This window comes from Bacillales bacterium, from assembly GCA_035700025.1.
Classification (GTDB): Bacteria; Bacillota; Bacilli; order Bacillales; family DASSOY01; genus DASSOY01.
In genome coordinates this window covers 1-115,343 of sequence record DASSOY010000012.1, presented here as the reverse complement: position 1 = coordinate 115,343, position 115,343 = coordinate 1, and the positions used below count along the sequence as shown (strand labels likewise).

Sequence of the window (115,343 nt, the reverse complement as noted above, 5' to 3'; positions counted from 1 at the left end):
TCGTTTACGAAAAGCGGAATCGGAGAGAAAAATTGCAAGTGGCTGCAGACTTTGATTTGTTTACATCGACGATTTACACGAACAAAGAAGTGAACGTAATGGATATGAGTCAAGTCATCGATGCTGAGGATGGAAAAAGCTTTTTCACAAAGCCTGTCTTTTTCCTGATGACAGAAGAGCAAATGCCGGCGCAATCGCTGAAATCGCTCGGAAATCTTAAATTTTGATCGATTCGTTCGCGAATTATGGTAACATGGAGAGAAAAATCAGATAAAGGAGTGGAGACGGCGACATGAAAGCCGATTTAAATGCTCGTTCTCCTTGGGCAGCACTAAATGACGTTCATCAAGTTGAAATTTCACCGGCTACTCAGCCGATTACAGGAGAAATTGCCGTGCCCGGCAGCAAAAGTTTTACAAATCGAGCGTTAATCTTAGCTGCGATGGCTGCAGGGGTGACGAAGCTTTCCGGATTACTCAAAAGTGATGATTCTTATTGGTGCATCGATGCGCTCAAGCGTATTGGGGTCGATGTAAAAATGAACGATGACGACACGGTCGAAATTGAAGGCAGCGGCGGGGATTGGCCGAATCAAACAGGGGATTTATACATCGGTGCATCCGGTACAGTCGGCCGTTTTTTACCTGGTGCCCTTGCCGCATCACCTGCTGGAAAGTGGAAACTCGAGGCGAGTGAGCGCATGAGCCAGCGTCCGGTAGAACCGTTAATTGAAGGTCTTTCGGCACTAGGCGCGAATGTCACTTACTTAGGTGAAAAAGGATTTTACCCTCTCGAGGTAGAAGGTACAGGACTTAACGGCGGAGAGGTTCGGATATCCGGAAAAGTCTCCAGTCAGTTCATCAGCGGGTTGTTAATGGCTGCTCCATATGCGCGTAAGCCCGTAACGATTCGAATCGTCGATCATATCGTTCAGCATGCTTACGTGAACATTACACTTGATTTGATGAAACAGTTTGGAATCCATGTCGAAGCGGACGATGACTTAACGAAAATGGTCGTACAGCCCGGTAAATATGTTGGTCGACCCTTACAATTAGAAGCTGATGCCTCGACTTCGTGTTACTTTCTCGCTGCTGCAGCAATTACTGGCGGTAAAATTCGCATTACGAATTTATCCGCTGGCACACGGCAACCGGATATTCTCTTGACTGATGTTTTAGAAGAAATGGGATGCCGTGTGACGAAAGGGAAAGATTATGTAGAACTCGAGGGACCAAATACAGCCGTGTTGAAAGGCAATAAAACGTTCAGCATGAAAGAAATGTCAGATCAAGCGTTAACCTTGGCTGCGGTATCGGTTTTTGCTGACGATCCCGTCACCATCACGGACGTTGAACATATTCGGCATCATGAATCGGATCGCATTCACGCCATCTGCGAATCGTTTGAAAGGTTAGGCATTCGGTGTGAAGAATTTCGTGACGGTTTGACCGTTTATCCCGGCGCGCCAAAAGCGGCGGAGTTACCTTCTTATGACGATCATCGCGTCGCGATGTCTTTGTCGCTGATCGGTTTACGTACCGAGGGCATCCGCATTGATGATCCCGGCTGTGTATCGAAAACGTGTCCAAATTACTTCCAACTGCTTGAAGAGCTTGGTGTGAACGTACACTTTTCGTAAAAGGGGCGCCTGATTAAATGAGAAACAGAGCAGCGGTCCTTATCATCGAATCCGGAAAAATCGCAGTAATCGAACGCATTCGAGAGGGCAAATGTTATTTTGTTTTTCCAGGCGGCGGCATCGAGCCGCATGAAACAGCAGAAACAGCGGCCGTTAGAGAGGCGAAAGAAGAGCTCGGCGTTGACGTGCAAATCATCGCAAAACCCGCAATCACGAAGCGAACGGATGGTTCTGTGGAGTTTTATTTTCCGGCAAAGATCCTTTCAGGCACCTTCGGCACGGGCAACGGTGTAGAATACGACGTCGGCAATGGTCGAGGTTCTTACCGACCGACATGGGTCGGCTTTCAGCAACTTTTGCTGCTTGACATTTTTCCTCGCGAAATCGCACAATCCGTGGTTTACAAAAAAATCGCTGATTCGTAAAGGTACGCACGCAAGCATGCGCTCATATCATGGTCAAATAGCCTGGGGAGGTGATCGTGAATGAGCGGTGCCGCCGGAATTGGCGACGGTTTTGTGCTCGTCGTCGTCTTATTTATGTTATTGGTCATCGCTGGAATTCTTTCTTTTCCGGTTGTGTGTTGAACAGCGGAAATGCGCCGCCTTGCGCGGCCTCTTTTTTTGCCCGTCTAAGCGCGATTTGTTATGCTTATGGAGGAAATCTAACATTGAGAACGGACGGGTGACATGAATGAAGAAGGAAAAACCTTATCGTGTATTGCTTTATTATAAATACGTGACGATCGAAAATCATGAGGCGTTTGCCGAAGAACATCTTGAGTATTGCAAGCAGCTCGGTGTGAAGGGCAGAATTCTCGTTGCTGAAGAAGGGATTAACGGGACGTTGTCCGGCACCGTTGAGCAAACGGACGCCTATATGAATAAAATGCACAATGATCCGCGTTTTTCGGATATGGAGTTTAAAATTGACGAAGCGGAGGGACATGCCTTTAAGAAAATCTTTGTCCGTCCGCGCGACGAAATCGTTTCGTTTCGACTAAAGGACGATATCAATCCGAATGAACTCACCGGACAGTATTTATCACCGGAAGAATTTTATGAAGAACTGCAAAAAGAAGATGTCCTAGTCATTGATGCTCGTAATGACTACGAATACCGCATCGGGCATTTTCGCAATGCGATCAATCCGAACATCGAAGCTTTCCGTGAGTTGCCGGAATGGATCGAAAAGAACTTGAAAGACAAGAAGGACAAGAGAATTTTAACGTACTGCACCGGCGGCATTCGTTGTGAAAAACTGACAGGGTATTTGAAGGCGCAAGGCTTTGAAAATGTGGCCCAGCTTCACGGCGGAATCGTCAAGTACGGAAAAAACGAGAAAGTCCAAGGCCGTCTGTACGACGGGAAATGCTATGTGTTCGATGAACGAAGGATGGTTCCGGTCAACCGTACGGAAGAGGATGTGGTGATCGGTGAATGTTATCATTGCGGAAAGACGGAAGACCGTTATGTCAACTGTGCAAATCCAGAATGCAATTTACAATATATTTGCTGTGAAGATTGTGAGCATAAGTATAAAAGATCGTGTTCGAAAGCTTGCCGGGAACATGAACGCAACCGCTATCCGCTCGAAGCATGACAAACGACACACTCTCATCGCCGTGGGATGAGAGTGTTTTCCATATCGGAAGCATGACTTTCTCAGGACGAATCGGACTATGGAATTGAACAACCGGATGGAGGCATTAGAAATGAATCGTTTTGCGGTGACAGAACGCCAAAAGGACCTCGTGAAACGCGCCGAGGTTTTGGCCAAGCGGTTCTCCGACCGTTCAGCGGAAATCGATCGGGAAGCCAAGTTCCCCTTTAAAAATTTCGATGATTTGAAAGATGCCGGATTTTTAAAGTTAACCGTGCCGAAACGCTGCGGCGGAGAAGAAATCACCTTATATGAGATGCTGCTTGTTCTCGAGACTTTAGGAAAAGGCGACGCGTCGACCGCGCTGTCGCTCGGCTGGCATCTCGGCATTCTCATGGATCTGGCATTGCGCAGAGAGTGGGAAAAATTACAGTTTGAGCGGCTGTGCCGGGAAGTTGTTGAGAATCATGCATTAATCAACCGAGCGGCTACCGAACCGGCAACAGGAAGTCCAACGCGCGGCGGGAAACCGACGACGACTGCCGAGAAGCGTGGGGAAACTTGGGTCTTGAACGGAAGAAAGACGTTTACGACGATGGCTCCGGGACTCGATTATGCTATCGTGACCGCATCGGTTGGAGGAAGCGACGAAGTCGGCGGTTTCCTTGTGCCGCTTGATGCCAAAGGGGTTGAGATTGAACCTACTTGGGATACACTTGGGATGAAGGGGACTAGAAGTGACGATCTCGTGATGTCGAATGTTGCGCTTCCTCTCGATGCGAGAGTGGAAACAATGGAAGCAGATTCCGGAAAACGATCGCCGATGGGTTGGCTGCTTCACATTCCTGCGGCTTACTTAGGCGTCGGCGAGGCGGCGAAAGCGTTTGCCGTTCAATTTGCACAAACTTATCAGCCGAACAGTTTACCTGGTCCAATTAAAGAAGTGCCTCATATCCAACAAAAAATCGGCGAGATGGAGCTGGAACTGTTGAAAGCAAGAGCGCTCCTCTATTCGGTTGCAGAAAGCTGGGAAACGAACGCCGCGACACGAGATTTTCTTCAACCCGAATTGGCGGCGGCAAAAACCGTTGCGACGAATGCGGCGGTTCACGTCGTCGACCTTGCCATGCGTGTTGTCGGCGGCCGAAGTCTGTCAAGGACGCTGCCGTTGGAACAGTGGTATCGCGACGTAAGAGCAGGCATACATAATCCGCCCAACGATGACATTACGTATTCAGTGCTTGCCAAACACGCATTTATGGAGGGTGAATTAAGATGAATAAGGATTATGCGCAAGGCGATCTCGTGTATGCCATTTATAAAACAGGGAAATACATCGGAGAAATTGCAGGGAAAGAAGAAGGAAGAGTCCTTGTGAAAATTCGCGCCGTATTGCGTCATCCGACGCAAGGCGATTTGCATTATCCGAATCAAGTGAACGTCGCCTTTCAGCAACGGAGAGCGTTGGCCGAGTTTGAAAAAACTTGGGTGCATCCTGCCTCGATTAAACCGTTTGAAGGCAAGGTTCCGGATTACAACGATTCGTTACGCAACGCGCTTGATGCTGAAATCACAAAATTAAAGGAAAAAAACAACGACTGGGCGCAAAAGTCAATCGAAATGCTGGAAGATTTGCGACGCGATTATTTCAAGAGATCATGAAGAAAGCCGGTGCCGATCGATGTGTTTGATTGCTTTTGCCTACGATGTTCATCCGAACTATAAACTGATCATGGCTGCCAATCGCGACGAATATTATCATCGTCCAACAAAACCGGCGCATTTTTGGCAAGAGGATGTAAACGTGTTGGCCGGCAAAGATTTGGAAAAGATGGGGACATGGATGGGGATCACGAAATCCGGACGGTTTGCGGCCGTGACAAATTATCGCGAACCTGGAAAACGAATGAGTGATAAAAAATCGCGCGGCGACCTCGTCCGCCGTTATTTGTGTGGAAAGGAACATCCGAAGTGTTACATGTCGAGAATCGCCGGTGAGTCTGGGTGTTACGAAGGGTTTAACTTAATTTGCGGTGATCAGCAGTCGGTTTTTTATTATTCGAATCGCGGCGGACCTCCGATCGCGCTCAAATCCGGCGTTTACGGATTGAGCAATGCCCTTCTCGATGATCCTTGGCCGAAAGTGACCTTAGTAAAACAACAACTTCGCCGATGTTTGCGAAACGACACGGTCACCCATGATCAACTGCAGAAAATCATGGCGAATGCGGAACCAGCGCGAGACGAACAATTGCCGGAAACAGGTGTCGGCGCAAAAATCGAGAAACTGTTGTCACCCGTTTTCATCAAAAGTGAAACGTACGGGACGCGTTCGACGACAACGCTTCTTGTTAAGACAGACGGAAGCGTAGATTTTATGGAAAATGTGCACGTTCCGGAAAATCAATCGAAACAGTTCGCTTTTCAAATCGGAGAGGAGCCATCGTTATGGGACAGCAACCGAGAGTAATCGTTTACACGCAGCCTTCATGTCCGCCTTGTACGATCGTGAAACGCTTTTTGAACGATCATCACGTGGCTTTTGAAACAAAAGACGTTTCACAAGATGCCAAAGCGCGTGAGGAATTAATCCATCGCTACGATTCGATGTCTACGCCGACCGTTGTCATTGGAGACGAGGTGATCGTCGGGTTTGATCAGGAGCGGATGACACGCTTATTAAATTTAGAATGACTGCCGGCAAGAAGGCGGCCGGTTGAGAGGGGTGGTTGGATTGAACGAGCGTTTCCTATTCGGCCGAACAAAACAACAATGGCTGAACAAGTTACCGTTGCTTAAACAAATTGTAAATCTAGAACCGGTGTTTTGGGAAAACCGTTTTGAACGCAAAATGGGCTTGATGAAAGATTTGCCTGTTACGTTCGAAGACATGAAAGAAGCGGATGCTCGATTTCGGCGATTCGAGCCCTTCTTTGAAGCAGCGTTCCCTGAAACGCGGCAAAATCACGGTTCGATTGAATCACCGTTGCGGATCATTCCAAAAATGAAAAAACAGCTGGAAGCGCAGTACGGGCATCCCATCGAGGGCTCTCTTTATTTAAAAGGCGATTACGAGTTGCCGATTGCCGGGTCTGTCAAAGCGCGCGGCGGCATTTATGAAGTTTTGAAACATGCAGAAGATTTGGCCCTTCAGCATCGGATGCTCAGTATCAACGATTCTTACGCCCGGTTTGCTTCCCCCGCCTTTCAATCGTTTTTCAGTAATTATTCAATCGCGGTAGGATCAACAGGCAATCTCGGATTGAGCATCGGTATGATCGGAACGAAACTCGGATTTCACGTAGATGTTTATATGTCAAAAGACGCGAAACAATGGAAAAAGGATTTGTTGAGAGAAAAAGGTGCTGTCGTGCATGAATTCGAAAGCGACTTCAGCAAAGCTGTGGCTGCCGGAAGAGGGAAATCGGCCGAAAATCCAAACAGTTATTTTGTCGATGACGAAGATTCCCGTGATTTGTTCCTTGGTTACAGTGTGGCAGCGTTTCACCTGCGCAAGCAGCTGGAATTAAAACGCATCAACGTCGATCGTGATCATCCGTTGTTCGTCTATTTGCCGTGCGGAGTCGGCGGAGCCCCCGGCGGCATCACTTTCGGATTGAAACAATTGTTCGGCCGGCATGTCCATTGTTTTTTCGTCGAGCCGACGCACGCACCGTCCAGTTTACTCGGCATGTTGACCGGTACTCATCATAAGGTCAGCGTTCAAGATTTCGGAATCGCTGTTCACACCGAGGCGGACGGACTTGCCGTAGGAACACCGTCTCGGTTCGCGACGCCGATCAACGAAACGTTGGTCAGCGGGATTTTCACGGTAGAAGACGATGAGTTGTTTAAAATGCTCACGTTGGTTTTCGATACGGAACGCGTTAAACTCGAACCTTCGGCTTGTGCTTCTCTATACGCGGCGGCCCGGCTCATGGAGGAGAGCGATTATTTAAGAAAACAAGGATTGACATCCGAGCGGATGGCCAATGCCACTCACATTGCATGGGCAACCGGCGGTGCGCTCGTCCCCGGCCGCGAAATGAACCGGTTTTACGAAAAAGGAAAAAATCTGCTGTTTTGAGACTGTTCGACGTACTGCGTTTCTTGTACAATGGTAAGAGATTGAAGGGGGCGATGAAATGAGGCAATATTTGGATCTTTGCAGACACATTTTGCAAAACGGAACGGAGAAAAGCGATCGAACGGGCACAGGGACATTAAGCGTCTTCGGGTATCAGATGCGATATGATTTGCAGGAAGGCTTTCCGCTGCTCACAACGAAGAAACTGCATTTGAAGTCGATCATCCATGAACTGCTTTGGTTTTTGCGCGGCGATACGAATGTGAAGTATTTGCGCGAGAACGGTGTGAGCATTTGGAACGCATGGGCCGATGAAAACGGCGAACTCGGACCCGTTTACGGTAAGCAATGGCGTTCATGGCCGAAACATGACGGTCAAACCGTTGACCAAATTGCAGATGTGATCGAAGCGATTCAAACGAATCCGAATTCACGGCGTTTAATTGTCAGCGCATGGAATGTAGGCGAGCTTGATGAAATGGCGCTTCCTCCGTGCCATTTGCTGTTCCAGTTTTATGTGGCGAACGGCAAACTTTCTTGCCAGTTGTACCAACGGAGCGCCGACACGTTCTTAGGCGTACCTTTTAACATCGCTTCGTATGCATTGTTGACACTCATGGCTGCTCAAGTATGCGATCTTGAACCTGGTGAATTCATCCATACGCTTGGTGATGCGCACATTTACTTAAATCATGTCGAACAAGTGAAAATGCAATTGGAAAGGGAGCCGCGTCAGCTGCCGAAATTGACGGTGAATCCGGAAGTGAAATCGATTTTCGACTTCCGATACGATGATTTCACATTATCTAATTACGATCCACATCCTCACATTAAAGGGAAGGTATCGGTATGATTTCGTTTTTGTTTGCCATGGGCAAAAACCATGTCATTGGCAAGGATAACGCAATGCCGTGGCATTTGCCGGCGGATCTCGCTTATTTCAAAAAATTAACGGTTGGCCATTCGGTGATTATGGGCCGGAAAACGTTCGAGTCGATCGGACAAGCTTTGCCGGACCGCCGCAATATTGTCGTCACGACTAACGAGACCTTTAAAGCCGAAGGTTGCGAAATCGTTCATTCCGTACGGGAAGCTTTGGATCTCGTAAACGGTGAAGATGAAGCTTTCGTGATCGGCGGAGCGAAACTGTTTGAAGCGTTTTATCCATATGCCGACCGGTTGTACGTGACGGCAATTGACGAATCGTTTGAAGGAGACACATTTTTTCCTGAAATCGATGCCGAACGATGGAAACAAACCTACATAAAGCCCGGTGAACGAAACGAGAAAAATCCGTACGACTATGCGTTTCTCGTCTATGACCGGAGATAGCTGACCCCGCCGATGCGGGGTTTTTTTCATGGAAGCGTTTGAAAACAACCGATTTCGGCAAAATAATGAATAAATGCTTCAATTGAAGAGAATAAAGGAGGGAAACGATGGCGTTAAACGTGGCCCAAAAATTGATTAAAGACCACCTTGTCTCTGGCGAAATGAAACCGGGAGAAGAAATTGGCTTAAAGATTGACCAGACGCTCTGCCAAGATGCGACCGGAACGATGGTGATGCTCGAATTGGAAGCGATGGGACTGGATCGTGTAAAGACGGAAGCGTCCGCCCAATACGTTGACCATAATCTTATCCAGGAAGACAGTAAAAATCCTGACGATCATTTGTTTCTCGAAAGTGCGGCGAGACGATTCGGTCTGTACTTTTCACGGCCGGGAAACGGTGTCAGCCATCCGGTTCACATGCAACGGCTGGCAAAGCCGGGAAAAACGTTGCTCGGTTCCGACTCACATACGTGTGCTAACGGCTGTATGGGCATGCTGGCCATCGGTTCTGGAGGCATTGAAGTGGCGATGGCGATGGCTGGAAAGCCGTTTTACGTGAAAATGCCGGAAATTTGGGGTGTGAAGGTAACCGGTCATTTGCCTGATTGGGTAAGTGCAAAAGACGTTATATTGGAAATGTTGAGGAGGCACGACGTGAAAGGAGGCGTCGGCCGCATAATCGAATATTATGGTCCCGGGCTGAAGCATTTATCGGCGATGGACCGTCATGTCATTGCGAACATGGGTGCCGAACTTGGTGCGACTGGGACGGTATTTCCATCGGATGATGAAATTAAGCGTTTCCTGAAAACGGAAGGAAGAGAGCAAGATTGGAGCGAGCTTGTCGCAGATGAAGGAGCGAAATACGACATTGATGAGGAAATCAATCTTTCTGAACTAGAACCGTTGATTGCTAAACCGTCGAGTCCCGGCAATGTTGTGCCGGTTCGTGAAATCGCAGGGGAACCAGTTTATCAAACATATATCGGCTCTTCAGCCAATCCTGGGTTTCGTGATTTTGCAATGGCATCGAAAATAGTCGAAGGGAAGACGGTTGCCCATGGAGTATCGCTAGACGTGAATCCGACCTCGAGGCAAATGCTCGCCGATTTAGCGAAAGAAGGGCATATCGCCAATTTCATTCAAGCGGGAGCACGATTGCACCAAGCTGGATGCAACGGCTGCATCGGGATGGGGCAAGCGCCGGCCACGGGCAGAAACAGTTTGCGAACGACGCCGCGCAACTTCCCCGGCCGATCGGGAACGAAAGAAGACAGTGTCTTTTTATGCAGTCCGGAAACGGCCGCGGCATCCGCATTGTACGGAGTGATTACCGATCCGCGCGAATTGGATATGAAATATCCGGAAGTGAAGCCGCCGAAGCACCCGACGATCGATGAAAACATGCTGGATGATCCGCTTCCGGAAGAAGACGCTAAAAAAGTCGAGCTCGCCAAGGGGCCGAACATTGCCTCGATACCGGAAATGGATCCGTTGCCGGAAAAGTTGGAGCTTGAAATTTTATTAAAAATGGGAGACAACATCTCCACTGACGAAATTTTGGCTGGCGGCGCGAGGGTGTTGCCTTATCGAAGCAACCTTCCGAAAATCAGTGAGTTTTCGTTTGAGATTATCGATGACAGCTATTATTCGCGCGCGATGGACATTCGTGACGAAGGCGGCCATGCGATCGTCGGCGGTTACAATTACGGTCAAGGATCGAGCCGGGAACATGCGGCGCTCGCACCGAGATATCTCGGCCTGAGGGTGGCACTCGCGAAAGACTTTGCCCGCATTCATTGGCAAAACTTAATCAATTTCGGCGTGCTGCCGCTCACTTTTACGAAGGAAGACGACTTTGAACAGCTTGAGCAAGGCGATGTGATCGAACTCAGCCAATTGCATGATCAAATCACTCAAGGCAATGAAGTACAAGTAAAAGTCAAAGGGAAGGAGCTTTCGTTTACCGCCCACCACTCTCTGTCACCGCGGCAAATCGACGTGGTGTTAGCCGGCGGACAGTTGAATTGGGTGAAAAAGAATCATTGATTTCAGGGCAAGAAACCGGTAAGGAATTGCGTGCCGGTTTCTTGCTTTCCTTGTTCAGCGGCCGAATTGCGTCAATTTTTCATAAAAATCGTTCAAAAAATCGACGAGCAATCGTTCCGAAGGCGACATGGCGCGGTTTTTCGATACGATCACGCCGACGGTCCGGTTAATATTCGGTTCACTGACTCGTACGGTCATCGTGTCGCGTGGAATGTTTTGCGAGACCGTCGTTTCCGGAAGCAACCCGACGCCGATGCCGGCGGCGATTAAATTTTTGATCGTGTCGATGTCTTCTCCTTCGAAAGCGATTTCCGGCTCAAAACCGGATTGCTGACACGCGTGCAAAATAAGATTTCTTCGCAAACCGGTGCGAAACAACACGAACGGGTCATTGCGCAGTTCATCAAGTCGTATGCTTTCTCTTTCCGCATACAAATGATCGCGCGGCAACAAGGCTACCATGTTTTCGGTGAAGAAAATTTTTCCGGTGACGTCTTTTTCGTTCATGGGGACAGGCGTGACAAAAGCAACATTCAAGCTGCCTTTTTGCACCGCGGCCAACAAATATTTCAAACTTCCTTGCTGGACTTGGAGGCTGATGTTCGGATATTGATGGCGGAAGGATGAAATGACGACCGGAAGCGTGTTAGCCGATAAACTATTCGGAAATCCGATTCGAATCACGCCAGTTTCCGGATTGAGAAATTCGTGGATTTTTTCCACCGCGTGATCAATTTCCAATAATGCCAATTCGACGTGTTCGAGAAAGACTTTTCCGACGGGTGTCAATTTCACGTTCCGGCCGTCCCTCTGAAACAGCTTGACGTTCAATTCTTCTTCAAGATTGGCGATTTGCCGGCTGACCGCAGATTGCGCGACATGCAAATTTACAGCGGCTGCCGTTACATGTTCCATTTTTGCAACTTCAATAAAGTATTTAATTTGCCGCAGTTCCATCAGACATCTCCTCGATTCATAACAAAAATAGATCAATATCATCTAAATTATATATTGAAGCGATCAATCAATGCCAGTAAAATATTAATTAACAGAAAGTTTTTTACAGTTACGGTCAATCCGATTTACGGAGAGGATTGCTGCTCGTCAACAATATACTGGAAACGATCGGAACGGACTGGGTCTGTTGCACGTTTTGGAACAATATGGAGGAGGGGTGAAGCCATGAAACAGAAAAGACAAGGATTGTATGATCCGATTTACGAACATGATGCGTGCGGGATCGGATTTTTTGCAAATCTAAAAGGAAGAGCTTCACACGAGACAGTAGAAAAAGGATTGACGATGCTTCAACGCCAAGAACACCGCGGCGGAAAAGGAAGTGACGGTAAGAGCGGCGATGGGGCGGGAATCATGCTCGCGATTCCGCATAAATTTTTTGTTTCTCATACCGATATTGCGCTTCCCGAGCAAGGGGAATACGGCGTGGCCATGGTGTTTTTGCCGAGGGATCCGATGACGAGAAACCGTTGTGAACAATCATTTGCTGAGATGGTTTCCAAGGAAGGTCAGCAGCTGCTCGGTTGGCGCACGGTACCGGTCGATGAATCTGTTTGCGGGGAGAGTGCCTTGGAAAGCCGTCCTTTTATTCGGCAGCTTTTTATCGGAAAAGGGGACGCAAACTTATCCCGCACTGAATTCGAACGAAAACTGTATTTGATACGCAAACAAGTGGAAAAGTCGTGCGCATCTTTCGTTTCGGACGAAGAAACGTTTTATGTGGCGAGTTTGTCGACGCGTACGATCGTATTCAAAGGAATGCTCATGCCTGAACAAATTGACCGCTTTTACGTCGATTTGCAAGACGAAACGTTTGTTTCTCATTTTGCATTAGTGCATTCCCGCTTCAGCACGAACACGTTCCCGAGCTGGGAGCGCGCACATCCGAACCGTTATCTTGTTCATAACGGTGAAATCAACACGTTGCGCGGAAACATGAATTGGATGAATGCCAGGGAAAAGTTATGTGCATCCCATGCTTTTGGCGAGGACATTGATTCCTTATTGCCTGTCATTGATTCAGAAGGCAGCGACTCAGCAGCACTTGACAGCGTGCTCGAGTTTTTGACGCTCGGCGGCCGTTCTTTGCCGCATGCTGCCATGATGATGATTCCAGAACCGTGGGATCGTGACGATTCAATGGAAGATCCTCTCAAGGCGTTTTATGAATATCACAGTATGTTAATGGAACCGTGGGACGGACCGACATCAATCGCTTTTTGCGACGGCACCCAAATCGGTGCGATGCTTGATCGAAACGGTTTGCGCCCCGGGCGCTATTACATTACGAACGACGACCATATCGTTTATGCGTCCGAAGTCGGCGTGCTTGACGTACCGGAAGAAACGATCGTGCATAAAGACCGGCTTCAGCCCGGCCAACTATTGCTTGTAGATTTTCACGAACAGCGCATCGTCCCTGACGAGGAAGCGAAACGAAGAATTGCTGAAGAACATCCGTACCGCGAATGGTTGAATCATTTCCTCGTCCATGTAAACGAATTGCCGGACGTGCGTGCCGAACATGATGTAGAAAACGATACACTGTTGCAGCGGCAAGTGGCGCATGGTTATACGTATGAGGAATTAAACAAGAACATCCTGCCGATGATCACCGAAAAGAAAGATCCCGTCGGTTCGATGGGTTTTGACGCTCCGCTCGCCGTATTGTCGAAAAAACCTCAGTTGCTTTACAATTATTTCAAGCAATTGTTTGCGCAGGTGACGAATCCTGCAATTGACAGCATTCGGGAAGAATCGATCACTTCCACGATGACGACGATTGGAGCGGAAGGGAATTTGCTTGAACCGACTCCACAGAGTTGCCAGCACATTCGCTTGGAATCTCCGCTCATTGGCAATGATGTGTTGGCTAGATTGCGTGCGAACGCTCATCCGGCATTCCATGCAAAAACGATTTCTGCCGTTTTCCCGGCAGACAAAGGGACGGATGGCCTTGAGCCATCGCTTGAGCAACTGTTTGCCAAAGCCGATAAAGCTGTCGCTGACGGGCATACGATTCTCGTTCTTTCGGACCAAAACATGGATGAACGGAAAGCGGCACTTCCGATGTTGCTGGCTGTATCCGGGTTGCATCATCATTTGATCCGCAATGGCACGCGGACGAAAGTAAGCTTGATTGCCGAAACGGGGGAAGCCCGGGACGTCCATCAATTCGCGATGTTAATCGGTTATGGTGCAGATGCGGTCAATCCTTATCTGGCCATTTCAGCAATCAAACAAATGGTTCGTGATGGAAGTATTGACGGATATGATTTTCCGGAAGCGGTCGAACGTTATTTAAAAACCGCGATTTCCGGTGTGGTGAAAGTGTTGTCGAAAATGGGAATCTCCACGATCCAAAGTTATCGCGGCGCGCAAATCTTTGAAGCCATTGGGATCGGCTCGGATGTAATTGAGCGATATTTTGCGGGGACCGCTTCGCAAATCGGCGGCATCGGCCTGGAGACCATTGCCGAAGAGACGTTGTTGCGCCACCGCCGCGCGTATAACAATCAAGGGTTTCAAGAGCGTACGTTGGATTCTGGAAGTGATTTTCAATGGCGCCACGACGGGGAATATCATAAGTTTCACGCGAAAACGATTCATACGTTGCAGCAAGCAGTTCGAAGAAACGACTACGAATTGTATAAAAAATATTCCCAGCTTGCCGACGAAGAAGAAATTACGTTCCTCAGGGATATGCTGACGTTCGCTGATGACAACGACCCGGTCCCATTGGAAGAAGTTGAGCCGGTCGAATCGATCTTTCGCCGTTTTAAAACCGGTGCGATGTCATACGGATCGATCAGTCAAGAGGCGCATGAGGCACTGGCCATCGCCATGAACCGTATTGGCGGAAGAAGCAACAGCGGGGAAGGCGGCGAAGATCCAAACCGGTTTACACCGGATTCAAACGGAGACTTGCGCCGCAGTTCGATCAAACAAGTCGCGTCCGGTCGTTTCGGTGTTTCCAGCCATTATTTAACGAACGCCGATGAAATCCAAATTAAGGTGGCGCAAGGGGCCAAACCCGGAGAAGGCGGACAATTGCCCGGATCGAAAGTGTATCCGTGGATTGCTGAAGTTCGCGGATCGACGCCAGGTGTCGGGTTAATTTCGCCGCCGCCGCATCACGATATTTATTCGATCGAAGATCTCGCGCAATTGATTCATGATTTAAAAAATGCTAATCCGAGTGCGCGAGTTAATGTAAAATTGGTATCGAAATCCGGTGTGGGAACGATTGCCGCCGGTGTGGCGAAAGGTTTAGCGGATGTCATTTTGATCAGCGGATACGAAGGTGGAACGGGTGCAGCGGCGAGAACAAGTATTAAGAACGCTGGTCTCCCGTGGGAGCTCGGGTTATCGGAAACGCACCAAACGCTTGTATTGAACGATCTTCGCGACCGCGTCGTCCTCGAAACGGACGGAAAAATGATGACTGGACGCGACGTCGTCATGGCTGCCCTATTAGGTGCCGAAGAATACGGCTTTTCAACAGGACCGCTTGTCGCACTTGGTTGCGTCATTATGCGTGCCTGTCACTTGAACACATGTCCGGTAGGCATTGCCACGCAAGATCCCGAACTGCGAAAGAAGTTCATGGGAACACCGGATCACATTGTGAATTTCATGACGTTTATTGCACAAGAAGTTCGTGAAATTATGGCAATGCTTGGATTTCGCACGATTGATGAAATGATCGGCAGAACGGATCAGTTGCATGTCAGCGAAAAGGCGAAAACGCATTGGAAAGCGCAATCGCTAGACTTAAGTCAATTGCTGCACCGGCCGAATGTTGCGGAGACGATCGGAAGATACAAACAACGCGAGCAAGATCACCAGCTGGATCTTGCGATCGATCGCCAAGAGTTGATCGAGATATGTGCGCCGGCGCTTCATGAGCGCAAGCCGGTCCGCGCGGTGTTGCCGATAAAGAATACGAACCGCGTTGTCGGCACAATGCTCGGGCATGAAGTGACAAAGCGCTATGGCGCTGAAGGACTGCCGGAAAACACGATCAATTTGTATTTCAAAGGATCTGCGGGACAAAGCTTTGGGGCTTTCGTGCCGAGAGGCATCACGCTTCATCTCGAAGGAGATGCCAACGATTACGTCGGAAAAGGATTGTCAGGCGGAACAATCATCATCCATCCGTCGAAAAAGGCGTCCTATTCCGCGTCTGATAACATCGCCATCGGCAATGTCGCTTTTTACGGTGCGACTTCCGGTGAAGCATACATCAACGGGCGCGCGGGTGAAAGGTTTTGCGTAAGAAACAGCGGTGTCCGCGCCGTGGTCGAAGGCATAGGCAATCACGGATGCGAATACATGACAGGCGGGCGTGTCGTCGTTCTTGGTTCGGTCGGAAAAAATTTCGCCGCAGGCATGTCAGGAGGCATCGCCTACGTCCTTCCCGTTGACGGCGAAGAAGGATTCCGTAACTCATGCAATCCCGGCATGGTTGAATTGGAATCTTTGCAATCGTATGACGAGATTAACGAAGTGAAACGCATGATCGAAAATCATGTCGCGCACACGAACAGCACGATGGGCAAAATGGCGTTGCATCACTGGAACGAGACGGTTGCTAGAATGATTAAAGTGATCCCGAAAGATTATAAACAAATGCTTCAATCGATCGAGCACGCGAAACGGCTCGGTTTGAACGACGAAGATGCGGCAATGGCGGCGTTCGAGATGAGAAAATCCGGCATTTCCGTTGAAGCGATTGTCGAAGAACGACGGGAACCGGTAGAAAACTGAAGATTTCCCGATAAGGGAAAGTAAGGAGGGTCAGCGGTTGGGAAAAAAGACAGGTTTCATTGAATATGATCGGGAGACGCCGGAAAACCGGGATCCGGTCGAAAGGTTGCAAGACTGGAAAGAATACCAACTGCCGATGCCCGAGGAAAAATTGGAGCGCCAGGGGGCTCGCTGTATGGATTGTGCCACCCCGTATTGTCACCTTGGCATTGAATTCGATGCGGCTTCCTTCGGCTGTCCTTTGCACAATTTGATTCCGGAGTGGAACGATCTCGTCTATCGCGGCCGCTGGAAAGAAGCGCTTGACCGATTGTTAAAAACGAACAATTTTCCGGAGTTTACGGGCAGGGTTTGCCCCGCGCCTTGTGAAGGTTCGTGCACGGTTTCCTTGAATGACTCGGCGGTCACAATCAAAAACATCGAGCAGGCGATCATCGATAAAGGATTTGAGGAAGGGTGGATCGTTCCGGAACCTCCGCAAAGACGCACGGGAAAAAGCGTTGCGGTGATCGGTTCGGGACCTGCAGGGCTTGCGGCAGCTGCACAATTGAACAAAGCGGGCCACACGGTTGTTGTTTACGAAAGAGATGACCGGCCGGGTGGATTGCTCATGTACGGAATTCCGAATATGAAACTCGAAAAAGAAATTGTATGGAGAAGAGTGGATTTATTAAAAAAAGAAGGCATCACGTTCGAGTTGAACACAGAGATTGGCAAGGACGTGACTCGCGAAGAGCTTCGCAAACGTCATGACGCTGTCATCGTGTGTACAGGTGCGACAAAACAACGTGAATTGCAATTGAAAGGTAACCATTTGAAAGGCATCCATTTTGCGATGGATTATTTGGTGAAAAATACGAAAAGCTTGTTGAACTCCAATTTGGAAGACGGCCAATATCTTTCCGCTAAAGGCAAAAATGTTGTCGTCATCGGCGGAGGAGACACCGGAGCTGACTGTGTTGCTACAGCACTGCGGCACGGTTGCAAAAGCGTCGTTCAATTCGGCAAACATCCGCGGCTCCCGCTCAAACGCGGCGATGACAATCCGTGGCCGGAACAGCCGCTCGTCTTCACGATGGATTATGCTTATAAAGAAGCGGAAGCAAAATTCGGAAAAGATCCAAGAGAATATGCGATCCATACGATGGAGTTCAGAGGTGATGAAAACGGTCATGTGAAAGAATTGTTGACGGTAAAAACGAAGAAAGAAATCGACGAAAACGAGCAAGTGACGTTGCAAGAAATTCCCGGAACGGAAAAAGTTTGGCCGGTCGATCTCGTGTTGATCGCGATTGGGTTCGAAGGTCCGGAACAAGAAGTCATTCGCCATTTCGGCCTGGAACAGGACGGGCGCACAAACGTAAAAGCCGCGTGCGGGGATTATCGGACGAACGTGGAAGGCGTTTTTGCCGCCGGCGACGTACGCAGAGGGCAAAGTTTGATCGTATGGGCGATCAATGAAGGTCGTGAAGCGGCGCGGGAATGTGACCGTTATTTGATGCGAACAACGAATTTACCATAGGCTTTAGAAATAAGACCTCCTTTATCATTCCGCCAACTGGGATTGGCGGAAATTTTTTTTGCATCGCTTTTTGAGAAGTAAAAAAGACACCCAAAACGCTTTGAGTGTCCGGTACATGATGAGGTGTATTAGTTTCTGATGAATTCTTGCGTCCAATAAGATCCGTACGAACCACCTTTAACATAGCCTACCCCAATATAAGTGTAATGACTGTTTAAAATGTTGGCACGGTGCCCGGAACTGTTCATCCAAGCATTGACGACTTCTTGCGGAGTTGGTTGTCCGGCTGCGATGTTCTCACCGGCGTACGTGTAAGAGATTCCGAATTTTTTCATCATCTCGAACGGTGAACCGTATGTCGGCGATGTATGTGAAAAGTAATGATTGTCGCGCATGTCGGCGGCTTTTATTCTTGCCATTTTCGACAGTTTGGCCGATACTTTCAAGGCCGGAAGTCCCCGAGACGTTCTTTCCTTGTTCGTCAACTCAACAACTTTCTGCTCGTATGCGTTTAACGTATAACTGTCGGATTCTCCGGATGATGAACCTTGCGGAATATGAACGACTTGTCCAACGTAAATGAGCGACGGATTTTCGATTTGCGGATTCGCTTTCAACAGGCTCGAATAACTGACACCGAATTTTTGCGAAATTTTCCACATCGTGTCGCCGCGTTGTACATAATAATCTCCATCATTGGCCGCCGGGATATGGACCGTTTGGCCGACGTAAATCAACGAAGGGTTCTCGATTTGTGGATTTGCTTTCACCAGTGCGCCATAGCTTACGTGAAAACGCTGGGAGATCTTCCACATCGTATCACCAGCTTGAACCGTGTAGTCGGAAGAAGTCGCAGCATTTACGGAAGACGGCAATAAAAGAGCCAATGCGAAGAAACCGGCAATGAACAGCGTGCAAATTTTTTTCAACAAATTTCCCTCCTTTTCAACAAAAGTAATTCGAGGACAATGATTGAAAGATGTGGGTGTCTTTGGATGGCGAAGAAACTACCTGCAATCCCAATTAAAGGGAACCCATCTTTGCTCTGTTTGTAGATTTGCTATAATCATAGAGGAGGCTGACGGATCGGCAACATTCGGATTCGGGCCGTTATGGTTCAGCAAACGAACACGGAGGCGAGAACGATGGGAAAAGCAGACGATCTGCAAGAATTAATGACGCTGAAAGTGATCGCGGAAACGTTGAACCGCTCCAATGATCTTCCCGAAATGCTTCAAGCGGTCTTGGGAAAATTGTTGGCTGTGACAGATTTGTCCACAGGATGGATCTTTCTTGTCGGCGAAAAACCTTACTATCAATTCGCGGCAGACCATCAGCTTCCGCCGGCGCTCGCCTGCGATGACAAGAAACCGATGCATACGGGGGTTTGTTTTTGTTTGAATCAATATTGGGCGGGAAATTTGCAGGAACCGGTCAACATTATTGAATGCCGGCGGCTCGAAGACGCGAGAATTCATAATCGCGGCGATCGCTGTGGACTCCGTCATCACGCGACGATCCCTTTATCCGCAGGGAACGAAACGTTCGGATTGTTAAACGTCGCCTCCCCCCATAAAAATGAGTTTACGGAAAAAGAATTAACGCTGCTGCAAGCGGTCGCGTTTCAAATTGGAACCGCGGTGAAAAGAATCCGTTTGGCCGAAAAGGAAAAGGAACGTTCTTTAATTGACGAAAGAACTCGGCTTTCGCGCGATTTGCATGATTCGGTGAATCAGAAGCTGTTTTCGCTTGCGTTAATGGCACGAGGTGCTCGGGAGTCAGTCCATGACAAAGCGCAACTGCTGCAATCGTTAGATCGGATCGACGAGCTTTCTCATGAAGTATTGTTGGAAATGAGATCGCTGATTTGGCAGCTGCGTCCGGCAGGTTTGGAAGAGGGCGTCATTACCGCGTTAGCGAATTACGGAAAGTTTCTCGGCCTTGAAACCGAAACGTCACTTGCAGGCGTCCTCCATTTGCCGCGGGAAGTCGAAGAAACGTTATGGAGAATCGGCCAAGAAGCGTTGAACAACGTAAAAAAACATGCCGATGCAAGAAAGGTTCATATCGGCCAGGTCGTATCCGGCGGAAAGCTCGTATTGACAATCTCAGACGACGGAAAAGGGTTTCGTTTGGAGCAACATCTGCGGGGAGCGTCATTTGGTATCGAAAACATGAAAGCACGCTGCGAGTCGTTAGGAGGCGCTTTCCGAATGGAAAGTGAACCGGGAAGAGGAACGATCGTTACGGTTTCGTTTCCGATCGAAAAGAAGGAAGGCAGGGATGGGGATGGCGATTAAAGTTTTATTGGCGGATGATCATCTCGTAGTTTTGCAAGGGCTTCGCTTTTTTCTCGGAACGCAAAAAGAGTTTCGTATCGTTGGAGAAGCTTCCAACGGACGCGAGGCGGTTCAGTTATGTGAACAGGAAAAACCGGACGTCATCTTGATGGATCTCATGATGCCGGATATGGACGGAATCGAAGCTACGAAGGTGATCAAACAACGAAATCCGAACGTGAAAATCATCATATTGACAAGTTTCTCTGATCAAGATCATGTCGTTCCCGCGATTCGTGCCGGTGCCGAAGGGTATCAGTTGAAAGATATACGTCCAGAAGCACTTGCCAATACGATTCGAGCCGCCTACCGCGGGGAAAAGCTGCTGCATCCCGAAGCGACGCAGCAATTGCTCAGTCATGTCAGCGGTGATGGAGTAGAAACCACGGCCCCTCTATGTCCGAGCGAACTGACGCCGAGAGAGAAAGAGGTACTCGAACAAATTACGCTCGGCAAAAGCAACAAAGAAATTGCTCATGACTTGTACATTACGGAAAAGACGGTGAAGACGCACGTCAGCAACCTTTTGAGCAAACTTGACCTTCATGATCGGACCCAGGCCGCGATTTTGGCAATGAAAAACAAATGGTTCGACTGAAATTTCACGTACCGTACTCATTTAAAGAAAAAGCGGGTGTCTTAATTGACATCCGCTTTTGTGTGATCAGCCGTGGATTGAAATTCTTCCTCAAGCCAATCCAAAAACAGTTGATGATCTTCGTGTACGCGAATTTTATAATACAACGCCCATTTTACCAGTTCGGCAACGAAAGGTTCGATATTCTCGCCAATCGCCTCAAGGATCGCCTGTTCACTATCGTGGTTCAATAAATCGTCTTCAGCGTCGATGTCGGCGCGCGCATGAAATTTAGCCGTCACCTTGCCCATCGTCTCAACCGTATGTTTCATGTTTTCGGCAGCGGCCAGCGGTTCCGCATCGAGTTCGCCGACGAACGGGGAAAATTCACGAACATAGAAATCATGGCCGTCAATCGAAAAATAACCGAGGAAAGGGTCTTCCAAATATTGCATCGCTCTTTGCGTTTCCACAACGCGTCTTCCTTGATGCGTATAGCGATCGTCGACATTCTCGAACTTGTACAAGTGAGAAGGCGCCGGTGCCCTTGCTTCCTTCGCTTCAAGGACGATATCGTCTCTGTGCCGTCCGTCTTTTTCTCCTTCAATTAACACGTAATAACGAGTCAATCCGATCGATCCCGTGCCTGATCCGATTTTTTTAACGACATCTTTCACCTCGAAATAGTCTTTTCCTTTCGCCCTTTCCCCAAGTGAAGCGAGATACGCTGGCCAAACTTCTTCAAAAGCCATCCGTTCTTTCGGATCGAGTGCGATCATCGAATCGGACGTTTTAAATCTTCGTCTCCCGTTTTCAATGGTTGTCACGTTCATTAGCGCCTCTTCGGCATTTCGTTCGCGAATTTGTTGCAAAATATCACGTACCGGTCCTTCTGTATTGGTTTCTGTGAAGGTGAACGTACTCGGATCAACCGCGGCAGCGAAGTTTTTCAATTGATTAACATAAGCCTCAACATAATGGCGAATCCATTGTTCCTGTCCATTCTCGTCATAGCCGAGCTGCTCACTGTACAGCGCGATGCTCGCCGTCATTCGAAATACATCGTACAAATAAGAGCCGACGTAACCTTCGTCAAAGTCGTTGGCGTCAAAAACGATTTCTCCGTCTTGATTCATGAACGCCCCGAAGTTTTCAAAGTGCAAATCCCCTTGAAGACGCGTCGGTTTATCGGGAGGCGTATTAAAGGAGATCGGCAGCTGCATAACATCGAAATAGAAAAGATAGGCGCTTCCGCGGAAAAACTGAAACGGACTCTTCGCCATCTTTTGATATTTTGTACGCTGGTGGTCCTTCGACAGGCCGAGCAAATCCGCATCGTATTGATTCAAAACAGTCGTGATCGTATATTTCCGCAGTGCTTTGCGTGTCGATTCCATCAAATGTGTTCTTTCCATGCGATTTCTCCCTCCGTGTATCACGTTTTAATTTTATTTTACATCGAAACCTCGCGATTTTCAGGCGTAAACGTTTTGAATAGAATCGAATCCTTCAGGGACAACTAAGAACAAACATTTTCACGAAACGGAGGAAACGAAGTGGTTAGAAATCCGCTTTATCATCGAGATTTGCCGAAGACCCCTGAACCCTACTGGCGGGAAAACATTGATTTGCCGCGTTTCAACGCGCTGAAAGAAGACATCGAGACGGACGTCGTCATTGTCGGAGGAGGCATCACCGGCATTACGACAGCCTACTTGCTGCAGCGGGAAGGTTTGGATGTCGCGTTATTGGAAGCTGACGTTTTGCTGAACGGGACGACTGGTCACACAACAGCGAAATTAACCGCCCAACACGGACTGTTTTATCATGAATTGATCAATCATATGGGTGTTGAAAAGGCGCGTCTCTATTACGAAGCGAATCAAGAGGCAGTCAATTATGTCCGCAATCTCGTTTCCGAACAAAACATCGATTGTGATTTCAGCACCCAAGATGCCTGTATGTATGGTGTTGCCGACCGGTACGCGAACAAAGTTGAAAATGAATTTCGGGCTTATGAAAAATTGAACATCCCCGGCGATTTAACCGGCAGCATTCCTTTTGACATTAAAGTAAAAAATGCGTTGTACATGCGAAACCAGGCGCAATTTCATCCGGTTAAGTATTTGGCGCATCTTGTAAAGCAATTCATCGACGATGGGGGAGAAATTTACGAACAAACAACCGCCGTGAACGTCGACCACGGGAAACGAGCAACAGCGATCACGCGCGATGGGTACCGTGCGACTGGAAACTATGTTCTCGCCTGTTCTCACTATCCGTTTTACGACGGACTCGGGTTTTATTACACGAGAATGTATGCCGAACGCTCGTACCTTCTGGCAGTTAAAACCTCGTTCGATTATCCGGGCGGAATGTATTTGAGTGCCGATTCACCGCCGCGTTCGATCCGGTCTGTTCAATTGAACGGCGAAACCGGGGTCCTTATTGCCGGTGAGGATCATAAAACCGGCCAAGGCGGTAACACGCAAGATCATTACGATGCTTTGGAATCGTTTGCGGAAACAGTCATCGGTGTAGAGGAAGTAGTGAATCGCTGGTCGGCGCAGGATTTGTATACGCTCGACAAAGTGCCTTACATCGGTCGTTTGACGCAAGCAGAGAGGAACATACTTGTGGCCACCGGATTTAAAAAGTGGGGGATGTCATCGGGGACGCTTTCAGCGTTGTTGTTTCGTGATTACGTATTGGAGCGCGAGAACAAGTACATGGACGTTTTCACGCCATCGCGCTTTTACGCGGATCCAAGCTTAAAAACGTTTTTCAAACAAAATGCAGATGTTGCCGCCCATTGGGTGGCCGGAAAGCTGGAACTTCCGGAAAGAACCGGTGATTTCCTTTCGAACGACGAAGGGGGAGTCATCCGGTATGAAGGCAAACGCGCCGGCGGCTATAAAGACGAGGATGGAAATTTGTACGTTGTCGACACGACTTGCACCCATATGCTTTGCGAAACGTCGTGGAATGAAGGGGATCGAACGTGGGATTGTCCGTGCCACGGTTCAAGATTTTCTTATACGGGCGAAGTCGTCGAAGGTCCTGCCGAAAAACCATTAAAACGCTTTCGTTAAGGGATACTTCCGGACTGAAACGGTCCGGAAGTTTTTATACCTTCAGCCCCCTGTTTCTGATATGCTATGGAAAAAGGGGGAAGCGGCTGTGAACAAAAAAGAGATCCGTAGTTGGGCATTGTACGATTGGGCGAATTCAGCCTTTGCGACAACGGTGATGGCTGCCGTGCTGCCTATTTTTTATCATGACGTAGCAGCGAAGGGGCTGGACGACACGATGGCCACGTCGTTGTGGGGATATTCACAGTCCGCCGCTATGGTATTTGTTGCCGTTCTGTCACCGATATTAGGCACGATGGCCGACTATACCCGTTCAAAAAAACAGTATTTGATGTTCTTTGCCTACATGGGTATGATTGCGACGATGTTGCTCGTCTTTGTCGGAGAGGGAGATTATGCGTTGGCATCGCTTCTGTTGATCGTCGGGACGATCGGTTTTTCAGGGGGGAACGTGTTTTACGACGCCTTTTTACCTGAAATTTCCGACGGGAAGCACATGGACAAAGTTTCTGCGCTCGGGTTTGCATACGGCTATATCGGCGGCGGGCTCATCTTATTACTCGACTTACTCATGATTATGAAACCAGAGGTTTTCGGCCTGCGGGATACGTTAATGGCGACTCATGCAGCTTTCGCAACCGTCGCGTTGTGGTGGTTGTTTTTTTCGATTCCGATGTTTCGCAACGTGAAGGATCCGAACGACGGCAGTCGGACTCAAACGGGAAAAAATTACGTTCGCATCACTGCTCGGAGGTTGTCGGCGACGCTGCAAGAACTTCCGAAATACCGGGAACTGCTCAAATTCTTGCTGGCGTTTTGGATTTACAACGACGGCATTTCAACGATCATAAAAATGGCGACGATCTACGGCAGGGATATTGGAATCGGTCAAACGGATTTGATCGCGGCACTCCTCATTACGCAATTCGTCGGAATTCCGTTCGCTTTTTTGTTCGGATGGCTGGCAGGAAAAATCGAAGCAAAACGGGCGTTGCTGTTGGCACTGATCGTTTACGTCCTCATTGTCATTCTCGGATTTTTCATGAAAACCGCGTTTGAATTTTATTTGCTTGCGATTATGGTCGGGTTCGTCCAAGGCGGCGCGCAATCGTTAAGCCGTTCGATTTTCGGACGAATGATTCCAAAAGGAAGAAACGCTGAATTTTTCGGTTTTTACGGAATTTCTTCGAAGTTTGCGGCGATTTTCGGGCCGTTTTTGTTCGCGCTCACTTCCCAATTAACGGGATCAAGCCGATGGGGAATCCTGTCCGTTGCTTTATTCTTTGTCATCGGCATCCTGCTGCTGTTGAAAGTCAATGTCGCCAAAGGGCAAAGAGAAGCCGCGTTTAAATCATCGGATCAAAATACTTGCACGTGACCGTATCGCGGCAATCTTTTCCGGTATCATACGCATAGTTGCCGAGTTCGTTAGATAAACCTTCACTGGCTTCATCCAACCCGTTCTTCCAATAATCGAGCACCGCCTCCAGTATGCGCTCGGCTTCAGCGTACGCATGATCAAGCATATCATCGAAACTTTCGGAATGTTTTTCGTTTGGATCGGCGGGGTGATACCAGATGCGACGTTTCCGATTCAAATAATCTTTTTGTTCAGTAATCGGCCGATAGGAGTAGGGATGGACGAATTTTTTCAACCATTTGTTTTTCCAACCGATCGGGTCATGGAGCACTTTCAACGCCTGAATCATGTTCCGGTATGATTCGGCCGCAAAGGTTTCCGGCAGTTTCGCGGCGTCATCGGGAAAATAGCGGCGAATGAGGGATTTCAATAACTGCTCGATCGGGCCGTACAGCGATTTGCCAATATTAATTTTTTGGTAAACGGGAATGTGCCATGTTTTGATGCCGTAAGTTTCATCCATGAGGAGCGTGTCAATGATGATTTCAAGTTTCTCATGCTTATGATCGTCCATTCCGGAACGATAAATGATATACGGATGGGTGTTGCGGTCGAGCAAATGATGCGTAAGAAACCCGAGTATATAAGCTTGTACGTAAAAGTCGTTCGCGTTACGGAAACCGCCGCGAATCATGTCGATTAAGAAGGGTCCGCAATGGTTTCGGTGGATGTTTTCTCCTATTGCGGAAACGCCGAGGTCTTTAGCCCACGGCCAAAAGTTATGATAGAAAAACAAATCCGGCCCTTGGCAACCGAGCCTGAAAAAAGGGAGGACATCATCCGAGGGCAGGCGGTATTGGATGCGTTCCAATGTTTTTTCACCGAAAAGGATATGTGTCCATACGTTCGGCACTCGCGTTCATCCTTTCTGCAAAACGGTCGTTCTCAAGCCGTCAAAGTACACGCGTTCTTCCTTTCTATGATAAACGTTTTTCGTTAAAGGGAAAACAGTTTTTGCCATATTTCTGTTAAAAAATCCCGCTTGCCAGTGCGCAAGCGGGTAAATCGTCATTCTTTCTTTTCAAGGGCTGCTTTCAACGCATCAGCCATGCTGTTTCCAACAGGTTCTTTTTTCTCATATTTTTTCATTAATCGTTGTTTCTCCCGTTTGTCCGGCACTTTCTTACCGCGATCCGCCTTTTCCACAACATTGCACGGCCGGCACTGAAAATACACGCCGGCTTCGCCTTTGTGAATTTCCATTCTTTTCTTGCATTGCGGACACCGCCGCTTCGTCAACTTCGCTTCGCGCCGTTTCCGGTACCCGCATTCGCGATTCGCGCACACGAGCATTTTCCCGTCTTTCGTCTTCCGTTCCTTCATCAGCTCCCCGCATTCCGGGCACTTCGTGCCCGTCAAATTATGAGCTCGATACGTTTTCTTGCTTGCGGCGACTTCCGAAACGAGCCGATGCGCTTGCTCGCGAATGTTTTTCAAGAACGCCTGCGCGTTTCCTTTTCCGCGTGCGATGCTTTCCAGCTCCGCTTCCCATCGCGCCGTCAGCTTCGGCGACTTCAGTTCGTCATTGACGAGTTCGATCAGCTGTTTGCCTTTCGGCGTCGGAAACAGCTTGCCGTTCTTTCGTTCAATGGCTTCGCTGAAAACGAGTTTTTCGATGATGTCCGCGCGCGTAGCCGGCGTTCCAAGTCCGTATTTTTCCATGCGTCCGAGCAAATCCGATTCGCTGTAACGCGGGGGAGGCTCGGTCATTTTGCTTTCAGTCACGACGTTTTTGACCTGAAAACTTTGACCTTTCTGGACAACAGCGGTTTCGCGATTCGTTTCCTCGTCTTGTTGACGCAACCGTTTAAATCCGGGTTCGCGAACGATCGTTTCCTTGGCTGAGAACATTTCACCGTCAACATCAAACACGGCTTCGACCGTATCGTATTCATACGGAGAATAAAACAAAGCGAGAAAACGTTTTGCGATCAAATCGAACAATTTTTTTTCGTCAGAGTCGAGATCAGCAGCGTATACCGTTTCGTCCGTAGGAATAATCGCATGGTGATCTGTTACTTTCGCATCGTTAAAAACGTGGTTGGCGAGCACTTTGTGCTGCTGCTTGGCGATCGGACGAACCTCATCTGCATAAGCCGATGCGATGGCTTTCACCCGTTCGGCCATCGTCGCTTTCATGTCTTGCGTCAAATACTTCGAATCGGTACGCGGGTACGTAACGATTTTATGACGTTCATACAATCCTTGCAGCACGTTAGACGTTTTTTTCGCGGAAAATCCGAAAATTTTATTCGCGTCCCGCTGAAGCTCGGTCAAATCGTACGGGAGCGGCTGCCGTTCTGTTTTTTGCTTTGAGCGTACGTCTGTGACCGTCGCTTTCCGGCCGGAAATTTTTTGTTTCAAGCGTTCCGCTTCTTCGGCGCCAAACAGCCGTTTTTCCCCTTTTTTGTTTTGCCATTGAGCGGTAATCGGCCCAATGGCCGCCTTTACCAACCAGTAGGGTTCCGGCTTGAACGATTGAATTGCACGTTCGCGGTCGAGGACGAGACCGAGCGTCGGCGTTTGCACCCGCCCGGCAGACAACGGATCGTTGTACTTCGTCGTCAACGCTCTCGTCACATTTAATCCAATAAGCCAATCCGCTTCCGCGCGGCACACCGCCGATTGAAACAAATTATCATAGTGCGCCGCCGGTTTCAACTGCCGAAAACCGTCGCAAATCGCACGGTCCGTTTGAGATGAAATCCAGAGTCTTTTCACTTTCCCTTTCCATTGAATGCGTTTCAAAATCCAACGGGCAACGAGTTCGCCTTCACGGCCGGCATCCGTAGCAATGATGACTTCTTGAACGTCTTTTCGTTTCACGAGCCGGTCGATCGCTTTCAATTGAGGACTCGTTTTTCGAATCGTTTTCAATCCCATGCGGTCGGGAATGATCGGCAAATCTTCCATACGCCACGTTTCGTATTTTTTATCATAATCCTCGGGCATTTTCAGTTCGACGAGGTGTCCGAGCGCCCAAGTGACGACATAACGCGGACCTTCAATATATTGCTTGTTTTTCTGATTGCAGCCGAGCACGTTCGCCAAATCGCGGGCAACGCTCGGTTTTTCCGCAAGTATCAAAGATTTCATTGCTTAACTCCTTTCACGTATCTAGTATAGCGAAAAACAATGGAGGATGAAAACGTGGAAGGGGGAGAGCGAAAAGCACAGTTTCGATCTCACAGGGAAAGCATCATCCCCGGTCGAATATCAAGTTTGTCATAGTGGTGCGACTAGCGGAGAAGTATGTAGATTAGGGTTAACCGACCTTTGCTGGTTCTGCCCCAGATACAAAAAAATCTTGTCGGCGATCCTTTATTTGAATATTCAAATCTTAACCCAATAAAAAAAAGAACCTTGTCGGGTTCCGCTGAAAATGGTATGATGAAATCCGGTCTGTCAACCAGAATTCATTTCACAAACATAATACACCATTATAATTATAAACCGTATCTTGAGAAATGTCAACAATTTATCATTTCACCAAGGGCAGGAGGGCGCTGCGATGACAAAAGACTGGAACGAGGAAACAAAGCGAGTCAAAGAAGTGGTTCAATTGATCCAACGGAAGCAGGAAATGATCCGCGAGAAGTCGGGCCAGTTGAAGACGGGAATCGTCGGTTTACGGAAAAATTTCTGGGAAGACGTGACCGTAAATGTGGATGAACCCGACGACATCATCGAAACGCAAGCAAGCATTCGGCAACAAGCTGAGTTGCTGTCGGAACGCGAGCGAAGCCACGGGCTGATGTCGGAGCAACTGACGACGCTCAGCCGGCTGGAACAGCGGCCGTATTTCGGTCGGATTGATTTTATAGAAGAAGCACCTGAGACAAATCAAGAGGAACCGATCTATATCGGCATTGCGTCATTGCAAGACGATGCCGAGGAGGAATTTCTCGTTTATGACTGGCGCGCGCCGATTGCGAGCATGTATTATGATTACGCGCCGGGACCGGCCGAGTATGAAACGGTTGAGGGCACGGTGTCGGGTGAAATAACGTTGAAAAGGCAATATATTATTGAAAACGGAACATTGCAAGGCATGTTTGATACGGGTTTGACGATCGGCGACCAACTGCTGCAAAAGATGCTCGGCAATCGTTCCGATACGAAAATGAAAAGCATTGTGGCGACGATTCAACGGGAACAAAACCGGATCATTCGCGACGAAAAACATCGGTATTTGATCGTGCAAGGTGTCGCGGGAAGCGGAAAGACGTCGGCGGCATTGCAGCGTGTTGCTTATTTATTGTATGCACATCGCGAACGGCTGAACGCTGAAAACATGATCTTGTTTTCGCCGAATCCATTGTTCAACAGTTACGTCTCGACGGTTCTTCCCGAGCTCGGGGAAAACAATATGCTGCAAACGACGTTTTATGAATACGCCAGCGAGCATTTAGATGAAAAATTGCGGCTCGAAGACCCGTTTCAACAAATGGAATGGTCACTAAACCGCGAGGATGACGGTGAAGATGCTGTGCGAAAGGCAGCTGTGCAATTTAAGGCAACGCTCTTGTTCAAGGAAATGATTGAGCGGTTCGCGCAAAAGCTTGGCCAACGCGGAATGCCGTTTAACGACATTCGTTTTCGCGGTGAAGTGTTGATCGGTTCAGGTGAAATGGCTTTCCAATTTTATAAAACCGATAACTCGCTTTCGCTGCCTAACCGGCTCGAACGAACGAAAGATTGGCTGCTTGCCCGAATTGACACAATTGAAGAAGAGGCAAGGGAAGCCTCATGGGTCGCCGATGAAATTGAATTGCTCGACAAGGAAGATTATTTGGATGCTTACCATGGGCTCCAACAACAGCAACGTTTCAGCGAGAATACGTTCGACGATTTCGACCGGGAAAGGGAATGGCTGAGCCGTACAGTTGTCGCTGAATCTTTTAAACCGATTCGCTCGAAAATCGAACGACTCGATTTCGTCGATCATGTTGCGGCATACCGGCGACTGTTCGAATCCAGGAGTTCACACTTCCGTCGTCTGCCGGATCAATGGGAAGCCGTTTGTCGGGTCACGATCGCTGCCTTGAATGATGAAAGGTGCGCCTGGGAAGACGCAACACCGTTGTTGTATTTGCGCGGGTTAATCAAAGGGTTTTCCCGCTATAATTGGATTCGTCATGTATTCATTGATGAGGCGCAAGATTATACACCGCTGCAGTTTGAATATATGAAAAAGATTTTCCCACGGGCGCAAATGACGTTTCTCGGCGACGTTAATCAAGCGATTCATGCCCACGCAGAGTCGGTTCCGTCACTGCTTGCGACGGGAACGGGAGAACCGGATCGAGAAGAGCGCGTTGAGCTGATGACGAGTTATCGTTCGACGAAGCCGATCGTGCTTTTTACAAAAGAGCTGATTCCGAGTGCCTCGTCTGTCTTACCGTTTGAACGGGATGGAGAGCGTCCGCGTTTGGTACATGCGGGCGACAAACCGGAGTTAAATGCCAAGATTGTTGAACGTATCAGCCGCTTGAAGGAAAAAGGGCATGAAACGATCGCCGTATTGTGCAAAACCTTGCAAGAAAGTATTGATGTGTACCACGGTTTGCGTGAACGGTTGCCGGTTCAATTGCTCGATACGGAAACGTACACGTTTGAAAAAGGTGTAGTCGTGTTGCCTGCGTATTTGGCGAAAGGCATTGAGTTTGACGCCGTTATCATTTACGACGCTTCCGACCTCGTTTATCGCAGAGAATCCGAACGGGAGTTGTTTTATACGGCTTGCACCCGGGCAATGCATGAATTGATCATCTTTTATCGCGGGAAACCGAGCCGTTTGCTCGAAAACGTGCCTTCACACTGTTATGTCATGGAAAATTAACTTGAATACGCGGATTCGTGGTAAAATCGGTACAAGCGAGAGTGAAAAACATTGAAACTCTTTTGCTGTTGTTGATGTTCCATTAGGGAAGGAGGACTGGGGATGTCTGAACAAGAATGGATTTCCCGTGCGAAAAAGGGAGATCTCGAAGCTTTCGACGAACTAATGAAAGGCTATTATCCCCAGGTTGAACGTTTTGCCTTTCAAATGGGCAATCCTCCCGATGCGGTCGAAGACATTACGCAGGAAGTTTTTATTCGAGTGTACCGCTATTTGAATCGTTATTCGCGCGGCAAATTTTCGACATGGCTTTACAAAATTACGTTGAACGTCTCCAAAGACATGTATCGCAAACGAAAAAGCTTGTTGAACAAAGTGAACTTGCTGAAGCACGAATATGACGGTATCGAATCGTCAGCGGAAGAGGATTTGCTGCGGAGCGAAAGCGACCGCGAACTGCACCGTTTAATCCAACAGTTGAACGACAAGTACAAGATTCCCGTTATTTTGTTTTACTTTGAGGAGATGCGCCACGATGAAATTTCCGAAATCCTTGATATCCCGGTGAACACGGTAAAAACGAGACTGTTACGCGGCCGCGAACAACTGAGAAATGCGCTCGGGAAAGGGGAGGCGCTTCATGCAAAACGATCTTTTTGACGAAAAAATGGAACATTTAAAACGGTCTTACCGAAACCTTCCTCCCATATCGACAAGATCATCGACTATGGACCGAATCGAAATGATTCGGCGGCGAAGGAATAAGCCGCTTGCCGTTTACGCTGCCGCATGCTCACTAATTGTCATTGCCGGCGTTTGGGCGGCTTCGGGATCGATGCTCCACGACGGCGGTGCGACGAGGCAAAATCAATCAGCGAGCGATTCGAGCGCCATGATCGAATCTGTGCCGAAAGCTGATTCGGGAAACACAGAATCGGCCAAGACGTTTTTTGCAAGCGATAAGAAAGACATGCTGACGTCGTCCGACCAACATTCGTCTCAGCAACCATTGGCCGTTCCGGCAAGCATCATCGTTCAAAAAGCGATTCGTGCGATCGAAACGGACGTTGCCAAACGATATCCGACGAAATTACCGGTTCCCGAAGGAAAATATTTGTCTGCTGCGACTGAATCGAAGCCCGATCATTACGAAGTGCGTCTTTATGTCGTAAACAACCCGATCGACGTAAACAGTCCGTTGTTGGAAGAATTGGGCGCGGAACAAGAATTGGCGAGTTTTGGGGCAAACTTCTATGGCAACGAATCGGAAGCCGCGAATGAAGTAAAGTCGGTCATGGAAAATTTGCCCGTTGACATCTTTGAAAACGAGACGAAACGCATGGACCTTGGTGACCACATTTCGGCAGTCGTTGGAAAGGGGCAGAAGATTTCCGGCCTCCGCTGGCAGGAAGGACGTTGGTTCGTGACAACGGTCGGAAAGAACGATGAATTCGATGCGGTGACAAAACTCTCGAAAATGGTCGTTTCGTTTCTTCGCACAAATACATTACCGGCGCCGCATGACGTGGGTACGATCTTCATCTCTATGTCCAGCACTGGTCATAAAGTGATGATCTTCCGGCAGGAGCACAATGCCGTCTATCATGTAGTCTCGGATAACAATCCGATGACGGCTCTTCAGCTTGCCGTTTCCATGCAAGATGCAAGTTGAAGCGTGCGGTGATTGTGTTGATTTTTTCTTTTCTCGGTGTCGCATCCATTTGATTTTGACAGGCCGCCTGAAAATTAAAAGGCCTTTCCGACGGACGCAGATACGAGCCGCGCCGCTTCCCTCACTTTTGTTGTCCATTCGTCAAAGCGAGCGTTCGCGGTTTCGTCTCTCACAAAGTTAATATAAACGGCGCCGACGACATCTTGACGTCGGTTGATGACCGGTGCGGCGATCGACGCCGTCCCTGGTGTTTTTTCACCGAAACTGACCGCATAACCGCGGTTTTTTATTTGGCTTAATTGTTCCATTAATTCTTTTCCTTGTATTTTCGTGATTTGTTGCAAGCTTTCGATAATCTGTGTCCGCTTCATTTCCTCCATGAACGCCAGCATTGATTTGTTGGCTGCACCGATATGCATCGGAATTCTTTCCCCGATATTGTCGATGATCCGTACACGGTCGGGACTGTCGATTCTCTCGACAATGACGGCAGAATCACCGGTCGGCACGCTCAAATATACGGTTTCGCGCGTATCGGCAGCCAATTGTTCCATGAACGGACGAGCCGTCTGGCGAAAATCAAGACGTTCATGCAGCCAATAACCGATCTCCATCCATGTGTACCCGATCTGATAACGTTTTGTTTCTGGCGCTTTCTCAACAAGTCCGTGCTTTACCAATGAACCGAGCAGGCGATGCACGGAGCTTGCCGGCAATCCGACGATGTCCGCGATTTCCGATATGGACCATGTACGTCTATTGTCTTCGGAAATAAGCACCTGGATGATGTCCATTGCCCGGTCGATCGACTGAACCATCTCATTATCCCCCGTTTCGATGCAAATGTCTCGGTTTCCATCATTGTATACGAGTACCGAAACGTCGTAAATTGACACGATAGGTGATCGTTACTAAGATGGAAACAGACAGTAATTTCATTATACGGTATTATATTTCACAATGTGGAATGAGGGATTTTCATGTATGAAACATTAAAAAAATTGAGCCCCCCGCAACAAGTTGAACATTTAACTAGAGCACTTGTGCAAATGCCAAGCGTCAACGGCACAAAAGGGGAAACCGAGAAAGCAAAGCAAATAAAGCAATGGATCAGCGAATTCCCATATTTTCAACGACATCCCGACGATGTATGGGAACAGCCGGTTTCGGGAGATGAACAAAAACGGAATATTTTTGCGCTCGTGAAAGGGCGGGATGAGACGAAAGCTACGATCATTTGCCACGGGCATCTCGACACTGTCGGCGTGAACGATTTCGGCCGTTTGGAACGTCATGCGTTCGATCCCGACGAGCTTCAATGGTCTTTTCAGAATGACGATGAGAACGAAGAAGTACGGGAAGATGCGCGCTCCGGCGATTGGATGTTCGGGCGGGGAGCACTCGATATGCAAAGCGGCGTTGCCGTGCATCTTGTAAATTTACTCGATTTTTCCGAAAATGCGCATGAACTGGACGGAAATATCCTTATGATGTTCAATCCCGACGAAGAGTCAGAACACAAAGGTGTTATTTCGGCCATCAGCGAATTGCAACGGCTGCGCGAAGCAGAAAATTTAGACTATGTTTGCGCGATCAACTCGGATTTCATCAGCCCGCTTTTTGCCGGAGACGATGCAAAATATTTATATACCGGCGCGGCGGGAAAACTGTTGCCGTCCTTTTACATTTACGGCCGTGAATCCCATGTTGGTGAAACGTTAAAAGGAATCGATTCGACGTACGTCGCTTCAGAAATCAACCGGCGGTTAAGCAACAATATCGATTTAACCGAACCGATCGAGGGAGAAGTCGTCAATCCGCCTTCTTGTTTGCACCAACGTGATCATAAAGAAGCCTATAATGTGCAAACGGCATTTAAAACATTCATGTATTTCAATTATTTTTTGTACGAGGAAAATCCGAAATCGGTTCTCGAGAAACTCAAGCGGGAAACGCGGATCGCGTGTGATGCGGTCGAAAAACGCTTGAAGGTTCAGTATTTGAAATCGCTGGAAACCTCCAAACTTCCGGCTTCCGACTTGTCGTGGCATTTGCGAGTCGATACGTTGGAAGAGTTCATTCAAGAACTGGAAAACCAAAACATCGACACGCAAGCGATCATCGAAAAAGTTTCCGAAGCAAACGCAGATCTCGATTTGCGGGAGCGGGCGTTTCGAATCGTTGATGCGTTGCAGCAACAAGACCCGCAGAAGAACCCGAGGGTGGTTGTCTTTTTCAGTCCGCCGCATTGTCCTCACAATTATTTGCAGCGGAGCAAAGACCGCGACAACCTCGTTTTGCAAGCGATGAGAACCGTAGCCGAGGACGATGATTTCGGCGAAACGTTCGCAATCAAACGGTTTTTCCCGTTTTTGTCGGACAGCAGTTATTTGAATCTCCACGAAACCGACGAGGAACTCGACAGTATGATCAACAATTTCGTGCCGTGGGGAAAAAACGGATATTCGATCCCCGTGAAACAAATTCGTTCGCTTTCCATTCCTGCTGTCAATATGGGCGTATACGGAAAGGATGCCCACAAATGGACGGAGCGCGTTTACAAGCCGTATTCGTTCGAAGTGCTTCCAAAGTTAATCCGAAAGTTTATGAGACATGTGTTGCGCGAACAGTCCGCTGTTAGTGAAGAAAGAAAATCGCTTATGCACGTTTAATTTCGCACGTGCGGAACGAAAAAAGCGTTCCGCGCGTCTTTTTTTTTGCACGGAAAGTGGTCTGGATGATATAATTATCTTGAATTCGAGATAAATTCGATGCGTTTCAATGTATCGAACAAGGAGTGGTCCATATGGGATCGTTCGGCATCTTGCTCGTGCGAGTGGTCGTAGGTTTGACGATGGCCGGTCACGGTTCGCAAAAATTGTTTGGCATCTTTGGCGGAAACGGGTTAGCAAGAACCGGTAAATTTTTCGAATCTATCGGTTTGAAACCAGGCAAAACAATGGCGTGGATGGCCGGGTTAGGTGAATTTGTCGGTGGCTTGCTGTTTGCGGCGGGGTTTCTAACGCCTCTCGCCTCATTGCTCATTGTCGCGACCATGCTCACTGCAATGATTAAAGTCCACGCAAAAAACGGATACTGGGTAACGAACGGCGGAATCGAATACAATCTCGTTTTGCTCACTGCGGCCGTTGCTGTCGCTCTGACGGGACCGGGAGCATTTCGATTGACGCATGGATAAACGGTTAAGGAGGTGCGCTCATGGTATTGAAAGGCATTCATCACGTATCGGCGATGACCGCCGATGCGGCGAAAAACTTGACGTTTTATACAAAAATACTCGGAATGAGGCTCGTAAAGAAGACCGTCAATCAAGACGATCCGTCGATGTACCATTTGTTCTACGGAGACGAAAAAGGAAATCCGGGTACAGAATTGACGTTTTTTGAAATCCCGGCGGCCGCCCGCAATCAACGCGGCGTCCAAAGCATTTCAGCTATTTCGCTGCGCGTTGCAAACGACGACGCTTTGCACTATTGGGAACGACGGTTGCAAGAACATGACGTCCCGCATGAAGTCATTCGACCAAGAGCCGGTCGTTTGTCGCTCGCCTTCGAAGATTTCGAAGGACAACGGCTCATCTTCGTCTCGGATGAACATAATACAGGCGTTAGCGGTGGAAATCCGTGGGAGAAAAGTCCGATTCCGGTGAAATACGGCATTCGCGGACTCGGTCCGGTTCGTCTAACGGTGGCTGATCCGCGACCGACGGAACAAATGTTGACGGCAATGATGGGTTTCCGCAACAAAGGAAGCTACGACTCGTCGGTTCCCGGTCAGCCGGACATTCTCGTATACGAAACCGGAGAAGGCGGAAGTGGTGCAGAAGTGCATATTGAGCAGCGCACCGACTTGCCGCCGGAACGGCTCGGCCGCGGCGGTGTCCATCATGTCGCATTCCGCGTCGAAGACGAAGAGGAATTGCGTCAATGGATCGCGAAAATGTCTGAATTTCGGATTGCGAATTCCGGATTCATTGATCGCTATTATTTTCGATCGCTTTATTTTCGGGAACCGAATCACATTTTGTTCGAGCTTGCGACCGATGGTCCGGGTTTTGACACGGACGAAGATCTGGACAAACTAGGTAAAAAACTTGCGTTACCGCCGTTTTTGGAAGATCGACGCTCATCGATTGAAGCTGCGCTGAAACCTTTAAAATCTTGATCGCGCATTCGCTTTACGAACAAAACATTGTTTCGTTCGATAAGGCAAATCGGTTCCTGTTTCAGACAAATGTTCAGCATATCTGCAATCACGGCACAACCACTTGAATGTTGATGTTATAGAATGGCGCCTTGTCCGGCGTCTTTTTTTACGTAGTATACTGTCACTTTCGAACGGAATGGATAAGGCTTCTCCTAACAGGCGAATGCAGCCGCAATATGCACCTGCGGAGCTTCGATCCTACCGGTTTGCTTGACAAAAGGATTGAAATTTGACAGCGTATTAATGTTAGATGTCACTGCACAACAGGCATACGAGTACGTTCAAGACTGCTGGATACAGTCGCCCATGCCTGGCTTACGCATTTGATGTCGACCACTTATTCCGCAAATCAACAAAGATGAAAGTAGTGAAGCACAATGGTTGAACAACGATTTATGAAAGAATCGAGAACGGTAAAAACGAGTCACGTCCTCCCGCCGGACACGAACCACCATGGGACGATTTTCGGAGGCAAATTGATGGCTCACATCGATGACGTTGCGTCCATTGCGGCAACAAAACACGCGAGAAATCCGGTCGTAACGGCGTCAACCGATTCGCTCGATTTTCTGCATCCCATCAAGGAAGGACACGCCGTCTGCCTTGAAGCGTTTGTGACGTGGACCGGGCAAACATCGATGGAAGTGTTCGTCAAGGTCATTGCTGAAGATTTGCTGTCAGGCGAACGGCAAATTTGTGCAGTATCATTCTTAACGTTTGTTGCCATGAAACAAGATGGCAAACCAACGCCTGTTCCCGGAGTCGTACCGGTAACAGAAGAGGAAAAATGGCTGCACAACACGGCCGAAGAGCGCGCCAAGCACCGGAAAGAAAGACGCCGCAGCAGCGCGGAACTCGCAAAGCATTTCAGCGTGAAAGAACCTTGGGAATAAAATGGATTGACGCCGACCCTTCGATGGGTCGGCGTTTCTAGTCGGCGCCGCGATTAGTTCTGGCAAAGATGAGACATATTAAGAGCATCATTTTTGCAAGGAGGCCGAATGAACGAAAATGAACAAACAAGGACAGCCGTTTCAGCATCAAGACGTGCAGCCGGGAAGTGAAGAAAAAATGCGACCAAGTCCGGATTCAGAAGATGCCGGTTATATCGGAACCGGCAAACTGACAGGCAAAGTAGCGATGATTACCGGGGGCGACAGCGGCATCGGACGAGCGGTAGCGATAGCATATGCAAAAGAAGGAGCCGATGTGTCGATCGTTTATTTGAACGAGCACGACGATGCAAGGGAAACGAAACGCCGCGTTGAAGAAAAAGGGCGGAGGTGTTTGTTGATTTCCGGCGACATCGGGGACGAAGTCTTTTGCAAGCGAGCGGTCGAAGAAACCGTTGAAACATTGGGCAGGCTGGACGTATTGATCAATAACGCGGCCGAGCAACATCCGAAAAACAGTCTTGAAGACATCAACGCCGAGCAACTCGAGAAAACGTTCCGGACAAATATTTTTTCTATTTTTCATTTGACGAAACAAGCCTTGAACCATCTTACTGAGGGAAGCGCGATCATCAACACTACTTCAGTTACGGCCTACGAAGGCAATCCGCAATTGATCGATTATTCGAGTACGAAAGGGGCAATTGTCGCATTTACACGGTCGTTGGCCAAATCGCTGGCAGGGAAAGGTATACGTGTGAACGGGATTGCTCCTGGTCCAGTCTGGACGCCGTTGATTCCGTCGACATTCCCCGCTTTCGCAGTAAAAAAGTTTGGGACGGACACGCCGATGGGAAGAGCTGCACAACCGGAAGAACTTGCGCCGAGTTACGTATTGCTCGGATCGGAAGATGCTTCTTACATGACCGGGCAAGTGATCCATATTAACGGAGGTTCTTTCACGACGAGTTAAGGGCAGCGACGCGTTGACACCTTGAGAAACAGTTCGAGGTGTCTTTTTATTGTTGCCGCTGTCATGAAAGAAGCAGGATGATAGCGTGAACGGTTCAGATCAGCTATAGTGAATGACAGGAGATCCAATAACAAGGGGGTTGATGAATCGATGACTCCGATCGAAATCGAAAAAGTCCAGCGAGAAGTGGACCGATTGGCAAATAAAACGGTGTTTTTGCATTTGGAAACGACTAACGGCGCTTATTCTGCGAAAAAAGTCGGCGCATACATAAGAAACGGAAGCATTCACTACTCGGAAGGGCGGATTAAAGGAACCGGACCTTTCCGGGTTGGATTGAAAATGGAACACGGATGGGTTTATGCCGAAGGCTTGACGCATTGGGAAGTCGACGAAAAGGGGCGGCTGTTGTTGGCCGGCCATGATGAGGAAGGAAAGTTGGCCGTCGCCTGTCAAATCGGCGAGGAAGCTTTCGAATAAGGAGTGAGAGCGAATGGAACGTTTGTTGGTCGTGTTGCCGCATCCCGACGATGAAGCTTTCGGCGCGGCGGGGATGATGGCGCAGTACAGAGAAAAAGGGTGGCCGGTGACGCATGTTTGCGCCACATCCGGACAGATGGGGCGGAACATGGGAAAACCGCCTTTTGCGAACCGTGAAACGTTGTACAAATTTCGCGAGAAAGAGTTAAAAGCGGCGTGCGACGCGTTAGGGGTCGAAGATGTACGGATGCTCGGCATGCGGGATAAAACGCTTGAATTTGAAAACCCCGAGGTGCTCGCCGACCGAATGGAGGAAATCATTCGCGAAGTGAATCCGACGATTGTCGTGTCGTTTTATCCGGAACACGGGATTCATCCGGATCACGATGCGCTCGGGGCTGCCGTCGTCAATGCCGCATCCCGCCTTGGCGAACAGGAAAGACCGAAAGTGTATTTGAAAGCGATTTTGCCGAACAGCGAACAATTGCTCGGCGAACCGGACGTCGTCATTGATGTTACCGATGTACTCGACAAGAAGATCGAAGCCTTGAAAGCACATGCGTCACAAATTCCCGGCATTGTCCGTGAATGGGAAGAACGTGCGGAGAAACGGGATCCTGAACTCGTCAAATGGCTCGGGTACGAACGATTTTGGATGTATTCTTTTTCATAGGACGGCTAGGCTTCCTTCGGATTCTGTCAGATGAATCGGAAGGAAATTTTTTCTTGCAAATCGAAGACTTACTTAGATCGTTTTTGGAGGGTGTAAACTGGAGAAGCGTATTTTGTTCACCGGCGGGGGAACGGCCGGTCACGTCATCGTCAATTTGGCTTTGATCCCGGAATTTTTAAAGCAAGGCTGGGAAGTTGCATACGTTGGTTCAGAAACAGGGATTGAGCGCGAGCTCGTCGGTAAGTTGAGCGGTGTTGATTATTATGCCATATCGACAGGCAAGCTGCGCCGCTATTTCGACTGGAACAATTTCAAAGATCCATTCAAAGTCATGAAAGGTGTTGTACAGTCGTATCGCATCATTCGCAGAATAAAACCGTCTGTGATCTTTTCAAAAGGCGGTTTCGTTTCCGTACCAGTCGTTTTAGGCGCGAGATTGAACCGGGTCCCGACCGTGATTCACGAGTCTGACTTAACTCCCGGTCTGGCGAATAAACTCGCCATCCCTTTTGCGACAAAAGTGTGCACGACATTTCCGGAAACGGCACAACATCTTCCGGCAGGCAAAGTACAGCATATTGGTGCGGTCATTCGCGAGGAATTAAAACTCGGGAATGCGAACCGGGGGTTGGCGCTTTGCGGATTTACAAAACACAAACCGGTAATGCTCATCATGGGCGGGAGTCTCGGTTCGAGAGCAATCAATGAATCCGTTCGCGATCAGCTGGATGTCTTGCTTGAAAAGTACCAAGTTGTTCATCTATGCGGAAAGGGAAATGTCATTCCGTCGATGGAACGGCACGGGTATCGCCAGTTCGAATATGTCGACAAAGAACTCCCCGACTTGCTGGCGCTTGCCGACTTCATCGTTTCCCGGGCAGGAGCGAACGCGATTTTCGAATTTCTCTCTTTGCGAAAACCGATGCTGCTTATTCCGCTTCCAGCCGCCTCGAGCCGCGGTGATCAAATTTTGAACGCACGCTCATTCGAAAAAGCCGGATTTTGCGAAGTGCTTCCTGAAGAACATTTAACAAGCGAAACCTTTGTAACGAAGGTGAACGAAGTGTATGAGCATCGGGCGTATTACTTGAAAAATATGGACCGGAGCGACCGGACGGCGACAATAGAAGACGTGATCGCGTTGTTGAAAGAAACGGCAAGGAGTTCCCGCGTATAGCTGTCTTTCGTCCCATGCAAGCTAACAGCAAACATTGGATCGGAGGGCGACATGAAACTCGGATGTCACGCGAACATTAGAAAAGGCTATTATCGGGCGGCGCTCTATGCTCATTCGATCGGCGCACGGGCGTTTCAATTTTTTCCGAAAAACCCGCGCAGCCTGCAAATCAAACGACACGACCGAAATGAGGCATCCAGATGCGCGCAATATTGCCGCCGACACGGGATCGTCTCGTTGGCCCATGCCCCTTACCCGACAACTATCGCTGCAGAAGACAAAGAAACGCGCACCATCGTTGCCGAATCGATCTTGAACGATCTCGAGATCGTGGAGGATTCCGGTTCAATTGGACTTGTCGTTCATTTCGGTTCACGCAAGCGTCAACAAGTGCTTAAAGCCTATAAAACAATCATCGAAACCTTGAACGAGGTTTTGGGACGTTGGAAAGGGAAGAGTTTGCTGTTGATCGAGAATACGGCCGGAAAAAGTTCGGAGATGGGCACGACATTCCGTCATCCGATCCGAAGCGGTGAAAAGGGGTTCCATTCATTTTGGAAACCCCGTCTTCACCGACTTTGAACCATGAAGATGAACTGGCATACATTCATCGTCGCCGGCTCGAAAAGTAAACCGAGGCTGATAGCGCCCCGGTTACTTTTCATCCGCTAGAAACATTTTGTTCCAAGCTTTCGCTTTTGCGATCGCCGCTTTGTCGGTTTCAATTTCGCCCGGTTTTCCGGCCGTCCCAATGATGTAATCAACGAACTCAACGTCGACAAACTCAAAGATCAAGCGGAATTGCTGAATGAGCGGCAGCGCTTTAAAGACAGGTGAATCACCACCGGTGACGATAACATAGGCCTGTTTGCCTTTCATACGTTCTTTAAAACGGAACCGCTCGTCTCGCATGTATTGCGACCAACGGTCAAAGAACGTTTTCATATAACCGGACATCCCATACCAATAAAGAGGCGTGGCAAAAATCATTACATCGCTTTGCAACATATGGGAGAGAATCTCCTCGTAGTCGTCGTCAACGGGAACGAATCCGCCTTCCCGATGCCGCCGGTCTTCGATCGGCATGATCGAATATTGTTTCAAATCGATTTTCTCTGCTTCGACATTTTTCAATATGTAATCGACGAGCCGTTCCGAATTTGCCGGACTTCGTGAACTGCCCAATACAGCCGTGATTGTCATTGGCGTGTCTCCTTTTTCTTCAATTCGTTCTTTATTGTATCGATCCACACACCATCCGTAAATGATTACGCTCAGCAGCAAACCCATTCTCATCGATCGGGAATAAATAAAGGAGAGATCGAATGAAAGCATTGGACGTTCAAGTGATCCGATGGGCCGAAGAAGTGTTAAATAGCAGCATCACCGCGTATGAACCGTTGACGGGAGCTACTTCTTCTCGCCTTTATAAAATGGAATTGACCGACGCGGAGGCTGTTCTGCGTTTGTACGACAACGAAGCGTGGCTAGAAAAAGAACCTGACTTGGCGGAGCATGAGGCGGAAAGCTTGAAACAGGCCGAAAAATTGTCTGTGGCAACTCCGGAAGTTATTGGGGTAGACCGAAACGGAAAAGCATGCGGCCTTCCTGCCGTTATTATGAGCGTAGTCGATGGAAAAGTTGAACTGCAGCCAGCAGATTTTGAACGTTGGTTGGATGAACTCGCGAAAACCCTTGCCGACATTCATCGCTTGACGGCCGATGACTTTCAATGGGAACATTTTACGTATCAAGACATGGGATCGGTTTCGGTGCCTGCATGGACGAACCGGACAGAAGCATGGAATAGAGCAGCGAAATATGTACAACAGAAACCGAAACAAACGCGATTGTGTTTTATACACCGTGATTATCATCCGTGCAACGTGTTATGGACAAACGGGAACGTGAGCGGCGTGGTCGATTGGGTGAATGCGTGCCGTGGGCCGGCCGGAGTGGACGTGGCGCATTGTCGAGTCAATCTTGCTCAACTATATGGAAGCGAAACAGCCGATCATTTTCTTGACCGTTATTTGGCGCATGCCGGGAGAGATTACAAACATGACCCTTACTGGGATTTGGCCGGTTTGTTCGATATCGGTGCAGCTGAAGCGGCGCCGAGCGTGTACGAAGGTTGGCCGGTGTTTGGCATGAAGCATTTGACGGACGCGTTGATCGCGGAGAGAATCGAACAGTATTTGGACCGCATTTTGGCGCGGATAAAATAGAGAGCGCAGACCGGCTGAAGTGTTTTAAGAGGTGGAGCAAGAAGTTTCATGAATGAACCGTGAAACGGCCGATAATGCTCGAAGACTATGACGATAAACATATGCCTGTATTCCGGAGGAAAATCACATGAGCGAAACAATCCGTATGATTGCGCTTGATATGGACGGTACGCTGTTGACTAACGACGGTAAGATTTCCGAAGCGAACAAAAAAGCGATCCGTTCGGCGCAAGCGGCCGGCATCTTCGTAACGTTGGCCACAGGAAGAAACATGCATGAGATAAAACCTTATGCTGAACAACTTCATTTGGAAGGACCATTCATTTCGATTAACGGAAGTGTTTTGTGGAGAAATATGACTGAAACTTGGAAATGCTATACGCTGGATGCGAAATGGGTCGAACGCATGCGTGAATTAGCCAATCAATACGAGGCAAGGTATTGGGGGCATTCGACAATCGGAGGCTTTCGTAACCACGACTTTATCGAGGACATCGACTCTGTCGAATGGTTTAAATTCGGTTTCGACATCGAGAATGCTATCGACCGAGCTAAGATCTTGCAAACGTTAAAAAAATGGGATGCGTTCGAGATCAGTAATTCGTCACCGACGAACATTGAAGTGAACCCGAAAAGGGTTCATAAAGCTTTTGGCTTGCGGCACGTATGTGAACTCTTGCAGCTGCCCATGCGTCAAGTCCTGGCCATTGGGGACAGCTTGAACGACTTGCAAATGATCAAATCCGCGGGGATCGGCGTTGCGATGGGCAATGCCCAGGAAGCGGTAAAAAAAGCGGCCGATCACATAACGGAAACGAACGAAAACGACGGTGTCGCGACGGCGATCGAAAAATTTGTTTTGATTCATCACCCTCGCTGATTTGACATCAAAGCGGCTGCGGAAATCAACCGCGGCCGCCTTATCGTGCCTCAAATGGCACTCAACGTTCTCAGCAGCGATGCAGGCTCGATTTTGGCGATCGTTACGTTCTCAGCCCCGTGGAACATCGAAAAATCATGCAAAGCTTTTTTCAGCTTTTCTGCCAGCGCTTGCGTCATTTTCACAGACGGTTCCAATTGAAGCAATTCAACGCAAAGTCCCTTGTTTTTGCGGTCAAGACTCGGATTCATGCGGCCGATCAACCGATCCCCATAGAGGATTGGCATCGCGTACGGTCCGAACTTCCGTTTCGCCTTCGGTACGTAGATTTCCCATCGGTAATGGAAATCAAACAGATCGACTAGCCTGTCGCGGCTCCACAACAAATTGTCGAGCGGCGCCAAAAAGCGGACCGGTTCTTGTTCCAATTCTTCCTGAGCTATCGGCTCAACAGCTTGAAGCGCTTCAAAATCCTCGCTCGTCATGTAATAACGACGGCGAACATTCGGAATCTCGATCGGTACGACGGTTCCGGCGTCTACTCTGTGTTCGATTTCCGCGCGTCTTTCGGCGGCAGGAGCGTTAATCCACCCAAATCGCGCATCGCGCGGATCGAAAATCGTATAAGCACGCATGTATTTGTTGACGAGCGCTGTTTTCGAAGTCTCCATCTCCATCTTCTGATCCGCTTCCAACAGGGGCAGCGGAATGGAACTTTCCGTTAAATGATAATAACGCTCGACGCCTTCGCGCTGAACGACGCGTATGATTCCGGCATCCATGAGCAAATTGAGCGCATGGGAAGTGGCTTTCGTCGTTGCTTTCTCGTTGTCCCAGTAACCGTGAACCTTTGTTTCGGAATCGAACGCACGGGAAGGAAGAGGACCTTCTTTGCGCAAACGATCGAGAATCATTTCTTGAACGGCCCGCAACGCTTCCAAATGAGGTTGGATATGATTCAGTCGGCGCATCCGAATCGCTTTGAAAATCGGATAATCCCGCATCGGAATCGCACAGGCGGCGTTCGCCCAAAATTCAAACAGCTTTCCTTCGCTCAAATGTTGTGCCAAGTACTTCGGACGGTATCCGGGAACCCGTGCAGCAAGCACGAGATGCTGATTGCGTTCGACGACGGATACAGGGTCGAGTTGTACGCATTCCAAATGCTCGACCATGCGCAGGGCAGCCTCCTTGCCGGAATGTTCAGTATTTGGGTTCGTGAACAGCTGTTGTTTTTTTAACAAAAATTGTCTTACCCTCGTGCGATCGACCGTCTGTGCCTTTTCCATCCCTATCCCTCCGTTGCGTTCAAAGCTCGTCAACACTATACCGCCTTTTGCAGACGGAGGCAAGAATAAAAACCGTTCTTCCAGATGATTGTCTTTATCGGCACGTTTCCTTAAAGTGAAAGATAAGAGGAGGCTGACCATGCCGATGGACAACTATGGGATTTTAAAAGGAAAAGTCGTTGACAAACAAGTTGGATCAGGGATCAGCCCGCATTACCAACTGCACCTGATTTGGTTGCTCGTTGGCTTCCTGACCATGAGAATGGAAAACTATGATAAAGAGAGAATACGTCCACAACAAAACAACTTTTGCTTGGCTAGGCGTATACGGGTCTTCTCAGGCCGTTCATCGCCGTCCTCGTCGTAACGATTCCAATCGTGAAAACCCCTTACTTGTTGAAGTTTTACAAGGTCGAAAACATAAAGTTATTTTCTCATGAATGAAACATGGTTGATGCACCAGCTGACGAGGAGCACAAATAGCGGCAGCGTACACCAAAAGGTATACGTCCAATGGGGGCTGCCGGACGACCAAAAGCGAAATTGCGGTGTATCGGTGATCATGCGGGCGGCGGTAAAGACTAGAATGCCGCCGCCAATATAGATGAGCGAGGGAAAAGATTCAAGCAGGGACAAGAGGATTCGGCTGCCCCATACAATGATCGGTACAGAAAATAAAAACCCGATGATTATGAGTGCGTAATTCCCGCCTGCAGCACCTGCGATTCCGACGATATTGTCGAGACCCATTACCAAGTCTGCGGCAACGATCGTTCGAATCGCGGCAGCAAGCGTCCCGCCTGCTTTAACGTTCGGACTTTCACGATCCTCAATGAGCAGTTGAAATGCGATGAATACTAGCAAAAGGCCGGCCGTTAACGTCAAAAACGGAATTTTTAATAAGTAGGCGACGACCACGGTCAACATCGCACGCAAAACAATAGCCAAAAACGTACCGAAAAAGATCGCCCGTATGCGTTGCTTCTCCGGCAATTTCCGGCAAGCAAGGGCAATCACCACGGCATTATCGCCGCCAAGAATAATATCGATCATAATGATCGATACGAGCGAGAGCAGCGAATCCGCTTGAATGTCCATGATAAGTCCCCTCAATTCCGCCTTCTTAATCCGAGCGCAAGGCTGGTACCCATTTTATTAATGCAAACGGGCATTTATTCACGCCTTGACGATTGCAATGGACCGTATGAGAAAACGATTTTTATTTTCTGTGAGGACAACAATTTTTCGTCCGCCTTAACTAGCCATTCTCAGCCGCTCGTATCAAGAAAATGGCCGCATTGCATGTGTAATGCTTATAATGGTTGTGAGAGTATGAACGAAACGGAGAGAGTCGATGGTACCAAAAACAGACGCTGCAAAAAGGACGAAGCTTAGAATTTGGATGGCTGTATTGTTTGTCGTCCTCATCACCGGAGGAATCGTAACGAACCGATCCCACCATCTCTTGTTTCACTACAAGGGCTTTTCGGATCAAGTAAAACAATACCGTCCGCTGATTAAGAAAAATTTAGCCAAATACGGTTTAGAAAACTATACACCCGTTTTGATGGCCGTCATGGAACAGGAAAGCGGCGGCACCGGCGGAGATCCAATGCAAGCCTCGGAATCGGCAGGGTTGCCGGCAAATGCCATTGATGATCCGAAGCGCAGCATTGTCCAAGGCGTTAAACATTTTCGGCACGTACTTGCGTATGGAAAAAGAAAACACGTAGACTTTGCCACGATCATTCAAGCGTACAACATGGGACCCGGATACATCCATTATGTCGCTGAACATGGAGGTAAACACAGCGAATCGCTGGCGAAGCAATTTTCATTGCTGCAAGTGCATCGTCATCCGGAGCTGTATGATTGCGGAGGGAATCGGAACAATTTCCGCTACCCGTATTGCTATGGCGACTACACGTACAGCTCGAAGGTGATGAAAGATTTACACGTATACCGAGGAGAGAAAACGTCCGACGACACTTTTTAAACACCGTCGGTTGTTCGTGTTACGTCGTATATTCGGCCAACGTTTTTTGAATTTCATAGACGTTTTTGTCCTTCTTGAATTGTTTGATGATCGGCTCGTGTGCGTGCGACAACCAAATTTTCAATTCGGCGTCAAAATCGAATCGTCCCGCCGTTTCTATGCTGAAATGTGAAATCGAGCGGTAAGGAATGGAATGATAATCCGTTTTCTTACCGGTCATTCCTTGTTTGTCGACGAGAATCATGCGTCTTCGAGTAAATACAATCAAATCGCGAACGAGCTGATACGCTTGTTCCACCCGTTCATTTTCCATTAGTACCGGTTCAAGTTCGCATTCAACTGCCGGAATGTCGGCTTCTCCTGCATTTCCCGTCCATCCGCTTAACCATCCCATTTCTGTTCCTCCTTATTACCGTTTACTTTCATTATCCTGCAGCATGGGGACGGTTTCAACTTATCGCAGTTCAAAACTTGCCCCGTCGATGGGTGTCACATCTGGAAACCTCCGAACGTCTTCCATAAGGCGAAATAATGCATTGTCCTTTGCTTTTGCTTCCAGCATGCAATCGATTTGCGAAACGCTTCCTTTCACTTTCCGCAAAAAATCCATGAAAGGGGCGGCTTCAATGAAGTCGGCATGATCGCGAAAGCGAACTTGGCTTTTCGGACTCGATACATGCATTTTTAACGGAAGCGGTGAATGTTTCCACGTTCCAGCAATTCTTTCCCATATGGCTTCAAAGGTTGACGATTGGGGCGGATTGGCCGAATGGTGGTGCAAATCAAACACACATGGCAGATTAAGCTTTTCGCATAAATACAACACGTCTTCGACATGGAAAGTCGTATCGTCGTTTTCAAGCATGACTGTCTGCTGCAACCGGCTCGGGACGTACATCCAGTTATGGACCCATCGTTCAAGCGCTCGTTCTTTGTCCCCGTAGCTGCCCCCGACATGGATCACGCTTCGATGAACGGGGTTGACGTTCATCCCGGACAAGAGATCATGGTGAAACCGTAACGATTGGATTGATCGTTGCAACACGTCTTTTTTCTTTGAACTAAACAGGACAAAATGTTCCGGATGAAAATCGATTCTCATGTGGTGGTCTTTCGCGAATGTTCCGATCTCTTCCAACGGTTGCTGGATTGCGACCAAAGGGTTCCAATCCTTTAACGCCTCGTGCCTGGCAAGAGGTACGATTCTAGAACTCATTCGAAAGAAACGAATGTCATGGGCGGCATTGTGTTTCAAAATCCTGAGAATGTTATGCAGGTTGGAGCGGGCGATGCGTTCCAACTTTTTAATCGCTGCTTCGCGGTCCCGAATCGTTTGAAAATGCGAATACGTCATCGTCTGCGAGGGGGAAGCATTTTGCAAGTTTTTACTCATAGCGACATAGCCAAGCCTCACAATCATGAATGAACGCTCCTTTGCAATCGTATGAACTTAGCTTGTCCAACTTCCTCCGCAAAAAAAAGGGGGAGAAGCCCCCTTTTTGATTTACCATACGTATGCTGCACCGACGATAATCAACAAAATAAACAAGACAACGATCAACGCGAATCCGCGTCCGTATCCGTATCCTCCGTAAGACAAAGCCATTCCCTCCTTTTTCTTGTTTAATGGTACAATATGTCGTCCCGCCCCCGTGTGTATAGGCGAATAAACTGAGATTGCAAGATTTCTGAGCATGGCATGTTTTTTTGAAACTTTGCAAAGCCGTCACATAAACTGAAACCGAGTGATAAAAGGGAAACCGATTGGAGGGAACCGTTTGAAAACAAACCCGCTGGAAACGGTCGCGAATTACGTAGTCGAACACTTTCCTAATGCGAGGGGAGCATTGCTTGGAGGAAGTGTCACAAGAGGCGATGCCACCGAAACGTCTGACCTTGACGTCATCGTGTTGCAAGACGGCGTACAACCTTTCCGAACTTCTGCCGTTTATTCCGAATGGCCGATCGAAGTGTTTGTTCAATCTCCCGATTCGCTCGACTTGTTTTTTGAATTGGAACGCGAAAGCGGCGTCCCGCTGTTGATCCGCCTTTTTGCGGAAGCAGTCCCTGTCAAGCGAGATACGGAAACAGCGGCGATTCAAACAAAAGCGATTGAATTGCTGGAAAAGGGGCCGGTTCCATGGTCACAGCAAAAAATCACGCAGGCAAGATATTTCATAACCGATGTCGTCGATGATTTAAAGGGATCGACGCATCCTGAGGAAGATTTGTTTACGGTGAATGTTCTCGCCGAGCGACTGCACGAGTTCATCTTGAGAACCGAACAGAGATGGATCGGAGAAAGCAAATGGATGTACCGGTCACTGAAACATTATGATGAAAACGTAGCGAACAGGTTTGTGCACTGTCTCAATCAATTTTATGAACAAAAACGAAAAACTGAACTTCTCAAGTTTGTGGACGATGTGTTGGCTCCGTACGGCGGTCCGTTCTTTGATGCCTATTCAGATCGAATGTAGCTGCTTGGCGGGCGCTAACATTCACGCACGAGAAGAACCCTTGACATGAAGCAGGCGGAAAACTTCAAGCAGCAAGACGACGAAACTAACCCACATGCCGCCGAACACATAGCCGGACGCCACTCCGCTCGGCAGTTGCGTTTGAAAGTAAATGCGTGCAAGCCCGATAACCGTCAAAGCGGCGATTGAAAAGGCAATGACGGCGAATTGCAAATAATACGTGCGAAGATGGCGCATGAAAATGTACGCGAGAAAGCCGTAAACAACGGCGGACAGAATCAAGCGAATATCCGGTAACAAGGCTATGTGCCAAAACGTCCAGCGGAACCAATGAAACAAAAGCTGAAGCAAATATCGGACAAAATAAGCATAGGCAACGCCTCCAGTGACAAGCAAAAACAAGAAGCGAAGTTCCAACGCGCGCTGCCGGCCTTTCACGACAACCCAACTCAGGCATAACAAGACGAGACAGGAGAGCGATGTCCACGACGACAAATTGTAAAAGACAATCATGATACCGGACCAGTCTTGCTGGAAAAAGGAAAATAAGATCAAATTGACGATAAAATTAAATTCTCCGAAATCTTGTGCGATAAAGTCTTGGATGATGCCGATAAAAAGCGACGAAAACCCAATGAATGCTGCCGCGGCAACGGTGATGAGAAGCTTTAAGTTCCGCTCGGAACCTCCGTAGGCACGAATGATCGCGAGCGACCCTTGAACGGCCGCATTTCTTAATGGAATGCGGTATTTGTTCAGCAAAAAAAGCCCGGTTGCAATGACGGCGCTGGCTGCGATCATCCAAATGGTATATTTTGCAGCATAGGATTCGATCTTGGCATACCGAGGACCGAGCATCGTCCCGAGAGACAAAAAAGTCGCAGTCCAAATGAGCGATCCGAAAGCCGTGGTAAATGCGAACTTCCGATAAGGAACGCGGCTGATTCCTGAAAAATAACCTGACATATGACGGATGCCTGGGATGAAGTTCGTCACCAACAATAATTTCAAACCGTGCCTGCGAAACAAGCTCGACATTTTTTCAAGCCGTCCATGTCCCACATGAATCAACCGACCGTAACGATAGAAAAACGGATACCCTAATTTCAAACCGATCCAATAAGAGGCGGAAAGGCCGGCAAACGTGCCTGAAGAAGCCGCCAAAAGGCTGAGCAACAAGCTGGCTTCCTGGCGGTATACGAGAAAGCCGACATAGCTCATCAAAATTTCAGTCGGTATCGGTAGAGCGATCAATTCAAGAAAGAGGGCAAGGAACAACACCGTATACCCATACTGATCGATCCAATGCAACAGCTGATTCATCGTTTTCACCACTTTCCTTCGCATTCGGGAAAATGGAATTCCGCATTTTCCATCATGAACAACCAATCATGGTGATAGATTCTTTCTTTCTTGGCTATTCTATACGAAGAAGAGCTCAATTTAAAGGAGACTTACATGAAATCGCGTGGATTTTGGCTGGCAATCGGACTATTGTTATTGTATGTATCCCCTTATTTCATTCTCGGTGAAAACGCCCACGTAAGAATTCATGACAGCCTTGATTCCAATATTGCCTGGTATAAAGTATTGGCTGATACAGGAACGCTGTTTGCCAGCGTCGATGCCGTCATCCCAAACATCATGAATGGATTGCCGAGAAATTCGTTAGGCACCCAATGGAACTTGTTCGTTCTGATGTTTGCATTTATGCCGCCTTTTACGGCTTATGCGTTAAATCAATTGTTTTTGAGACTTCTTGCTTTTTTCGGCATGCGGCTCTTGCTGACCCATTATTTTCTTCCAAAGGAAGCCCCTTCATTTATTTTGAACGGTACGGCCCTCGTTTACGCATTGCTTCCATACTGGGCGCCAGGCGGTGGATCCATTGCCGGATTGCCGCTCGCGCTGTACGCATTTCTCGACATTCGCCAAGGGAAAGGGAAGCTGCAACAGTGGGCGATCATTGCACTTCTCCCGTTTTACTCAAGTTTCGTGTTAAGTTTTGTTTTTTTTCTCGCGTGTTTAAGTATTTTGTGGTTGTACGACTTCATTCAAACAAAACGGTTCAACGCCCGTTTCTTCGGCGCATTGGCGTTCATGACTGCCGTGTATTTGTTCATCAATTACCGCATCATTTATCAAATGGTGATTAATCCTGATTTCGTCTCACATCGTGTTTCCTTCGACAGGGGAAACGGCGATCTGTTCGACGCCGTTGGAATCGCCGCCTATGTGTTCATCGTCGGGTATACTCACGTCATTCGCTTGACTGAATGGATCGTATTACCGGTGATCGTCATCGTTTTGCTGCTCGCCTTTTGGAAACGAATCAACGTGAAAACGTTGTTTTGGCTGTTCATGCTTAACGGGGTGTTGTCGGTTTGGTATGGCGTGTATTGTTGGCGGGGAATCAAACCATTGAAGGAACAATGGAAAATTTTCGAGACGTTCAATTTCGGTCGCTTTCAATTTCTCGAGCCGCCAATTTGGTACATCTGTTTTGCGCTCGCTTTGACGTTCATTTGGAAGCATTTGAAGTGGGGGAGACCTTTCGCGCTCGGACTGATGGGGGTGCAAATCGCCATTACGTTTTATTTTTGCGAGGAATGGAAATACCGCCGAAGCGATTCCGTTACGTACAAACAGTTTTATTCGACAGAACTGTTCGAATCGATCCAAGCGTATATCGGGAAAGAACCGTCAGATTACCGGGTCGTCAGCCTCGGCATGCATCCGAGCATCGCGCAGTACAATGGTTTTTATACGTTGGACGGTTACATTGTCAGCTACCCGCTTGAATACAAACGCCAATTCCGAAAAATCATTGCTCCCGAACTGAAAAAAAACCACACGTTAAAATATTATTACGACAATTGGGGCAGCCGTTGTTATTTATTCGCCGATGAACTCGGAAAACATTACATGTTTACCGGGGGGAAACGCACGGTCGATAACCTCGATTTCAATACGAAAGCGTTGAAAAAAATGGGAGGGGACTACGTTTTATCCGCCGTGAAAATCGCGAACGCCAACCAGTTGAAATTAAAGCTTGTTCATACTTTTACAAATGACTCATCGCCATGGACGATCTATTTGTACGTGGTTCGGCCAACTTGAAAATACCCGCCCGATGGGCGGGTATTTACGGAAAAGCTTACTTCTTAATCGAAATCGCGCCGACACTGTTGTCATCGCTCTGACCGATGACGCGAACCTTCAATCCGTACTCCGGCAGTTTCAAACCGATGTAAGGATATTTGTCGTCATAATATTGCATGTGATCATGAAACAACGCTTTGCTCGGCTGGCTGCGTTCGTATAAATAGAACCCATACAAATCGGTGTAATCCAAGTACATTTCGTCGGTCTTGTACATCGAAAACGCTGCGTCTTGCACTTGGTAATCATTCGATGCCAGAAAACCATCGCTCCATACAGCTAAATCCGTATGAGCATCGACGACACCGAGAAATCCGTGTCCAGGGTGGAAGAATCCAATATTGTCAGAATATTTGTTATCCACATACCAGACAACGAGACCCGGATCATACGTCATGAGCGATGCTCCGCGGCGAATGTGAGCGAGACCGCTGTCAGCCGCTTCCCAGTTACGCCATTCGAGTAAATAGTAATGGGTTGTTGTGCGGATGCCTTGATCCCGCTGGAACCCTTGAAGATCAAAAGCGGAATCCACAGATTCGGCACCGTCATGCAAGATCTCATTACCGTCGGCTGCAACGGAAAGATCATCGACGTAAAGCCCCGGGTGTACGGCGGCTCCGTCCGTCCAATAATTGACCCGGAACGTGACTTGTTGACCGGCGAATGCCGACAAATCGAAGTTCGCATCAACCCATCCGTTGGAAGAACCAGTGATTCCATAGCCCGGATTTTGCCCGTGCGGATCTTCCTGTGTCGTAATAGTGCCGGGAATCGAGACCCACTCGTCGCCTTGTTTCACTTGTACGGAACCATAATCCCAGCCGGGTTCAATATCGTACCAAGCTTTGAACGACAAAACAGCGTTGCTCGCATTCGTCAAGTCTACCGTCGCAACCATCGAATGGTCTAAATAGTTTCCGCTGCCGCTGAAATATTCATAGCTTCCGCTCGCCGGCGTATTGACTTGTGTTTTTTTGTCGGGTAAATTTACACGCAAGGCATCTAGATTTTTCCCTTTCACACTTGCCTCATCCAGCTTAAATTCTTGAGAATCCGCCAAGTCCGCAAAATCGACGACTTCGTCGTGAAGCCAATTCGAATTCGGCATTTCTGCCTGCAAGAATTCTTTGTCGTAAGCACTAAAGCCGCTCGGTTCAGTTCCCGGAATTTTGCCGGTCCAGCTTCCCGACGCCATGATCGACCAATAGCCTACCGTCGATCCGAAGCCCGTGCTGTAAGCAATGTCGTATTCGTCGGGGAGGCCGAGATCGTGTCCGTACTCATGAGCAAAGACGCCTGCGGCTCCGTCTTCCGGTTCAATCGTATAATCATAGCCGGCAATTTCGCCGCCCCAATACGGAACGTCCGCATTCGTGCCTTGAATCGGAATCGGTCCAGGCAAACTCCAACTGTGACTCCATATTGCGTCCGGTCCCAAAGCGCCTCCACCGGCTTCTTCGCCAACACCGGAATGGATGATCATCAAATGATCGACGAGACCGTCCGGTTCGCGCACATCGCCGTCGCCGTCAAGATCGTACGGATCTTCTTGATCATATTCATTTAAATTGACACCGTCATCGGCTGCCGCTTGAAGGGCTTCAACAACGAGTTCGCGCGGATGCGCGTCGTTTCCGCTCTTGTCATTCCCACCGTAATAAGCAGCGTTGTGTTCCGCCATGTACCATCCATGGACGTTTCCGGAAATATCATAGCTTCCGCCGGATTGTTGATGGTAAAACTCGTTGACGGAAATCAAGTTTTGCCCGTCTGGCCCGACATAGCCATTGTTTCCGAAGATCATGCTTTGATAATGCGTCCGGTCGAAATCATCATACAAGAGGACCGGATCGTCTTCCGGCCGAATTTGGTTATGCGGATAATCCGGATACTCGACGAGCAAAACGAGCACTTTGTCATGCCTTACGGTTCCGTTCCAGTTTTCCTGTTCAATCGAATCCGGATCATCCGGATCTTGACCAGGATTCCAAAACTGGTTCGGATGTTTCACATCGCTTTTACCCGCTTTCGTTCCTTTTTGTGCCAATCCCGCTTTTTTCTGCAGGTCGCTTCTCGCTTGTTTCTGTTCTTTCAAACTGTCGTTCGCTCGGGCTTTGGCATGTTCGGACCTTTCGGTGACATAGGCTTTCAATGCTTCCCGCTGCTCTTTCGTCGACGCATTCTTATCGATCACGCCTTGTTCGATCAATGATTTCATCAGTTTTTCATCATTAACAAGTCCGATATCGAATGGGCCGTTTTTGAAATGACTTCTTACAAGCGTATTTTTCGCCAATACGTTTTCATCATTTGTTCCTTTCCCTTGCGCAGAGGCAAGCGAAGGTGAGAACGCACCGAAAATCAACCCCGCTGATAGAACCGGAATCCCTAATTTCTTCTTCCAATCCGACAATCCCATTCCCTCCAATCGTTTATTGACGGTTCCGAAATCCCTGTCCTCCTTTGAGCCCCCGTCGAATGGCTTTCCGTTAAATTGAAAAATTCTTGATTTGTTTCAAAATTCCTTCATCAATTTGATAAAAAACAAATAAACGGGTCATACGACTCATGTATTTGCCATTAACGTAGTTCTTTAGAACTAGTGTGAGTGTTTCTAAGACTTGTGATCTTACAATCAACCCCCTTTAATGTAACAATACTATTACATTAAGTTACATAATTTCCTTGATATGAAGATTGTCAATCCCTTTTATTATGCAATTCGTGGCTTAGGATCCATCATTTGCTTGCCAATGATTTCGGAAAGACGGTAAAACCGCCGTTCCCGCAAACTTTTCACGTACCGATGCGACTAAACAATTTATGCCAAAATTATTACAACAATCACATGTTATGATGAGCGTGCGCAATTCATTCATAAATTTTATCGAAAGAGGTGCAGTCAATTGTTGAAAAAAATAGCAATAACGGCCGTTCTCGCAACTGCTTTAAGCATTGCAGGGTTTCAAGCGAATTCCGCACATGCGGCGGATTATCATGGGCAAACGAACGTTCATGTTTATAAATATTACCATTCTTCGAACGGGAAGGATGCCGGATTTTCCAATCAATGGTGGGAGACGTATGTAAAAGATTACTTGCATCGCCACATGGATTGGGAAAAGTGCATTCCTTCGCCAGGAAAATCGCCGAAACAAGATCCGTCCCCGACGCAGCCTCAGCCAGTTCCACAGCCGTCACCAGGAGGTTCGGATGACCAACAGCAAAACGATCAGTTGAACAAGTACGAACAACAAGTGATCGTCTTGACGAACCAAGAAAGAACAAAGCGCGGGCTGAAGCCGTTGAAAACGGACGTCGACCTGAGTAAAATGGCGCGTGACAAATCGCGTGACATGGCCGTCCATCATTATTTTGCTCACAACTCCCCGACTTACGGATCTCCGTTCGACATGATGAAGGCGTACGGCATATCTTACAATTACGCCGGGGAGAACATTGCGAAAGGACAGCGATCCCCGGAAGAAGTCGTCAACGCTTGGATGAACAGCAAAGGGCATCGCGAAAACATCTTAAACCCGCATTATACCCATATTGGTGTCGGCTACATTTCCGAAGGCAACATATGGTCACAGGAATTCACGGGGTAATTTTCGTATCATTGAATCTTTCATCGTTGCACCGCTCTAGGCAGCATTGCCTTGGGCGGTGTTGTTTTTTCTCTATCGATCCGTTAAAGTTGTTGTTAGAGCATCAACTTCCCTCTAGTTGATCTATTTCCATCAACTTAGCGGCAGTTGATCGAAATTCATGAGCAGAAGGTGAAGACATGCAGCAAACGTGCATTTGTGTTGCTGCCGACGTCAAGCGTTCAAAAGAGCTTGACAGCCGGCAGTTGACCGTCTCATTAAAAAAAATCGTAGAACAATTGAATCAAGATTTCCAATCGGGCATTCTTATTCCGTTTGCCGTCCGCAACGGCGATGAAATTGTCGGTGTGCTTCGTTCCTTTCCGAGCGGATATAGGGCAGGCATGAACATGATTCGATCAGCGAGTAAGACGGGGATGGCGCTTTATGTGGGGATGGGGACCGGGACGTTGGACCATCCGGAGGCAACGGTGCACACAATGAACGGGACTGCGGTTGTTCACGCTTTTAAAGCACGGGACGATTATTTGAAAAACGAACACCCAGACGCTAAATCGTGGCAATTTCAAGATCCGGGGGAGAGCGCCGTTTTTTTCTACCAGCGCAATTTCCCTTATCAAGCCGTGAACGCGTTAATTTTCGCCATTCTTGAAAAACGCTATCGGCGCACGGGCAAGCAAAACGAAGTAATCGAAAGAATTCAGCAAAATCCCGAGCTGAGCTACGAACAAATCGGTGAACAACTTGGCTACAAATCCCCGAAATCGACCGTCAGCTATTTGTTAAGCAGAGCGGACTTCCAGCTTGTCCGTGCAATGGAGGAAAGCTTGCTCGAGCTTCTCGAAGATTGGCAGCAACGGTTAGAAAAAGAGGGGGATTGATTTCATGTTTGAATGGATGATGGTTTTATTGTTGGCTCATTTCACGGCGGATTTCGTTTTGCAGACGAACCGAATGAACGATTTGAAAAAGAGGAAGCGTCACACCGGGTTGTTCTTTCATGCCGGCACTCATTTTTTAACCAGTGCGTTTGCCGTAGTGATTTTTGCATGGAGTACCGCCAACTCCGAATCCAACATCTTTTCCATTTCCTTGTGGCTGGCGATCGTTCTCATCTCGTTATCCCATTACGGCGTCGATTGGCTGAAAGAAGCCCTTGTCATGCGGTTCCCGCGCCCCCTTTACGCAGCTCTGCTGTTTATTGCCGATCAGATCGCCCATATCACCTGGTTATTTGTCATTGGCCGGATGCTCGGCATTTACCAATGGAACTTTATTCAGGCGAAAACAAAACTATTGCAATTTTTATTTGACGACCTCGAGTTCGGAAACATGACCAAATTGTTGCTGCTGGCGATCCTTGTGATTATCGCTACGAAAGGGACGGGTTATTTTCTCGGCATTCTTTTGCGGGACATGCTCCCCGGACCCGTATTAGAAAAAGGCAAATACAACATTTCCAATGAGCAAACGGAAATCAAAACGACGGTAAATGAAAAAGGCGAACAGGAAAATGTCATCACGACGACGAAAACCGAGCAATTGTTGAGCGACTCACCGCAACGAATGGGGCGATACATAGGCATGGCCGAGCGGATGCTCATTATCATTTTCATCGTTCAAGGCACGCCTCAAGGACTTGCTTACTTGATTGCTGTGAAATCCTTGACTCGTTTCAAACAGTTCGAAAGCAAACAATTCGCGGAATATTATTTGATTGGAAGCTTACTCAGCGCGTTGATCGCGGTCGTGATCGGCTATATCGTTGTAAGGATCCTTTAAAACGGACCGTTAACTCCCGCGTGACGATGGGAAGAGAACCTAATTTCAGCCGATCCCCGCCGCCGACCATACACCCACAAAATACGTTGCATACGATATATGCAAGGAAAAAGGTCACCGGAAAAAGGAGAAATGAAAGCTGGAGGAGCGGCCGGAATGATGGAAATGAACGTGAACGACAACATCAAAATTCAAACGATTGACAGCCGGGAAGCAAAAGCTTTGTATCAACGGATCGAAAAAAACAAAAAACGACTGCAGCGTTGGATCGAATGGACAAATCACGTCGAGAGCGAAGAGGACCTCGTTCGATTGATTCGGAAATGGACCCATCCAGACACGATTGAGCAAGGCTACCATCTCGGGATCTACGTCGACGGAAAAATCATCGGCATGATCGGGTTCACCGACATTAATTTTTTTGCAGGATCGGCGCAGCTTTCATATTGGCTCGATAAAGAGCATGAAGGAAAAGGGATCATGAGCCGGTCGTGCGAGCGGATGATCGCTTTTCTGTTTGGACAACTGCCTTTGAACCGTGTGGAAATTCGGGTGGCAACCGGAAACGTAAAAAGCTGTGCTATTCCCGAACGGCTCGGCTTCCGTTTGGAGGGCCGATTGCGCCAAGTCGAAAGAGTCTGCGGACAACTGCTAGACAATGATGTGTACGGCTTGCTCAAACAAGAATATGAGGCGTCAAGCGGAAAAATGATCAGCAAAACGTAACACATCGTGAACGTATGCAGAACTATGGTTGTATGCATGCACGGCTTGACGTATTTTCCCAGAATCGGCACCGTTGGCCGCTAAATAATTGGCGGTTGAATAAATGGCGTCTTGCAAATCCATCGGATCGGCTTTGCCGTCGCCGTCACCGTCAACGCCATAACCGCCGTATTTTTTTATCACGTCAGGATCGGTAAGTACTTGCTGCGGCATTTCTGCATCGCCGAGTCCACCGCAACCGGAATAAGACCAGCCGACCCACGTGCATGTCATGAATTGCGTTGGTCCAATGGCGCCTGCGCTGCTGACTTGCAAATTTTTGCTGAAGTTGGTTTCCACTCGATGAACGGCGGCGATTAAATTCCATGGAACATCGTACTTTGCCGCTGCCCTTTGATAGACGCTCAGAAATTTCTTTGGGATCACTTTTGCGCCATAAGCCGAAAGGTCGTTCGGGATGGAAACGGACGATTGATGCGATTCGTTTTCCGCTTTGACGGCTTCATGCAAGTATGCTTTCTGTTTCAGCAATCTGGAATGAACAACCGACGCAGCTTTGCCGCTGTCGGTTTCCTCGGTTCGCATCGAGACTTCGGGCGGTTTTTTATTTTTGATCTTCAAGCGGTTGTCACCCGCGGCATAGGCTTTATGTGATTCAAATTCAAACAGTTTCGACAGAGAATGATTGTTTAAGAATGTTTCCGTATTCCAATGCGCAAACGTTGCGCTTCCGGACGCAAAAAACGCGTGCTTTTGAAGCCGGTCGTCGAGATGACCGGTAACGAGTGCGCCGAACAACAATAGCAAAATTCCGAAAGGAAGGATGAAGAACAACGTGTTCTTTTTGTATTCGATTACGGGAGCCGTGTAGGGTGCTGAAGCGTTCAATTTGGATTCTCTCCTTCGCGATAGGTTGTACAACATGAATATGCGAAGGGTGGACAAGATATGACGGCAGCTTCAAGAGAATGAAAGAAAACATGCTGGGAAGATGGGAATCGTTAAACTGTGAGTGAAAAAGAGCGGCAGACGTACGGGAAACGCGGTGCCATAAAAAAACCTGCTTCAAACTCGGTATGAAGCAGGCGTCGGACGCGGGTAACACGGGAGAAAGCGGATGCACTTCCATGTCAAAGTTTTTTCACTGCGTGCCAGTTTTCCGCGAACCGTTCACCAAATTCCCGGCACAACGCTCGGTCATCAGGAGTCGGACTCAGTTCCACTTTCAACTCCTCTTGAACGATTTCTGCCCCTTGACGCTGAAGAGCATCCCGCATTTGATCCACGGCAATCCCGTCGTCCCCGTAAGAGGAATCGAATGAACCGAACACGGCAGCTTTTTTGCCGGTTAAATCGAGTTGTTTCATATCCTCGTAAAAGTCGAGCAACTCATCAGGGAGATCACCGTCGCCCCACGTATACGTGCCGATTAAAATCCCTTCGTAAGCTTCCATTGCCGAAGCGTCTGTCTCAAAAGCTTCCAACACATCAACCGATTCCTTTTTGCTGCGGATGCCGGCCTCAATCTCTTTTGCCATATCTTCCGTATTTCCAGACATACTGGCGTAAATCATAAGCAATTTGGCCATAGCGATTCCTTCTTTCTTTCCTTTTGTCTTTACTGTACGTCCGTTAAGCGTCTTCCGATGTGAGGCAAATCACATCGCAGGAGCGACCCAGACGAAATTCATAAAACCGACAAAAACGGCCTACGATGAATAGGAAGAGATCGCCAATTGTCACGCAACCGTCATTTTCTTTGTGACACACATCACGTAACAGATCTGTGGCGTTAACTATAATCAGGGTACAAGGCGGGGGAAAGAATCGGTATAATGAAAGGAGAACTGCGTTCGTGGAAACAAATGAGTTTGATGCACGAATTGATGTGAGGCCAATCGAACCCCGGGAAAAACACCCGGCGATTTTCAACACGTTTGAATCATTAAAGCCCGGTCAAAAGATGGAATTGATCAACGACCATAACCCGAAACCGCTTCTGTACGAATTTAAAATGGAAAGACCGGGAACATTTACGTGGGAATACCTCGAGGAAGGCCCAGAAGTCTGGCGTGTTTCGATCGGAAGGACCGAAGGAGGAGAATAGGCATGGCTTTTGTAATTACCTCTCCGTGCATCGGGGAGAAAGCCGCCGAATGTGTGGAAGTTTGCCCCGTCGATTGCATTCACGAAGGAGAAGATATGTATTATATCGATCCAGATGTGTGCATCGATTGCGGCGCCTGTGAAGCCGTTTGTCCTGTTGAGGCGATTTATCCGGAAGACGAAGTGCCGGAAGAGGAACAAGAGTTTATTCAAATCAATCGTGATTTTTTCAAATAAAAGCTTAACAGATCTTGTGATTCACAACTATTCTCATCTCTTACAAGCAAATCTCGAAAGAAACTCCGCCTTGTAAATAGTATTGTGTGAAACGCCGAAAAGCGGTCGGTAAAGGAGCGATGACGATGTCGGACATGATAGAAATCCTAAAGGAATTGCCCTTGTTCAGTGAATTGAACAACGAGGACTTGAAGCGGCTTGAAGCGATCACGAAAAAAAAGACGTATCCAAAAAGACAGTATGTGTTTATGGAAGGAGATCCCCGAGAAGCGGTTTATTTCATCCAAGAAGGAACGGTGAAAACGTTCAAAGTCGATGAAAACGGAAACGAGCAAGTCATCAACTTGCTGCAGAAAGGCGAAATGTTTCCACACGTCGGATTTTTTGATGAAACGCCCTATCCGGCAACCGCCGAAACCGTTGAACGAACGGAATTGTTCGTGATCCGCATTGATGATTTCGACCAATTGATGATGCAAAATCCTGAAATCGCCATAAAAGTCATGCGAATCATGGGACAGAAAATCTTCATGTTGGCCGAACGCGTGCAAGAATTAATTTCGGAAGATGTTCGCCATCGCATCGTTCATGCATTGCTCCGCTTTTCGAAAGAAATCGGGAAACCGAAGAACAACGGCATCAGCATCGAACTTCCCATCACCAATCGTGACTTCGCCAACATGGTTGGTTCCACGCGCGAAACGATTAACCGTGTCTTGAACCAGCTGAAAAAGGAAGGAATCTTAGAGGCCGACCGCAACGGCATGTTCATTCACGATTTAAAACGATTGAAAAGTTTTTACGGCAAGGGTTGAGACCATGATTAAAAACATTCGGGACGCGCAAACGTTTGACAAAAACCACATGAAAAAGGAGACGCTTTTCCAACAGGACGACCATTCAATTTTTCTGATCAATCTTCTGCCTGGACAAAAGCTGCCCGCTCACCGTCATCCGGACCAGCATGTATACTTGTTAGTGCTTGAAGGCGAAGGTGAATATACGATAAACGGGGAACGTCATTCGCTTGCTTGGCGTGATGTGTTACATGGGCAAAACGACGAATGGCTCGGCGTTGAAAATACCGGAAGGAAGTTCATGACCCTCTATGTCGTTTTGACTCGAAATTGTCATAATCAGGTGCATTAAGGTGTGATGAAAATCACACCTTTTTATTATCGATTCATTACACTATACTTAACAGAGAAGGAGGGATGTTCCAATGGAAACAGAGAAGGCCGAGAGGCTCCGGATCCTGTTGCAAGAAGCATTGCAGCCGCTTGTCGAGAAAGTCGATCGATTGGAAAAAGAAATCCTGTCTTTAAAAAAAGGGAGAAAGGACGTGTGATATGTCCGGTCCTGCATTAAAGCAAAAATCGGCGCATCGTGCGATTCACGAGGCCGCACTCGGCGAAGCCGATGAACTGACAACGTTATTGAAAAAAATGAAGAAAAATGACGAAAACAAAACGAGACTTTTGGAGGTTGCCTATGTGCTTGTTGAACATTGGGAGACACGCACGCTGGCCCATGCCGCCGAAGAGGAAAAAGGACTTTATGTACAATGGGTGGAACGAGATCCTGCCCTTTCAACGAAAGTGAACGAATTGAAACAAGAGCACCAGTTGATGCGATCCTTAATTGAAGAAATCAAAACCTTCTTGCCCGACACTGGCGTAACGGAAAGTGTATTGTCAAGATTTGAAACATTGCTGCTCGTCAATCAGCACCATAATCGCAAGGAAGAAAATCAACTCGTTGCGATGACGGAGGCCAAGTAATGGCGTTCTATCCTTTACAAGCAAAACATCCCGAAATTTATAAGCCATTGACCGAATGCTTGGAACAAAAAGGGATTCACGTTTTTGATGTGAAGGCAGAAGCGATGATTGTCCCAAATACGTTAGAAACCGTCATTTCGGTAAAATACGGAAACGATTATTTACAGGAGACTCGATTTTCGATGTCGAAGGACGAGCTGGCTGTGCCCATTGAACAAAACAAAGCCTTGTTAGCTTTTTTAGAAAAAACGGCGGAGTCATGCCGGAAGGCAACGGAAGATGAATATCAAGCTTTTATGAGTTTGAATCAAAGAAAAAGGTGAGGATGTCGATGGAACAAAACCAATCCGAAGAAATTTTGGCTGTTGACAGAGAAGATTTGCTAGCTGTTCTTTCCTTGCGCTTCGGAGCTGTACCTCAAGAAGTGAAACAAGAAATCGATACGATCGACACCTCAGATAAACTGGAGCGGCTCATTCTTGCTGCTGCCAATGTTCCTTCATGGGAAATCTTTCTCGATGAGTTCACTCATGGGAAAGATGCTTTTAAAATCACAGGTGAAATCTACAATCCTTTATCGAAAGATTCCACGGGGAGGTAAGGCAATGGCGCAGCAGAAGCACACGTTTATTCAAGCCCTCAAATACTTAAAACGCGGACGGGCGATCAACGATCATTGGACCGAAGAAAGTCCGCGTTCAAGAGAGTGGGAAAAACTGTACCGGCAACGCTGGGCACACGACAAAGTGGTACGTTCGACGCATGGGGTCAACTGCACCGGTTCATGCAGCTGGAAAATTCATGTGAAAGACGGCATCATTACATGGGAAACCCAGCAAACCGATTACCCGTCGCTCGGGGAAGATTTTCCGGAATATGAACCGCGGGGATGCCCGCGCGGCGCAAGTTTTTCCTGGTATACTTACAGTCCGCTGCGAGTCAAATATCCGTACGTACGCGGCGAATTGCTGCAAATGTGGCGAGAAGCGATAAAGAAAACCGATGATGCAGTGGAAGCTTGGAAAGTGATCATTGAAGATCCTCAGAAAAAACAAGCGTTTCAAAGCGCACGCGGCAAAGGCGGTTTTTTGCGCGCCACTTGGAAAGAAGTTTCCGAAATGGCCGCCGCATCGATGATTCATACGATCCAACAATACGGTCCTGATCGAATCGTCGGCTTTAGTCCAATCCCGGCGATGTCGATGGTGAGCTATGCAGGAGGTTCTCGATTCCTGTCACTCGTCGGCGGGCAAATGCTTAGTTTTTATGATTGGTATGCGGATTTACCTCCCGCTTCTCCGCAAGTATGGGGCGACCAAACGGACGTACCGGAATCGGCAGATTGGTATAATGCGAAATATTTTATCATTTGGGGCACGAACTTGCCGATGACGCGCACGCCTGACGCTCATTTTATGGTCGAAGCCCGCTATAACGGAACGAAAGTGATCGGCGTCAGCCCGGACTATGCGGAATATGATAAGTTCGCAGACTTATGGCTCCCGGCTAAAGCGGGTACCGATGCGGCACTTGCGATGGCAATGACTCATGTCATACTAAAGGAATATTATGTAGATCACCCGACGGACTATTTTATTGATTATGCAAAAATGTATACCGATTTGCCTTTTCTCGTAACACTTGACCCTCATGGTGACCAGTGGAAAACGGGTCGATTTTTACATGAATCCGACTTGAAGAATACGACTGAAACCGGCGACTGGAAAACCGTCATTTGGGATGAACGTTCTTCTGAACCGGCTGTTCCGATCGGCAGTCAAGGCTATCGGTGGGAAGGCAAGAAGAAATGGAAGCTCGCCCATGAGGACGTCGACGGCCGCAAACTTTCTCCCGTATTGAGTTTGCTCGATATTTCCGATGCGTCGTTTGAAGTCGACTTTCCGTATTTCGGCGGAGGAGCGGGGGAAACCGTCCGACGCGGTGTTCCGGTTAAAAGAATTACCGATAAAGACGGAAAATCGGTTTGGGTGACTACTGTTTATGACCTTATGATGGCACACATCGGGGTCCCGCGCGGATTGAGCGGCGATTACCCGGAAAACTATGAATCTTTAAAACCTTATACGCCGGCTTGGCAAGAACCCATCACCGGTGTGAAACGCGAACATGTCATCCAAGTGGCAAGAGAATTTGCAGACAATGCGGCACGTACGCGCGGAAAATCGATGATCGCGATGGGAGCTGGTACGAATCACTGGTACCATAGCGACGTGATCTACCGTTCGATTTTAAATCTCGTGCTTTTGACTGGGTCCCAAGGCGTCAACGGCGGGGGATGGGCGCATTATGTCGGGCAGGAAAAAGTGAGACCGCTGGAAGGGTGGTCGCAGCTTGCCTTTGCGAACGACTGGGTGAAACCGCCGCGGCAACAAAACGGAACATCCTTCTTTTACTTTGCGACGGATCAATATCGGTTTGAGGAGTTGGAAACGTCAACCGTTGGTTCGCCTCTTGGTGGAAAATTCACTGACATGCATCCAGCCGACGTCAATGCGTTGGCTGCGCGGTTAGGATGGCTGCCTTCATACCCGCAATTCGAAGAAAATTCCATCGAAATCGTCGAGCAAGCACGGAAAGCGGGGGCGAAAACCGACAAAGAAGTGAGCGACTATGTAGCCAAACAAGCGAAAGAAGGAAATCTTCACTGGGCCATTGAAGATCCTGACAATCCGAAGAATTTTCCGCGGACGATGTTTGTTTGGCGATCCAACTTGATCGGTTCAAGCGGCAAAGGCCATGAATATTTTCTGAAACATTTACTTGGCGCTGACGGTCATGTACTTGCCGAAGAGGAAGGTTCATGGCAGCCAAAAGACGTGAATGTTGAACGTGACATCCCTAAGGGCAAGCTCGATTTAATGATCGACATCGATTTCCGGATGACCGGCACTGGTCTCTATTCCGATATCGTGCTGCCTGCTGCGACTTGGTATGAGAAATATGATTTGTCCAGCACGGATATGCACCCTTACGTTCATCCGTTTAATGCAGCGATTTCAAGCCCCTGGGAGACGAAAAGCGATTGGGATACGTTCCGTGAACTGGCGAAAACTTTTTCCGAGCTTGCAGAAAAACATTTGCCAGCATCTGAAGATCTTGTGGCAACACCGCTTGCGCACGACTCCGTCGGTGAGATGGCTCAGCCGAACGGCAAAGTGCTCGATTGGCGAAAAGGAGAGACCGAAGCAATCCCGGGCAAAACAATGCCGAATTTCTCGATCGTCAAGCGGGATTATCCGAACGTTTATCAGCAAATGACAACGCTTGGACCGAATGCGCAAAAAGCGATATCAACAAAAGGCATTACCATTTCGGGGAAAAACGCGTATCGGGAACTGCTCGCCCGCGTCGGACGCTCAACACGAGAGGGAATTGGCGAGGGGCGGCCGGACCTTTACACGGACCGCCAAGCGGTTGAAGCGATTTTGACATTATCTGGCGCGACGAATGGACATCGTGCATCCGAAGAATGGGAGGCATTAAGTGAAACGACCGGCATAGAAGAGCTGAAGGAAATTCCGCGCGGCAGAGAGGAAGAAGCGTATACGCTCGATGATTTAACCGCGCAGCCGCGGCTTGCGCTTTCAACGCCGGTATGGAGCGGATTGGAGAAAGACGGCAGACGGTATTCGCCGTTTGTGGTGAATACCGAATACAAAGTACCGTGGCACACGTTGACGGGACGGCAGCATTTTTACTTAGATCATGAAATCATGTTGGATTTCGGCGAAGGTCTCCCGTTGTATCGGCCGCCGCTTGGCTTGCCGCCTTACCGCGATGGGGAGAATAAGCCGGATGGAACGGCTTTAACCGTTCGGTATTTAACCCCGCACCAAAAATGGGGCATCCATTCGACGTATTCAGATACACCTCGAATGCTCTCGCTGTTTCGTGGCGGACAAACGATATGGTTGAATGAAAAGGACGGGGCTTCGATCGGAATTAAGGATAACGACTGGGTTGAAGTGTACAACCGAAACGGCGTGATCGCGGCCCGCGCAGTGCTCACTTACCGCATTCCTGAAGGCGTGGCCATGATGTATCATGCACAAGACCGTACCGTCGGCGTACCGGGAACGAAAATTACGAAAGACCGCGGAGGGACGCATAACAGCGTGACAAGAATCATTCCAAAGCCCACGCACATGATCGGCGGCTATTCACAGCTCAGTTACGGATTCAATTATTACGGGCCGACGGGTCATCAAAGAGATGCCATCACGTACGTCCGTCCCCTCAAGGAGGTCGATTGGCTTGAACATTAAAGCACAAGTAGCGATGGTGATGCATCTTGACAAGTGTATCGGTTGTCATACATGCAGTGTAACGTGTAAAAATACGTGGACGAACCGCCCCGGTGCGGAGTACATGTGGTTTAACAACGTCGAAACACGTCCTGGACCAGGATATCCGCAAGAATGGGAAAATCAAGATCATTACCGCGGCGGTTGGACCATGCGAAACGGAAAACTGCGATTAAAGTCCGGCGGCGCCATCTCAAAACTGGCAAACATCTTTTACAATCCGGATTTGCCGACGATTGAAGATTACTATGAACCGTGGACCTACGACTATGAAAGTCTTATTAACAGTCCGAAAAAGAAACATCAGCCGGTGGCACGTCCAAAGTCCGTATTGACCGACGAATTTATCGATCAACCGGAATGGGGGCCGAACTGGGATGACGACCTGGCAGGCGGCAGTGAAATCGCGCCGCGCGATCCAAATATGAAGGAACTCGGCCAGCACATTGCCTATGAATATGAAAAAACATTCATGATGTACTTGCCGCGCATCTGTGAACATTGTTTGAATCCTTCGTGTGTGGCTGCTTGTCCGTCAGGTGCCATTTATAAACGGGACGAAGACGGCGTCGTACTCGTTGATCAAGAGGCTTGCAGAGGCTGGCGCTTCTGCGTGTCGGCTTGCCCTTACAAAAAAGTGTATTTCAACTGGAACTCTCACAAAGCTGAGAAATGCAATTTTTGTTATCCGAGAATTGAAGCGGGTATGCCGACGATTTGTTCAGAAACGTGCGTCGGACGCATTCGTTATCTCGGTGTCATGTTGTATGACGCGGACCGGGTGAGAGAAGCTGCCTCCGTTGAGGATGAGAAAGAGTTATACGAATCCCAGCTTTCGGTTTTCCTTGACCCGCATGATCCAGAAGTCATTGAAGAAGCAAGGAAAGCAGGCATCTCAGAAAAGTGGATTGAAGGAGCGCAAAATTCGCCGGTCTACAAAATGGCCTGCGATTGGAAAATCGCCTTGCCGCTTCATCCAGAGTACCGTACGCTTCCCATGGTTTGGTACGTGCCGCCGCTCAGCCCGATCATGAATCACATTACGAACGAGGATGCGTTGAAAACGGATGCCTATATTCCGGCTGTTGATGATATGCGCATACCGATGGAATATTTGGCGAGCATTCTTTCCGCCGGTGATGTCAGTGTCATTCGCAAAGTACTATTAAAGCTTACGGCGATGCGCGCGCACATGCGCAATCGCACGGTTGGAGATTTAGAGAGCAGCCAATTGTTAAAAGAAGCCGGAATGACCGTTCGGCAAATCGAAGAAATGGCCCGTTTGCTGAGTGTTGCGAAATACAATGAGCGGTTTGTGATCCCGACCGGCGACAGAAACGAAGAAACAAACCTGGAATACGACCAAGGGGCATGCAGCCTCGAAGATATCGCCCCTCCGGAAGGGAATTCACCGTTTTTGCCAACGGGAAGGAGATGACGCTTTGATGTCGGACCAAGAAGCATTGAAACTCGCATCTGTATTGATCGGATACCCAGAAAACGATGTATGGCATGCGCTTGACGAAGCGCTCGATGCAGCACGACACATTGAAAACGAGTCCGTGTCCGAGCATTTGATACAGGCGATTGCCGGTATGCGTGAAATGGGATATGAAGCATTGAAACACCATTATGTGAACGTGTTCGACTTCAGCGAATCGACGTGTCTTTATTTGACGGCCCACGAGTACGGCGATAACCGTGCCCGTGGGAACGCGTTCATCAACTTGCGCATTTTACTCGCGAGTGAAGGATTTGAACAACTTGGGGAGGAATTGCCGGATTATTTGCCGCTGTTGTTCGAATTTCTTGCAGTTTGCGACAATGAAGAAAAAACGAATCCCGTCAAAGAGCGATTGGCGAAATGCGTAGCAAGAATCTTGGATCATCTTGATGTTGATAGTCCGTATCAGCTTGTTTTCACGGCTATCGCTGAGTTGTTGCCGGCGCCTGGCGACCAACAGTTTCCCGACAGGGAAGAGGCGGATCAAGGAGAAATGCCGTATCCGCTTCCGTTCGGATAGGGGGAGAAAGCTGTGGAAGAATATTTATGGATTGTGTATCCTTACATTTCGTTGTTCATGCTCGTCGTCGGATTGTTTTTTCGGTATCATTACGGACAGCTTGGCTGGGGGTCGCGGTCCAGTGAATTGTTGGAAAAAAAGTGGCTGAAAATCGGCAGTTTAATGTTTCACATCGGAATTCTCGCCGTTTTCGGCGGCCACTTTCTCGGCTTAATTGTTCCGTTGTCGTTTTACCATTGGATCGGTATCCCGGATGAATTTTACCACCACGTGCTTGCTGAAGGACTCGGCGGCCTTGCCGGCGTCGTCACATGGATCGGTATTGTCATCTTGTTGATCCGCCGCATCGGTATTAAAAGGGTTCGCCGCAATTCTAGTACGCCTGATTTAGTGGCATTGCTCATGTTGTTCATCGTCGTTACTCTAGGGGACCTCATGACGATCGGATACAACAACCTCGTTGGAACGTATGAGTATCGAACGACCGTCGGACCTTGGTTCCGCAGTTTGTTTACGCTGAATCCGGACGCGTATTTGATGCGCGATGTCCCGATGATTTTAAAAATTCATGTCATCTCTACGTTTACCTTAATTGGCATTTCACCGTTCACGCGTCTCATCCACTTTTGGAGTGCGCCGGTTCGCTACCCGTTCCGGAGACCGCTGCAGTACCGTTCACGCACCCAATATGGCAGACGGTAGCCTTAACGGATTCTCATCCGTCCCGAGTTTAGAAAAGAAGGAAGTCGTTCCGATGAACAGACAGTTATTCTCCCGGGAGCGGTTTTTGCCTAACGGCACCGACACCGCTTCCGGCGCCATTGTCATGGGCATAGGCATTTTCATTTTCGGCTCCATGGATCGCATTCGGTTTCTCATTCCGCTCGAAAAAGCTGCCTCGATCGGCCTGCTCGTCATTTGGTCGGGGATCATGCTCGGATTTTTTTACAGCGTCCTTAACGGGGCCTTTGTCGATCGCCATTTGAAAAATCCTTTAAATCGTTTTGCGATCGGCACGTGGATCGCCGGAACGTCCGTACTCGGGAACGTTCTTGTCAAACATTCCCCCGCCTGGCGCGTTTTTCTCGAATCGTTGGCACTCTTCAATATCGTGCTCTGGCTCGGTTATGTGGTTCTTTGTCTCGTTACGTTTCACCATATGTTTCGAGCGCCTTACGTGAACCGCGTACACGGGGTTTTACTGCTATCGACAGTGAGCACGCAGTCCATCGTGCTCCTTGTTCATAATGTCTTCGCTGTTTTTAGCGACACGATCAATGCTTTGCTCGTCAGTTTAGGCGTCTTCTTTTACATGATCGGCTTTGCACTCATCATCTACCGGTTTCGCCGTCTCGGCCGGAACGAGCTCATTCACGATTGGCTGCCGTCCAACTGTATTTTGCACGGTGCTATGTCAATCACCGGCCTCGCCGCCATCACGACCGGCGTACTGCCAAATTTATGGATACCGATTTGGCTTTGGGTGGCCTTCGGCTTTATTGTAGTCGAAACATTGGAATGCATACGACTCAAGCTCCGGGTACGGGCTTTCGGCGCCGTGAAAGGATTCGGCGAATACCATACGACACAATGGTCGAGAATCTTTACTTTCGGAATGTTTTTCGCGTTTACCCGTGCATTACCGATTGCGCCCGGCGGATTTCTTTACGGCATACGCACCTTGTTGCTCGAGGTACTTCCATGGATCGTCTTGCTCTTATTGGTCAATGAAATTTTATTGGTAATTAAAGAATATACGTACCGACTGAGAAGGGAGGTCCGATTCCGTGAGGAAGAGGCATAAGGTGTTGCATCCATTGTCCCATCACCATCATCATGCGCTCGTTGCCGCCTTAAAGTTAAAGCGGGCCGGGACCGAGAAGAGCGTGGAAAGCGCGGAAGAAGTGCGCGAAGCTTTAAAACATTTTTGGACGCCCGGCGGTCAGGAGCACTTTCGCGAGGAGGAAGAGATTTTGCTGCCGGCCTTTGCCCGCTTTGCGTCAGTCGACCAGCCGATCATTCATGAGATGCTGACGGAACATGTCAAAATCCGGGCGCGCATTCAGGAAATTTTTGATTCACCGGAACCGGAATTAAAGAAGCTGAATGAACTTGGCGTGATTCTCGAGGCCCACGTCAGGAAAGAAGAACGAATCATCTTTCCGATGATCGAAGACACGTTATCCGAACAACAGCTGGAGAAGCTGGCGCCGTATTTTCATATGAACCATAACAAAACTGAGAATAATTAAGGCATCCACGGCAGAAATTATCGAATTCCTGCTTCGTGTGATGCAAATCACCATTACGACGGTTTAAATTTTATATAATCAAGGCGAACGATGGGAGGGATTGGATGAAAAGGGGTCTGTTATTCAGCCTCATCTTAGCGTTAGTGTTAGGCTTGTCCGCTTGCGGCGGCGGAGACGGAGAATCTGGTAAAACAGGCAGCAGCGGCAGCGGAGAAGGCGAATCGTCTGCCGGTCAAGTCGACTCGAACCAGGCGAGAGAAATCTTCCAACAAAATTGCGCGTCTTGCCACGGCGCTAATTTAGAGGGAGGAATGGGACCGGCGCTCAAAAACATCGGCAGCCAGCTGTCCGAGAAAGAAATTTTGGCGCAAATCAAAAACGGCGGAGGCGCCATGCCGGGCGGCCTTATTGAGGGCGACGATGCGAAGCTTGTCGCGTCTTGGTTAGCCGGCCATAAGTAATGGAAAAGCGTTTGTGAGCGATGGTTAGCTCATGAACGCTTTTTTCTTTGCACGCCAATCACGGAGCGTCCGTATAAACGAACCAAATGTGGACGAAAATGTTAATGGGATGTGATAAAAAATGTCAGGACCGGCACTGAAGAAAAAGGACAGCCATGCGGCCATTCATGAAGCGGCTTTGGATGAGGCGAGGGAGCTCACCGAGCTTCTCGGCAAAGAAACGGAACATTCACGAGACGACCGGGCCGTCCAAATTGCCTGCGTGCTTGTTGAGCATTGGGAAACAAGAACGTTGGCACATGCGCAAACGGAAGAAGAAGGCTTGTACCGGGAGTTGGCGAAACAATCGCCGAAGGCGAGACGGGCCGTTAGTGAGCTGACAAGGGATCACGAGTTGATGCGGCGGTTATTGCGTGAGATTAAGGCGGCTTTGACGCAAAAGGATGACCTTAAGCGGATTCACGCAAGATTCCAAGCGATGATTCTCGTCGATGAGATTCATAACGACGATGAAGAGTCATTAATCGCGGCGAAAGGAAGATAAAGCATGCACAAAGAAAAGCCGTTGCGGTTTTGTGCTCCGGATCTGTACGAGCCGTTAAATGAAGCGCTGAAGGCGGAAAATCTTCATTCGTTTGACGTCGAGGCGATCGCTGTCGAAGAGCCGTCACGGTTGCGGATTAGGCTTGCCTACGGGGAACGCTTCGAGCATACGCGTTCTTTTTTTATCGAAAAGAAAAACGCGAAAACCCCGAGCGCCGCCCTCGGAAAATTTTATAAAAATACATTGAAGCATTGTAAAGAAGTTCTCATTGAAAGTTACTACAGCAACATTAAACCATAACATCGAAAGGCTGGGTCCTCATGTTTCCGATTGAACAAGATGCCATGCTCGTCGAAGACCGCGAAGATTTGCTTGCCCTGTTACATATGCGGTTTGGCCGTCAACCGTCCGGCGTCGTTGATGCGATTTACGATATTCGACAACTGGATGCGTTACAACGATTAATTTTGGCTGCCGCCAACTCCCCGCACTGGGAAATGTTTTTGGAAGAATTAAATGCCGGAGACTCAGCCGCACGAATCGCGGGGCAAGCTTTTTCCCCAATGGAGGATGATGGCCGTGAGCTTGAGGGATAACAAACTGTTTCAAACGCTGAAACATTTAAAACGCGGAAACCGCATCAACGACGATTGGACGGAGGAAAGTCCTAGAACCCGCGAATGGGAGAAGTTGTATCGTCAACGATGGGGACATGATAAAATTGTCCGCTCTACGCACGGTGTGAATTGCACAGGCTCTTGCAGCTGGAAGATTTACGTTAAAGACGGCATCATCACGTGGGAAACCCAGCAGACGGACTATCCTTCGACCGGTGACAACTTTCCTGAATATGAACCGCGCGGATGCCCGCGGGGGGCAAGCTATTCTTGGTATACATACAGCCCGATCCGCGTGAAATATCCTTATGTCCGCGGCGATCTCTATGAACTTTGGAAACAGGAGCTGGAAAGTGCGAAAGATCCAGTAGAGGCATGGAAACAAATCGTCGAAGACTCCGAAAAACGTGCATCTTATGTGAAGGCAAGGGGAAAAGGCGGATTTGTCCGCGGTACATGGAAAGATGTATGCGACATGATTGCCGCTTCTTCCATTTATACGATCAAAAAATACGGACCGGACCGCATTGCGGGGTTCAGCCCGATTCCAGCGATGTCAATGGTTAGTTATGCCGGCGGCACGCGATTTTTGTCGCTCATCGGCGGCACCATTCTCAGCTTTTATGACTGGTACGCTGATCTTCCGCCGGCTTCGCCGCAAGTATGGGGAGAACAGACCGATGTTCCCGAAAGCGGCGATTGGTACAATGCGAAGTATTTTATTATTTGGGGTACGAATTTGCCGCAAACGCGCACGCCTGATGCCCATTTCATGGTCGAGTCACGCTATAACGGCACGAAAGTCGTCGGTGTCAGCCCTGATTACAGCGAATATGAGAAATTCGCGGACATTTGGCTTCCTGCACGCCCCGGAACGGATGGGGCGTTGGCGATGGCAATGACGCATGTCATCTTGAAAGAATTTTACATTGATCATCCGACGCCGTATTTCATTGATTACGCCAAACAGTACACCGATTTGCCGTTTTTGGTCAAGCTGAAACAAACAGGCAAAGGCTATCGTTCCGGCCGCTTCTTAAGAGCTTCCGATTTCGATGATAAGCATTCATTCAGCGAATGGAAAACGGTCGTTTTGGACCAAATTTCCGGAAAGGTCGCTGTACCTAACGGAAGCCAAGGCTTTCGCTGGGATAAGAGCGGCAAATGGAATCTCGACATGACCGATGAGAGCGGGGCATCGTTAAACCCGCGCCTCAGCATGATCGAAGATGCAAAAGAAGTCGTACAAGTCGATTTTCCGTATTTCGGTGAAAAAAACGGCAAGACAATCACGCGCGGCGTGCCGATTAAGCGCTTGACCGATAAAAACGGCGAGCAAATGCTCGTCACGACCGTGTTTGATTTAATGATGGTGCATACAGGTATCAGTCGCGGTTTGGCTGGCAACTTTCCGGTCGATTACGAGGATGCAACGCAGCCGTATACGCCGGCATGGCAAGAAAAAATCACCGGCGTGAAGAAAAACCACGCGATTCAAGTGGCACGAGAATTTGCTGATAATGCTGCGAGAACGAAAGGCAAGTCGATGATCGCAATGGGCGGAGGTACGAATCACTGGTATCACAGCGATCACATATACAGAGCGATTTTAAATCTCGTTTTACTGACCGGATCTCAAGGCGTGAACGGAGGCGGATGGGCGCATTATGTCGGACAAGAAAAAGTGCGGCCGTTAGAAGGGTTTTCACAGGTCGCCTTTGCGAACGATTGGGTCAAAGCGCCACGCTTCATGAACGGTACATCGTTCTTTTACTTTGCGACCGAGCAATTTCGCTATGAATATCCGCAACGAGATGAACCAACGGATTGGCCTAGCAAATACCGGCAAATGCATCCAGCTGACATGAATGCTTTGTCTGCACGGCTTGGTTGGCTGCCAAGTTTCCCGCAGTTTTCGCAAAATGCGCTTGATGTTGTGAAAGAAGCGCGCGAAAAAGGTCTGACCGACGATCAACAGGTCGTTGAAGATGTGGCCAAGCAACTCGCTGACGGGGACATCGATTGGGCAATCGAGCATCCGAACGATCCGCGCAATTTCCCGCGCGTCTTTTTCAATTGGCGTTCGAATTTGCTCGGCGACAGCGGGAAAGGCCATGAGTATTTTGTGAAGCATTTCATCGGCGGTGATGACTCCGTCTTAACGGATACCGAACAATCGCGTCAGCCGAAGGATGTGCATGTCGATGACGTGCCGCCGGAAGGCAAGGTCGATTTGTTCGTCAGCATGGATTTCCGCATGACAAGCTCCGGTTTGTTTTCTGACATCGTTCTTCCAGCTGCCACGTGGTACGAGAAGTTTGACCTGAATACGACGGATTTGCATCCATTTATCCATCCGTTCAATGCCGCGGTCTCACCGCAATGGCAGTCGAAAAGTGATTGGGATGCATTCGGCGTCATTGCCAAGCGGTTTTCGGAAATGGCGAAGGAGCATTTGCCGGAAGCGGAGGACCTTGTCATGACGCCGCTCATTCACGACACCATCAATGAAACGGCACAGCCGTTCGGTGAAGTGAAAGATTGGCGCAAAGGTGAAGTTCAGCCAATTCCCGGGAAAACGATGCCGAATTTCAACATCGTGAAGCGTGATTATGCAAATGTGTACGACATGTGGTCATCCATTGGACCCGGAATCAAAAACGGATATGGAACAAAAGGAGTGAAAATCCCCGGCGAAGACGTGTATCAACAGCTTCTTGACCGGCTGGGCAAGTCGAAACATGAAGGGATCGGACGCGGACATCCGGATCTTACATCGGCAAAGCAAGCCATTGACGCGATTTTGCTTATGTCGGGCGCGACGAACGGCGTGCGTGCGGTTGAAGGATGGAAATCGCTCGAAAGTGTCACAGGCAAACAACTGGGTCACATTGCGGACGCGCGCGAAGAAGAGGATTACACGCTTCACGCGTTGACAATTCAACCGCGGCAAGCGATCTCGACGCCGGTTTGGAGCGGGCTCGAAAACGACAACCGACGGTATTCCCCTTTTACCGTCAACAAAGAATTTCACATTCCATGGCGGACGTTGACTGGCCGGCAAAGTTTTTATCTGGATCATGAAGTCATGCTCGATTACGGTGAAGCTCTGCCGCTTTATTTGCCGCCATTGACGTTAAGCCCGTATTTAAGCGGCGAAAAAGAAGTTGAAAATACCGGGAAGCATATGACGATTCGCTATTTAACACCGCACCAAAAGTGGGGCATTCACACCATGTTCACGGATACAACGCAAATGTCCACGCTGTTTCGCGGCTGGCAAGTCGTCTGGTTGAATGAAAAAGACGCCGCTTCCATCGGGGTGAAGGATAACGCTTGGATTGAAGTGTACAATCGGAATGGTGTCGTAGCGGCAAGAGCGGTCTTAACGTACCGGATTCCGGAAGGGGTTGCTTACATGTACCACGCGCAAGACCGAACATTAGGTGTGCCCGGCAATACCATTAACAAAAATCGCGGCGGCACGCATAACAGTGTGACCCGGATTTCACCGAAAGCGACACATATGATCGGCGGCTATTCCCAGTTAAGCTACGGTTTTAACTATTATGGGCCGACCGGACACCAGCGCGACACGGTAGCGATCATTCGACCGCTCAAGGAGGTGGATTGGCTTGAGGATTAAATCGCAAGTGTGCATGGTCATGCATCTCGACAAATGCATCGGCTGTCATACGTGCAGTGTCACTTGTAAAAATGTTTGGACGAACCGCCCGGGGACCGAATATTTGTGGTTCAACAACGTCGAAACGCGACCTGGTGTCGGTTACCCGAGAGAGTGGGAAAACATCGATCGCTACAAAGGCGGTTGGACGCTGAAAAAGGGAAAGCTGCAGCTGCGTGCAGGCGGGCCGATCACGAAATTGGCGAAGCTTTTTTATAACCCGAACATGGCCACATTGAATGAATTTTACGAACCGTGGACGTACGATTATGAAAACCTCATTGACAGTCCGAAGCAGGACAGCTTGCCGACCGCTCGTCCGATTTCGATGATCACAGGAAAATATATTGATCAACCCGAATGGGGATCGAATTGGGATGACGATTTGGCCGGCGGCAGCGAAATTGTGCCGAACGACCCAAATGTTCAAAAGATCCAAGAGGAGATCGCGACCGAATATGAAAAAACATTCATGATGTATTTGCCGCGGATCTGTGAGCATTGTTTGAATCCTTCGTGTGTCGCATCGTGTCCGTCCGGTGCACTGTATAAACGCGACGAAGACGGCGTCGTACTCGTTGATCAGGAAAATTGCCGAGGGTGGCGCTTTTGCATGAACGGCTGCCCGTATCACAAGGTGTATTACAACTGGAACACACATAAAGCGGAAAAATGCAACTTCTGTTATCCAAGAACGGAGGCAGGGCTGCCGACGATATGTTCGGAAACGTGCGTCGGACGCATTCGTTACATCGGCGTGGTCTTATATGATGCCGACAAAGTAAAAGAAGCCGCTTCCGTTGAAGATCCGCAAGAGCTGTACCATTCACAGCTGTCTGTTTTTCTTGATCCTTTCGATCCAGAAGTCATAGAGGAAGCCGAACGTGCAGGCATCAACCAAGAATGGGTCAAAGCTGCGCAAGATTCGCCGATTTATAAGATGGCGATGAAATGGAAAATTGCGTTGCCGCTGCATCCGGAGTACCGCACGCTGCCGATGGTCTGGTATGTCCCGCCGCTCAGTCCGATCATGAGTCATATTGAAAATGAACAGGAATTGGTGACAGACGGCTACATTCCGGCAGTCGATCAGATGCGGATTCCGATGGAATATTTAGCTTCGCTGTTGACGGCAGGTGATACATCGATTATTCGAAAAGTGTTGTTAAAACTTTCCGCGATGAGGGTTTACAAACGCAAGCAAACCGTTGGCGGTATCGATGACTTTCAAACGAGTCAATTGTTGAAAGAAGCCGATATCTCGGTAGAAGAAGTAGAAGAAATGGCGCGGTTGCTTGCAGTAGCAAAATACAATGAACGCTTTGTCATTCCGACCGGCCGAAGGGAAATGAAAGAAGACTCCTTTTATCAACAAGGCGCCTGCAGCATTAATGACCTCGCACCTCCCGAAGGCATGGTCACGTATCCGTTCGGAAAGGATAGAGGAAAATGATGAATGATGAAAAACGGGCGTTGCTGATGATGGCATCAAGAATCTTAAGCTACCCGGAAGATGCTTTTTTCGATGATTTGCAAGCGATGGAATCATTGTTGGAATCGCACGTGACAGCTGAAAGAGCCGTCGATTCGCTTAATCAAGTGTTCATTTCCTTAAAAAAAGACACGTTGCAGCAATTGCGCGAGCACTATGTGGCGGTCTTTGATTGGAAAAAGAAAACCGGCTTATATTTAACGGCGCAAGAATACGGAGACAACCGGAAGCGAGGAGGCGCCTTAATTAAGCTGCAAAAAATGATCGCCGCGTCCGGCTATGAAAATGTGCCGGATGAACTTGTCGATCATATGCCAATGCTCTATGAATGGATGGCGGTCGTGGATGAATCGTTTCATCGCGACCGCATTGAACGCAGATTGGCCGGAGTTACGTTTACAATTGCGAATCATTTGTCCGAAAAATCCCCTTATCAGCACGTTTTGCAAATGCTTGTGGATCACGTGTTCGGAAAGCCGTCGAAAACGGAGATGGACGATTTGATGAGAGAAATGGAAGAGGCAGATGAAGACGAGCTGCCATATCCGTTGTTTTATGACTAAAAAGGAGCGAGCGTCCAATGACTGAAATTTTTTTCTGGGTCATTTTTCCTTACATCGCAGGAACCGTAATGATATTTGGATTGTTGTACCGCTTCGCTTTCCGGCAGCTCACCTGGGCAGCCCCTTCCACAGAAATTTTCGAGAAAAAAAAGCTGCGCCTCGGTTCGCAGTTGTTTCATTGGGGCATTATTTTCGCTTTCATCGGTCACATCATGGGCATCATCATCCCGCACAGCGTCTATGACTTTTTCAATGTGCCGGATGAATGGTATCATACGATGGCGATCCTCACCGGCGGGGCTGCAGGTCTCATGATCGTTGTCGGTCTTTTTATTTTACTCGTCCGCAAATTCGCCGTCCCGCGCGTTCGTGCTCACACCAGTTTCGCCGATTATTACTCGATCGTTCTGCTTTTGCTCGTTTCCGGTCTCGGCGCCTACATGACAATCGTCTACAATACGACGGTCGTCGCCTACGAATACCGCACGACGATCGGTCCGTGGTTCCGCAGCTTGTTCATCTTTCAACCGCGCTATGAACTGATGACCGCCGTCCCGTTGCTCTTTCAAGTCCATGTCGTCATTGCCTTTTTGCTGTTCGCCTCGATTCCATTCACAAAACTTGTTCATTTCTTCGCTTTGCCGATCCGATATCCGGCCAGGGCGCCACAGCAATATCGGGCTAGAGATGGTTATCGAGGACGCGAATAGACGACGAAAGGTCAAAAGATCAAGCGTAAGCCGCCTATAATAAGGGCGGCTTTTAAAATCGTGGTAAAAACAGGTAATCCTGATATGGAAACAAAAATAGGAGAATTCATAAAATTGTAATGAGCGGGGAATGAAATTGTGAGCTGTATCACTAGTATGATGATTTTTTCACTTAAAATGGTCTATATAGCAAGATTCAACTACAACAAGGAGGGAAATAATGATTCATGTTCAACGAGAGGGAGATCGTGCCGTTATCGATGTTCGGGAACTCGTGAAAAAAGGACATCATCCGAAAGGAGAAATCTTTCAGTATGTAAAAGAGGCGCCAGTAGGCACGTTACTTGAAATCCATGTGCCTCATCGGGCACAACCGTTAGTGAGCGGCTTATCTGCTTTAGGGTTAAATGTTATCGTTAAGGAGCTGTCCATGGACCATTTTTTGTTGAGAACGGTAAAATTAATTGACTCTTAACCTGTGAATCTTACAACGCTCTGAAGGATAAAAAGGAATACAGCTATGATTGATCCTTGAAGCTTAGGAAGATTCGTACAGAGAGTAGGATATGGACATGACAACGCTCTATACGATCCTTATTTTCATTCATGTATGCTCAGCCATATTAGGAATGGGACCGGGCTTTGCTTTAATTTATGTTGTGAAATCGGCAAATACGATGTCTGAATTGAAGCATGCCTATGCGATCCGAAATCGGCTGCATCATTTTGTGATGATGGGCGGTATGCTTTTGTTGATTTCAGGATTATTGATGGGACTTTTGAACACAGCACTTTTCCATATGGGGTGGTATGTGACCAGTTTGATCCTCTTTCTTATCGGATTAGCTATGGGACCGCTCGTATTGGCACGAAAATCAAGACCCGTCAAGGCATTGCTGGAAACGTATGAAGGTGACAACATACCGGAAGCATACAAGCAACTGTCGAATGAACTTTTTAAATATGAACGTCTTGAAAATGGAATCTTTTTAATTGTGATCGCTCTCATGATTTTAAAGCCCTTTTAGGAGGCACGTAAAAGCCCCTTTTGAGATCGTCAATAGGAACTCAAAAGGGGCTTTTACGTCTATATTTTTACCTTCGGTAAAATGTTCTGTCGTTCTATAGGTTTTTCCTTGTTCCATGTCGATGGGTCGTTCGGGTCGTATTGTTCGAGAAAACGAATCACTTGCTTTGTAATAGGTGTCGGTGTCGAAGCACCGGCCGTGACAGCCACTTTATGAACGCCTTTTAGTGCAGAAAGATCAAGCTGTGCCAAATTTTCAATCCGTATGCCTGGGGTTCCGGCAATTGCTTCGGAAACTTGAACCAACCGATTGGAATTATTGCTTCGAGGATCACCAACGACAATAAGGAGATCGGCATTTCCTGCCTGCTCGGCAACCGCTTCTTGTCGAGTCTGCGTAGCAAAGCAAATCTCATTATAAACTTCTGCTTGCGGATACTTTTCAACCACCTGATGAATGATTTCCTTCACGTCCCATTGACTTAAAGTCGTTTGATTCGTGACGAGAATTTTTTCAGCCTTTAAACGAAGCTTTTTTACATCTTCCTGCGAAGTGACAAGATGGACAGCGTTTGGTGCAATCCCCACGGCTCCTTCCGGTTCAGGGTGACCTTGTTTCCCGATGTAAACAATATGGTACCCTTCTTCTGTCTTCTCGCGAATGATGTTGTGCGTATGTAACACATCAGAACATGTTGCATCAATGGTTGTTAATCCTTTCTCTTGCGCAACGAGACGTACCTCTGGTGAAACACCGTGAGCGGTAAAGATCACCGTTCCGCTCGTTACTTGTTTTAAAATTTCTAAACGATTTTCCCCATCCAGCGTAATGATATCGTCTTCTTCAAATGCGTCCGTCACATGATGGTTGTGAACAAGCATCCCAAGAATGTAGATCGGTTTCGGTAAATCAGGATTTTGAGCGGCACGGCGAGCGACCACCATTGCATTAATGACTCCGTGGCAGTACCCGCGTGGTGCAATTTTAATAACATCCATTCGTTTGACTCCCTCCTCAATCCCATTGTTTCACATGAACGTCATCCATTTTGTGATGCAAGTCACCGTTATCGTTGCTATTCAGCCTTACATTAAAGATAGGTTAAATGCCTCAGGTACAGGGGTTTTGATCTCGATCATCATTCAAAAAGAGGTGGTTTTCAATGGAACAAGAAGTGGTAAATGGCTGGTTTGTCTTGCATGATATGCGGACATTTGATTGGGAAAAGTGGAGAAATTGCTCCTCACGTGAACGGCAAAGTGTGATTCGTGAATTCGTTCAATTGCTGGAACGGTGGGAGAAAGTACAAGATCGTCAAGAAGGCAGCCAAATGTTGTACTCAGTTGTCGGCCAAAAAGCGGATCTCCTATTGGTCATTCTCCGGCCGACAATGAAAGAACTGAATCTGGCCGAGACAGCGTTAGCGAAAACCCGTTTTCTAGATTTTACGAAATCGGCCAATTCTTATCTGGCCGCTGTTGAAAAGAGCAGTTTTTCGGGTGAGCCGAACAAACTGCATGACGATCCAGAAATCCAAAAGAAACTAAGACCCGCGGTCCCTAAGATGAATCATATATGTTTTTATCCGATGAGTAAAAGACGCGGGGAACAAAAGAACTGGTTCACGCTGCCGATCGAAGATAGGAAGCGTATGATGTTTGAGCATATTGAAACTTGCAAAAAGTATAATCAAACCGTGAAACGGATCATCACAGGATCTTCCGGGTTGGACGATTATGAGTGGGGGATCTCGCTCTTTGCCGATGATGCCATGGCGTTTAAGAACATCATTTATGATACCCGGTTTGACGAAGTCAGCGCTGTTTACGGGTTGTTCGGCCCGTTTTATATCGGCAATCGGATGAAAACAACTGACATGGAATCCTTTTTTGCTTTGTAAAAATCGGAAACAAATTCGAATTACAGCGGAAAACGAGACTCAAGAAAAAATGAGACATGTTGGCAAGGAACTAAGGCGTCGATGCAAGAATGATTTCATCGATCGCGCACCTCTTTTGATGTCTCTCGCCGGTTAATGGGTAATGAAGGGAACCATGGTTTACGTCAAGCTTTCGGATATCACCTGTCTGTCAGATCGTGAAAAAAATTTTGTGAATACGACACAGAAGGGAAAGAAGAGGTGCACATGGTCGCTTAAAATCTGAAATGCGTATCTTCTTCAAAGACCGCTTACTAAATGTGCGCAACATCACAACAGCCGTCGGCAGCCGATAATATAATCAATGTAACCATTCGTTACAGGAGAGATAGAAGATGGTAGAAATGCAAATGCTTGCTAAAGAAGATCATCCGTTTCGGAATTCGGTCTATTTCTCGAAAAAAAATCTTCGCTTGTTGCAAACTCACATGATCCTGAAATCCTTTCCAAAAGGCGCATTCATGTTTCGCGAAGGTCAGTCTGCCAACCACTTTTATTATTTAATACAAGGAGCGGTGAAGGTAACAAAATCCGGCGGGAACGGGAAAGAGCTTTTGATTTATTGTTTTCGCTCAGGTGATTTCTTTGGAGAAAAAAGCGTGGGAAAGGTCAAAACGATGAGCTTTGATGCGAAATGTGTGCAACCAAGTGTCATTGGCATCATGGATCAAAAGAACATTCAACGGTTAATGAAAGATGAGCCGCAACTCGCTATCCAATTCATGAACTGGATGGGGTATATGCAAAGGTTTACGCAAATAAAGCTTCGAGACTTGTTATTCTATGGAAAAATGGGAGCGCTCGCTTCAACGATCATTCGGATGGTGAATACTTTTGGGATCGAAGACGGGGACCGAATTCGTTTGTCCGTGCATTTTACCAACAGTGAACTTGCAAGCATGATCGGAGCAACGCGAGAGACCGTCAACCGCATGCTGCATCAACTGAAAAAGGACGGTTTGATCGATTATCAAGCCTCAGAAATCATCGTTTACGACATCGAAGGACTCAAGGACATTTGTCAATGCGAAAAATGTCCAATCGAAGTATGCCGGCTTTAAAACCTCTCTTTACCACCTCCAATTATTTGAACTTATGTTGTCTAATCTATCGGAAAGTTGCGAAGATCTGCTCATCTATCTAATCGCTCGAGAAGCTTTAAAAGGAAACATGAAGCCGCCGTAGATGGATCATCATCTACGGCGGTTTGACACGCAAGCAGTGAATCCGTCCCTTTCTTCCTCGAATACTTACGCGCTTTTGACGAGCCGCGGGAAAAGAATATTATTTTCAAGGTGAATGTGCTCAAACAAATCAGATTCAAGCTCTTGCAATTGCTTGAAAGTCATCGAATAGGTCTGGCACGCATCAGGAGGAAGTTGATAATCACCGGTGAGTTCGCGCATCGATTTTAACAAATCGCCAGCTGCGTCATGCTCGCTCTCCAATTCCTCAATGGCCTCTGAGAGTTCTTCCAGTACAGCAGGGGAGGCGGCGGTATCAAACGCTTTGATCTTCGGAAATACGGACTCTTCTTCCTTGATTGAGTGACTTTCAAGCTCCATCTTCAAGGCATGATAAGCATGATGCAACTGCTTAAGCTCGGGATGATTTTTTCCGTGCACCCGGTAAATTTTTGTCACCCATTGACTCAGCTCGGGCAACACTTGATTCAAATAAGCGTGATGCTTGCCAACGATATGATCAACAAGCTCCGAAGAACTTCTTTCTCTCCAATCGGTTTGTTGTTTCAGCGCAGATTGTGCCGCCTCATATAAGTCATTCAGCTCAAGCAAAAGGTGATCGACATCAAGTTCCTTTTCTTCAACGGCTTCCCTTAACGGACGATCTCCTCCGCAGCAAAAATCAATGCGGTATCTTTTCAGAAGCGCGCTTGCCATAGGAAAATGGCTGACAATGTCACCGACGTGTGTTTCTTTTGTGAAAGCTTGTTCCATTTTGAATTCCTCCTAAACTAGAGTCTTCTTTACCTTAATGCTTTTCGTGTGAAACCGATGTGACCTTTGTCACGATCCGGAAGGTTTGGCGTGTTTTTTTCTTTTTTCTTGTACGACTTTTCGATCACGGCTTTTGTGAAATGAGCCGCGAATCGAATGGAGCATTTCCGGAAGCGTTTGGAACGCTAAATAGGCCACCGACACAAACAGTAAAGAAACGAGGGTTACATGGCTGAGAAACGCCGGCATGCTTAAGTGCGATAAAATCAAATACGCTCCGCTGAAAATTTGCAGCAAGGTGAAAATAAATGCAAAGAGACTGCCGATGAAAAGGTCGCGGCGCACCCAGCGCAACCGGTACGATTTCCGAAGCAGTGCCGCGACGAGCACAAACAATCCGAATGCCACTAACCGATGGCCGAAATCGATCCAATACCCGATACCGGCAGCTTGCGTGGATTCAGAAGGGAAGGGCCAACCTTTAAACATGGCGCCGTAGCCGGAGTGAGTCACATAAGCCCCATAATAGATCGCAGCAAACACATAAATCATCGAAAACCAGGCTAACGGTGCGAAACGGGGAAGGGCCACCTTATTCCGTTGGTAACGCTTTGTCTTTTCAATTTCACCGACAACGATTGTGAGAAGCACACAAGCAGTGAAAGATGTAAAGGCCGTGCCCATATGAAAGGCGAGTACCCACGGGGGGTTAGAAAAGAGCACACTTGATGCGCCGAGCCCTGCTTCCGTCAACACGGCCGCCACGGAAACAGCGATCAAGCCTTTCACCCTTGGAAAACGGCGATATTTCATCGCTGCCACAGTTGAAAATACGATGAGCATGAGAATAACCGTCATTGCGACGAGACGGTGTGTATATTCAATCGTCGTCGCTTTGTCCCATACGCTAGGCACGAGTGCCCCGTCACAGAGCGGCCACTCTTTCCCGCATCCGAGCGTCGATCCCGTGATCGTATCGATGAACCCCATCGCATTGACAATAAACAAGCCGATGGATGTTGCGATCCCGAGCCCGAAAATGGTTGCGTGTCCCCGTTTCATCTTTATGCACCTCCGGTAGTGTGATCCATGCGGCACAGCAGCCACTCAGCTTCCGTGCCGCAAGGAAATTTAATGTACTTGCGCGTTGAACGTCATGACCCAAACGGAACCTGCGACGACCGCAATAGTGAAAATAACACCGAGCGCCAACCCGATAACATGGTAGGCGGGACCGTCAGATTCCATGAAGTGCATAAAGAAATACAGTTGCACGGCGATCTGCATGACAGCCAGAATCATCAATACCACCATCACTGCACCAAAAGGTAAAACATGCGCAACGCCGAGACCGAGAGCCGCAAAGGTAAGAATGAGAGACAACGCATATCCAACGACGTTCTTTAATGGAAACATCGGATTCATGAAACCACCCCCGTCATGTAAACTACGGTAAAGATAAACACCCAAATGATATCGAGAAAGTGCCAATACAGCCCTACAATAAACGCCTTGCGAGCGGTCACCGCGTCGATTCCGTAACGGGCGAGTTGTACGATGATCGAAATCATCCAAAAGATACCAAGCGAAACGTGAGCGCCGTGTGTACCAACGAGCGTGTAAAAGGCGGAAAGGAAGGCGCTGCGCTGCATTGTTGCACCCTCACCGACGTACTCGACAAACTCACGAATTTCAAAACCAACAAAACTGATGCCGAGCAATACCGTAACCATCAGCCAGCCGATCAATCTTTTTTTATGGCCGTTTCGCATTGCAAAGATGGCGAGACTGCCCGTAAAGCTGCTCGTTAACAGCAAGACGGTTTCGATTGTGAAACCGGTAATCCCGAACAATTCTTTATCGGTCGGACCTCCGTCCACATGTGTCCGCAAGACGAGATATGTGGCGAATAGACAAGCGAATAATACAAGGTCGGTGGCTAAGAACAGCCAAAACCCAAGAATTTTTAAGGATCCTTCCTTGTTTTGATATTCTAAAGGCAACTGAGTCTTTTCATAATGATGGTTTTCTTTCTCAAGCGGCAATGCGGCCATTTTTACACCCTCCCTAATGCCGTTTCGGTCCGGCGAATTTCGTCAGATGGGATATGGTGATCGGTATTTCTTTGCAGGGAGCGCAAAATCATGAACAACAACACACCGGCAATACCGACAGCGCCCATCCAATACCAATTGAAGACGAACCCGAATCCGCTGATGAAAAAGGCGACCGACATCATGAACGGCATGCCTGAGTTGTTCGGCATATGAACCGGTTCAAATCCTTTTTTCTTATTCAAATCTGTGAGCGATTCACCACGTTGCTTCATTTCCCACCAAGCATCCCGTTCTTTTACGTGAGGGATGTGCGCGAAATTGTAATGCGGGGCAGGAGAAGGCAATGCCCACTCAAGCGTACGTCCGTCCCACGGATCCCCGGTCAAATCTCTTTCTTTATGTTTCAGGCTGTACAACACTTGGACGACGATAAACAAGAAGCCGAGACCCATTAAATACGCACCGATCGTGGAAATGAAATTGTATGTGCCCCATCCGGTGCCGGCCGGATAAGTGTAGACCCGACGTGTCATCCCCATGAAACCGAGCGCATATTGCGGCATGAAACATACGTAAAAACCGATGTTAAAAAACCAAAATCCCCATTTGCCAAGGGTTTCGTTCAATTTAAAGCCGAACATTTTCGGCCACCAGTAATACATGCCGGCAAGTAAGCCGAATACCGGGCCGCCGATCAACACTTGGTGAAAGTGCGCGATCAAGAAGAAACTGTTGTGATATTGATAGTCGGCAGGAGCCACAGCGAGCATAACGCCTGTCGCGCCGCCGATGACGAAACAAGGCACGAAAGCGATCGTCCAGAGCATCGGAAGATTTAATCGGATTCGTCCTCGGAACATTGTAAACAGCCAGTTGAACACTTTCACCCCTGTCGGAATCGCAATGAACATCGAAGCGACCGCAAAGAAACTGTTGACGCCGGCACTTGCTCCCATCGTAAAGAAGTGGTGAACCCAGACGAAATAACTGACGACACTAATCAACATAAGCGAGAGGACCATCGACGAATATCCGAAAATCCGTTTTTTCGAAAACGTGCTGACGATCTCCGAATAAATTCCGAAAGCGGGCAAAACGACGATATACACTTCGGGATGACCCCAAATCCAAAACAAATTTATGAACATCATCGGGTTTCCGCCGTGCAGCATCGTGAAAAAGTGAGCGCCGGCGATTCGATCCAACATCAACAAAGCGAGTGCGATCGTTAAAGCAGGAAACGAGAAGATGATCACGATGCAGGAAGAAAGCACCGACCAGCAAAACAAAGGCATTTTCATCAAGTTCATGCCCGGGGCGCGCATTTTCAAAATCGTTACGATAAAATTGATCCCCGTTGCGATGCTGCCGATCCCGGATATTTGCAAGCTGAGCAAATAAAAGTTCTCGCCCGGTCCCGGATCGAAATTCAGTTCTGTAAGGGGAGGATAGCTCACCCAACCGCCGTCCGGCGATCCGCCGATGACAAACGACAAATTGAACAAGAATGCCCCAAAAAAGAACAACCAAAAACTGACGGCATTTAAGTAAGGAAAAGCGACGTCGCGTGCACCAAGTTGCAAAGGGACGACAATGTTGAACAAAGCGAAGATAAAAGGCATCGCCATGAACAAAATCATGATCGTTCCGTGCGTCGTGAAAATTTGATTGTAATGCTCCGAAGTTAAGAAATCCTGGTTCGGAAAAGCGAGCTGTGTCCGCATGAGCAGCGCATCCACACCGCCGCGAAACATCATTAACAATGCGGCAATCAAGTACATAATGCCGATCCTTTTATGATCGACGGTCGTAATCCACTCTTGCCAGAGCCATTTCCATTTTTTAAAGTACGTAAGAACAAAGAGAATCCCGAGCGTCACGAGGACGATGGAAACTTCCGCCGCAATGATCATCGGGTCTCCCGTAACAATGAAACTTGAAGTCTCAAACCCTTCTTTCATGGGAAACGCTCCTTTCTATTTGTCGGTTGAGGAACCCTCGGATTCCATGATTGAATGATCGTGATTCATATATTTGCCGCCGTTTTTCATGACGGTATTCATAAATAAATCTTCCGGATATGAAGAATACGATTGTTCCTCGACGAGACCCGGTATTTTTAACGTCTTATATCCAGCTTTCGTCAGTTCAGGTGCTGTATCTTTCACGTTTTCCACCCATTGCTGGAAGTCCTTTTCCGACTTCACAACAACATCGAAAGTCATGTGGGCAAAGCCTCTTCCTGTAAAGTTCGCCCCTTTTCCTTCATACGTACCGGTTTCATTCGCCTGAAGCCAAAGCCGCATCGCCATTCCAGGCATCGTATATTCTTGACCGCCGAGTGCCGGCACCCAAAACGAGTTCATCGGCGCATCCGACGTTAAAATGAATTGGATCGGCCGTCCTTGCGGGATTTCCGCATAATTTACCGTCGCCACACCTTGTTCCGGATAAAAGAATAACCATTTCCAGTCGAGTGAAGTGACTTGAACCGTTAACGGCTCTGCGCTTCTTTCAGGCGGATGCGTCAGGGCGAACGTTCCCTTGACCGTATACGTCGCGAGAATGGCGATGATCACAACCGGAATGCCCCACCATACGATCTCCAACCATTTGCTTTCAGACCAGTTTGGTTCATACCGGGCCGTGTTGTCCGGTCTATCCCGATAACGATACACGATGAAGGCTAACAAACCGAGCACGGGAATAATGACGATCCCGACGAGAACCGCCGAAAGAATGATAAGATCCAGTTCCTTTTGCCCGACAGGACCGACCGGATGCAAAACCGGATAACGTTCACTGCAGCCGGACAATAACAGCAGACTGAACAGTCCGACTGCTGTTGTTTGAAACATGCGTTTTGTCATATTGTTGACCCCTTTCCAACGCGAAACTTCTTTCTCATGTTCATTGTAGAAAGGGGACAAGGCGTGAAATGTGACCCCCGTCACTCACTGGCGACTGTTCACATACTGTTCATAAAAACCGCGGAAAATGTTCATCATTTGTTCAAAAACGACCATTTTGTGAGCATAAAATGACGGCGAAGAAGTTCGAATCAAGGACGGGAATTAAGAGTGTCGGCAATGCCTCAAATAGTCACCCCCAGCCAAATAGCATTCAGCAATGACAGCATCGTTAACTGCTTTTCCGTGCGGCTGACGGAATGAACAGAGGCGACGTTTGTCTTTCTGATACGGACAAAGGAAACAGCAATCACGGCTAATGTGCCGAGCAAAGCGACGGGGCGGGCGAAGGGGAGGCACGCGACGGCCGACAACGCGGTCAATAAGAGATAAAGGTACGCGGGAGCCTTTGGCGAACCGTATTTATCCATAAAATAGACGACCGTCGTTGTTTTCCGGGGAACCGCATCCCGATCCGCGAAGCGATCGGGAATGTGGTGGATCATGAGCCATGAAATGGAGAAAAGGGCGTGGACGCCGGCGTTTTCGAGCGCCCATGAGGGCAGGTGGTGGAGGAAGAAAAGCGGAGCGGCAAGCGCGAGCATGAAGATGGCGGGGAATGCCGAGAGGCATTCTCCGAGAAAGGGGCGGTAGCTGAGGAGGAGAGGGGGCAGCGAGTAAGAGAGAGCGCTCCAGATGCCGAAGGCGAGGAGGAGGGCGAGCACGGGCTGGCGCGCAAGGAGCGAAGCTAGAAGAAGGCAGACGGAAAGAACGGTGAAGCGGAGCGCCCACCGTTGCAATTGTTCGTATGTAAGCAAACCTTTGGCGATGACGCGGCTGCCGCCGGAAAGCAGGCCGGGACTGTGTAAGTCGGTTTCGGAACGATGATCGGCTAGATCGTTGACGGCATGAGAAAGAAATCCTTGGACGAACACACCGCCAAGGAAAATGAAAAAGACCGAAAAAGTCGCTTCGACGGGCAGTTGCGCTTTTCGAAAAAGAGGAAGGGCGGTCGTCGCTACTGCACCGCCGCTCCAAGATAGGACGGGGACGATCCGCAACAGCCGCCATAACGCATGAATGGTCTGTTTCATCGGTAGCTCACACTTTTGTTCGCATGAAAGAACTTGCGTTTCGTTGCCCGCAGTTGTTTGCTAATCTTTTCGTCTGTCATCGCGCGATACTGGGTCTGTCCGCGTAAATGTGCGTGCCAGTCAATCCAGCGATGAGCATTTCTGAGTACATAGCCGTGAATGCCGCGTTGACGAAAACGAGAGATCGCTTTTCCGTTTTTCCATAACACAAAGGCACGGAACGTTCTCGGCGCGACCCATTTTACAGTAAACCGTTCGACATCACGATGAAACATCAGCCGCACTGCAACGAGGATGGAAAGCAGGAAAAAAGGGAACAGCTTTGTCCATCTACGAACATGTATAAGCGTTGCCGAATACGTGTACATCATTTTCTCCTCATCCATTCAGCCGGATTTCCACTTCTGCACGCGGGTGATTACCCCCAAAGCATTCTTTTTCCTTCCGGCGTCATCGATTCCGGCGTCCATTTCGGTTCCCAAACGAGCTCGACTTCGACGCTCGAAATGTCCGCATGTTCATGAAGTGCATATTGAATCCCGGTCTCCATCGTAGAATGCAGCGGACAGCCCGGGGTGGTTAAGGTCATCTCAATATGAACATGACCATCAATGTTTTTGATTCCGTAAATGAGTCCAAGATCGACGATGTTGATCCCGAGTTCCGGATCGATGACTTCCTTCAGCGTTTCGCGAATTTCTTCCTCCGTCATGGAAGTTTCCCCCTTATTTTCTCAAAACAAGTGCCAACTCTACTGCGTAAGCAAAAGATACGATAAAGAAGACGGCCTGACCAAACGTCCCGACCCTTATGAGATGAAACGCGACGCTCGCCGTGTTTAAGGAAGCAGCAGTAAACATGGCGGTCAGCCAAACTTTTCCGCGCTTTTCATGCAGCATCTCTTTTAAACTCGGAGTTTTTTGTTTCCCGATGATTGTCCCGTATTTATGCGTCCACCAAAGAAACGGGATGATTTTATATAAATAGCCGAGAATCGTCAGCGAAATCCAGCCGATGATGACAAGGTACACAAGAGCTTCAAGCACAACACCCGCCCCGCTGATCCAACCGGAAACAAGAACCAACACGCTGGAACAAAAACTAAATGGAATGGCAAACAACGCAGCGGTAACACCGGGATCGATTTTTTTCCGCATTCGCTTTTGCAAGATTTTTTTCAATTGAATGCCGTAACAAGCAAATCCGAATAGAAGCACGAAGCACCCGACCGCAATCAGTGCTCGCCATTCAAAAAGGACACCCACCGACGCCGCCGCGATTCCGGCATTAAGCCCGTAGACCGCGAACGTTCCGAATTTGCTTTCATAACCGTGAGACAAAGTGAACATCGGAGCCAATTTATACGAAAAGCCGACGATTAACATCGTGAACCAACCGATGGTCCCAAATAAAATGTGGACCGTTAACAGCCGTTCATGCCAAACGCCGAGATGGGGGGAGAAAAAATCAAGTGTCAACCAAAGCCCGAGACTAACGGTCACAAGTAAACTCGTTAATGCGGAAGCGACCGCGGTGCGAATGTCCGAACGCGCGGCATCTTTGATCGTCATCCATAAGTTCCATTCAAATAATAAAATGGCAGCCACGGTCACTGCAGCAAAACTGACGAGTCGACCGGCGGAAAAATCATAGAAACTCCAAGTTAGGCCGAGCACCCCGACCACGTATAACCTATACTGCCAGCGCGCAAGAGGGAGGTAATGAATGTTTACCTGCAGCGCAACGGGAACAAGTTGATACATGACACCCATCGCGATCATCGTCGCAAAACCGAGAACCAACAAGTGAGCAATCGTAAGCACATACGGAACCTGTGCCGTTCCGTGAATGAGCAGGGCGATCCCGCTAAGCAATAACCCTTGAGCAAGCACAAAGATTGCCAGACCGGTCATGATGAAAGTCAGCGGGACGCGAACGTCTTCAAGTTTCGCCGTCATTGGCTGCGCCATGTTCGTCACCTTCCCTCTACGGCTTTCGAATCGTAATGCGAAAACCGCCGTCTTCATTCGCGGCCGTCTCGTGTTCGTAACCCATTTCATTCAATTCCTCATAAAGAAACATCGGCCGGCGGTCATTGATGATCACCAATGTTTCGCCCGATTCCATTTGTTCGAGTCGTTCCAACGTTCTCATCATCGGCTGCGGAGGGCTGAGCCCCCGGTTGTCGAGCACATTCGCCTCATTCATTCTTTCCGCTCCTTCCAAAAGCGAATGATCCAATGGCTTTTCCCTTCGTGTATCGCTTCATAAAGAAATCCTTTCCGTTCCATGACTTTAAACAGCGGCACCGGCTTAAACGTCGCGTGCAAGACGAACGTATCTTCCGGCTCTAAGCTCTTAACGGCCTCCATAATGTCTTTGAACGGCTCTTTCTTTGCCTTTAAGATTGGTCGAACGTCAAGCTCGACCGTTTTTCCGTTTTGTGTCATCGCTGATCACCTCACCTTATATGGTAAGCACTATTACCAACTAGCGGCGTGACAGCGATCACACCTTTTTTTACAAATCCATGAACTTCGTCTTGGTAGCGTTCGTAAAGAAAGATACTGGTTCCAAATGAAGGAAATACAACTAGAACACAATGCTGCGGAATGAGGAATGGAGGAGGGGAAAGAAAAATGTTATCTGAAAGATGCGCGGAGGATCAGCCATAACGACCACAGATAAGGCAACGGAGCTGTTGTCACTTGAAGCCATAACGAGCGTTCAGGGAAACAGAGCGAAAGCACAGCTCCGGCGATCGCAATGATCGACGAAATCATCCCTGCACGAGACATCCACCCTTTGACGGAAACACTAAGTAAGAAGAAACCGACATAAACGATCAGCATAGCGAGGTAACCGGAAAACAATCCCCACGTAAACAGGATGCCCCAAATCGGTTGCAAACCGGTCGCATCCTGAAGGACGATTTCGTGCAATATTTGCGGCAAGACAGCAAGTTCCGCCGCAAGGACGAGAGACCAAACAGCAAGAGCGACAGCAAAGAGCCGTGCAGCATCACGGGAATTATACTCGGTATCTGCGAAATATGCCAAACCGGTGAGCCATCCAAAAATACCGACTAAAAAAACGACGTGATCCAAGCGCCAGAAGGAGTCGTGAGCGACTTCATTCATTGCGAAAGTCACGTTCCATGGATTTGACAGCGGAGGATGAAAAACGGTTGCCGTTCCTAATAAAAGGGCGCCTGTTATCGTCATCGTTGCAACAAATGTTCGTTTTTTCAAGAAAACACCGCCTCTCAGACACAAGTATCGCCGATTGGGATCTGTCGCATACGCGGATCCTTGACTGAAAGCACGGAACAGGCTTATCACGATCGATACATATTAGACGCTTGTCAATGAATAGGTTTTTAATAAACATACGAAGACGGGAGACGTACACATGCGTAAATTAAACCCGGAAGCTATTCGATTGCCTGAAGGATTCGCCATTTCGGTAGCTGAAAAGGGATTGACGACACCAATCAATCTAACATTCACGGAGAACGGGCAAATGCTTATCGCCGATGCAGGTGTCACGTCGGGAAGCGGAAAAGTGTTGAGACGGACAGGCAAAGGTTTTGAAGTCGTAGCCGAAGGATTCAACCCTCCGCTTACCGGCATCAATTACCATCACGGCAACATCTATGTATCTCACCGCGGATTCGTCACGGTGGTGAAACCGGACGGCACGAAACGGGACATTATTGCCGGACTTCCAAGTTTCGGCGATCATCACAACAATCGAGTCGTATTCGGGCCGGACGGTAAAATGTATTTCGGTCAAGGCACGGCAACGAATTCCGGCGTCGTCGGCGAAGATAACAGTTGGGCGAAAGAATATCCGTTCTTTCACGATTACCCGGGAATGTCGATCCCCTTGCGCGGACAAAATTTCAAAACGAACGAATTTTTGACCGAAACGAAAAATCGCGTCGCTTACACAGGAGCTTATTCGGCATTTGGCGAAACCACTCACATAGGGGAAACCGTTCGCGGACGAATAAGAGCAAGCGGCAGTATTTTGCGGGCCAACCCTGACGGTTCCGAACTCGAGCTCGTCGCTTGGGGACTGCGCAATCCGTTTCGTCTCAAATTCGATGACCGCCAACGATTGTTCGCAACTAATCACGGTATGGATGTAAGAGGAAGCCGGCCGGTCGAAAATTCGCCTGACGAATTTCAATGGATTCGACCGGGAACTTGGTACGGTTGGCCTGATTATACCGGTGGTTTGCCCGTAACCTTACGGATGTTTCATCCGAAAGGAAAACCACACCCGCGTTTCTTGCTCGCCCGGCATCCGATGCAGCCGCCGCGGCCGATTGCCGTTTTTCCGCCTCATTCGGCAACGATGGGATTTGATTTTAACCGAAACGCAGCTTTCGGCTCTGTGGATGACGTTTTTCTCGCCGAATTTGGTTCCGGTGCCCCTTTGACGACCGGCGGCGAACCGCTTCCGCATGTCGGACACAGGGTCTCGAGAGTACAAGTGAACACGGGAAACGTTTCGCCGTTTGCAATCAATCGTTCCGGACGTGCCGCATCGGAAACCGATGAGGGGGGCTTGGAACGGCCGATTGATGTTGTCTTTGGACCCGGCGGGGAAATGTATATCGTCGATCTCGGTTTGTTTTCCGGGGGCACAGCGAGACCGAAAACCGGAGTGATTTGGAAAGTCGTAAAAAATTGATTGAAAAAAAAACGATGGGCATCAAACCCATCGTTTTTTTCTCGCTATGACTGTTGTTGCAAATTGAGTGCTTTTTCGGAAGCGTTAAAATCAACCGCGATTTGTTCTTGGACATCATTCGGATGATAATACCCTCGAGACACCATATAATGCGTAATTTTTTCGTGAGCATCAATCGCCGTGTTCAACTGAGCACGCAGCGTTTCCCGTACTTCCGGAGTCACCGTTTCCGAAAGAGCTAGGGCGTAATTTTTGATTCCGGTTTTCGCGGAATTCAGCAAATCCGAAGCAATCACTTGATCGGTCATTCCACCCATTCCGGTCATGTTTTGGACGAATTCATTCATAAAGTGACCTCCTGAGCTAATAAGTTTTGCAAAGATTGAATGTTTTCCCGGTCGGTTTGCGCCGCCTGTTGTAAAATTTTCCTTAAATCTTCATCTTGAGCAAGAGCACTCATCGCGGTCGATTTCGTCAAGCAAAGGTTTTTAAAACTAAGCAGTTCACGTACCTCCAAGGTTTCATGAACACCGGTGGTTTGCGGCATCTGATTACCTCCTTCATCGTGGATGGACTTCATCGTTAGGGTGGCAGGTAGCCATGCCGAATATGAGTGGTGATTGTTGCCAAGCTTCCGATGATTAAAAAGCCGAGACGTTAACAATAATAAGGAACAACATCTTGTCGAGAGCGAAAAGGAGAAGATCAACATGGCGAATGTGGAAATGCCTCGCGACGAAAACGTCGACGATACGTTTGCGTTGCTTCGTGAAGGTTACCAATTTATAAAAAATCGCGCCGACCGGCTGGAAACGGATGTTTTCGAAACGCGTTTACTTGGACAGAAAGCGATTTGCTTGAGCGGGGAAAAAGCGGCACGCTTGTTTTATGATCCCGATCTCATTCAACGGAAAGGTGCCGTTCCGAAACCAGTACAAAAAACATTGTTCGGAGAAAAAGCAATTCAGTCGTTGGACGGTGACGCTCATCTCCATCGAAAAAAACTGTTTTTGTCGTTGATGGTGCCGAGTGAACAAGAACGGTTGGCAAAGATGACCTTCGAACAATGGCGCGCACGGTTGTCCGACTGGGCAAGTGCCGAAACCATTGTGCTGTTGGAAGAAGCAAAACGCGTGTTGTGTGAGGCTTCCTGCAAGTGGGCGGGTGTCCCGCTTGAAGATGGAGAAACCGAGCAGCGTGCGGAAGATTTTTACGCGATGGTGGACGCCTTCGGCGGAATCGGCCCCCGGCATTGGAAAGGAAGGAATGCACGCAAACGCACCGAGCAATGGCTCGAGCAAATGATCAATGAAGTTCGAGAGGGAAAACGGAAGGTGACTGAAGGGTGTGCGCTTTATGAATGGACATATTTTAAAGACGTGGAAGGCAAATGGTTAGATGCCCATATGGCCGCAGTGGAATTAATTAATGTCATTCGCCCAACCGTCGCCATCGCAAACTATCTTACGTTTTGCGTGCTTGCCTTACACGAGCATCCGGAATCCGTTGCCAGCCTGCGCACCGGAGAAGAAGCGCACTTGGACCGATTCGTGCAAGAAGTAAGAAGGTATTATCCGTTCGCCCCTTTCCTTGGCGCACGAGTGAAAAAGGACTTCCAATGGAAAGGCTATGCTTTTAAAAAAGGTACGCTCGTATTGCTTGATGTTTACGGAACAAACCGCGACCCGCATTTATGGGAAGAGCCAAATGAATTCCGGCCGGAACGGTTCTCCGAATGGGGTGTGGGGCTGTTCGAATTCATCCCGCAAGGAGGAGGAGACCGATCGAAAACGCATCGTTGTCCGGGTGAAGGCATAACGGTAGAAGTGATGAAAGCAAGCGTGGACTTTCTCGTCAACGAGATAGAGTATGAAGTGCCGGAACAAGATTTGTCCTACAGCTTGCAGCGAATCCCGTCACTTCCGAAAAGCGGAGTCGTCATGAAAAATGTGAGCAGAAAACTGATTCCGGCAAATAAATAAGACAACTCAGCGTTCGTCCGTTTCAAAACCTTCGCCTGCTCCATATGTTATCAATGTGAGACAGCCTCTCACAAAATTTACACGAGGAGTGATCATCCATGGGTTACGGCGGAGGTTACAGCTCCTTTTATTTGATCGTTGTTTTGTTTATTTTGTTGATCATCGTTGGAGCGGCTTACGTTTACTAAACCAGTAGCAGAAAGACCAAATGTCCCGAAAGCATTCGCTTTCGGGACATTTTTTTCGTAACGAAAACGGTTTTCCGTGGTTTATAGTAATAGGAGAGGCTATTTGCATGCAACAGTTTGGAGGATGGCGAATGAAACGTTTGATTTTCAGCCGGGGGAGGAAACAAGATCCGCTCGAGCAGAAACGACTGTTTGACCGATATTATGAAACTGTATACCGTGTGGCATTCCGTTATTGCCAAAATCGACAAGACGCCTTGGATATTGTTCAGGAAGCGTTCGTTCGGGCGTTTTCTTACCGAACCACGTTCAATGACCAAGGAGAGCAAAGTTTTACTGCATGGTTGAAAGCAATCACACGTAACGAGGCGCTTCGGTACATCAAACAAAGAGCGAAACGGAAGGAAACGTTCGTGGATGATTGGCAATGGAAAGCCGTTGACTCTTTTAAAGGATTCAAAGAACAAGAACCGCAAGAACAAACGATGCGCCGGATGCAACTCGATTGCATCCGGAATATCATCGCCGAACTCCCGGAGCATTACCGGCAAATTTTAACTTTGAAAATCGTCCACCATTTCAGCCATAAACAAATCGGAAAAACATTGAACATTGATGAAAACACATCCCGGCAACGGTTTCATCGAGCGAAGGAAGCGGTTAAAAAACAGTACCGGAAAGAATGGGGGCTGGAACACGATGAATGAACGTGAATTCGAAGATTTGTTGAAAGATGCTTTGCAAGAAGCCAGCAAGCCAAACGATGTTCCGGATCGAGAGGCCGTATGGGCTCGAATCGAATTAAAACGACCTTTGCCCAATGCGAATTGGCTGCGAAGATCACTCATCATAACCGCTGCTGTCTTCGTCTTGTGCCTATGTCTTTATTATTTGATACCGCCGCAAGCAACGATCGCATCAACAGAGACAGATGAACAGCAAAAGCAAATTACAATTCGATTTTCAAAAGTCATGGATCGCGCTTCTGTGCGAAAAGCGGTAAACGTCTCGCCCGACACCGGATATGCTTTAAAGTGGCTGCAGGGGGATTTGCTGCGAATCGTCTTCCCGCGTTTGGAACCTGGAATGAGCTATCATCTCGAGATTGATGCCACGGCGAAAGCAGCCTTCGGAACAGGGCTAGCCGAAGAAATCGCTGTCAATTTTTACGGACCGGAACAACAAACCGCTCCAACAAAACTTTCCGGGGTACGAGCCGAACTTGTTCGTTCAAAAAAAATCCAGTGGTCCCAACAGAAGCTGCAACAAATCGTAGACGGTATCGCAAACGGTCACTACACATCGCGGCTAACACCTGAACATGCGGCGATGGATGATCTGCAAACTTACATGCCGGATTGGCCTAAGACATACCGAATGCCCCAATTGATTTCAACCGACGGAAGCCAAGCGGTATTGAAAGCCGCAAGCAAGGATAATGACGGGTATTTGGTGCTGACAATGAAGCGGTTGTCGGAAAAAGGCACGCCTCCGGCCTGGGTTTTGACGCGAATCGATTGGTGGCGGCAGCCATAAACAAATACTTAGACGTTTGATGGCAAAAAAGATAAAATAAGAGGACCGCACAGGAGAGAAGAACCAACAACGGAGTGGGGAATGGTATGAAACAACAGGCGCAAACGCCGGAAACGAAAGGGCAGCGGAGGTTGATTGCCGGCCTTCTGTTGGCCGGAACGTTTATTGCGATTTTGAACCAAACGTTGATGATCACGGCGATTCCGCCGATTATGCATGAAATGCACATTACCGCCAATTCAGCGCAATGGTTGACGACGGTATTTATGCTTGTGAACGGCGTTATGGTTCCGGTCAGTGCCTTTTTGATTGAGAAGTTTACAACGCGCAGGCTGTTTCTTTCCGCTATGAGCATTTTCGTCGTCGGAACGGTCATTTGCGCAATTGCTCCGACGTTTCAATTGCTGCTTCTCGGCCGTGTCGTGCAGTCAGCTGGCGCCGGCATCATGCTGCCGCTCATGCAAACGGTGTTCCTGCTCATTTTTCCGGTGAAAAACCGCGGCGCGGCAATGGGGATCATCGGCCTCGTCATTTCGTTCGCCCCGGCGATCGGTCCGGCCCTTTCGGGTTGGATCACAGAACATTATTCCTGGCGTGTTTTGTTCGAGTTAATATTACCGATTGCGGTTATTGACATTCTTGTCGCTGCGATTGCGATGAAAAACGTGACCGAGTTAACCAATCCGAAGGTGGACGTTGTCTCGATCATATTGTCTTCGTTCGGCTTTGGCGGGTTGTTGTACGGTTTCAGCTGCGCCGGCAACTATGGCTGGGGAGCTGTTTCAACGGTCGTGTCGCTGGCGATTGGAACGGTTACCTTGTTCCTGTTCATCCGGCGGCAACTGAAAATGCGCGTACCGATGCTCGAATTCAAGGTGTTTGGATATCCAATCTTTACCTTGGCCACCGGCATAACAATGATCGTATTCATGGGATTGATCGGCGCGGAAACGTTGATTCCGCTTTATATGCAAAATGTACGCGGATTTAATGCGATGCAATCAGGTCTCGTGTTGTTGCCCGGTGCGCTCATTATGGGGATCACATCGCCGATTACCGGAAGAATTTTTGACCGTATTGGTGCGCGCTGGCTGGCAATCATCGGAATGGCGTTGTTCGCAGCGGCTACGATTCCGTTCACGAACCTGGATCCAACCACCTCGTTTGCATTTGTGACAACGATGTACGCGATCCGAATGCTCGGCATGTCAATGGTGATGATGCCAGTCACGACGGCTGGATTGAATCAGCTCCCGAAAAAGCTTATTCCGCACGGAGCGGCGATGAGCAATACGATGCGAATGGTCGCAGGAGCAGTTGGAACCGCCATTCTCGTTACCGTTATGACGACGACTGCGGAACATGCAGATGCGTTGACCCCAACGCAAGCGCACATTCACGGCATCAACGTCGCTTTTATGGTAGCAGCAATTCTCGCGATCATAGGTCTACTGGCTTCCTTTTTCGTGAAACGTACACATCCCCCGGATGACGATATCGAACAAAACCGTGCGAATCATGCCATCGCCAAAAACGAAAGGACATCGACTACTACGGGAAATTAAAGAGGCAGGACTTGAATCCCGCCTCTTTTTTTAGTACTCCGTTTCGAATGTTGTCATTATGAGAGATCCCCTAGTGTTTTCGTTTATGCAGAAGGAATACCGTTTGTACGCAAATAACCATCACCAAAATGAAAATGACCGCTAAGGCAGGGTCTGCGGATTGCATCCAATCGCCAAGCCTCGGCAGCAAATGCGGAAACAAATTTGACAATAGGAATGCGGCAAACGACAACAGCCCAATGGCAAACGTCCTTGTTTCAGGTTTCATTTGCGTTCCCCCATATATAAGATTCTCCTGGACACTCCCGCCTTCAATGCGACAAACAATGAATCTTTAGTTTTAGCATCAACGAATGTGACGAACCTTATGCACGAAGGAAGCTAGAAAACTTCTACAAATTTCGGCTTGTTATTTAAAATAACGGCAAAGAAAACATACGAAAATTCGACAATACGTATATATAAATTTAATGTTCGATTTACCCCAGTTTAATAGAGTCGCTTTAAAATAGATTGTAAGCTTGGCGGCGCGGTATAGAATGATTGATTATTCGCAAGGTTGTCGCCTCGGCCGAGCCATCATCTTTAACAGGAGGGCGATCATTTGTTCAAGAAAATGTGGTCTAAGAAAGCGGTCATACCCGTTCTCGCATCACTGATTGCAATTGGATGTCAATCAAGTTCTTCGGTCGGTGACGACGTCCGTGCAGCCCAAACAGGAAAAACGAAGGAAAATCACGCGAAAATCAAAAACGTCATCGTCATGATCGGTGACGGCATGGGACCGGCATACACGACGGCTTACCGGTATTTCAAAGACGATCCTTCGACACCCATGATGGAAGAAACCGTCTTTGATAAGTATTTCGTCGGCATGCAAAAAACGTATCCGCATGATGAACATGAGAACATTACCGATTCTGCGGCAGCGGCAACAGCCATGAGTGCTGCTGTAAAAACGTACAACGGGGCAATCGCGGTGAATACCGATCGGGAACCGGTAGAAACCGTTCTGGAACAAGCCAAAAAACGCGGAAAATCGACGGGACTCGTTGCCACTTCGCAGATCAATCATGCAACACCTGCAGCATTTGCGGCCCATAATGAGGACCGCCATAATTACAATGAAATCGCTGATGCTTATTATGACGATAGAATCAATGGAGAGCACAAAGTAGATGTCATGCTCGGCGGGGGAACGAACTATTTCATTCGCGAGGATCGCAACTTGGTTAAACAATTCAAGCAGAACGGATACAGCTATGTAACGACACGAGAGGAACTGCTGAAGGATGACAATGATCAAATCCTCGGGCTTTTCGCGCCGGTCGGCTTGCCGAAAGCGATTGACCGTACAAAGGAAATCCCGTCTTTAGAAGAAATGACAACTGCCGCGATCGAGCGGTTAGACGACAACAAAAAGGGCTTTTTCCTCATGGTCGAAGGCAGCCAAATCGATTGGGCCGGACACGACAATGACATTGTTGGGGCCATGAGCGAAATGGAAGATTTTGCAGACGCTGTACAAGCGGCAATTGCTTATGCAAAGAAAGACAAGCATACGCTTGTCGTTGTCACAGCCGATCATTCCACAGGCGGATTAAGCGTCGGAAGCGGGTATAAGTACGTCTTTTATCCGAAAGCCATTCAAGCGGCGAAGATAACCCCCGACTTCATGGCGGAAAAAATCGCATCCGGAGCCGACGTGGAAACGGTGCTTGATCAGTATATCGACTTTGATTTAAGTGCGGAAGAAATTCAATCTGTAAAAAAGGCGGCGGCAACGAAAGACGACGACAACGAGGTGCACAATGCCATCGAGAAAATTTTCTCCGAACGGTCCCATACGGGCTGGACGACGACCGGACATACGGGTGTAGATGTTCAAGTTTTTGCCTATGGTCCGGGGACTGAACGCTTTGCCGGCATGAACGAGAATACAAATCTTGCTGAACAAATATTTAACATTTTCAAACGGTAACTCAACTGTGACAAAGGTGAGGCTGGTTCAAATAGTCGTTGAGAAACGACTGGGGGAATCAGCCTTCCGACGTTTAAGTCGGAAACGCTCATGTTAGATGCGCGTATTTATATGAAAGTACATTTTTCGAAGGAAATAAGAACACAGGTGAGCGATCACTCAACTCGGGCATTTTTTTACCCGGCGTCAAATTTCGATTTGTCTGTTTTCTCCGGCCAATTGACGGCGAAAATGCCGGCAAAAATCAAGGCACCGCCTGCAAGCAGGGAGGGACCGACCGGTTCGTTTAAAATAAGCCAACCGGAAATGACGCCGAAAAACGGGGCGAGAAACAAGAACGCACTAACTTTCCCTGGATGTCCTTTTTTCAAAAGAAAAAACCACGTCACAAACTGCACGATGGACGCCATGACCGCCAGCCATAAAAGAATGAACAGCGAAGTGGCATTGACCACGAAAAAAGCATCCTCGAATAACCCGCTCACCAACAATAACAAAATACCGCCGAAAAGCATTTGGTACGCCGTTAACACCCAAGTATCGAAGCGCACGCCCCATCTTTTGATCAAAAGGGTGGCAATTGCGAACGAAACAGCTCCGCCGAAGCCGATAATCGTTCCGATTTGCAAAGACAATTGTCCTCCGAGCGTGATGAAAACACCAAGAAATCCGAGAATTACGCCGCCCCACTGCATCCAGCGGTAACGCATCTGCAAAAACAAGGAGCTGAAAATCACCACGAGCAACGGATTAATAAAGGTCAAAATGGCTGATTCACCAGCCGTAATCGTTTTTAAACTGAAAAAAATCGCCCCCATAACCCCGGTCGTTTGAAAGAAACCAATGATGACGATGCGAAACCAGTCCGCCATCATCCGAGGATGTTTCCGCTGAAACAGAACGACGAAAATCGCCATCAGCACCCCAGCAATCGCAAATCGCAAACCCGCGAGCAGAAAAGGGGAGGCATAAGACAATCCGATCTTTCCGATCGTAAATGACGTTCCCATCAAAGCGGTCGTTATAAAAACCATCAACGCAAATAAACTCGGTTTCACAAGCAATTCTCCTCATTCAATATAGGGAAGCTCGAACCATTGAGACCGTTCCCTGTTTGATGGATTATACAACGTCCGGCGGCCGTTTGCCTAAAGGATTGCTCATCCCGCGTTCCGGAAACTGTCGTGTCACGCAGCATCTAATCCTTCTGCATGAAAGATTCGGTCAAGCATATACTTTCCTGAAGGGAGGTTCCTAATGTTTAAGCCGAAGAAACGACGCGGAATTCGCTGGCCGCATTTCAAAATAGGCAAACCTCTTCCTCCGCGGCACACGTTCATCATTACGTTTATGATTTTTATTACGTTAACGTTATGGGGACTGTGGATGATCAATGAAGGAATTAAGCCGACTCTGATGGCCTACGCCAAAACCAAAACGAAAGACATTGCGACGACGGTAGCCAACGCGGCCGTAACGAAACAAGTGAAAGAATTGCAAACAAAATTGGAGTTTCTTCATCTTGAAAAAAACAACGACGGGGAAGTCACCGCCGTGGTGATCGACTCTTCCAACGTCAACATGTTGATGACTCGCACGACCGCACAAACGCAACAATATTTAAAACGATTGGAGAATGGGGAACGATGGTCGTTTCTGAACGGCGATGGCATCGAAGTGACGACCGAAAGAAAAGGCGCCTTAATCTATCAAATTCCGTTGGGTGTAGCCACAAACAATTCACTTTTGGCCAACCTCGGTCCGAAAGTTCCGGTCCGTTTTCATGTTATCGGCAGCGTAACATCCTCGCTTGTCGGAATCGCCGAACCGGTGAGAATTAATAACGTATTCTTGAAATTATTTATAAAAATTCACGTGAATGCCCGGGCGATCATTCCATTCGCAACCGAGCCAGTGGAAGTGACGACCCAAGTTTTGGTAGGAAGCGTCATGGTCTCCCGTGAAGCGCCGTTGTATTACTCTGGAGACGGCGATGACAACGGATCCCCATCAATTGTTTTACCGTCCGACAAAAACAGCAAACGACAATTTCAAATTGCTCCGTAAAAAAATGATTTCTCACCGCGAGCAGTCAAACGACACCTCAACCGCATGCTTTTGCAGTTAGAGGTGCTTTTTTTATAAAATCGACGCCTAAATGAACCTGGCATGCGAAATAAGAATACGGATAGATCAATACGCAGCAGGGAGCGGAAGGGGGCGAACTTATCCCTAAACTGCCCCTTTGCGGATCATTGAAACACATAGCGAAAGCACCTTTGATGAGACCGAACTCGACCGCTTGTTCAAGTCTATTTTTCGATTAAATATTTGATCGGTTTTGACCGATGGTAAAGTACATCTTTTTACATGGATGTGCTGATGGACACGAATGAGAAGAAGAGGAGACAAGGTATGTTTTTGACAAAGCTATTCACCAAGAAAACGAGCGGCAAACCACTGAAAACCGATGCGAAAGCAAACCAAAAAGAGCGGCAGCGAAAATCAAACCGAAAAGGGGAGCTTGGGGAATACAAGATTGACATTCAACTCGCCCAGCTGCCGAAAGATTGCGAATTCATCAGTGACTTGATGATCAAAAATGCAAAAAGCCGGTCCGGTTTTTCTCAGGTAGACCATGTAATCGTTACGCCGTTTGGATTGTTCGTCATCGAAACGAAAAATTATCAAGGAAAGATTTACGGGAACCGGGAACGAAAAAAATGGCGCATCAACGGCAAATTCGAAATGTACAATCCCTTTCTGCAAAATTTTGGCCATATAAAAGCCATACAAGCCCTGCTTCCTGAATACAAGGATGTTGCCTACATATCAATCGTTTCCTTCACGAAGCGGTGTACCTTTGCCGTCGATCCCGAACTTCGGAAAATCCAATCGAATGAACTGATCGTGTATGATACGGAGCTGTCGGAGTTCATCCAGAGAAAACTCGTTCTGATGCCGAAGCTGGGCATTGAGCCGTGTTTGAGCTCGGAAGCGATTAAAGACATTCTCGAACGATTAACAAAAGCAAACATTACGGATTCATCCGCAAGAGAAACACATATCGCGAAAATCAAAGATAAAATTGAAAAAACGAACACAGCGGCAAAACCTTCTCGCAAGGGAAAATGCAAAACATGCGGAAAAGGTGTGTCGGAAAAGGTTGAAAAGTTCTGCTTAAGCCAGAAGCAACGTTTCGGCGGCAACATCTATTGCTATGAACATCAGCAAAATGATTAATTCAAGTTTGTCTATCGTCCTAACTATTGTGGATCAACGGCGACATATTGCAAGCACCTGTTTTGTGCGAAACAGGTGCTTGCATAAAAAAAGTCCTTTTGGATCATGCGTCCACTTCTTGGATGTCCCAATCATATTCGATTTGTACGCAGCCCTTCAGCGTCTGCGCCACTGGACAATTCCGTTCGAACACTTTTAATGCACGTTCTGCCTCTGTTCGTTTCCCTTTCGGGATTTCAAGATCAAAATGGAGTTGAATGTGGGTGATTTTCAATATGCCGTCAGGCGCCTCGATCGTCCCTTCGGCTTTCGTGCCTAGTTTGTCCGGGTACGTCGGAATTTGACGCGCCTCCAGCGCGCCCGCGAGCGTCCCGGTCATTCAACCGGCGGCCGCGGCAATCACATGATCCAGCGTCGAAGGATGCTCTGTCTCCGGTTCTGCTTGATAAAAATCTTTGACCCCGCCGTGAATTCCGTAATAAAAAGGCTCTTTAAAATCACCGATGTACGCCCGGCGGGTTTTTCCTTCATCTTGAAAGACGCGAATCTTCGAAATTTCTATCGGTTTTGCCATCCAAACCCTCCTTTCCGGCTTTTTTACATCCTTTCCCCGTAAAAAAAACTGCTGAAACATGAAAAGTTGCAAAAGTTGAGCTGATTTCATAGAGGATTTTCTCATGAATGTATAGAAGGTACATGAGGAAATGATAGACTTTGGTTTCATTGGAGGAATGAAAGTGGCAGACAAACCGAATCTCTTATTCATGATCAGCCATGACCTCGGGCAGCACTTGCATTGTTACGGCGCAAAGACGGTGCGATCCGATCATCTTGATGAACTGGCCGCAAACGGCGTGCGATTCGAAAACGTATTTTCCGCTGCTCCGCAATGTTCCCCCGCGCGGGCTTCGATTGCCACAGGGCGTTATCCACACAATAACGGCGTTATGGGGCTTGCCCATGATCCCTTTTCATGGACGCTTCCCGAGCGGGAAACCCATGTGGCCAGTCTTTTAAAAGACAACGGTTATCAAACGGCACTGATCGGGATGCAACACGTGATCGACAATCCCGCAACAATAGGTTTTGAGAAACATATACCGGGAGCAAACAGCACGGAAGCTGCGCCGAACGCTGAAGAGTGGTTGGAAAATTACGCGCGAAACACGGACGACCGTCCTTTTTATCTAGAAATTGGATTTGAAGAAGTGCACCGTCCTTACGGGCTTAACAAGCCGGACGCGATGCTGGGAATGGAACTTCCACGATGGCTGCCTTCTTATGAAGGAAGCGATGAAGAAATTGCCGCCATGCAAGGGGACATTTTCGCCCTTGATCATGCCGTCGGCAGAATTCTGAACAAACTGGATGAATTAAATCTTCGCGCCAACACCATCGTCATTTTTACCGCTGACCACGGGTTGGATTTCCCGCGCGCAAAAGGAACCTTGTACGATCCCGGTATTGAAGTTCCGTTAATTATGCATCATCCGAACTCTGGATTTTCCGGCGGCAAGGTTATTTCGAACATGATCAGCCATATTGATTTGCTGCCGACTTTGTTGGAATGTCTTGAAATTGAAATCCTCGAGAACGTTCAGGGCGAAAGTTTTTTATTTGAAATCACCGGCGAGGAAAACTATGAAACAAGAAGTGAAATTTATGCAGAAAAAACTTATCACACCACCTATGACCCGATCCGCTGCGTGCGAACGGAGGACTACAAATTAATCATGCATTTTAACACATACGACACGGTTGATGTCCCGATTGATGCGAAGGCAAGCCCGGTCTATCATGTGATGTTGGATGAACTCGTGAAACCGCATAACTATTGCGAGCTTTTTGATTTAAATAAAGATCCGCTGGAGAAAAACAACGTTGCCGAAGATCCCGCATATGAGCAAGTGTTGAGCCGGATGCTCGAACATTTGCAGCGATGGATGGAAGACACCGAAGATCCGTTGCTGAACGGACCGGTTCCTTCACCACAATATCGACGGTCGATTGAAATTTTGTCTGGAGAACGGGAACTACGTTAATTGCAGGAAACACGAAAGGCGGCAGAGGAGAGAAGGGGCGTAAGTCACCTGTTAAACTCGAAAATATCTCTCAAGATGCTCATGAAGTTCTGAAAAATACTTCTTGAGATCCGGATGTTTTTTCACGTCAAAACAGGAAAACGTCTTCAAATAAGTCATCCCGACGTATTTATGGATGAGATGGAGCGGAAACAACACGTCTTCCACACTGCCGCCTTCGAAAAATTGACTGCGGTCGTCAAATGCGGAAGAGGGGGCGTTCCAGGTGACTGAAAACATATACTTTTTCCCCGTCAACAACCCGCCGCCTTTCCCGTATTCTTTCGTGTTCCCGCGAAAGTAAACGCCGTGTTCATGGGTCTCGTCCAAATATTTTTTAAACAGAGCCGGCACGCTGTAATTGTAAATCGGCGTCTGATAAATGACGGCATCTGCCCATTTCATCTTTTCCTGTTCTTCGGTTTTTTCAAAGCCATCCTGAAGCACGGACGTTTGCAGTTCGTAATTTTTTTCGGATAAAACCCGTCCGATCTCGTTAAATAACGTCTTGTTCAAACGGCCTTTGGAATGATCATAGTATTCATGACCGTTAATGAGCAGGATTTTTGTCAGAATACCCTCCGGGAGTTCGCCTGCCGTCCAGCTCGAATGGAACCGGCAATGGAACGTGCTTGTATAGGTTGAATCGAAAACCTTCGTTGGATGGATTATACTACGAGAAACACCGTTGCTCAAACGATCAGTCCTAACGAAATTTCGCGATCCAGCATCCGTAAGAGGTGACCGTAATGAACCGTGAATATAATTCCGTCTGCTGTTCCGCAAGCAGATCGATGAACAGAATAGAGTCGAATCATAAAGCAATAAATGATGAAATAGAAACCGACAGTCCTCGCACGGGAGTTTTGAACAAAGAAAAGATGATCCTCATTAACCGTGGAGAATTCATGATGGGGACGAAAGATAAGGACGGCTTTCCGCCAGACGGAGAAGGACCAATGCGCAAGGTGAACGTAGATGCTTTTTATATCGATCCCTGTGCCGTTACAAATGAACAATTTGCACGTTTCGTTGAGGCGACAGGTTATCGGACGGAAGCGGAATCTTTTGGATGGTCATTTGTCTTTTACAGCTTTTTGTCTTCGGATACTCTGGGAAAAGTCCGAGATAGAGTCCCGTCTGCCCCGTGGTGGTGTGCCGTGGCAGGAGCAAACTGGAGAAATCCGGAAGGTCCCGGTTCCAATATAACTGGCCGCATGGATCATCCGGTCGTCCACGTCTCCTGGAATGACGCCGAAGCTTACAGCCGGTGGGCGGGAAAGAGACTGCCGACAGAAGCCGAATGGGAATTTGCCGCAAGGGGAGGTTTAGAACAAAAGAAATATCCCTGGGGAGACAAATTAACACCAGATGGCATACATTATTGCAACATATGGCAAGGGAAGTTCCCCAATCGCAATACGAAGCGAGATGGTTATGCCGGCACAGCCCCGGTCGATTCGTTTCCCGCAAACGGATATGGATTATATAATGTCTCGGGCAATGTATGGGAATGGTGTTCTGATTGGTTCGCCCGCAGCATTCAGAAAAGAGGGGGCAGGGACAATCCAAAAGGTCCGGAAAACGGAACAAACAAAGTCATTCGCGGAGGATCCTATCTCTGCCACAAATCATACTGTAACCGCTATCGGACAGCGGCCCGAAGCTCTAATACCCCGGACAGTTCAACCGGGAACATGGGGTTTCGCTGCGCGGCAGACCGTCAGTTTTTTTAAAAAAAGAATCAGCCGGCCGGAATAGACCTTTCTCGCTTTTGTGAGAGAGGTCATTTTGTGTTTCGAACTCAAAAAACTAACGTTTACAACCGATAATAATATACGTGACCCTACCCAGCTCATCAGCTGCTCGACAAGAATTGGCTGAGTTGTAGAAAAGCAAAGAAAGGACTAGCCATGCAATTTCGTAAAACATTCATGATTTTCATTACACTCTGTTCGATCCTGCCATTTTTCACCGGTTGTAAGCTCATTCGACCGAGCTATAATGCCCATCAAGTGATTGAAAAGACCATTCAGGCGATGAGTAACGTACATTCATATCGTTATGTCGGAAATTCGAGTGAAACCGTTGGTGAAGGAGAAGAGGCTTATACGACAAACACAGCGTTCCAAGGAGACCTTGCATTCGATCCTTTTGTCATTCATTTGACCGAAACCTATAAAGATCCGGACGATCCGGAGATGGATGCGGTCACAGCTGAAGAGTACTTGACGAACGATAAGACTTATTATTCCACGGCTTTATTATCTAAGGAGGTCCAGTGGTTCAAAACAAATGAAGGCGCAAAAACACCGAAAAAGACATCAAAATTGAAAATGATCCTCGGCCACTTAGACTTATTTACTTTCACGACGGAAGCCAATCTATATAGATTTTCTGTTGACGCGACCAATGATGCATTGAAACCGCTTTGGATCGCCTCCATCGCAAATCTCGAGAGTTCCGAAAATACCATGCTTGCTAAAATCCAAAAAGTTGTCCTCGAAGAAAGCACGTTAAAAAAATTTCATTTTGAATTCGCGGTCGATAGAGATACCTTTCATATCGTTTCCATGCACACAAACAGCGAATATGAGCAAGCTTCATTACTGGAAATCGATGAAAAGACACACGTCAAAGTTAAGAAAGAAATGTATTACAATGCTTTTAATGACAAAAATTCAGTCAAGATCCCCCAAAAAATCATTGCGAACGCAAAACCATACGAAGAACTTTTACAAGATGACGCCGCAAATGAGAATAAATTTGAACTTGTCACCGACGACATGAAAGCGGTCACTGACGGTAATTTCAACAACGCCGCGCATTTTCAAAAAGTGGAGAACTGGATTTATTTTACCGATTATTCAAGAGACGAACTCGGAATCCTGAGAGTTAGTGAAAACGGCACGAAACAAACGATCGTTCCAAATGCGATGATTGAGGATATGAATGTATCCGATGGATGGATTTATTACGTGGATTTAGCGTTTAAAGACGACAATCGGGCCAATGACGAAAGTTTGTATCGTATCCGAACGGACGGGACGGACAAGCAGCTTTTATATGGAGATGCATTTGTAGCGAATGTTCGGCTCATCGGAAACTGGATATATTTCGACATTCGTCAACCGAACTACGATCAAAACAATCCGTACGGCGTTTATGATTTATATAAAATGAAAAAGAATGGCGAAGAATTAACGAAAGTTCAAGAGGATGTTTATTTCTATACGATCGTTCAAGATCAATTGATCTATCAAAAACCCGGAAACAGCACACTCTTTGTTACAAGTATCGACCCGTACGCTTCAGACGGCATCTTAATCTTGGATACCCATGTAGGCCGTTTTTTGGCACAAAATGGGTGGATTTATTACATCGCCAACGGCGGCATTTATCGCACGAGACCCGATGGTTCCGGCAGAACCGGCATCGTTCGCGGAGACTTTTCCGGCCTAAATCTTTCAGGAGATAATCTCTATTATCAAGAAAGAAAATCGCGTCATTTATATAAGCAAAGTCTTTCGACCGGACAAAAGGTCAAACTGGCCGATGAAGGATTTCGCACAATCATTACCGGCGGCCGCATCTATTACCAAAAATATGATGCCAACGGTCATACGCAAAGTTGGTGGCAAATGAATCTCGACGGCAGCGGCAAAGAAATGATTATTGATTGAGGGTTACGGTAAAAGTGATCGACAATGGAAAAATGGAAAACAATCTTTCGTCCCATTCGTATAGGAATGGGACACTTATTTTTAACGACACAAAGGGGTTGATTTTGATATATGATATCATTATTATAATATACAAATTTCTGGTGTTGGAGGTAAATTAACTTAATGAAGGTCCATTCAGGATATTTATTCATACTAGTCATTTCGACAGTATTGCTTACTTCTTGTTTGAAATAATAACAAAAATGGATCCCTTGTTAAATACACTACATCCAACACACCAATTAAACGAGATGCCTTTAAATGACTACTTAACCATTTCTTATCACTTGAACGATAAACACATTTATATGAAAAGTATCGACACTTCAAAGCCAGATGAATATTACGTTTTAAATGGCGGGGAAAGAGAAACTCTTGATTTGATAAATTGGTTAAGGCAAAATATAGATAAGTAACACAGCGTATGAATAATTTGATGCTAACAACCATTGCGAATCTTCATTTTAGTTAACATAATATATATTATAGGAATCAATAATTGAATAAGAAACACAGTAATTAAATGGCAATTGGTTTTTTCCTTTCCTGGTGTCCTCCCTTACATACATATTAAAAACAAGCCCTTTGCTCAAGGGCTTGTTTTTGTTCATTTACCTTGTAATATCCACTAAGCCCGGGCTGTGTTCATTGGCGAGTTCCGGCATCTCCGGTACGGGATATCCTTGAGGCGGTTCAGTTACGCCAAGCATTCCTTTGTCTCTGCTTGGAGACTCTCCCTGGAAAATTTCAGCGATTCGTGTATTGTCGATTCGAAAGTTGAACAACACGTTGTGATAACCCATTTCCACATACTTCTGACATTCCGGATATTTATTGAGATCATAATTGGGGACTGGGAATATTTGTCCCCAGTTGACACCCAGCGCTTCAAGTGCCTTAGCAAAAGCGTTTTGGTGGGCGTTGTCACGAACCATGAGAAAAGCCAATGTTTCACGGAACGTTTTGTTTGAACTCATTTCGTAAATTCTTGATTTTTGCAGTACACCGGTGGATTCAAGCACGAGGTTATCCAGCAAGTCGCCGATCAAATTGCCGTGGCTGTATACCCATGAACCGTTCCACGGGTTCCCTGCAGCGTCGACGGGGAGAGAACTTTGCGCCCCGACGATAAAATGCTGAGGATTGGCATGTGCAACCGCTTCATCCAGTGGTGCGCGATCCATGCCCGCTGCACCTGCGTTGTTCTCCCCTGCTCCTGTCAATAACTGGTTGATCGTGTTTTGAACAAGTTACACGTGGCTGATTTCTTCAAGGAAAATCCCCCGAAGCAAATCACGAAATGGCTTGGCCTGCCCCCTGAAATTGGAACTTTGGAAAAAGAACTGCATCATCGTGCGCATTTCGCCAAAATGCCCGCCGAGGATTTCTTGCATCGCTTTGGCAGCTGCGGGATCCGGCTGATCCGGTATGATTGGGTTAATTAATTCTTCTTTGTAATAATACATCAGCACAACTCCTTTTTGAGCGATCACCTTTAGGATTTCACTTCATTCGTCCTTTATGCCGTGCAAAATTTTCCATGATTTTATTGTTATGAATGATATTGAAATGAGATCATCGTAATCAGTTTTCACCTTATCATTATCATTAAAAAAGCACCCCGCAAGCGAGGTGCTTATCCTTCGGATGATTACGATTCAGCTTTTTTTACACACGATTTGGATAGGATTTCCATCGGGATCTCGCACCCACCCGGCTCGCAGCTTTCCGTTTAGAAAATCATGCGGGTCGGATAATCTTGTCGCTCCCTCATGAATGAGTTTTTCGATGGCTGCATCGGTATCTTCTGTCCAGAAGACGAGCTCACAGCCGGAATTGCTTCCCGGGATCAGTCCGTGAATGGCTTCGGTTGATTCCTTTGTAGCGACCCCCAGTTTAAATCCTTCTAAATCCAATTCGTGGTGCACGGCCTTTCCTTCCATTTCTGCCGTAAACGTAAGCGAAAACCCTAATTTCTCATAAAATTGCTTGGAGATGTCCAGGTTGTCGATATAAAGGTTGACCTGCGGTGATGTGAATTTCATCAAGACTCCTCTTTTCTTGTACAAAACTGCCTTACGGCAAGTCATTCCCCGCTGCGCGGTAAAGTTCATACCATTCTTCACGAGTCAATGTGATGTCAGATGCTTTTGCAATCGCAGTTAAACGATCGGGATTCATCGTGCCGACAACGGGTAAAATCTTTGCCGGGTGTCGCAAGATCCAAGCAATCGCGATTGCTGAATCGGTCACGTCGTATTTGTTCGCCAATTCTTGCAGCTTTGCGTTCACCTCAGGAAAGTCATCGTTACCGACGAACGCGCCTTTGATCATGCCGTATTGAAAAGGCGACCAAGCTTGCACCGTGATCTGATGCAAACGGCAATATTCCAGTACACTGTTTTCTCGGACTATCGCTGGATCGTTTTGCATGTTCACATTCAGTCCTGCATCGATCATCGGCGTATGCATGATGCTGAATTGCATTTGATTGGCGATTAACTGGTCGTCCAACGCGCTCTCCAGCAACTGCATTTGCATCGGATTATGGTTACTCACACCAAAATGACGCACTTTCCCGCTTTCTTTCAACGTGCCGAACGCATCCGCGACTTCTTCAGGCTCCATAAGTGCATCGGGGCGATGAAGAAGCAAAATGTCTATGTAGTCGGTTTTTAAACGCTTCAAGGTGCCTTCGACCGAATTTAAAATATGTTCTTTTGAAAAATCATAAAGTCCGTTGCGAATGCCGCACTTTGATTGCAAAATCATCGATTCGCGCACATCGTCATTCATGCCGACCGCTTCGGCAAATACTTCTTCTGATTTGCCTCCGCCATAGATGTCTGCATGATCGAATAAATTGACGCCGGCTTCCCTCGCGTTTTCAATTACGTGGGCGGCATCTTTCAAGGAAAGCTCGCTCATCCGCATGCAGCCTAACGATATTTCTCCAACTTCCAAACCGCTTGTTCCAAGTTTCATTTGTTTCATCGAATCCCTCTTTCTTATAG

118 protein-coding genes and 1 pseudogene (1 of these 119 running past the window's edge) are annotated in these 115,343 nt (G+C 48.0%); 79 read left to right on the top strand and 40 right to left on the bottom strand.

The window, feature by feature from the left end; genetic code table 11:
- The 13 genes from VFK44_02560 to VFK44_02500 all read left to right on the top strand — a co-directional run.
- Positions 1-227, top strand: partial view of a GNAT family N-acetyltransferase gene (locus VFK44_02560; GenBank protein HET7627247.1) — the end only. The gene continues 2,860 nt to the left of window position 1, outside the view; only the last 227 of its 3,087 coding nucleotides appear in the window; its start codon lies beyond the left edge, outside the window; the stop codon is at positions 225-227.
- A 65-nt stretch (positions 228-292) separates the two neighbouring features.
- A complete protein-coding gene (aroA, locus tag VFK44_02555; GenBank protein HET7627246.1) occupies positions 293-1,642 on the top strand; it encodes a 3-phosphoshikimate 1-carboxyvinyltransferase in 1,350 nt (449 codons plus the stop codon).
- A 17-nt stretch (positions 1,643-1,659) separates the two neighbouring features.
- Complete coding sequence (locus VFK44_02550; protein ID HET7627245.1) at positions 1,660-2,067, top strand: NUDIX domain-containing protein; 408 nt, start codon at positions 1,660-1,662, stop codon at positions 2,065-2,067.
- A 60-nt stretch (positions 2,068-2,127) separates the two neighbouring features.
- Positions 2,128-2,229: a YjcZ family sporulation protein gene (locus tag VFK44_02545; GenBank protein HET7627244.1), complete on the top strand. Its 102-nt coding sequence runs from the start codon at positions 2,128-2,130 to the stop codon at positions 2,227-2,229.
- Between the two features lie 106 nt (positions 2,230-2,335).
- A complete protein-coding gene (locus VFK44_02540; GenBank protein ID HET7627243.1) occupies positions 2,336-3,244 on the top strand; it encodes a rhodanese-related sulfurtransferase in 909 nt (302 codons plus the stop codon).
- A 112-nt stretch (positions 3,245-3,356) separates the two neighbouring features.
- Positions 3,357-4,523: an acyl-CoA dehydrogenase family protein gene (locus VFK44_02535; protein ID HET7627242.1), complete on the top strand. Its 1,167-nt coding sequence runs from the start codon at positions 3,357-3,359 to the stop codon at positions 4,521-4,523.
- A complete protein-coding gene (locus VFK44_02530) occupies positions 4,520-4,906 on the top strand; it encodes a kinase-associated lipoprotein B (GenBank protein HET7627241.1) in 387 nt (128 codons plus the stop codon). Before VFK44_02535 ends, VFK44_02530 begins: the two co-directional genes overlap by 4 nt.
- Before the next feature lie 19 nt (positions 4,907-4,925).
- The gene (locus tag VFK44_02525; protein HET7627240.1) at positions 4,926-5,714 is read left to right on the top strand and encodes an NRDE family protein; all 789 of its coding nucleotides are present in this window, start codon (positions 4,926-4,928) and stop codon (positions 5,712-5,714) included.
- Entirely contained in the window at positions 5,693-5,938 is a 246-nt protein-coding gene (locus VFK44_02520) for a glutaredoxin domain-containing protein (GenBank protein HET7627239.1), read from the top strand. Before VFK44_02525 ends, VFK44_02520 begins: the two co-directional genes overlap by 22 nt.
- A 31-nt stretch (positions 5,939-5,969) precedes the next feature.
- Positions 5,970-7,331, top strand: a complete 1,362-nt coding sequence (locus VFK44_02515; GenBank protein HET7627238.1) for a D-serine ammonia-lyase — start codon at positions 5,970-5,972, stop codon at positions 7,329-7,331.
- Between the two features lie 58 nt (positions 7,332-7,389).
- Positions 7,390-8,184, top strand: a complete 795-nt coding sequence (locus tag VFK44_02510) for a thymidylate synthase (protein ID HET7627237.1) — start codon at positions 7,390-7,392, stop codon at positions 8,182-8,184.
- Positions 8,181-8,663 carry a dihydrofolate reductase gene (locus VFK44_02505; GenBank protein ID HET7627236.1) on the top strand — a complete coding sequence of 161 codons (483 nt, stop codon included), beginning with the start codon at positions 8,181-8,183 and terminating at the stop codon, positions 8,661-8,663. Before VFK44_02510 ends, VFK44_02505 begins: the two co-directional genes overlap by 4 nt.
- Before the next feature lie 107 nt (positions 8,664-8,770).
- A complete protein-coding gene (locus tag VFK44_02500) occupies positions 8,771-10,714 on the top strand; it encodes an aconitate hydratase (protein HET7627235.1) in 1,944 nt (647 codons plus the stop codon).
- Between the two features lie 54 nt (positions 10,715-10,768).
- On the opposite strand, the gene VFK44_02495 is transcribed toward VFK44_02500, so the two are convergent.
- Positions 10,769-11,671: a LysR family transcriptional regulator gene (locus tag VFK44_02495; protein ID HET7627234.1), complete on the bottom strand. Its 903-nt coding sequence runs from the start codon at positions 11,669-11,671 to the stop codon at positions 10,769-10,771.
- A gap of 225 nt (positions 11,672-11,896) precedes the next feature.
- On the opposite strand from VFK44_02495, the gene gltB reads away from it, so the two are divergent.
- Positions 11,897-16,501 (top strand): glutamate synthase large subunit, encoded by a 4,605-nt coding sequence (gene gltB / locus VFK44_02490; protein ID HET7627233.1) that lies wholly within the window; start codon positions 11,897-11,899, stop codon positions 16,499-16,501.
- A 37-nt stretch (positions 16,502-16,538) separates the two neighbouring features.
- Positions 16,539-18,023, top strand: coding sequence for a glutamate synthase subunit beta (locus VFK44_02485; protein HET7627232.1), 1,485 nt, complete (start codon positions 16,539-16,541; stop codon positions 18,021-18,023).
- 128 nt (positions 18,024-18,151) lie between these two features.
- Here the strand turns inward: VFK44_02485 and VFK44_02480 are convergent, their stop codons facing one another.
- On the bottom strand, positions 18,152-18,952 hold the full coding sequence (locus VFK44_02480; GenBank protein HET7627231.1) for a LysM peptidoglycan-binding domain-containing protein: 801 nt from the start codon (positions 18,950-18,952) through the stop codon (positions 18,152-18,154).
- Between the two features lie 216 nt (positions 18,953-19,168).
- Here VFK44_02480 and VFK44_02475 point away from each other — a divergent pair, with 216 nt between their 5' ends.
- Both VFK44_02475 and VFK44_02470 read left to right on the top strand, forming a co-directional pair.
- Positions 19,169-20,323, top strand: coding sequence for a GAF domain-containing sensor histidine kinase (locus tag VFK44_02475; GenBank protein ID HET7627230.1), 1,155 nt, complete (start codon positions 19,169-19,171; stop codon positions 20,321-20,323).
- Positions 20,313-20,960, top strand: a complete 648-nt coding sequence (locus VFK44_02470) for a response regulator transcription factor (GenBank protein ID HET7627229.1) — start codon at positions 20,313-20,315, stop codon at positions 20,958-20,960. Before VFK44_02475 ends, VFK44_02470 begins: the two co-directional genes overlap by 11 nt.
- Positions 20,961-21,001: 41 nt before the next feature.
- Here the strand turns inward: VFK44_02470 and VFK44_02465 are convergent, their stop codons facing one another.
- On the bottom strand, positions 21,002-22,354 hold the full coding sequence (locus VFK44_02465) for a DUF2252 family protein (protein ID HET7627228.1): 1,353 nt from the start codon (positions 22,352-22,354) through the stop codon (positions 21,002-21,004).
- A 141-nt stretch (positions 22,355-22,495) separates the two neighbouring features.
- On the opposite strand from VFK44_02465, the gene VFK44_02460 reads away from it, so the two are divergent.
- Together VFK44_02460 and VFK44_02455 are read left to right on the top strand one after the other, a co-directional pair.
- A complete protein-coding gene (locus tag VFK44_02460; protein ID HET7627227.1) occupies positions 22,496-24,031 on the top strand; it encodes an FAD-dependent oxidoreductase in 1,536 nt (511 codons plus the stop codon).
- 88 nt (positions 24,032-24,119) lie between these two features.
- Positions 24,120-25,409: an MFS transporter gene (locus VFK44_02455; GenBank protein HET7627226.1), complete on the top strand. Its 1,290-nt coding sequence runs from the start codon at positions 24,120-24,122 to the stop codon at positions 25,407-25,409.
- Here VFK44_02455 and VFK44_02450 read toward each other — a convergent pair.
- Both VFK44_02450 and VFK44_02445 read right to left on the bottom strand, forming a co-directional pair.
- Positions 25,378-26,304: a zinc dependent phospholipase C family protein gene (locus VFK44_02450; protein HET7627225.1), complete on the bottom strand. Its 927-nt coding sequence runs from the start codon at positions 26,302-26,304 to the stop codon at positions 25,378-25,380. The two genes, VFK44_02455 and VFK44_02450, sit on opposite strands and share 32 nt — an antisense overlap.
- 155 nt (positions 26,305-26,459) lie before the next feature.
- Positions 26,460-28,547 carry a DNA topoisomerase III gene (locus VFK44_02445; protein ID HET7627224.1) on the bottom strand — a complete coding sequence of 696 codons (2,088 nt, stop codon included), beginning with the start codon at positions 28,545-28,547 and terminating at the stop codon, positions 26,460-26,462.
- Positions 28,548-28,962: 415 nt separating this feature from the next.
- On the opposite strand from VFK44_02445, the gene helD reads away from it, so the two are divergent.
- The 3 genes from helD (at position 28,963) to VFK44_02430 (ending at position 32,965) form a co-directional block, all read left to right on the top strand.
- A complete protein-coding gene (helD, locus tag VFK44_02440; GenBank protein ID HET7627223.1) occupies positions 28,963-31,293 on the top strand; it encodes an RNA polymerase recycling motor HelD in 2,331 nt (776 codons plus the stop codon).
- Positions 31,294-31,395: 102 nt separating this feature from the next.
- Positions 31,396-31,953, top strand: coding sequence for a sigma-70 family RNA polymerase sigma factor (locus VFK44_02435; GenBank protein ID HET7627222.1), 558 nt, complete (start codon positions 31,396-31,398; stop codon positions 31,951-31,953).
- On the top strand, positions 31,934-32,965 hold the full coding sequence (locus VFK44_02430) for a hypothetical protein (GenBank protein ID HET7627221.1): 1,032 nt from the start codon (positions 31,934-31,936) through the stop codon (positions 32,963-32,965). Before VFK44_02435 ends, VFK44_02430 begins: the two co-directional genes overlap by 20 nt.
- Before the next feature lie 74 nt (positions 32,966-33,039).
- Here the strand turns inward: VFK44_02430 and VFK44_02425 are convergent, their stop codons facing one another.
- Positions 33,040-33,783 carry an IclR family transcriptional regulator gene (locus tag VFK44_02425; GenBank protein HET7627220.1) on the bottom strand — a complete coding sequence of 248 codons (744 nt, stop codon included), beginning with the start codon at positions 33,781-33,783 and terminating at the stop codon, positions 33,040-33,042.
- 162 nt (positions 33,784-33,945) lie between these two features.
- Here VFK44_02425 and VFK44_02420 point away from each other — a divergent pair, with 162 nt between their 5' ends.
- From VFK44_02420 to VFK44_02380, 9 genes are all read left to right on the top strand, one after another.
- Complete coding sequence (locus tag VFK44_02420; GenBank protein ID HET7627219.1) at positions 33,946-35,637, top strand: M20/M25/M40 family metallo-hydrolase; 1,692 nt, start codon at positions 33,946-33,948, stop codon at positions 35,635-35,637.
- Between the two features lie 134 nt (positions 35,638-35,771).
- A complete protein-coding gene (locus tag VFK44_02415; protein HET7627218.1) occupies positions 35,772-36,164 on the top strand; it encodes a DoxX family protein in 393 nt (130 codons plus the stop codon).
- A 20-nt stretch (positions 36,165-36,184) separates the two neighbouring features.
- Positions 36,185-37,150: a ring-cleaving dioxygenase gene (locus tag VFK44_02410; GenBank protein HET7627217.1), complete on the top strand. Its 966-nt coding sequence runs from the start codon at positions 36,185-36,187 to the stop codon at positions 37,148-37,150.
- Between the two features lie 419 nt (positions 37,151-37,569).
- On the top strand, positions 37,570-38,085 hold the full coding sequence (locus VFK44_02405; protein HET7627216.1) for an acyl-CoA thioesterase: 516 nt from the start codon (positions 37,570-37,572) through the stop codon (positions 38,083-38,085).
- A 118-nt stretch (positions 38,086-38,203) separates the two neighbouring features.
- Positions 38,204-39,058, top strand: coding sequence for an SDR family oxidoreductase (locus tag VFK44_02400; GenBank protein ID HET7627215.1), 855 nt, complete (start codon positions 38,204-38,206; stop codon positions 39,056-39,058).
- A gap of 150 nt (positions 39,059-39,208) precedes the next feature.
- Positions 39,209-39,538 (top strand): YojF family protein, encoded by a 330-nt coding sequence (locus VFK44_02395; GenBank protein HET7627214.1) that lies wholly within the window; start codon positions 39,209-39,211, stop codon positions 39,536-39,538.
- 13 nt (positions 39,539-39,551) lie between these two features.
- Positions 39,552-40,211: a bacillithiol biosynthesis deacetylase BshB2 gene (bshB2, locus tag VFK44_02390; protein HET7627213.1), complete on the top strand. Its 660-nt coding sequence runs from the start codon at positions 39,552-39,554 to the stop codon at positions 40,209-40,211.
- A gap of 97 nt (positions 40,212-40,308) precedes the next feature.
- Positions 40,309-41,388 carry an undecaprenyldiphospho-muramoylpentapeptide beta-N-acetylglucosaminyltransferase gene (locus tag VFK44_02385; GenBank protein HET7627212.1) on the top strand — a complete coding sequence of 360 codons (1,080 nt, stop codon included), beginning with the start codon at positions 40,309-40,311 and terminating at the stop codon, positions 41,386-41,388.
- A gap of 51 nt (positions 41,389-41,439) precedes the next feature.
- Positions 41,440-41,970, top strand: a complete 531-nt coding sequence (locus VFK44_02380) for a TIM barrel protein (GenBank protein ID HET7627211.1) — start codon at positions 41,440-41,442, stop codon at positions 41,968-41,970.
- 72 nt (positions 41,971-42,042) lie between these two features.
- On the opposite strand, the gene VFK44_02375 is transcribed toward VFK44_02380, so the two are convergent.
- Positions 42,043-42,585: a flavodoxin family protein gene (locus VFK44_02375; GenBank protein ID HET7627210.1), complete on the bottom strand. Its 543-nt coding sequence runs from the start codon at positions 42,583-42,585 to the stop codon at positions 42,043-42,045.
- Between the two features lie 128 nt (positions 42,586-42,713).
- Here VFK44_02375 and VFK44_02370 point away from each other — a divergent pair, with 128 nt between their 5' ends.
- On the top strand, positions 42,714-43,616 hold the full coding sequence (locus VFK44_02370) for an aminoglycoside phosphotransferase family protein (GenBank protein ID HET7627209.1): 903 nt from the start codon (positions 42,714-42,716) through the stop codon (positions 43,614-43,616).
- A 127-nt stretch (positions 43,617-43,743) separates the two neighbouring features.
- Positions 43,744-44,496 carry a Cof-type HAD-IIB family hydrolase gene (locus VFK44_02365; protein HET7627208.1) on the top strand — a complete coding sequence of 251 codons (753 nt, stop codon included), beginning with the start codon at positions 43,744-43,746 and terminating at the stop codon, positions 44,494-44,496.
- Between the two features lie 50 nt (positions 44,497-44,546).
- Here VFK44_02365 and VFK44_02360 read toward each other — a convergent pair whose 3' ends face one another.
- Positions 44,547-45,785, bottom strand: coding sequence for a crosslink repair DNA glycosylase YcaQ family protein (locus VFK44_02360; GenBank protein ID HET7627207.1), 1,239 nt, complete (start codon positions 45,783-45,785; stop codon positions 44,547-44,549).
- A gap of 139 nt (positions 45,786-45,924) precedes the next feature.
- On the opposite strand from VFK44_02360, the gene VFK44_02355 reads away from it, so the two are divergent.
- The gene (locus VFK44_02355; protein ID HET7627206.1) at positions 45,925-46,152 is read left to right on the top strand and encodes a hypothetical protein; all 228 of its coding nucleotides are present in this window, start codon (positions 45,925-45,927) and stop codon (positions 46,150-46,152) included.
- Between the two features lie 59 nt (positions 46,153-46,211).
- Here VFK44_02355 and VFK44_02350 read toward each other — a convergent pair whose 3' ends face one another.
- A complete protein-coding gene (locus VFK44_02350; GenBank protein ID HET7627205.1) occupies positions 46,212-46,883 on the bottom strand; it encodes a TerC family protein in 672 nt (223 codons plus the stop codon).
- A 256-nt stretch (positions 46,884-47,139) separates the two neighbouring features.
- Between VFK44_02350 and VFK44_02345 the strand changes: the two genes are divergently transcribed.
- A complete protein-coding gene (locus tag VFK44_02345; GenBank protein HET7627204.1) occupies positions 47,140-47,781 on the top strand; it encodes a lysozyme family protein in 642 nt (213 codons plus the stop codon).
- A gap of 19 nt (positions 47,782-47,800) precedes the next feature.
- Here the strand turns inward: VFK44_02345 and VFK44_02340 are convergent, their stop codons facing one another.
- The 3 genes from VFK44_02340 to VFK44_02330 all read right to left on the bottom strand — a co-directional run bounded on the left by VFK44_02340 (position 47,801) and on the right by VFK44_02330 (position 49,381).
- Entirely contained in the window at positions 47,801-48,175 is a 375-nt protein-coding gene (locus tag VFK44_02340) for a PH domain-containing protein (GenBank protein HET7627203.1), read from the bottom strand.
- Between the two features lie 60 nt (positions 48,176-48,235).
- Positions 48,236-49,201 carry a UV DNA damage repair endonuclease UvsE gene (gene uvsE / locus VFK44_02335; protein HET7627202.1) on the bottom strand — a complete coding sequence of 322 codons (966 nt, stop codon included), beginning with the start codon at positions 49,199-49,201 and terminating at the stop codon, positions 48,236-48,238.
- 84 nt (positions 49,202-49,285) lie between these two features.
- On the bottom strand, positions 49,286-49,381 hold the full coding sequence (locus VFK44_02330) for a YjcZ family sporulation protein (GenBank protein ID HET7627201.1): 96 nt from the start codon (positions 49,379-49,381) through the stop codon (positions 49,286-49,288).
- A gap of 178 nt (positions 49,382-49,559) precedes the next feature.
- On the opposite strand from VFK44_02330, the gene VFK44_02325 reads away from it, so the two are divergent.
- Positions 49,560-50,261, top strand: a complete 702-nt coding sequence (locus tag VFK44_02325) for a nucleotidyltransferase domain-containing protein (protein HET7627200.1) — start codon at positions 49,560-49,562, stop codon at positions 50,259-50,261.
- Positions 50,262-50,282: 21 nt separating this feature from the next.
- Here the strand turns inward: VFK44_02325 and VFK44_02320 are convergent, their stop codons facing one another.
- A complete protein-coding gene (locus VFK44_02320) occupies positions 50,283-51,584 on the bottom strand; it encodes a VTT domain-containing protein (GenBank protein ID HET7627199.1) in 1,302 nt (433 codons plus the stop codon).
- A 135-nt stretch (positions 51,585-51,719) separates the two neighbouring features.
- On the opposite strand from VFK44_02320, the gene VFK44_02315 reads away from it, so the two are divergent.
- Entirely contained in the window at positions 51,720-53,381 is a 1,662-nt protein-coding gene (locus VFK44_02315) for a DUF6044 family protein (GenBank protein HET7627198.1), read from the top strand.
- Between the two features lie 37 nt (positions 53,382-53,418).
- On the opposite strand, the gene VFK44_02310 is transcribed toward VFK44_02315, so the two are convergent.
- Positions 53,419-55,839, bottom strand: coding sequence for an immune inhibitor A domain-containing protein (locus tag VFK44_02310; GenBank protein HET7627197.1), 2,421 nt, complete (start codon positions 55,837-55,839; stop codon positions 53,419-53,421).
- Positions 55,840-56,332: 493 nt separating this feature from the next.
- Here VFK44_02310 and VFK44_02305 point away from each other — a divergent pair, with 493 nt between their 5' ends.
- The 4 genes from VFK44_02305 to VFK44_02290 all read left to right on the top strand — a co-directional run bounded on the left by VFK44_02305 (position 56,333) and on the right by VFK44_02290 (position 59,545).
- Positions 56,333-57,037, top strand: a complete 705-nt coding sequence (locus VFK44_02305) for a CAP domain-containing protein (protein HET7627196.1) — start codon at positions 56,333-56,335, stop codon at positions 57,035-57,037.
- A 179-nt stretch (positions 57,038-57,216) separates the two neighbouring features.
- Positions 57,217-57,918, top strand: a complete 702-nt coding sequence (locus VFK44_02300; protein HET7627195.1) for a hypothetical protein — start codon at positions 57,217-57,219, stop codon at positions 57,916-57,918.
- 4 nt (positions 57,919-57,922) lie between these two features.
- Complete coding sequence (locus VFK44_02295) at positions 57,923-58,819, top strand: DUF3307 domain-containing protein (protein HET7627194.1); 897 nt, start codon at positions 57,923-57,925, stop codon at positions 58,817-58,819.
- Positions 58,820-58,975: 156 nt separating this feature from the next.
- On the top strand, positions 58,976-59,545 hold the full coding sequence (locus tag VFK44_02290; protein HET7627193.1) for a GNAT family protein: 570 nt from the start codon (positions 58,976-58,978) through the stop codon (positions 59,543-59,545).
- Here the strand turns inward: VFK44_02290 and VFK44_02285 are convergent.
- Together VFK44_02285 and VFK44_02280 are read right to left on the bottom strand one after the other, a co-directional pair.
- A complete protein-coding gene (locus VFK44_02285) occupies positions 59,516-60,433 on the bottom strand; it encodes a lytic transglycosylase domain-containing protein (protein HET7627192.1) in 918 nt (305 codons plus the stop codon). The genes VFK44_02290 and VFK44_02285 overlap by 30 nt on opposite strands.
- Positions 60,434-60,675: 242 nt before the next feature.
- Positions 60,676-61,134, bottom strand: coding sequence for a flavodoxin (locus tag VFK44_02280; protein ID HET7627191.1), 459 nt, complete (start codon positions 61,132-61,134; stop codon positions 60,676-60,678).
- A 266-nt stretch (positions 61,135-61,400) separates the two neighbouring features.
- On the opposite strand from VFK44_02280, the gene VFK44_02275 reads away from it, so the two are divergent.
- The 24 genes from VFK44_02275 to VFK44_02160 all read left to right on the top strand — a co-directional run bounded on the left by VFK44_02275 (position 61,401) and on the right by VFK44_02160 (position 81,370).
- Positions 61,401-61,652: a DUF2249 domain-containing protein gene (locus tag VFK44_02275; protein ID HET7627190.1), complete on the top strand. Its 252-nt coding sequence runs from the start codon at positions 61,401-61,403 to the stop codon at positions 61,650-61,652.
- 2 nt (positions 61,653-61,654) lie between these two features.
- Positions 61,655-61,888, top strand: a complete 234-nt coding sequence (locus VFK44_02270; protein HET7627189.1) for a ferredoxin family protein — start codon at positions 61,655-61,657, stop codon at positions 61,886-61,888.
- A gap of 125 nt (positions 61,889-62,013) precedes the next feature.
- The gene (locus tag VFK44_02265; GenBank protein ID HET7627188.1) at positions 62,014-62,703 is read left to right on the top strand and encodes a Crp/Fnr family transcriptional regulator; all 690 of its coding nucleotides are present in this window, start codon (positions 62,014-62,016) and stop codon (positions 62,701-62,703) included.
- Between the two features lie 4 nt (positions 62,704-62,707).
- Positions 62,708-63,037: a cupin domain-containing protein gene (locus tag VFK44_02260; protein ID HET7627187.1), complete on the top strand. Its 330-nt coding sequence runs from the start codon at positions 62,708-62,710 to the stop codon at positions 63,035-63,037.
- A gap of 73 nt (positions 63,038-63,110) precedes the next feature.
- Complete coding sequence (locus VFK44_02255) at positions 63,111-63,236, top strand: hypothetical protein (GenBank protein ID HET7627186.1); 126 nt, start codon at positions 63,111-63,113, stop codon at positions 63,234-63,236.
- A gap of 1 nt (position 63,237) precedes the next feature.
- Positions 63,238-63,669 (top strand): hemerythrin domain-containing protein, encoded by a 432-nt coding sequence (locus VFK44_02250; protein HET7627185.1) that lies wholly within the window; start codon positions 63,238-63,240, stop codon positions 63,667-63,669.
- On the top strand, positions 63,669-63,992 hold the full coding sequence (locus tag VFK44_02245; protein HET7627184.1) for a hypothetical protein: 324 nt from the start codon (positions 63,669-63,671) through the stop codon (positions 63,990-63,992). The genes VFK44_02250 and VFK44_02245 overlap by 1 nt, the downstream gene beginning before the upstream one ends.
- An 8-nt stretch (positions 63,993-64,000) precedes the next feature.
- A complete protein-coding gene (locus VFK44_02240; protein ID HET7627183.1) occupies positions 64,001-64,270 on the top strand; it encodes a hypothetical protein in 270 nt (89 codons plus the stop codon).
- A gap of 4 nt (positions 64,271-64,274) precedes the next feature.
- Complete coding sequence (locus VFK44_02235) at positions 64,275-67,955, top strand: nitrate reductase subunit alpha (protein HET7627182.1); 3,681 nt, start codon at positions 64,275-64,277, stop codon at positions 67,953-67,955.
- Entirely contained in the window at positions 67,945-69,432 is a 1,488-nt protein-coding gene (gene narH / locus VFK44_02230; protein ID HET7627181.1) for a nitrate reductase subunit beta, read from the top strand. The genes VFK44_02235 and narH (VFK44_02230) overlap by 11 nt, the downstream gene beginning before the upstream one ends.
- Positions 69,433-69,439: 7 nt before the next feature.
- Positions 69,440-70,018, top strand: coding sequence for a nitrate reductase molybdenum cofactor assembly chaperone (gene narJ / locus VFK44_02225; GenBank protein HET7627180.1), 579 nt, complete (start codon positions 69,440-69,442; stop codon positions 70,016-70,018).
- Positions 70,019-70,030: 12 nt separating this feature from the next.
- The gene (gene narI, locus VFK44_02220; GenBank protein HET7627179.1) at positions 70,031-70,720 is read left to right on the top strand and encodes a respiratory nitrate reductase subunit gamma; all 690 of its coding nucleotides are present in this window, start codon (positions 70,031-70,033) and stop codon (positions 70,718-70,720) included.
- 52 nt (positions 70,721-70,772) lie between these two features.
- Positions 70,773-71,822, top strand: coding sequence for a hypothetical protein (locus VFK44_02215; GenBank protein HET7627178.1), 1,050 nt, complete (start codon positions 70,773-70,775; stop codon positions 71,820-71,822).
- A complete protein-coding gene (locus VFK44_02210; GenBank protein ID HET7627177.1) occupies positions 71,806-72,270 on the top strand; it encodes a hemerythrin domain-containing protein in 465 nt (154 codons plus the stop codon). Before VFK44_02215 ends, VFK44_02210 begins: the two co-directional genes overlap by 17 nt.
- A 104-nt stretch (positions 72,271-72,374) precedes the next feature.
- Positions 72,375-72,731, top strand: a complete 357-nt coding sequence (locus VFK44_02205) for a cytochrome c (protein ID HET7627176.1) — start codon at positions 72,375-72,377, stop codon at positions 72,729-72,731.
- A 121-nt stretch (positions 72,732-72,852) separates the two neighbouring features.
- Positions 72,853-73,275: a hemerythrin domain-containing protein gene (locus VFK44_02200; GenBank protein ID HET7627175.1), complete on the top strand. Its 423-nt coding sequence runs from the start codon at positions 72,853-72,855 to the stop codon at positions 73,273-73,275.
- Between the two features lie 3 nt (positions 73,276-73,278).
- Positions 73,279-73,575 carry a hypothetical protein gene (locus tag VFK44_02195; GenBank protein HET7627174.1) on the top strand — a complete coding sequence of 99 codons (297 nt, stop codon included), beginning with the start codon at positions 73,279-73,281 and terminating at the stop codon, positions 73,573-73,575.
- 20 nt (positions 73,576-73,595) lie between these two features.
- Entirely contained in the window at positions 73,596-73,871 is a 276-nt protein-coding gene (locus tag VFK44_02190; protein ID HET7627173.1) for a hypothetical protein, read from the top strand.
- Positions 73,855-77,538, top strand: a complete 3,684-nt coding sequence (locus VFK44_02185; GenBank protein HET7627172.1) for a nitrate reductase subunit alpha — start codon at positions 73,855-73,857, stop codon at positions 77,536-77,538. The genes VFK44_02190 and VFK44_02185 overlap by 17 nt, the downstream gene beginning before the upstream one ends.
- Positions 77,528-79,030 carry a nitrate reductase subunit beta gene (narH, locus tag VFK44_02180; GenBank protein HET7627171.1) on the top strand — a complete coding sequence of 501 codons (1,503 nt, stop codon included), beginning with the start codon at positions 77,528-77,530 and terminating at the stop codon, positions 79,028-79,030. The genes VFK44_02185 and narH (VFK44_02180) overlap by 11 nt, the downstream gene beginning before the upstream one ends.
- Positions 79,027-79,632, top strand: coding sequence for a nitrate reductase molybdenum cofactor assembly chaperone (narJ, locus tag VFK44_02175; GenBank protein ID HET7627170.1), 606 nt, complete (start codon positions 79,027-79,029; stop codon positions 79,630-79,632). The genes narH (VFK44_02180) and narJ (VFK44_02175) overlap by 4 nt, the downstream gene beginning before the upstream one ends.
- A gap of 17 nt (positions 79,633-79,649) precedes the next feature.
- Positions 79,650-80,342 (top strand): respiratory nitrate reductase subunit gamma, encoded by a 693-nt coding sequence (gene narI / locus VFK44_02170; GenBank protein HET7627169.1) that lies wholly within the window; start codon positions 79,650-79,652, stop codon positions 80,340-80,342.
- A 220-nt stretch (positions 80,343-80,562) separates the two neighbouring features.
- Positions 80,563-80,817, top strand: a complete 255-nt coding sequence (locus VFK44_02165) for an amino acid decarboxylase (GenBank protein ID HET7627168.1) — start codon at positions 80,563-80,565, stop codon at positions 80,815-80,817.
- A 91-nt stretch (positions 80,818-80,908) separates the two neighbouring features.
- Entirely contained in the window at positions 80,909-81,370 is a 462-nt protein-coding gene (locus VFK44_02160) for a DUF2269 family protein (protein HET7627167.1), read from the top strand.
- A 59-nt stretch (positions 81,371-81,429) separates the two neighbouring features.
- Here VFK44_02160 and VFK44_02155 read toward each other — a convergent pair whose 3' ends face one another.
- A complete protein-coding gene (locus VFK44_02155; protein HET7627166.1) occupies positions 81,430-82,368 on the bottom strand; it encodes a 4-hydroxy-3-methylbut-2-enyl diphosphate reductase in 939 nt (312 codons plus the stop codon).
- A gap of 164 nt (positions 82,369-82,532) precedes the next feature.
- Between VFK44_02155 and hemQ the strand changes: the two genes are divergently transcribed.
- Both hemQ and VFK44_02145 read left to right on the top strand, forming a co-directional pair.
- Complete coding sequence (gene hemQ, locus VFK44_02150; GenBank protein HET7627165.1) at positions 82,533-83,270, top strand: hydrogen peroxide-dependent heme synthase; 738 nt, start codon at positions 82,533-82,535, stop codon at positions 83,268-83,270.
- A gap of 374 nt (positions 83,271-83,644) precedes the next feature.
- A complete protein-coding gene (locus VFK44_02145; GenBank protein ID HET7627164.1) occupies positions 83,645-84,370 on the top strand; it encodes a Crp/Fnr family transcriptional regulator in 726 nt (241 codons plus the stop codon).
- Between the two features lie 189 nt (positions 84,371-84,559).
- Here VFK44_02145 and ric read toward each other — a convergent pair whose 3' ends face one another.
- The 13 genes from ric to VFK44_02080 all read right to left on the bottom strand — a co-directional run bounded on the left by ric (position 84,560) and on the right by VFK44_02080 (position 94,578).
- Positions 84,560-85,267, bottom strand: coding sequence for an iron-sulfur cluster repair di-iron protein (gene ric, locus VFK44_02140; protein HET7627163.1), 708 nt, complete (start codon positions 85,265-85,267; stop codon positions 84,560-84,562).
- Positions 85,268-85,336: 69 nt separating this feature from the next.
- The gene (locus VFK44_02135) at positions 85,337-86,329 is read right to left on the bottom strand and encodes a COX15/CtaA family protein (GenBank protein HET7627162.1); all 993 of its coding nucleotides are present in this window, start codon (positions 86,327-86,329) and stop codon (positions 85,337-85,339) included.
- 69 nt (positions 86,330-86,398) lie between these two features.
- The gene (locus VFK44_02130) at positions 86,399-86,692 is read right to left on the bottom strand and encodes a cytochrome C oxidase subunit IV family protein (GenBank protein ID HET7627161.1); all 294 of its coding nucleotides are present in this window, start codon (positions 86,690-86,692) and stop codon (positions 86,399-86,401) included.
- On the bottom strand, positions 86,689-87,321 hold the full coding sequence (gene qoxC, locus VFK44_02125) for a cytochrome aa3 quinol oxidase subunit III (GenBank protein ID HET7627160.1): 633 nt from the start codon (positions 87,319-87,321) through the stop codon (positions 86,689-86,691). The genes VFK44_02130 and qoxC overlap by 4 nt, the downstream gene beginning before the upstream one ends.
- Before the next feature lie 2 nt (positions 87,322-87,323).
- A complete protein-coding gene (gene qoxB / locus VFK44_02120) occupies positions 87,324-89,285 on the bottom strand; it encodes a cytochrome aa3 quinol oxidase subunit I (GenBank protein HET7627159.1) in 1,962 nt (653 codons plus the stop codon).
- Positions 89,286-89,300: 15 nt separating this feature from the next.
- Positions 89,301-90,194 carry a ubiquinol oxidase subunit II gene (locus VFK44_02115; protein HET7627158.1) on the bottom strand — a complete coding sequence of 298 codons (894 nt, stop codon included), beginning with the start codon at positions 90,192-90,194 and terminating at the stop codon, positions 89,301-89,303.
- Positions 90,195-90,418: 224 nt separating this feature from the next.
- Positions 90,419-91,327, bottom strand: a complete 909-nt coding sequence (locus tag VFK44_02110; protein ID HET7627157.1) for a prenyltransferase — start codon at positions 91,325-91,327, stop codon at positions 90,419-90,421.
- The gene (locus tag VFK44_02105) at positions 91,324-91,713 is read right to left on the bottom strand and encodes a hypothetical protein (GenBank protein ID HET7627156.1); all 390 of its coding nucleotides are present in this window, start codon (positions 91,711-91,713) and stop codon (positions 91,324-91,326) included. Before VFK44_02105 ends, VFK44_02110 begins: the two co-directional genes overlap by 4 nt.
- A gap of 32 nt (positions 91,714-91,745) precedes the next feature.
- On the bottom strand, positions 91,746-92,039 hold the full coding sequence (locus VFK44_02100; GenBank protein HET7627155.1) for a metal-sulfur cluster assembly factor: 294 nt from the start codon (positions 92,037-92,039) through the stop codon (positions 91,746-91,748).
- Between the two features lie 13 nt (positions 92,040-92,052).
- Positions 92,053-93,297 (bottom strand): hypothetical protein, encoded by a 1,245-nt coding sequence (locus VFK44_02095; GenBank protein HET7627154.1) that lies wholly within the window; start codon positions 93,295-93,297, stop codon positions 92,053-92,055.
- Between the two features lie 16 nt (positions 93,298-93,313).
- On the bottom strand, positions 93,314-93,535 hold the full coding sequence (locus tag VFK44_02090) for a DUF2249 domain-containing protein (protein ID HET7627153.1): 222 nt from the start codon (positions 93,533-93,535) through the stop codon (positions 93,314-93,316).
- Complete coding sequence (locus VFK44_02085; protein HET7627152.1) at positions 93,532-93,777, bottom strand: DUF2249 domain-containing protein; 246 nt, start codon at positions 93,775-93,777, stop codon at positions 93,532-93,534. Before VFK44_02085 ends, VFK44_02090 begins: the two co-directional genes overlap by 4 nt.
- A gap of 192 nt (positions 93,778-93,969) precedes the next feature.
- Positions 93,970-94,578, bottom strand: a complete 609-nt coding sequence (locus VFK44_02080; protein ID HET7627151.1) for a hypothetical protein — start codon at positions 94,576-94,578, stop codon at positions 93,970-93,972.
- 160 nt (positions 94,579-94,738) lie between these two features.
- Between VFK44_02080 and VFK44_02075 the strand changes: the two genes are divergently transcribed.
- Entirely contained in the window at positions 94,739-96,028 is a 1,290-nt protein-coding gene (locus VFK44_02075) for a PQQ-dependent sugar dehydrogenase (protein ID HET7627150.1), read from the top strand.
- A 44-nt stretch (positions 96,029-96,072) separates the two neighbouring features.
- On the opposite strand, the gene VFK44_02070 is transcribed toward VFK44_02075, so the two are convergent.
- Both VFK44_02070 and VFK44_02065 read right to left on the bottom strand, forming a co-directional pair.
- Positions 96,073-96,375 (bottom strand): spore coat protein, encoded by a 303-nt coding sequence (locus VFK44_02070; GenBank protein HET7627149.1) that lies wholly within the window; start codon positions 96,373-96,375, stop codon positions 96,073-96,075.
- Complete coding sequence (locus VFK44_02065; protein HET7627148.1) at positions 96,372-96,575, bottom strand: hypothetical protein; 204 nt, start codon at positions 96,573-96,575, stop codon at positions 96,372-96,374. Before VFK44_02065 ends, VFK44_02070 begins: the two co-directional genes overlap by 4 nt.
- 163 nt (positions 96,576-96,738) lie before the next feature.
- Here VFK44_02065 and VFK44_02060 point away from each other — a divergent pair, with 163 nt between their 5' ends.
- The 5 genes from VFK44_02060 to VFK44_02040 all read left to right on the top strand — a co-directional run bounded on the left by VFK44_02060 (position 96,739) and on the right by VFK44_02040 (position 101,299).
- On the top strand, positions 96,739-98,010 hold the full coding sequence (locus tag VFK44_02060) for a cytochrome P450 (protein HET7627147.1): 1,272 nt from the start codon (positions 96,739-96,741) through the stop codon (positions 98,008-98,010).
- A gap of 98 nt (positions 98,011-98,108) precedes the next feature.
- Positions 98,109-98,198, top strand: a complete 90-nt coding sequence (locus VFK44_02055) for a YjcZ family sporulation protein (protein HET7627146.1) — start codon at positions 98,109-98,111, stop codon at positions 98,196-98,198.
- A gap of 131 nt (positions 98,199-98,329) precedes the next feature.
- Positions 98,330-98,905, top strand: a complete 576-nt coding sequence (locus tag VFK44_02050) for an RNA polymerase sigma factor (GenBank protein ID HET7627145.1) — start codon at positions 98,330-98,332, stop codon at positions 98,903-98,905.
- Entirely contained in the window at positions 98,898-99,734 is an 837-nt protein-coding gene (locus VFK44_02045; GenBank protein ID HET7627144.1) for an Ig-like domain-containing protein, read from the top strand. The genes VFK44_02050 and VFK44_02045 overlap by 8 nt, the downstream gene beginning before the upstream one ends.
- 86 nt (positions 99,735-99,820) lie before the next feature.
- Positions 99,821-101,299, top strand: a complete 1,479-nt coding sequence (locus tag VFK44_02040) for an MDR family MFS transporter (protein ID HET7627143.1) — start codon at positions 99,821-99,823, stop codon at positions 101,297-101,299.
- 70 nt (positions 101,300-101,369) lie between these two features.
- On the opposite strand, the gene VFK44_02035 is transcribed toward VFK44_02040, so the two are convergent.
- Positions 101,370-101,567, bottom strand: coding sequence for a hypothetical protein (locus VFK44_02035; GenBank protein ID HET7627142.1), 198 nt, complete (start codon positions 101,565-101,567; stop codon positions 101,370-101,372).
- 336 nt (positions 101,568-101,903) lie between these two features.
- Between VFK44_02035 and VFK44_02030 the strand changes: the two genes are divergently transcribed.
- Entirely contained in the window at positions 101,904-103,280 is a 1,377-nt protein-coding gene (locus tag VFK44_02030; protein ID HET7627141.1) for an alkaline phosphatase, read from the top strand.
- 176 nt (positions 103,281-103,456) lie between these two features.
- On the opposite strand, the gene VFK44_02025 is transcribed toward VFK44_02030, so the two are convergent.
- Positions 103,457-104,338 (bottom strand): DMT family transporter, encoded by an 882-nt coding sequence (locus tag VFK44_02025; GenBank protein ID HET7627140.1) that lies wholly within the window; start codon positions 104,336-104,338, stop codon positions 103,457-103,459.
- A 199-nt stretch (positions 104,339-104,537) separates the two neighbouring features.
- Here VFK44_02025 and yunB point away from each other — a divergent pair, with 199 nt between their 5' ends.
- Together yunB and VFK44_02015 are read left to right on the top strand one after the other, a co-directional pair.
- Complete coding sequence (yunB, locus tag VFK44_02020) at positions 104,538-105,347, top strand: sporulation protein YunB (protein HET7627139.1); 810 nt, start codon at positions 104,538-104,540, stop codon at positions 105,345-105,347.
- Between the two features lie 348 nt (positions 105,348-105,695).
- Complete coding sequence (locus VFK44_02015) at positions 105,696-106,523, top strand: nuclease-related domain-containing protein (GenBank protein HET7627138.1); 828 nt, start codon at positions 105,696-105,698, stop codon at positions 106,521-106,523.
- 103 nt (positions 106,524-106,626) lie between these two features.
- On the opposite strand, the gene VFK44_02010 is transcribed toward VFK44_02015, so the two are convergent.
- Positions 106,627-106,902 (bottom strand): OsmC family protein, encoded by a 276-nt coding sequence (locus VFK44_02010; protein ID HET7627137.1) that lies wholly within the window; start codon positions 106,900-106,902, stop codon positions 106,627-106,629.
- Positions 106,903-107,097, bottom strand: coding sequence for a hypothetical protein (locus VFK44_02005; protein HET7627136.1), 195 nt, complete (start codon positions 107,095-107,097; stop codon positions 106,903-106,905). It lies immediately after the preceding gene.
- A gap of 163 nt (positions 107,098-107,260) precedes the next feature.
- On the opposite strand from VFK44_02005, the gene VFK44_02000 reads away from it, so the two are divergent.
- Positions 107,261-108,565 (top strand): sulfatase, encoded by a 1,305-nt coding sequence (locus tag VFK44_02000; protein ID HET7627135.1) that lies wholly within the window; start codon positions 107,261-107,263, stop codon positions 108,563-108,565.
- Positions 108,566-108,616: 51 nt separating this feature from the next.
- Here the strand turns inward: VFK44_02000 and VFK44_01995 are convergent, their stop codons facing one another.
- On the bottom strand, positions 108,617-109,177 hold the full coding sequence (locus VFK44_01995; GenBank protein HET7627134.1) for an NAD(P)H-dependent oxidoreductase: 561 nt from the start codon (positions 109,175-109,177) through the stop codon (positions 108,617-108,619).
- 176 nt (positions 109,178-109,353) lie between these two features.
- Here VFK44_01995 and VFK44_01990 point away from each other — a divergent pair, with 176 nt between their 5' ends.
- The gene (locus tag VFK44_01990; protein HET7627133.1) at positions 109,354-110,340 is read left to right on the top strand and encodes a formylglycine-generating enzyme family protein; all 987 of its coding nucleotides are present in this window, start codon (positions 109,354-109,356) and stop codon (positions 110,338-110,340) included.
- 177 nt (positions 110,341-110,517) lie between these two features.
- Positions 110,518-112,287, top strand: coding sequence for a DUF6612 family protein (locus tag VFK44_01985; protein ID HET7627132.1), 1,770 nt, complete (start codon positions 110,518-110,520; stop codon positions 112,285-112,287).
- 653 nt (positions 112,288-112,940) lie between these two features.
- On the opposite strand, the pseudogene VFK44_01980 reads toward VFK44_01985, so the two are convergent.
- From VFK44_01980 to VFK44_01970, 3 genes and pseudogenes are all read right to left on the bottom strand, one after another.
- Positions 112,941-113,795: pseudogene (locus tag VFK44_01980) on the bottom strand (manganese catalase family protein).
- Between the two features lie 192 nt (positions 113,796-113,987).
- Complete coding sequence (locus VFK44_01975) at positions 113,988-114,374, bottom strand: VOC family protein (GenBank protein HET7627131.1); 387 nt, start codon at positions 114,372-114,374, stop codon at positions 113,988-113,990.
- 31 nt (positions 114,375-114,405) lie between these two features.
- Positions 114,406-115,323: an aldo/keto reductase gene (locus VFK44_01970; GenBank protein ID HET7627130.1), complete on the bottom strand. Its 918-nt coding sequence runs from the start codon at positions 115,321-115,323 to the stop codon at positions 114,406-114,408.
- Between the last annotated feature and the right edge of the window lie 20 nt (positions 115,324-115,343).

Coding starts and splice junctions, on each gene's coding strand:
- aroA (HET7627246.1), top strand. CDS start 293: ATGAAAGCCGATTTAAATGCTCGTTCTCCTTGGGCAGCACTAAATGAC.
- VFK44_02550 (HET7627245.1), top strand. CDS start 1,660: ATGAGAAACAGAGCAGCGGTCCTTATCATCGAATCCGGAAAAATCGCA.
- VFK44_02545 (HET7627244.1), top strand. CDS start 2,128: ATGAGCGGTGCCGCCGGAATTGGCGACGGTTTTGTGCTCGTCGTCGTC.
- VFK44_02540 (HET7627243.1), top strand. CDS start 2,336: ATGAAGAAGGAAAAACCTTATCGTGTATTGCTTTATTATAAATACGTG.
- VFK44_02535 (HET7627242.1), top strand. CDS start 3,357: ATGAATCGTTTTGCGGTGACAGAACGCCAAAAGGACCTCGTGAAACGC.
- VFK44_02530 (HET7627241.1), top strand. CDS start 4,520: ATGAATAAGGATTATGCGCAAGGCGATCTCGTGTATGCCATTTATAAA.
- VFK44_02525 (HET7627240.1), top strand. CDS start 4,926: ATGTGTTTGATTGCTTTTGCCTACGATGTTCATCCGAACTATAAACTG.
- VFK44_02520 (HET7627239.1), top strand. CDS start 5,693: ATGGGACAGCAACCGAGAGTAATCGTTTACACGCAGCCTTCATGTCCG.
- VFK44_02510 (HET7627237.1), top strand. CDS start 7,390: ATGAGGCAATATTTGGATCTTTGCAGACACATTTTGCAAAACGGAACG.
- VFK44_02505 (HET7627236.1), top strand. CDS start 8,181: ATGATTTCGTTTTTGTTTGCCATGGGCAAAAACCATGTCATTGGCAAG.
- VFK44_02500 (HET7627235.1), top strand. CDS start 8,771: ATGGCGTTAAACGTGGCCCAAAAATTGATTAAAGACCACCTTGTCTCT.
- VFK44_02495 (HET7627234.1), bottom strand. CDS start 11,671: ATGGAACTGCGGCAAATTAAATACTTTATTGAAGTTGCAAAAATGGAA.
- gltB (HET7627233.1), top strand. CDS start 11,897: ATGAAACAGAAAAGACAAGGATTGTATGATCCGATTTACGAACATGAT.
- VFK44_02475 (HET7627230.1), top strand. CDS start 19,169: ATGGGAAAAGCAGACGATCTGCAAGAATTAATGACGCTGAAAGTGATC.
- VFK44_02470 (HET7627229.1), top strand. CDS start 20,313: ATGGCGATTAAAGTTTTATTGGCGGATGATCATCTCGTAGTTTTGCAA.
- VFK44_02465 (HET7627228.1), bottom strand. CDS start 22,354: ATGGAAAGAACACATTTGATGGAATCGACACGCAAAGCACTGCGGAAA.
- VFK44_02445 (HET7627224.1), bottom strand. CDS start 28,547: ATGAAATCTTTGATACTTGCGGAAAAACCGAGCGTTGCCCGCGATTTG.
- helD (HET7627223.1), top strand. CDS start 28,963: ATGACAAAAGACTGGAACGAGGAAACAAAGCGAGTCAAAGAAGTGGTT.
- VFK44_02435 (HET7627222.1), top strand. CDS start 31,396: ATGTCTGAACAAGAATGGATTTCCCGTGCGAAAAAGGGAGATCTCGAA.
- VFK44_02430 (HET7627221.1), top strand. CDS start 31,934: ATGCAAAACGATCTTTTTGACGAAAAAATGGAACATTTAAAACGGTCT.
- VFK44_02425 (HET7627220.1), bottom strand. CDS start 33,783: ATGGTTCAGTCGATCGACCGGGCAATGGACATCATCCAGGTGCTTATT.
- VFK44_02420 (HET7627219.1), top strand. CDS start 33,946: ATGTATGAAACATTAAAAAAATTGAGCCCCCCGCAACAAGTTGAACAT.
- VFK44_02415 (HET7627218.1), top strand. CDS start 35,772: ATGGGATCGTTCGGCATCTTGCTCGTGCGAGTGGTCGTAGGTTTGACG.
- VFK44_02410 (HET7627217.1), top strand. CDS start 36,185: ATGGTATTGAAAGGCATTCATCACGTATCGGCGATGACCGCCGATGCG.
- VFK44_02405 (HET7627216.1), top strand. CDS start 37,570: ATGGTTGAACAACGATTTATGAAAGAATCGAGAACGGTAAAAACGAGT.
- VFK44_02400 (HET7627215.1), top strand. CDS start 38,204: ATGAACAAACAAGGACAGCCGTTTCAGCATCAAGACGTGCAGCCGGGA.
- VFK44_02395 (HET7627214.1), top strand. CDS start 39,209: ATGACTCCGATCGAAATCGAAAAAGTCCAGCGAGAAGTGGACCGATTG.
- bshB2 (HET7627213.1), top strand. CDS start 39,552: ATGGAACGTTTGTTGGTCGTGTTGCCGCATCCCGACGATGAAGCTTTC.
- VFK44_02380 (HET7627211.1), top strand. CDS start 41,440: ATGAAACTCGGATGTCACGCGAACATTAGAAAAGGCTATTATCGGGCG.
- VFK44_02370 (HET7627209.1), top strand. CDS start 42,714: ATGAAAGCATTGGACGTTCAAGTGATCCGATGGGCCGAAGAAGTGTTA.
- VFK44_02365 (HET7627208.1), top strand. CDS start 43,744: ATGAGCGAAACAATCCGTATGATTGCGCTTGATATGGACGGTACGCTG.
- VFK44_02360 (HET7627207.1), bottom strand. CDS start 45,785: ATGGAAAAGGCACAGACGGTCGATCGCACGAGGGTAAGACAATTTTTG.
- VFK44_02355 (HET7627206.1), top strand. CDS start 45,925: ATGCCGATGGACAACTATGGGATTTTAAAAGGAAAAGTCGTTGACAAA.
- VFK44_02350 (HET7627205.1), bottom strand. CDS start 46,883: ATGGACATTCAAGCGGATTCGCTGCTCTCGCTCGTATCGATCATTATG.
- VFK44_02345 (HET7627204.1), top strand. CDS start 47,140: ATGGTACCAAAAACAGACGCTGCAAAAAGGACGAAGCTTAGAATTTGG.
- VFK44_02340 (HET7627203.1), bottom strand. CDS start 48,175: ATGGGATGGTTAAGCGGATGGACGGGAAATGCAGGAGAAGCCGACATT.
- uvsE (HET7627202.1), bottom strand. CDS start 49,201: ATGATTGTGAGGCTTGGCTATGTCGCTATGAGTAAAAACTTGCAAAAT.
- VFK44_02320 (HET7627199.1), bottom strand. CDS start 51,584: ATGAATCAGCTGTTGCATTGGATCGATCAGTATGGGTATACGGTGTTG.
- VFK44_02315 (HET7627198.1), top strand. CDS start 51,720: ATGAAATCGCGTGGATTTTGGCTGGCAATCGGACTATTGTTATTGTAT.
- VFK44_02300 (HET7627195.1), top strand. CDS start 57,217: ATGCAGCAAACGTGCATTTGTGTTGCTGCCGACGTCAAGCGTTCAAAA.
- VFK44_02295 (HET7627194.1), top strand. CDS start 57,923: ATGTTTGAATGGATGATGGTTTTATTGTTGGCTCATTTCACGGCGGAT.
- VFK44_02290 (HET7627193.1), top strand. CDS start 58,976: ATGATGGAAATGAACGTGAACGACAACATCAAAATTCAAACGATTGAC.
- VFK44_02280 (HET7627191.1), bottom strand. CDS start 61,134: ATGGCCAAATTGCTTATGATTTACGCCAGTATGTCTGGAAATACGGAA.
- VFK44_02270 (HET7627189.1), top strand. CDS start 61,655: ATGGCTTTTGTAATTACCTCTCCGTGCATCGGGGAGAAAGCCGCCGAA.
- VFK44_02265 (HET7627188.1), top strand. CDS start 62,014: ATGTCGGACATGATAGAAATCCTAAAGGAATTGCCCTTGTTCAGTGAA.
- VFK44_02260 (HET7627187.1), top strand. CDS start 62,708: ATGATTAAAAACATTCGGGACGCGCAAACGTTTGACAAAAACCACATG.
- VFK44_02255 (HET7627186.1), top strand. CDS start 63,111: ATGGAAACAGAGAAGGCCGAGAGGCTCCGGATCCTGTTGCAAGAAGCA.
- VFK44_02250 (HET7627185.1), top strand. CDS start 63,238: ATGTCCGGTCCTGCATTAAAGCAAAAATCGGCGCATCGTGCGATTCAC.
- VFK44_02245 (HET7627184.1), top strand. CDS start 63,669: ATGGCGTTCTATCCTTTACAAGCAAAACATCCCGAAATTTATAAGCCA.
- VFK44_02240 (HET7627183.1), top strand. CDS start 64,001: ATGGAACAAAACCAATCCGAAGAAATTTTGGCTGTTGACAGAGAAGAT.
- VFK44_02235 (HET7627182.1), top strand. CDS start 64,275: ATGGCGCAGCAGAAGCACACGTTTATTCAAGCCCTCAAATACTTAAAA.
- narJ (HET7627180.1), top strand. CDS start 69,440: ATGTCGGACCAAGAAGCATTGAAACTCGCATCTGTATTGATCGGATAC.
- VFK44_02215 (HET7627178.1), top strand. CDS start 70,773: ATGAACAGACAGTTATTCTCCCGGGAGCGGTTTTTGCCTAACGGCACC.
- VFK44_02205 (HET7627176.1), top strand. CDS start 72,375: ATGAAAAGGGGTCTGTTATTCAGCCTCATCTTAGCGTTAGTGTTAGGC.
- VFK44_02200 (HET7627175.1), top strand. CDS start 72,853: ATGTCAGGACCGGCACTGAAGAAAAAGGACAGCCATGCGGCCATTCAT.
- VFK44_02195 (HET7627174.1), top strand. CDS start 73,279: ATGCACAAAGAAAAGCCGTTGCGGTTTTGTGCTCCGGATCTGTACGAG.
- VFK44_02190 (HET7627173.1), top strand. CDS start 73,596: ATGTTTCCGATTGAACAAGATGCCATGCTCGTCGAAGACCGCGAAGAT.
- narJ (HET7627170.1), top strand. CDS start 79,027: ATGATGAATGATGAAAAACGGGCGTTGCTGATGATGGCATCAAGAATC.
- narI (HET7627169.1), top strand. CDS start 79,650: ATGACTGAAATTTTTTTCTGGGTCATTTTTCCTTACATCGCAGGAACC.
- VFK44_02165 (HET7627168.1), top strand. CDS start 80,563: ATGATTCATGTTCAACGAGAGGGAGATCGTGCCGTTATCGATGTTCGG.
- VFK44_02160 (HET7627167.1), top strand. CDS start 80,909: ATGGACATGACAACGCTCTATACGATCCTTATTTTCATTCATGTATGC.
- VFK44_02155 (HET7627166.1), bottom strand. CDS start 82,368: ATGGATGTTATTAAAATTGCACCACGCGGGTACTGCCACGGAGTCATT.
- hemQ (HET7627165.1), top strand. CDS start 82,533: ATGGAACAAGAAGTGGTAAATGGCTGGTTTGTCTTGCATGATATGCGG.
- VFK44_02145 (HET7627164.1), top strand. CDS start 83,645: ATGGTAGAAATGCAAATGCTTGCTAAAGAAGATCATCCGTTTCGGAAT.
- ric (HET7627163.1), bottom strand. CDS start 85,267: ATGGAACAAGCTTTCACAAAAGAAACACACGTCGGTGACATTGTCAGC.
- VFK44_02135 (HET7627162.1), bottom strand. CDS start 86,329: ATGAAACGGGGACACGCAACCATTTTCGGGCTCGGGATCGCAACATCC.
- VFK44_02130 (HET7627161.1), bottom strand. CDS start 86,692: ATGAATCCGATGTTTCCATTAAAGAACGTCGTTGGATATGCGTTGTCT.
- qoxC (HET7627160.1), bottom strand. CDS start 87,321: ATGGCCGCATTGCCGCTTGAGAAAGAAAACCATCATTATGAAAAGACT.
- qoxB (HET7627159.1), bottom strand. CDS start 89,285: ATGAAAGAAGGGTTTGAGACTTCAAGTTTCATTGTTACGGGAGACCCG.
- VFK44_02115 (HET7627158.1), bottom strand. CDS start 90,194: ATGACAAAACGCATGTTTCAAACAACAGCAGTCGGACTGTTCAGTCTG.
- VFK44_02110 (HET7627157.1), bottom strand. CDS start 91,327: ATGAAACAGACCATTCATGCGTTATGGCGGCTGTTGCGGATCGTCCCC.
- VFK44_02105 (HET7627156.1), bottom strand. CDS start 91,713: ATGGATGAGGAGAAAATGATGTACACGTATTCGGCAACGCTTATACAT.
- VFK44_02100 (HET7627155.1), bottom strand. CDS start 92,039: ATGACGGAGGAAGAAATTCGCGAAACGCTGAAGGAAGTCATCGATCCG.
- VFK44_02095 (HET7627154.1), bottom strand. CDS start 93,297: ATGGCGCAGCCAATGACGGCGAAACTTGAAGACGTTCGCGTCCCGCTG.
- VFK44_02090 (HET7627153.1), bottom strand. CDS start 93,535: ATGAATGAGGCGAATGTGCTCGACAACCGGGGGCTCAGCCCTCCGCAG.
- VFK44_02085 (HET7627152.1), bottom strand. CDS start 93,777: ATGACACAAAACGGAAAAACGGTCGAGCTTGACGTTCGACCAATCTTA.
- VFK44_02075 (HET7627150.1), top strand. CDS start 94,739: ATGCGTAAATTAAACCCGGAAGCTATTCGATTGCCTGAAGGATTCGCC.
- VFK44_02070 (HET7627149.1), bottom strand. CDS start 96,375: ATGAATGAATTCGTCCAAAACATGACCGGAATGGGTGGAATGACCGAT.
- VFK44_02065 (HET7627148.1), bottom strand. CDS start 96,575: ATGCCGCAAACCACCGGTGTTCATGAAACCTTGGAGGTACGTGAACTG.
- VFK44_02060 (HET7627147.1), top strand. CDS start 96,739: ATGGCGAATGTGGAAATGCCTCGCGACGAAAACGTCGACGATACGTTT.
- VFK44_02055 (HET7627146.1), top strand. CDS start 98,109: ATGGGTTACGGCGGAGGTTACAGCTCCTTTTATTTGATCGTTGTTTTG.
- VFK44_02050 (HET7627145.1), top strand. CDS start 98,330: ATGAAACGTTTGATTTTCAGCCGGGGGAGGAAACAAGATCCGCTCGAG.
- VFK44_02045 (HET7627144.1), top strand. CDS start 98,898: ATGAATGAACGTGAATTCGAAGATTTGTTGAAAGATGCTTTGCAAGAA.
- VFK44_02040 (HET7627143.1), top strand. CDS start 99,821: ATGAAACAACAGGCGCAAACGCCGGAAACGAAAGGGCAGCGGAGGTTG.
- VFK44_02035 (HET7627142.1), bottom strand. CDS start 101,567: ATGAAACCTGAAACAAGGACGTTTGCCATTGGGCTGTTGTCGTTTGCC.
- yunB (HET7627139.1), top strand. CDS start 104,538: ATGTTTAAGCCGAAGAAACGACGCGGAATTCGCTGGCCGCATTTCAAA.
- VFK44_02015 (HET7627138.1), top strand. CDS start 105,696: ATGTTTTTGACAAAGCTATTCACCAAGAAAACGAGCGGCAAACCACTG.
- VFK44_02010 (HET7627137.1), bottom strand. CDS start 106,902: ATGACCGGGACGCTCGCGGGCGCGCTGGAGGCGCGTCAAATTCCGACG.
- VFK44_02005 (HET7627136.1), bottom strand. CDS start 107,097: ATGGCAAAACCGATAGAAATTTCGAAGATTCGCGTCTTTCAAGATGAA.
- VFK44_01990 (HET7627133.1), top strand. CDS start 109,354: ATGAACCGTGAATATAATTCCGTCTGCTGTTCCGCAAGCAGATCGATG.
- VFK44_01985 (HET7627132.1), top strand. CDS start 110,518: ATGCAATTTCGTAAAACATTCATGATTTTCATTACACTCTGTTCGATC.
- VFK44_01975 (HET7627131.1), bottom strand. CDS start 114,374: ATGAAATTCACATCACCGCAGGTCAACCTTTATATCGACAACCTGGAC.
- VFK44_01970 (HET7627130.1), bottom strand. CDS start 115,323: ATGAAACAAATGAAACTTGGAACAAGCGGTTTGGAAGTTGGAGAAATA.